This window comes from Frankia sp. R43 (assembly GCF_001306465.1).
GTDB classification, from domain to species: Bacteria; Actinomycetota; Actinomycetes; order Frankiales; family Frankiaceae; genus Parafrankia; species Parafrankia irregularis.
The window spans coordinates 173,014-288,356 of the sequence record NZ_LFCW01000008.1 but is presented as its reverse complement, the minus strand read 5'-3'; the positions used below and the strand labels follow the sequence as shown (position 1 = coordinate 288,356).

Below are 115,343 nucleotides of genomic sequence, written 5' to 3'. Positions count from 1 at the left end.
ACCGCCGCCTCGAACTCCAGGCCCTGGTCGTAGGGCGTGATCGAGATCAGCCCGGCGAACCCGGCCACACTGATGGTGAGGTGCGCGAGGGTGGTGTGGACCGTCCAGCCGTCGCAGGCGGACGGGGCCGCGAGCTCATCGGCGGTGAGAGCGCCGAACACGTCGAGGGTCTCGGCGAGGGTCCGCTCGATCGCCACCGTGCTGGCGCCGGCGGAGAGCGCGGAGGCGGCGGACGTCACGGTGTCAGAAGACGCGTCAGAAGACATAGTCCTCTCCGGTGGCTCGCAGGGTGATGTCGGTGACGGCGACGCCGAGCGGCTGGTCGATGAGGCGGACGATCTCGTCCGCGACCTGGGCGGCGGACAGCGACCAGTAGCGGACGTCCTCGGGGTCGGTCAGCCCGGCGGCTGGCGGGCCGCCGCCGAAGTAGGCCTGGGCATGCTCCTGGAAAACGCCGGCGCGGTGCGCCGTGAGCGCGGCGGGCGCGGTGAAGTCGATGATCTCGCTGGCGAGGTTCGTGTCGACGACGCCGCTGGGGCGGACCACCGTCACCTTGATGCGGCCCTGGCTTTCGACGCGCAGCGCGTTCGACACGGTGGCGACGGCGGCCTTGGTCGCGCCGTAGACCGCGGCCCCGGCGATGCCGGCGTTGCCGTACACCGAGGAGATGTTGACGATGTGACCGCCACCCTGGCGGATCATGTGGTCGTGGACGGCGTAGATGCCGTGCAGCACGCCCTTGAGGTTGATGTCGATGCACCGGTCCCAGGCGTCGGCGGCCCGCTCGTGGTCGGCGAAGTGGGCCAGCGGCATGATGCCGGCGTTGTTGACGAGCACGTCGACCCGCCCGAGGTCCGCCACCGCGCGGTCGACGACCTCGGCGAACGCCCGGCGGTCGCGGACGTCCAGGCCGAACCCGCGGGCCTGGTGGCCCTCGGCGGCGAGGGAGGCCGCCAGCTTCTCGGCGCCTTCGGCGTTGACGTCGAGCGCGACCGGGATCGCGCCGCCTTGCGCGAGCCGGGTGGTGATCTCCCGGCCGAAGCCGCTCGCGCCACCGGTGACCAGCACGACCTTGCCGTTCAGATAGCTCATGTGAACCTGGCCTCCGCCATGGGGATGTGCGTTGGTGGGCGCTAGATCTTGCGGTGGTCCCAGGAGGCGACCTTCTCGGGGGTCAGACGGAGCCAGGCGTGCCGGCCGTCGTGGTACATCGAGCCATCCGGGTTGGCGATGTACTTCGCGGCGAACAGCCGTTCCGGCGTGGCCAGCTCGGGGTGGTCCTCCTCGCCGGTGCGGGGGGCGCTGCCGACCGGCTCGAACCGGCCGCGCAGCTCCACGCCGTGCAGCTCGCCGAAGTCGTCACCGGCGTCGACGACGACGGCTGCCCGCCCGTCGCGCAGCAGGTCGGCCCACCGCTGGCTGCGGACGATCGAGTACAGCCAGAGCGAGGTACCGTCCCAGACGTACCAGAGCGGGCTGACGTGCGGCGCGCCGCTGGACGTCAACGTCGCGACCCGGCACACGCGGTGCTCGGTGAGCAGTGCGTCGACCTCGTCGGAGGTCAGGGCGATCCGACGCCCCCGGCGCTGGGTGCTGATCAGGTCAGGCTGCACGAGGCCTCGCTCTCATGTCGGCGTTCTCTTCTGCCGCGCCCGGCCGGGGCGCTCGACCTCCGAGGAAGAGATCGAAAACGAAGAATTCGAATATTCGATGAGATCTCATCGTTATTTCGATACCGTAGAGTGGCCGCGAGAGAAAGGTCAAGCCGTGCCGAACGCCGCATCGCCGCCGACGACGCGGGTGCTCGACGTCCTCGAACTCCTCGCTCAGCGCGGGCAGAGCGGGCCCGCTCCGCGGCTGGGCGACCTCGTGCGCGACCTCGGCCTGACCCAGGCGACCGCCCACGCGATCATGGCGACCCTCTGCGAACGCGGCTGGGCCGTCAGGGACCCGGACCACCGGACGTTCACCCTGGGCCCGGCGCTCGCGGCGGTCGCGGCCCGAGCCGCCGCCGAGCGCTCGCGTCATCAGCCGGCCCGGGCCGCGGTCCACCGACTCGCGAAGGACCTCGGCTACCCCGCCGTGATGACCGAGCGCGTCGGCGACGAGCTCGTCATCACGACGATCGACCTGGGCCCGTGCCAGGTCGCCGACGCCGCGGCCGGAGACCGCTTCCCGTTCGCGGCGCCGCTCGGCGTCGTCTTCGCCGCCTGGGAGGACAGCGACGGGCGCCGGGCCTGGATGGACCGCGGCGCGATCACCGACCCGGTGCTGGCCGAGCGCCTCGACGGCCTGCTCACCGCCACCCGCGAGCGTGGCCACACCCTCGAGCGCCTGGACCCCGCCATGGCGCAGGCCGCCAGGGCCATGGCCAGCCTGCGCGCCGACCCGCAGGCGCAGCCGGTGCGGCGAGCGATGGACGGCGTCCTGGCCGAGATCGCCAGCCTCGGCCTGCGCTCCACCGGCGCGACGGACCAGGACCGGCGGCCTGTCACGGCGATCGCCGCGCCCGTGTTCGACCCGCACACCCGCCAGGTCACCGCGAGCATCGGCGTCCACCCGCTGCGGGCGCTGTCCGCCAGGCGAGCCGACGAGATCGCGAACCACGTGACCCGAGCCACCGCCGCCGTCAACGCGGCGTTCGACGACGACGGCAGGCCGGCCAGCCTGGACCGATAGCCGCGAGACCGGGCCATCTGCGCCTTCATCGGGGCATCTCCGGGTGGGGCGGCATCTCCAGGGGCGGGGCGTTGTCCGCGAGGTGCCGGTCGGCGGCCCACTGCCGCAGCGTCCCCTTCGCCACCTTCTCGAGGGTCGCCGTCGGCAGCTCGGGCACGACATACACGGCGCGGGGGACCTTGAAGTCGGCGAGCTGCTGCTGGCACGCGCTGACGACGGCTTCCTGGAGGGCCGTCTCGTCGGGGTCGGGATGCGCGGCCGCCGCGATGACGAACGCGACGGCTACCTCACCTCGAACCGGGTCCGGCCGGGCGACGACGGCGGCCTGGCCCACTCCCGCCACGGTCGTGATGACGCGTTCGATCTCCGCGGCGGCCACGTTCTCGCCGCTGACCTTGAGCATGTCCTTGGCGCGGCTGGCGAACCTCAGGGTGCCGCTGGGCAGCACCGTCACCCGGTCCCCGGTCAGCAGCCATCCGTCCTCGAAGGCGGCGGCGGTGGCGGCCGGGTCGGCGAGATACCCGGCGAACACCGACAGGCCGCGGATGCCTCCGACGAGCAGATCACCGGTCTCGCCAGGGCCGGCGTCGGCGCCGTCGTCCCGGCGGACCCGGACCTGATAGCCCGGTGCCGGCCGGCCGATCGCGCCCTCGTCGACCGGGTTGTCGAGCTCACCGACGACAGGTGTGCTGACGACCTCGGTCTGGCCCCAGGCGCTGAAGATCCTGACGCCGAGCAGAGTGTCCAGCCGGGGCATCTCGAGACCGAAGATCCAGCTGCGGTAGCTGTGCTCCGGAACCGGCTGGCTGGTGACGACCTTCAGCAGCAGCGGGAGCAGCCCGGTGTGGGTGCACCTGTTGCGGATGGACACCTCCCAGAACCGGGAGGCGGAGAACTTCGGCTGGACCACCACGGTGCCGCCCACCCAGAAGGTGGGCAACAGCTGCCAGCACAGCGCGTGGGTGTGGAACAGCGGGGCGTAGACCAGCTGGATGGTGTCCGGCGCCAGCCGCCAGAGCAGCGCCCCCACCCGGCCCGCCCACAGGGCGTTGGCGTGGGTGAAAAGGGCCGCCTTCGGACGTGCCGTGGTCCCGGAGGTCAGCTGGACGCACAGTGCCGCCGCCGGGTCGGCTTCCCGGTGCGGGGCCAGCTCCGGGTCACCGACCAGCTCCGGCACGGTCCCGGTGGCCGGGTCGAGCAGAGCCGTCCACCCGAGCGCGGTCACCGCCGGGCAGTCGGCGAGCCCGAGCCTCGGGTCGGTGACGATCCCGACCGCGCCGGTCAGTTCGACGGCGTGCGCCAGCTCATCCTCGGCGTACCGGGTGTTCAGGTCGACCGCGACCGCGCCGAGCCGCGCGCACGCGAACCAGACCAGCAGGAAGCCCGGGCTGTTGTCCAGATGGATCACGACGGCGTCGCCGGCGCGCACGCCCCGGCTCGCCAGCCCGGCCGCCACGGCGCGCACGTCGCGGGCGAACTCGCCGTAGGTCCAGGTGCGGCGCGCTCCGTCCGGCGGCTCCCAGACGAGGAACGGGCGCTCGCCGTACCGCCGCGCCCGCTCCTCCAGCGCCGAGGTCACGTCCATACCCACGAACGGGTGCAGGGCCGGAAGCTCGATTCCTAAGTTGCTGTCCATTGTCGAGTCACCCCTAGACCAGGCGTCAGCTGGGCGTCAGCTCGCGCGGGAGCCCGAGTATGCGCTCGGCGATGACGTTGAGCTGGATTTCGACCGTCCCCCCACCGATCAGCTGCGGCGGCACGGTGAGGTAACGCCCCGCCGCCTGGCCGCCGGGCCCGTCGGCGGTGGCCGCGGCCGGCCCGGTCCATCGCAGCGCACGCTCGGCGATCTGGGTCACCAGCGTGGCCGAGGCGATCTTGGAAACGCTCGACTCCGCGCCGGGCCGGAGGCCCGAGAGGCTGCGCAACGTGGTGCGCAGGGCCAGCGCGGCCAGCGCGTGGGCCATCGCGAACGTCGCGCCCACATCCCGCTGGACGTCGTCCGGGGCCGCGACGAGCTCCTGGCTGGCGACAAGATCGAGAAGGTGGGTCGGGATGTGCTGCATCCCGCTGATGCTCACCCGCTCGTTGCCCAGCGTGGTCCTCGCCAGCCCCCACCCGCGGTTGACCTCTCCGACGAGCCGGTCGTCCGGCACGAACACGTCGTTGAAGAAGACCTCGTTGAACAGGTAGCCGCCGTTCGCCTCGCGCAGCGGCCTGATCTCCAGACCGGGTGAGGTCATGTCGACGAGGAAGTAGGAGATTCCCCTGTGCTTCGGAGCCGTCGGATCGGTCCGGGCCAGGCAGATGCCGAAGTGCGCCTCGTGCGCGTTCGACGTCCAGACCTTCTGGCCGTCCAGGCGCCAGCCCCCTTCGACCTTCTCAGCGCGGGTCGACAGGGCGGCGAGGTCGGAGCCGGCGCCGGGCTCACTGAACAGCTGGCACCACGCGAGCTCGCCGCGCAGCGTCGGCGGGACGAAGAAGTCCTTCTGCTCCTCGGTGCCGTAGGCGAGGATGGTGGGCAGCGCCCAGTCTCCGATGATCAGCCTCGGTGGCGCGACCTCGGCGCGCTCGTACTCCTGCTGGATCACCAGCTGCTCGACCGGGGTCGCCGCGATGCCGTAGGGCTTCGGGTAGTGGGGTACCACCAGGCCCTCGGCGGCGAGCCGCTCGCGCCGGGCCGGGCCGTCGGCCGGCAGCGCGGCCACCTCGCCGAGCAGCCCGGCGACGCGGGCGCGGAAGGCGGGGTCCGCGGCGGAGAGATCGACGCTGAAGTCGCGGGACGTGCCGTGCACCAGCGCGCCCAGCCGGTGCTCCCAGCCGGCGACGGGACCGAGCAGGCTCTCCAGCGTCATCGCCCGGCGCCAGTACAGGTGCGCGTCGTGCTCCCAGGTGTAGCCGATCCCGCCCAGCAGCGTGATCGACTCCAGCCCGATCCCGGTCGCGCGGGGCAGGCACGCGACAGCCGCACCGGCCGCGGCCACCGCGAGCTGGTCGTCGCCCTGCTCCATCGCCCGAGCCGCGTCCCACGCCGCGGCGGACATCGTCTGCACGTCGACGAACAGCCGGGCGCACTTGTGCTTGATCGCCTGGAAGGATCCCACCGGGCGGCCGAACTGCTCGCGCACCTTCACGTAGTCGACGCCCGTTGTCACGCACCACCGCGCCAGCCCCACGGCCTCGGCGGCGAACAGCACGGCCGCCACCGCCCGGACCTGCTCGGTACTGACCTCGATGACCTGGTCGGCGTGGACGGCCAACTCGGTCAGCGTCACCGTGCCGACGGCCCGGGTCTGGTCGATGGGCGCGGCCGCGACCACCGCCAGGCCGGGCCCCGGCCGGGCGGTGAACCAGAGCTCGCCACCGCCCGGAGTGGTCGCCCCGAGGAGCAGCAGCGTCGCCTCCGGCGCGCCGAGGACGGGCCCGGCCGTCCCGCTCACCCGGTAGGAGCCGTCGGCCGTGGGGGTCGCGGTCAGTCCGGCGGTGGACAGCGCGCTCGCCGCCGGCGCACCGGCCGCGAGCGCAGGCAGGACCGCCTTGCGCAGCTCGTCGTCGCCGTACCGGGCCAGCACCGAGCTGGCCAGCAGGCTCGGCAGCAGCGGCCCTGGGAGCAGGCCGCTGGCCGTCTCCTCGAGCACCACGGCAAGGGTGACGAAACCGGCGTCGGCCCCGCCGAGATCCGCCGGCAGATGCAGCGAGGTGAGGCCCTGCTCCACGATGCCCGGCCAGCAGTCCGGCGCCGCACCGGCGGTCCAGCGCGCCAGGCCTTCCCGCACCTGCTCGGACGACGAATACCGGGACAGGAAACCGCGGACCGAATCGGCCAGCGCCTTGTGATCCTCGTCGAGACCGATGGACACGTCCGTCACTCCTTCACCGTGCCGTTGGGAGACGCCGGGGGCGGTCAGACGCCGATGAGCGAGGCCGCGTTGTCGTGCATCACGAGCCTGATCTCGGCGTCGTCGAAGCCGGCCGCGGCCAGGTCCTTGGTGAACGACAGCGGATCGGCCAGGCCCTCGACGTGTGGCCAGTCGGATCCCATCAGCATCCGCTCCACGCCGATCAGCTTCTTGAGCTCGGCGAGGTCGTTCTCGTGGAACGGCGAGACCCAGACCTGGCGCCGGAAGGTCTCCCGCGGGTCCTCCGCCCACGCCTCGCCGCCCTGCACGAACGACTTCTTCAGGGACTTGAACAGCGGGGTGACCCAGTCCGAGCCGGTCTCGATCGCGGCGAACCGCAGCTGCGGGTTGCGGTGCATCGTGCCCTGCGCGAGCAGCGCGGCGAACGTGTCCGCGACGGCCGTCGGCGAGAGCAGGGCCCGCAGCGGGGTGCGGCGGAACGCCTCGGTCTCGTCGCTCTCGCTCCACCAGCCGATCAGCTCCGAGTACACGTCGTCGCCGCCGTGGTAGGCGCACACCACCCGGGCCTCGTTCGCGAGCGCCCAGAACTCGTCGTACATCCGGTCGGCCGGTGACTTCAGGCCCATCTCGGTGCGCACCGGGCCGGCCCGCATCACCACGATGCGGGCTCCCCTGTCCAGCGCCCACCGCAGCTCGGCGACCGCCGCCGCCGGATCCGACAGCGAGATGTACGGCGCGGCGAAGATCTTCTCCTGGTAGGCGAAGCCCCAGTCGTCGTCCAGCCACCGGTTGAAGGCACGGAAGGCGGCCCGCGCCGCGGGCAGGTCGTTCTGCAGTGCCCGCTCCATGCCGACCCCGAGGGTCGGGAAGAAGTAGGCGCCGTCCAGGCCCAGCTCGTCCATGACCCGCAGCCGGGCGTCCCGGTTCTGGTACTCGGGGCGGGGCGGGGCCAGCTCGCCGAACAGGTTGATGACCGGGCCGCCGACCTCGCCCCGGAAGTACTGCTCCAGCGCGCCGGGCTTGGCCAGCGCGCTGAACGTCGGGTTGGGCAGGAACTTGTTGACCTTCCCGCCGACCAGCAGCCGGGTGCGGCCGCCGACCTCCGCCCACTGCATGCAGCGCTTGGCGAACTCGGGCTCGATGTGGCGGGTGAAGGCGTCCAGGGCCTCGTAGTAGTGATTGTCCGCGTCGAAAGCGCGCAGTCCATCCGTAGTCACGCCGCAACCTCCCCAGGTGGGCCTCGAACACAGCGGCTCGCCTTCCAAGGTAGAACATCGTTTCATGTTCATGCCACTTGGGGGAGCGCCTGGTCGGTCTGCCCGTCTGTCAGGCAACCGTCGAGCCTGCTGAATATTTTATCCAACACGCACAGCCTAGTGTGTGCTGGCAACTTCTGTCGACTGGTCGAGGTCGGCGCGGGGCCGCCTTGGCGCGGCCCCGAGCGAGACCCTTCTAGATTCTGGTTCTAGTAGCTCGTACGGTGGAGAAGGCGCACCTGCCGACCAGGCAGCGGCCCAGGAAGTCGCCGGGCGCGGGAGGCGAGATCAACGCGCCGCTTCCTCGCGGTACCTGGCCGGCGCCTCGTCCAGCAGGATTGTCTTCGTCTCCAGGTATGGCAGCAGGCCCTCGATGCCGCCCTCCCGCCCGATGCCCGACTGCTTGAACCCGCCGAACGCGATGCCGGTGTCGGCCCGCATCGCGTTGTGGCCGACCGTCCCGGACCGCAGCCTGCCGGCGACGGCACGTGCCCGGTCGACGTCCTCGGTGAAGACCGCGGCGTTCAGGCCGTAGATGGTGTCGTTGGCGATCCTGATCGCGTCGGCCTCGTCGGCCGCGGGGATCACGCTGAGCACCGGGCCGAAGATCTCCTCCTGGGCGATCGTCGAGCTGTTGTCGACGTCGCCGAAGACCGTCGGCTCGATGTAGTAGCCGCGCTCCAGGTGGCCCGGCCGCCCGCCGCCGGTGACCAGCTTCGCGCCGCTGTCGACGCCGGCCCGGATGTAGCCCTCGACGCGATCACGCTGCCGGGCCATCGCCAGCGGGCCCATCTGCGTCGCCGGGTCATAGGGATCGCCCACGACCACCTGGGAGAACACCTGCGCGAGAGTCTCGACGAACTCGTCGTGCACGCCGCGTGGGACGACGATGCGGGTGAGCGAGGCGCAGACCTGGCCGGCCAGGAAGCACTCGGCGCCGGCGAGGGCCGTCGCGGCCTTCGTCAGGTCGGCGTCGTCCAGCACGACCGCGGCGGACTTCCCGCCGAGCTCGAGGGTGTACCGGGCGATGCGCTGCCCGCACAGCGACGCGATCCGCCGGCCGGCGGCGGTGGAGCCGGTGAAGGCGATCTTGTCGACCCGGGCGTCGGTCACCAGCCGCTCGGACACCGCGCGGTCGGCCGTCACGACGTTGAACACGCCCGGTGGCAGTCCGGCGGCCTCGGCGCATTCGGCCAGCACGTACGCCGCCCCGGGTGCCTCGGGGGCCGCCTTGAGCACGACCGTGCAGCCTGCCAGCAGCGCCGGCGCGACCTTCTGGACGGCCAGCTGCAGTGGCACGTTCCAGGGGATGATCGCGCCCACGACGCCGACCGGTTCCCGGACGAGCAGGCCGAACCCGCTGCCGATCGTCGGCGTGAACGGCTCCTCGAACGGATAGGTGTCGGCGAGTCCGGCGTAGTACTCGAAGACGCCCGCGGCCATCGGCGCCATATACGGGGCCACCGACGCGAGCGCGCCGGACTCCCGCGGCCACAGCTCCTTGACGGCCTCGCCGCGGGTCGCCAGCTCGGCGGCGAACCGGCGCAGGTACGCCGCGCGCTCGGTGTGCGTGAGCGAGGGCCACGGCCCGTCGTCGAAGGCCGAGCGGGCGGCGGCGACGGCCCGGTCCAGATCCCCCTCGCCCGCCTCGGCGACCCGGAGGAAGACCTCCTCGGTCGCCGAGTCGACGACGTCGATCAACGCGGTGGACGAGGGGGCCACCCACTGGCCGTCGATGAACAGCCGGTCGGGGTGCCGTACATGTCGATCGATGCCTGTCGCCACGCTCATCGCGTTCCTCCTTGTTCTGCGGCGCGCCGGGGCCGGGTGTCCCGGACGCGACCGGAGCTGGTCGTGGGGCTAGTCGAAGGTGATGACGCCACGGATGTTCCGACCGGCGTGCATGTCCGCGAAGCCATCGTTGATCTGCTCCAGCGAGTAGCGGGTCGTGATCAGCTCGTCGAGGCGCAGCTGGCCGGCGCGGTACAGCTCCAGCAACGCCGGGATGTCCCGCATCGGGTTGCACGCGCCGAACAACGAGCCCTGCAGCCGCTTCTGGAACAGCACGAGCTCATGCAGCGACAGCGGCAGGCTGCCGTCCGCGAGGATGTTGCCCAGCCCGACGACGACGCAGGTCCCGGCCTTGCGGATGCTCGAGAACGCCGCACCGATGTGCGCGCCGTTCGTCACCCCGACACAGACGATCGCCGCGTCGGCACCCTGGCCGTTGGTGTGCGCTCGGGCGATCTCGGTTGCCTCCTCGACGGAGGCCACGGCGTGCGTGGCACCGAAGCCCAGTGCCTGCTCGCGCTTCCACTCCACCGGGTCGACCGCGATGAGGACCCGCGCACCGGCATGGGCGGCGCCCTGCACCGCGTTCATGCCGATGCCCCCGGCTCCGAGCACGATGATGACATCGCCGGGCCGGACCTCGGCCGAGTTCACCGCCGCGCCCCAGCCGGTCGACACGCAGCAGCTGGTCAGGCAGGCCGACACCAGGTCGAGATCGGCGGAGACCTTGACGGCCGAGTTCACGGACAGGGCCGTGTACTCACTGAAGGTCGAGATTCCGGCCATCTGGCCCAGCGGCCTGCCGCCCAGCGACAGCCGGCTGGAGCCGTCCTCGCGCGCGCCGGAAAGCGTGCGGACTCCGTTGTCGCAGAGGTTCTGCATCCCCGACGAGCACCAGCGGCACCGCCCGCACGCCGGCAGGAAAGGCAGGACGACGTGGTCCCCGACCTGCCATCCGTCGGTGTGCGGGCCGACCTGCTCGACGATTCCCGCTCCCTCGTGGCCGCCGACGAGGGGCAGCGCGCCGGTGAAGGGCATGTCGCCGGTCGCGACGTGGTCATCGGAATGGCATAAGCCGGCAGCGACCATCCGGACGATGAGCTCTCCCTGTCGAGGTGGCTCGATCTCGATTTCGGTGATCTGCCATTTCCCGGGCTGTTCGTGCAGCACGGCGGCCCTGCTCTTCATATCTCCTCCATTTCGGACGGATGACGTCTATATCTGTAGGCCGTGGTCCGCGTCCGCGCAAGAGGGGTCGTCACATCCCGCGCCGCCAGCTGTGGGCACGCTGGCCGCGAGCCGTGGGAAGGCGAGGGAAAGGATCGCCAGGGTCCGCGCCGGGGGCCTGGGCGGGCGAATCGGCCGACGGATGGGCGTGTGGCGGTGGAGCTGGCGGAGACGCACGGTTCGGTTCGTCGGTCGCCGAGGCGGACCTCGACGACCCCCAGGCTGCAAGACTATTGAGCTCAAATCTGGAGTGTGGTGAAGTGGGTTGTCCACACTAGCCGGTGTCTTCGTGGCAGCTCCACGATGCTCAGTCCAGCATGATCTGCCGAGTCGGCAGGTCGAAGGGGCGGTGAGGGTGCCATGAGCGACCCGTTCTCTCGCGGTTCCGTCGTCATCGACCCGGACTAATAGTCCGAGTGATGATGCATGGTTGCGACCCAATGTGGCCGGGCTGGCCACGCTCCAAGCACCGCGGGTGGGGCCGGCGCGCTCTTCCTGACCCTCGCCCTCCTGGGAAGGCCTTCATGAGCAGCACCACAGAGAGCGGCACCGCCGCAGTGAGTGGTACCGCCGCAGAGAGCGGCACCGTCGTGCCTACCGACCTCGACCCCGCGCTGTTCTTACCCGAGCCCGGTCCGCGGGCTGTCCGGTACACCGTCATCTCCGTCGACGATCACGTTGTCGAGCCTCCGCACCTGTTCGAGGGGCGGGTTCCGGCACGGTTCGCCGACGCCGCCCCCCGCATCGTCGAGACCGACCAGGGCCACCAGGTGTGGCACTTCGAGGGCCAGACCTTCACCCAGGTCGGGATGAACGCCGTCGCCGGGCGGCGGCCGGAGACGGTGAAGCTGGAGCCGTTCCGGTTCGAGCACATGCGTCCCGGCTGCTACGACATCGACGCCAGGGTCCGGGACATGGACATCAACGGGGTCTGGGCGTCGGTGAACTTCCCCTCGCAGATCACCGGCTTCTGCGGCCGGGTGTTCTTCGGTGCCCGGGACCGGGATCTAGGCCTCGCCTGCGTGCGTGCGTGGAACGACTGGCTCCACGAGGAATGGTTCCAGGCCTACCCCGAGCGGGTCGTGCCGATGGGCATCACCTACCTGGCGGACCCGGCACTCGCCGCCGCGGAGATCCGCCGCAACGCCGCCCGCGGCTTCACCGCCGTCACCTTCCCCGAGCGCCCGCACACGATCGGCCTGCCGTCGCTGTGGGACCGGGCCCACTGGGATCCGATCATCGGTGCCTGCGTCGAGACGGACACCGTCATCACCCTGCACGTCGGCAGCTCGGGGCTGTCCGACGCGCCGTCCGGCGCGCCCCGCCTGCAGCTGGGTGCGACGCTGTTCGGCCAGGCCTCGCTCACAGCCTGCGCGGAGTGGCTGTGGTCGGGCCACCCGGCCCGCCTCCCGACGTTGAAGATCGCGATGAGCGAGGGCGGGATCGGCTGGGTCGCGATGCTGCTCGACCGGCTCGACAACATCGTCGACCGGTCCGGCTACGGCACCGGCTGGGACCTGCGCCCCGCCGAGGTGCTGCGCCGCAACTTCTGGTTCTGCACCCTTGACGACCCGTCGACGATCGACACCCGCCACCGGATCGGCGTCGAGAACATCATGGTCGAGACGGACTACCCGCATGGCGACGGCACCTGGCCGGACACCCAGAGCGTGCTCGCCGACGTCTGGGGCCACGTTCCGCCCGCCGAGATCCGGGCGATGTGCTGCGAGAACGCCGCGGCCCTGTTCCGCCACCCCCTCCCGCCGACGGTCCTGCCGGCCGACTGAAGGACGCGACCATGACGTTCATCCCGACCGCCGAGAAACTCATGCCGGAGCTCACCCCCCGGGAGGAGATCGCGCTGCTGGCCCGGGCCCTGTGGCGGCAGGGCTACAACGACCACCTGGCCGGCCACATCACGGCCCTGCAGCCGGATGGCACCCTGCTGTGCAACCCGTGGCTGGTCCGCTGGGACGAGCTGCGCCCGGAGCAGGTCATCCGCATCGACCTCGCTGGCAGGGTGGTCGAGGGGGACTGGCCCGTCCCGCTTGGCATTCCGCTGCATCTCGCGCTGCATTCCGCGCGTACCGACGTCACCTGGGCCGTGCACAACCATCCGCTCTACGGCACCGTCTGGGCGGATCTCGGCGAGATCCCACCGATCTACGACCAGAGCTCGGCGCTGGGCGGTGGCGGCGACCTCGTCCTCGTCAACGAGTACCAGGGCCCCGTCAACGATCCCACCACCGCCCGGGGGGCGATCGACGCCATGCACGGCGGCGACCTCGCCCTCCTCGCGGGCCATGGCGTCTTCGTGCTCGGCGGCTCCGCCCGCGCCATCTTCCAGCGCGCCGTGGCGCTGGAACAGCGCTGTCAGCGCGCCTGGCACGTCCGTGCCGCGGGCGGCTCCCCGGCCCCGGTCCTCCCGGCGGGCTTCCTGAACCACCTGAAGAACTCCGACGGCGACGGCTTCGTCGGTTTCTGGGAGTCCGCTGTCCGCGCCGAACTGCGCTCCGATCCCAGCCTGCTCCCGTGACGCCGCCGAGCTGCCGCCCGGCGACGTCACGCCGCCCCCGAAGCCGATCCGCGGGTCGGCCGGTGAACGGACCGGCGGGCGGTCAGGGCACGGGATTCTGTTTCGGTGTCGTCCCTGCCTGGTCGGCGGAGGTACGGGTGCCTCGGCGGGTCTTCGGCAGGCCGAGGCGCTGTTCGGCGACGAGGTTGCGGGCGATCTCGGTGGTGCCGCCCTGGATGGTGACCGCGCTGGAGTGACGGGCGGCGCGTTCGATCTCGCCGCCGGCGGCCGACGCGATGGAGCTCCCACTGGCGGGGGCACGCAGGATGCCGCCGAGGCCGGAGACGTCCTGGAGTTCGCGGCTGTCGCGCTGGTAGGCGGTCGAGGCGAACAGCTTCGCGATCGTGCCCGCGACGGCGGGAGACTGGCCGGCGATGTTGAGCCAGGCGGTCCGCTGGGTGAGCAGGAAGGAGACCTCCGCGTCGGCCCTGGCCCGCGCGATCGCGGTCAGCACGGCGGGGTCGTCGCCCGGTCGTTCCCCTTCCTGCCAGCTGCCCGCCGGCGCGGGGACGCGGGCCCAGGCCGTCACCGCGGTGAGCAGCGGCTCGAGGGTCGCGGTGCTGCCCATGACACCGCGTTCCAGGCTCAGCCCGACCGCCATGACCTGCCAGCCCTCGTCGACCCCGCCGACTCGGCAGGAGTCCGGAACGATCACGTCGTCATAGAAGACGATGTTGGTCCGCTCGTCGGCGATCGTGTGGATCGGCTGGATCGTGATCCCCGGGGTGTCCAGCGGGACGAGGAACATCGTCAGGCCGCGGTGCTTGGGCACATCGGGATTCGTGCGGGTCAGCAACAGGCAGTGCGCGGCGGTGTGGGCCAGGGTGGTCCACATCTTCTGCCCGTTGATCCGCCAGGAGGTGTGCGCGTCGTCCACGGGGGTGGCCCGGGTCCGCGCGGACGCGACGTCGGAGCCCGCGCCGGGCTCGGAGTAACCCAGTACGGCGGTCGCCTCGCCAGCCAGCAGCCGAGGCAGGACGTCGGCCCGCAGCGCCGGGCTCCCGATCTGGTCGAGCACACCTGCGACGATCATGGTGGTGCCGATGCCGTGGTAGGGAGCGTCCGCGAGCTCCAGCTCCCGGAAGAGAGCGGCCAGCTCGTAGGGATCCCGCGCGGCGCGGCCGCCGGGTGCCGACGCGGCAAGCCAGCCTCGCTCGGCGAGGGCCTGGTGCAGCGCCGGCACGTGCACGGTGCCGGTCCGGCGTGCCTCGTGGCGGACCTCGTCGGTCAACCAGGAACGGACGAAGTCGCGGACCTCGGCGGCGAACGCGGCGACGGACGGGTTGTGGGTGAAGTCCGTCCCGCCCAGGCCCGACGCGGCTGACCCGGTCGGCGCACCGGTCTGCGCGACGGTGCCGGTGAGCACCGGGGCGTTCGCGGTGGTCGACCGGCCGTCCACGAGGTCGCGGCCCAGCTCGCGGGCCAGTGCACGGGGCGCGCCGGCGAGCGCGGGGTAGGCGCGGGCGCGGCGGAAGAACAGCTGCGCGTCGTGCTCCAGGGAGACCCCGAGGCCGCCGTGGTACTGGACCGCCCGGTCCGAGGCCTGCCGTGCCGCCTCGGTGGCGAACAACGCCGCCATCGCCGCGAGCTGATCCCCGTCGGCTCCGGTCACCGACCGCTGCCCGCTGTCCAGGCTCCAGGCCGCCTCCCGAGACAGCAGCGTGGCCCCGTCCATCAGCCCCGGCAGGTCCGCGAGGCCGTGCTGCACCCCCTGGAACGATCCGATCGGCACACCGAACTGAACGCGTTCCTTCACCCATCGGGTCGCCAGCTCCAGCGCGCCGTCGGCGAGTCCGGCGAGCCAACCAGCCATCAGGATCAGCCATTCCGACCGGGCCCGCGCGAACGCCGCCACCGCCGCCGGGCCGCCGAGGACCACCGCCTCACGCAGATCACGGTCGGCCACCGGCAGGTCGCCCTGGTTGGCCATGGCGATGCCGGGCGGGACGGAGCGTGCCGCGACCAGCTGACCGTCGCGCACCGCGAGCACCAGCCCGGCGACCGCCCCCGCCGGCACCGCGACGGCGGTGCCGGCGTGCACCCGCGGTGCCAGCGTCGCGATCAGCTCCCCGGCGACGACGGCGGGCAGGTCGGGATGGTCCGGCGCGACGGCGGCGAGCAGCCGAGCCGCCGCGACGTGCTCGGCGAACGGCACTGGCGCGAGGGCCCGCCCCAGTTCGATCGCCGCGATGACCTGCGCGTGCAGGCCGGCGCCGCCGCCGTCGTGCTTCTCGGCGATGGCGAGCCCAGGCAGTCCCGTCGCGCACAGCTGCGCCCACAGCGTCGGGTCGTGCCCCAGCGGCTCGGCGGCCCGGGCCGCCGCGAGCCCCGGACTGCGGGCGAGCACGGCCGTGGCCAGCTCCTGCGCCGCTCGCGACGCCTCGTCCAACGACAGGTCCATGCACGCCTCCGAATGCCGGTCACCGCACAGCTGGCGGCATGATGACCGCGAGCCACTTAATATGTATAGATATTATTAGTGAGGGTGGTCGAGGGCGGTCGATCGGTCCGCGCCTGTGTCGGGGTCCCGAGGCTCCTCGGGAGGGGCCTGCTGCCGGTGAGGCCGCCGCCCCGGCCGCCGTCCGCACCCTTGCCGGCGCACCCGGCCCGGTGCAAGATAAATCTAGAGCTTTCGACGAGGGGACGTCGCATGAAGGTTCCGTTCACCTGGAAGCCCACCGGATGGTTCATGGTCGGCTGGTCGGCCGAGTTCCGCACGGGTCAGGTCCGGCCGCTTCATTACTTCGGCGAGGAGCTCGTCGCCTACCGCGATGAGTCCGGTGAGGTGCATGTGCTGGCGGCCCACTGCCGGCACATGGGTGCCCACCTCGGGTACGGCGGCAAGGTCAACGGTGACTGCGTCGAGTGCCCGTTCCACGGCTGGGGCTGGGGGCCGGACGGCAGGAACCACTACATCCCGTACCAGGACAAGCCCAACCGCGCCGCCCACCTGCGGGTCTACCCGGTGTATGAGCAGTACGGCTGCGTGTTCGTCTGGCATCAGCCGCAGGGCGAGGCACCGCGCTGGCCGATGACCGACATCTTCCGGATCTTCTCGCAGTTCGAGACCGATCCCGACGCCTACTATCCGCCCTACCCGGCGCTGTCCCGCAAGATGGAGCGCGAGCCGGTGCACCCGCAGATCCCGGGTGAGAACGCCGCCGACAGCATGCACTTCCAGTACGTCCACCACTCCACCGTGACGCCGGTCCTGCGGGACTGGAAGGCCGACGACCACGGGTGGCTGTTCGAGACCGGCTGGCCCGACCGCCGCAGCGGCGATCCCGACGCGATGGTCCTGCGGATCCACAGCTACCTGTTCGGCCTCGGCGGTGCGATCAGCGCGTTCGCCGGTGTGGACAACTACCGTCTCATCTTCGCGACCACGCCCGTCGAGGACGGCGCCTCGGACATGTTCTACTCGATCTGGTGGCCCCGGATCCCGGGCGACAGCTCCGACGTTCCGCCACCGGACGTGCTCGAACGGGTGGAGAAGGAGTTCCTCTCCACTCTCGACGACGACCTCGGGATCTGGCGTTACCAGGAGTACATCGAGCGTCCCATCCTGGCCAGGCAGGACGCCAAGCCGTACATGGCCTACCGCCGCTGGGCGACCCAGTTCTACGAGGTACAGCCGGGGGAGTGACCGCCATCGGCGGCGGCTTTTCCATATTTCAGCAACAGTGCACGAATGTGCTTGCCAGGTGACATACGAGGTGAGGGTGCTGTGAACGCAGATGACATGATCCTGGTGAGTGTTGACGATCACCTCGTCGAGCCGCCTGACGTTTTCGAGGGGCGCCTGCCGGCGCGGTTCGTCGAAGCAGGGCCGAAGGTCGTCCGGACGGATGAGGGCAGTGATGTCTGGACGTTCAACGGCTCGGTGATCCCCAATATCGGGCTGAACGCGGTGGCGGGACGGCCGCGGGAGGAGTACGGGGTCGAGCCGACCGCGTTCGAGGAGATGCGCCCGGGCTGCTATGACGTGCACGAGCGGGTCAGGGACATGAACGCCGGCGGGGTTCTGGGGTCGATGTGCTTCCCGTCGTTCCCGGGCTTCAGCGGCCGGCTGTTCACCGCGGCGCAGGACAAGGACCTCGCGCTTGCGGTGACCCGGGCCTACAACGACTGGCATATCGAGGAATGGTGCGGTGCCCATCCCGGCCGCTTCATCCCGATGGGCCTGCCGATTCTGTGGGATGCCGAGCTGTGTGCCGCGGAGGTGCGCCGGAACGCGGCCAGGGGCTGTCACTCGCTGACGTTCACCGAGAACCCGGCGACACTGGGTTACCCGAGCTTCCACGACACCTACTGGGACCCGGTGTGGAAGGCGCTGTCGGACACCGGAACGGTGCTGTCGATCCATCTCGGGTCATCCGGGAAACTGTCGGTGACCGCGGCGGACGCACCGATCGACGTGATGATCACGCTGCAGCCGATGAACATCTGCCAGGCCGCCGCGGACCTGTTGTGGTCGCGGGTGATCAAGGAGTTCCCGGACCTGCGGATCGCGCTCTCCGAGGGCGGTACCGGGTGGATCCCGTACTTCCTGGACCGTATCGACCGGACCTACGAGATGCATCACCTGTGGACCGGTCAGAACTTCGGCGGAAAAATGCCGAGCGAGATCTTCCGCGAGCGGTTCCTCACCTGTTTCATCGCCGACCCGGTCGGGGTGAAGCTGCGCCACGACATCGGCATCGACAACATCTCATGGGAATGCGACTACCCGCATTCGGACTCGTCCTGGCCCTCGGCCGCGGAGGAGCTGGCGGCGGTCACCGCCGGCGTGCCGGACGACGAGATCAACAAGATCACCTTCGAGAACGCGTGCCGCTGGTACTCGTTCGACCCGTTCGCCCACCTGCCCAGGGAGAAGTCCACCGTCGGCGCGCTGCGGGCCGCGGCCGCCGGGCACGACGTCTCCGTCCGGAGCTTCGACCAGGGCCGCTTCGAGAAGCAGCTCGGCGTACATGCCCTGGACCTCGCCCAGAACGCGACCGCCTGAACCGGCCCAGACCGGACAGTCGAACCCGGGCCGACCGTCCTGAGTCGCCTCTACCGCAGGGAGCCTGCATGGAAATCGAGCATCCGAAGCGGTTCGCGGTGTCCGCGCCGGAGCGGCCGGCGGTGATCATCGGCGACCGGGTGGTGTCGTACCGGGAGCTCGACGCGCGTTCGAACCAGCTTGCGCACGCCCTCAGATCGTTAGGCCTCGGTGTCGGCAGTCACCTCGCCGTGCTGATGGACAACCGGGCCGAGTACTTCGAGGTGATCTGGGCCGGGCTGCGTGCCGGCCTGTTCGTCACCCCGATCAACTGGCACCTGTCCACCGCCGAGGCGGGGTACGTCGTCGAGAACTGCGGTGCCGCCGCGCTGGTGACCTCCGTGGCGTGCACCGACGTGGTCGCCGGGATCGACGCGCCGGCGGTGAAGGTGCGGCTGGCTGTCGGCGGGCCGATCGACGGGTTCGACCGGTACGAGGACGTCATCGGTGCTCAGCCCACCTCGCCGATCGACGACGAGTGCGAGGGCACCTGGATGTTCTACTCGTCGGGGACCACCGGCCGGCCGAAGGGGATCAGGCCGGCGACGGTCGGTGCCCCGCTCGGCGAGCCCAGCCGGTTCACCGCGATGATCCGTTTCCTGTACGGCGGCGACGAGTCGACCGTCTACCTGAGCCCGGCGCCGCTTTACCACGCCGCCCCGCTGGGCTGGGCGACCGCGATCCACCGGATCGGCGGGACGGTCGTCTGCGCCGATCGGTTCGACGCGCTGGACTTCCTCGGCCTGGTGGAGCGGCACCGGGCGACGTTGACCCAGGTGGTGCCGACACACCTGGTCCGGCTGCTGAAGCTGCCGCAGGCCGATCGGGCCCGGTTCGACCTGTCGAGCCTGAAGACCGTGGTGCACGCGGCGGCGCCCTGCCCGCCCGAGGTCAAGCGGGCCGTCCTGGAGTGGCTCGGGCCGATCGTGCATGAGTACTACTCCGGCAGCGAGGGCGCCGGGTTCTGCACGATCGGGCCGCAGGAGTGGCTCGCCCACCCGGGGTCGGTCGGAAAGTCGATGCTCGGAGCGGTGCACATCGTCGACGAGACGGGCACCGAGGTGCCGCCGCGCACCGAGGGCCGGGTGTACTTCGAGTCGCCCCAGCGGTTCGAGTACCAGGGTGACCCGGAGAAGACGGCCGACGCGTTCGACGAGCGTGGGTGGGCCACCTTCGGCGAGGTCGGCTGGGTCGACGAGGAGGGCTACCTCTACCTCACCGACCGGGTCTCGAACATGATCATCTCGGGTGGGGTGAACATCTACCCGCGTGAGATCGAGGACGTGCTGATCCTGCATCCAGCCGTCGCCGACGTGGTCGTGATCGGCGTGCCCGACGCCGAGATGGGGGAGTCGGTGCGTGCCATCGTCGAGCCGGAGACGCCGCCCGCTGATCCGGCCGCTCTGGAAGCCGAGCTCATCGCCTTCGCCCGGGGTCGCGCCGCCCACTACAAATGCCCCCGCTCGGTCGTGTTCCTGACCGAGCTGCCGCGGCTGCTGACCGGCAAGGTCGCGCGGCGCCTGCTCCCCCCGGAGGTGCTCGTGTGAGGGGGGCCCACGCCGCGCATCAGTGAACTCGTCCCGACGGCCGCGGGTGGCCGCCGGTCCCGGGTCAGGAGGTGGGGAGCCCGATGAGCTCGGCGCAGTTGGTGCGCATGATCAGCTGCACCTCGTCGGGGCTGAACGCGGTGAGCTCGTCGGTGAACGCCGCCGGGTCGGCCAGGCCCTCGCCGTGCGGCCAGTCCGAGCCGAACAGGACCCGGCCGACGCCGATCGTGTCCGCGAGCTTGCGCAGGTCCTCCTCGTAGTACGGGGTGACCCAGATGTGCTTGCGGATCGTGTCCAGCGGGTCCTCGGCGAACCTCGACGGGACCCGGTTCGCCAGCTTCCGCAGGCCCTTGACCAGGGGGTAGACCCAGTCGGAGCCGTTCTCGATACTGGCCACCCTCAGGGTCGGGTGGCGGGTGAAGACGCCGTCGACGATCAGGCTCGCGACGGTGTCGTGGATGGCCCGGTCGCCGACGAGCACGCTGCCGAGCAGGTCGGGGGCGCGGAACGGGGCGAACTCCTCGGCGCCGCCCCAGGGCGCGCCCACCATCGCGTTGTATCCGCTGTCGCCGAGGTGGAACGCGACCGGCACACCGGCCTCGGCGAGTCGGGCCCAGACGGGGTCGTGCGCACGGTTGCCCAGCGAGCGGCCCTTGCCGGTCCCGGTCGGGACGGGGGCCGGGCGGACGTGGACGACCCGCGCGCCGAGGCCCAGCACCCGGTCGACCTCGGCGAGCGCCGCCTCCGGGTCGGCCAGCGAGATCATCGGCGCGGAGATGATCCGCTCCTGGTAGAAGTAGCCCCAGTCGTCCTCGAGCCAGCGGTTGAAGGCGCCCAGGCTCGCCATCGTGGCCGGGACGTCGAACCGCAGCGCCTGCTCGACGCCGCAGCCCAGGGTCGGGAAGAGCAGCACCGCGTCGAGGCCCTGGGCGTCCATCGTCGCCAGCCGTGCCTCCCGGTCCCGGTACTCGGGCCGGATGGGCTCGACCCTGGTGAGGCTGCGCGGGTCGACCCCCTCCGGGATCTGGCCGCGGAACTGCAGGTCGAGGCAGCCTGGGACGATCACCGGGTCGAACGTCGGGTTGGGGATGAAGCCGTTGACCTTCCCGCCGATGACCATCTCGGTGTGCCGGCCGTCCTGGAAGACGCGCACCCCACGGTCGCGGAACTTCCGGTCGAGGTGGCGCGTGAAGGCGTCGAGGGTCTCGTAGTAGTGGTTGTCGGCGTCGACCGGCCGCGGCGCCACCGGCTCCGGTCCCTGCTCAGCTGCCATGACTGCCTCCCGGCCAGGTGAAAGATGTATAGATGTTTCTACTCGGGTTGGTGCGGCGGCGCAAAGGCCCGTCGCTCACGGACTCCCGCTGGCCTGTGGTCCGCGGGGAACGTCCCGGAAGGCGCCGGTGTCGGCGCGCTGCTCGCGCGGCAGGCCGAGGAGCCGCTCGGCGATGACGTTGCGGGCCATCTCCGTGGTGCCCCCGCCGATGCAGGCGGCCTGTCGGGCCAGGTAGCTGAGCCCGACCTGGGCGGCGGTCTCCTCACCCGGGGCCCAGACCACTCCCGCGCCGCCGTACAGCTCCGTCGCGATCGCCGCGCGGCGGGCGTTGGTCGTGCCACCGAACAGCCGCGTCATCGCCGCCGCGTGGTGGGGGAGCACACCGCCGGCCATCTTGCGCGTGACGGACTCGACCAGGGCCCGCAGGACGAGGGAACTCGTCTGGGCCTCGCCGAGGAGGGCCCGCGTGCGGCTGTCGTCGATCGTCCCGAGCCGGCGGGCGGCCTCGATCATCGCCGCGGTCTCGTACGGGCCGTCGTTCGGCCGGTTCCCGCCGCCGGTCACGTAGGGGGAGCCGCCCGAGATCGTGCGCTCGTGGTACAGCCAGCGGCCCATGACGTTCCACCCGGCGTCGACGTCGCCGATCCGGTCGGCGTCGGGCACGACGACGTCGGTGAGGAACTCCTGGCAGAAGTCCTTCGAACCGTTCACCAGCTCGATCTGGCTGATCTCCAGCCCCGGGGCTGACATCGGCAGGCTGAACACGGTCAGGCCTTGGTGCTTCGCGACGTCCCAGTTCGTGCGGGCCAGGCAGAGCGCCCAGTCGCCCCACCAGCCGGACGTCGTCCAGACCTTCGAGCCGTTGAGGATCCAGCGGTCGCCGTCGCGGGTGGCGGTGGTGACCGCGCCGGCGGCGTCCGAGCCGCCGCCCGGCTCGGACAGGAGCTGGACCCAGATCTCCTCGCCGCGCAGCATCCGCGGGATGTGGCGCAGCTTCTGCTCCTCCGTCCCGAACTCCAGCAGCACAGCCATGCAGGGAATGAAGGTGGACGCCTGGATCTCGGCGGGATAGTCGTAGCCCTTGATCTCCCGGTTGAACGCGGCCTGGTGCGCCGGGGTCAGCCCCTGCCCGCCGTACCGCGTCGGCACGCAGATGCCGGCGAACCCGCCGTCGAAGAGCCGGCGCTGCAGCTCGCGGCAGGTCGCGGCCCGCGCGAGCACCTCCTCGTCGGTGGGATGGGTGGCGGCGTAGAGGAAGAAGGTGTCGCGCTCGGGATTCGCGGGCGGCAGGTTCTCGGCCAGCCAGGCACGGGCGCGCGCCGCGAACTCGGCGACGTCGATCATGGTCTCGCTCACTTGCCACCATCCCGGGCGGTCTCGGTCAGCGCGGTCTCGGTCAGGCCCACGAGCCGGTCGGCGAAGGCGGCCGGCGTGCCGAACAGCTGCGCGTCGAGGGTGGCGCGCCGAAGGTGGAGGTGCAGGTCGTGCTCGAAGGTGATCCCGATACCGCCGTGCAGCTGGACGCAGTCCTGGATGACCTCCGGACCGACCCGTCCGACGTGCGCCTTCGCCGCGCTGGCCCACGAGCGCGCGTCCGGCGCGCCCTCACCGACGCGCCGCGCGGCCTTCTCGGTGACCGCCGCACTCGCCTCGAGCTGGGTGCGCAGGTCGGCCATCCGATGCTTGATCTCCTGATACGACCCGAGCGGTCGCCCGAAGGAGTACCGGTCCTGCACCCACCGAAGGGTCATCGCGAAGGCGCGCTCCATCGCACCGACGATCTCGCCGGCCTGCAGCACGGCGGTGAGATCGAGGAGCAGCTCGTCATGGTCGTCGGCGGACCCGGGTTCACCGACCTGGGCGGTCGCCGGCACGGCGACCCCCTGCAGCGTCACCGAAACGTGGCGCCGGGTGAGGTCTATGCCGCCCAGGGGGGAGGTCCGCACACCGGGGGCGTCGAGCGGAACCAGGTAGTGCGACCGTGCGTCATCCCCGCCAGCGGCGGTGTTGCCGTCGGAGGCGGCGACCAGGAGGTAGCCGTTCGGTGCGCCGCTCTCGACGCAGGGCACCACCCCGTCCAGGAGGAGACCGTCACTGGACCGGGTTGCGCGCACCGCGGCACCGGCGCGCGGCCCGGTGCCCGGCGAGTACCCCCAGGCGGCGGTGGCGGCTCCGTCGAGCAGCTCCGCCAGCGGCCCGCCGTGCCGCTCCTTGCTGCCCCACCGGCCCAGCGCCGCGGCGACCACATTCGTCCCGATCAGCGGCCCGGGCGCGGCGTGCCGCCCGAACTGGAAGGCGACCGCGAGGAGATCGGCGAGGCCGTTCCCGCTGACCGACCCGCCCCCGGAGCCCTCCGGGACCAGCAGCGACGTCCAGCCGAGTTCGGCGCCCCGCTTCCACAGCACCGGATCGAAGGTCGAGTCCTGCCGGGACAGCTCACGGATGCGTGTGGGTGGGTAGGTGGCCGCGAGGTACTGCTCCGTGGTGGCCTCGAGCAGGTCCTGGTCCGCGGTCTGCGTGAACATCGGCCCTCCTGGGATGTCCTGCTCGCGTGGCAGGCGCACGCTGGTGGCCTCACCGTACCGCTCGGAGCTGTAAAGATCTATATCTTTCGCTGGTGGCTGTGGCCTGCTCGGCTCACCGGCTTCGATCCGTGCCGCGGCCCGGCGCTCCAGCGGAATACTCACGCGACGCCGACTGTCCGATCCGCCAGAATCCTCGCCATGTTCCTGACGGTGTCGACGACCTACCAGCCAGCGACCGATCTTGGCTTCCTGCTGCACAAGCACCCCGACCGGGTTCATCGCTTCGACACGGCGGCCGGTCAGGCGCACGTCTTCTACCCCGAGGCGACCGACGCGCGCTGCACCGCGGCACTGCTGCTGGAGGTCGACCCGGTGGGACTGGTGCGGGGAGGCTCGCGATCCGCCGGCCGTCGGGGGCAGGCCGGCGGCGGCCGGGACACCGCCGGCGCGCACTACGTGGACGATCGGCCGTACGCGGCGTCCAGCCTGCTCGCGGTCGCGATGGCGGCCGTCTTCTCGACGGCGATGGCGGGCCGCTGCCGGGCCCGGCCGGAGCTGGTCGCGACGCCGCTGCCGCTGGGCATCCGGCTTCCGTCGCTGCCGTGCCGCGGTGGCGGCGCCGACCTCGTCCGGCGGCTGTTCGAACCGCTGGGCTGGCAGGTCGAGGCGAACCCGCTGCCGCTCGACCCGAACTTCCCGGACTGGGGTGACGCGCCGCATCACGACGTCACGCTGACCGGCACCGCCCTGCTGGCGGACGCCCTCACCCAGGTCTACGTCCTCCTGCCCGTGCTCGATGACGCCAAGCACTACCACGTAGGTCGGGACGAGATCGACAAGCTCGTCCGTGAAGGTGCCCGCTGGCTGCCCGGCCACCCGGAGCAGCGGCTGATCGCACGCCGCTACCTCGCCCACCGCACCGGCCTGGCGACGGCGGCGCTGACGCAGCTGTCCGTGGCCGAGGACCTCACCGCCGAGGGCATCCCCGACGGCTTCGAACCGGGACGGCTCACCTCCGACGCGACGGAACCAGATCCGGCCGTGGACGCGGAACCCGACGGCACCGGGAACCCGGAACCGGCGGCGGAAGCGGAAGCTGGCCCGGTCGAGACGGCGGAACCGGGCCTGAGCCCGGGGGTGAGACAGGGGCTGAGCGCGGCGGCCGGGTCCGGCACCGACGCGGTGAACAGCGGCGACGCGCCGGCGCTGACGCTGACGCTGGCGGAGCAGCGGCGCCGCGCGATCCTGGCCGAGCTGCGGGCGGCCGGCGCGCGCCGCGTCGCCGACGTCGGCTGCGGTGCCGGCCGGCTGGTGGCCCGTCTGGTCGCCGACCGGGCCTTCACCGAGATCGTCGCGGTCGACGTCTCCCACCGCGCGCTCGAGCTCACCGCCCGCAGACTGCACGTCGAGCAGATGTCCGACCGCGACCGCGAACGGGTCCGCCTGGTCGTCTCCTCGCTGCTGTACCGGGATGACCGTCTCACCGGGCTGGACGCGATCGTGCTCTCCGAGGTGGTCGAGCACGTCGACCCGCCCCGGCTGCCGGTGCTCGCCGACGTCCTGCTCGGGCATGCGCGGCCCGGGACCCTTCTCATCACCACTCCGAACCGGGAGTACAACGTGCGCTACGAGGGACTGCCCCCCGGCGATCTGCGGCATCGGGACCATCGCTTCGAATGGACCCGCGCCGAGTTCACCGCCTGGATCGACGACCTCGTGGCCGGCTACCCGTACCGCGCCAGGATCGGCGGCATCGGTGCCGACGACCCCGAGGTCGGCCAGCCGACCCAGCTCGCGGTCCTGGAGCTGGCGGCGCCGGCGCGAGGGGCGAACCGATGAGCGAGACGAGCCAGCTCCCGTCCGAGCCGCTGAACGAGCCGCTGAACGAGCCGCCGATCGAGACGCCGAGCGAGCCGCTGGCGATTCCCAACCCGAGCCTCGTCGTCCTGGTGGGGGTGACCGGCTCCGGCAAGTCGACGTTCGCGCGCCGGCACTTCCTGCCGACCCAGGTGCTGTCGTCGGACTTCTGCCGCGGGCTCGTCGCCGACGACGAGAACGACCAGTCCGCGACGGCGGACGCGTTCGACGTCCTGAACTTCATCGCCGCCCGCCGGCTCACCGCCGGGCGCCTGACCGTCGTGGACGCGACCAACGTGCAGCGGACGTCGCGCGCCCGCCTGGTGGAGCTGGCCAGAGCGCACGACGTGCTGCCCGTCGCCATCGTGCTCGACGTGCCGGAGTCGGTCTGCGTCGCGCGCAACGCGGAGCGACCGGACCGGGCCTTCGGCGCGCACGTCGTCCGCCGCCAGCACGGCGAGCTGCGCCGGTCACTGCGCGGGCTGGCCCGTGAGGGCTTCCGCCGCGTGCACGTCCTGCGCTCCGAGGCGGAGATCGCCGCCGCGACGATCGAGTACACCCCGCTGCTCAACGACCGCCGCGAGCTCACCGGCCCGTTCGACGTGATCGGTGACGTGCACGGCTGCCGTGACGAACTGGAGGCGTTGCTGATCCGGCTGGGCTACCGGCTGCGCCGCGACGACGAGGGCCGTGCGGTCGGCGGCACCCACCCGGAAGGCCGGCGCGTCATCTTCCTCGGCGACCTGGTGGACCGCGGGCCCGACACGCCAGGGGTCCTGCGGCTGGCGATGGGCATGGTCGCCGCCGGCGAGGCGTTCGCGGTGCCCGGCAACCACGAGAACAAGCTCGTCCGTGCCCTGCGCGGCCGGCAGGTGCGGATCGGGCATGGTCTCGCCGAGTCGCTGGCGCAGCTCGGCCGGGAGACACCCGAGTTCCGTACCGAGGTCGAACGGTTCTGCGACGGGCTGGTCTCGCATCTCGTCCTCGACGGCGGACGTCTCGTCGTCGCGCACGCCGGGCTGAAGGAGGCCTACCAGGGCCGGGCCTCCGGCCGGGTCCGGTCCTTCGCGCTCTACGGGGACACCACCGGTGAGAGCGACGAGTACGGGCTGCCGGTGCGCTACCCGTGGGCCCGCGACTACCGGGGCAAGGCGATGGTGCTCTACGGCCACACCCCCGTCCCGGAGCCGCGGTGGGAGAACAACACCCTGTGCCTCGACACCGGGTGTGTGTTCGGTGGACGTCTCACCGCGCTGCGCTACCCGGAGCGGGAACTGGTGTCCGTGCCGGCGGCCCGCGAGTACTTCGAGCCGCGACGCCCGCTGGCGGAGGACCCCGCGGAGCACCCCGCGGAACAGCCCGCCGAGCGACCGGCGGAGGGACCTGCGACGCGGCCCGAGGAAGCACCGGCGTCCGTCGGCGACGGCGCCGTCGACCCGCCCGCCGCCGGGGCCTCCGGCGCCCGTGACACCGGCCCGGCCACCCTGGTCATCGACACCGGCGCTTCGGGCGACAGCACCACCGGCCCGACGGCGCGCCCTGACACGCTTCACGTCAACGACGTCCTCGGCCGCCGGTTCGTCGAGACGCGCCACGGCGGACGCGTGCGGATCGAGGAGTCGAACGCGCTCGCGGCGCTGGAGGTGATGAGCCGCTTCGCCGTCGACCCGCGCTGGCTCGTCTACCTTCCGCCGACGATGAGCCCGCCGCCGACCACGACCCTGCCGGGCCTGCTCGAACATCCGGTGGAGGCCTTCGAGGCCTACCGTGCGGACGGTGTCGAGGATCTTCTGTGCGAGCAGAAGCACATGGGTTCGCGGGCCGTGGTCGTCGTCTGCCGGGATGCCGCCACCGCCCGCGGGCGATTCGGCGCGCCCGACGGGGTCACCGGCGCGGTCTACACCCGGACCGGCCGGCCGTTCCTCGCCCCGGACCTGACCGAGGCGCTGCTGGCCCGGCTCCGGGCGGCGATGACCACCAGTGGCCTGTGGGACGAGCTGGCGGCCGGCTGGGCGGTGTTCGACGGGGAGATCATGCCGTGGAGCGCCAAGGCCCACGCCCTGATCCGCCGCCAGTACGCGGCCACCGGCGCGGCGGCCCGCGCCGCGCTCCCGGTCGCCGTCGACGCCCTGGCCCGGGCCGTGGGCCGCGGTGTCGACGTCGCGGACCTGCTGGAACGCACCCGCGGCCGGGCGGCCAACGCGGACGCGTTCACGGCGGCGTACCAGCCGTACTGCTGGCCCGTCGACGGCCTGGCCGGCCTGCGGTTCGCGCCGTTCATGCTGCTGGCAGCCGGGGGAGCCCCGCCGACCAGCCACGCGGGTCCGGCCGCGGGCGTGGGAACCCGCGCCGGGGACGGGCAGACCGCGACGACCTACCTGGACCGGGACAACCTGTGGCATCTGGCGGTGGCGGACCGCCTCGCCGCCGCCGATCCGGACCTGCTGGCCACCACCGCTCGGATCCGGGTCGACCCGGCCGACCCGAAATCGGTGGCCGCCGGAACACGGTGGTGGGAGGAACTGACCGCCGCCGGCGGCGAGGGCATGGTGGTCAAGCCGTTCGCGGGCCTGGCCCGGGGAAGACGAGGGCTGGCCCTGGCCGGCGTGAAGGTGCGGGGCCGGGAGTACCTGCGCATCATCTACGGCGCCGACTACACCGAGGCGGTGCACCTGGACCGGCTGCGCGAGCGGGGGCTGGGCCGCAAACGCTCCCTGGCGTTCCGCGAGTACGCGCTGGGCTTGGAGGCACTCGAACGGACCGCGGCGGGGGAGCCGCTGTGGCGGGTCCACGAATGTGTGTTCGCGGTGCTGGCCCTGGAGTCCGAGCCGGTCGACCCGCGGCTGTAGGCGTGAGGAAGGCGTTGTTGCGTTTTCCTGACCCCGGGCGAACTGCTCGCCCGGGGTCAGGGCAGTCAGGCGTTACGGCAGGACGTCATAGGAGTACCAGGCGCTGGCATCGAGTACCTGCCCTGGCCTGAACGACGTGCCGAGCAGGGCAATCATGTCGTCGTCGATCCGATGGCCCACCGGCGCTCCCCGCACGTCCTGCCCGGGCTCGTAGGTCCGGCCGTGGCGGGTCATCCAGGACTCCCAGATCCGGTCCACGTTGCAGTGGTTCAGGAAGAAGACCGGATCGTTCGGGGAGGTGCCGGGCAGCATGTCGCCGCCCACCCAGACGTGCACGCGATTGTGCATCCGGGGCCCGTTCACCCAGCCCTCGACGAGGTTGCGATGAGAGACGACCGAGATATCCCACGGATCACGGTCGTAACGATCGCTGTTGAGCGCGGCCCGCACGTCGGAGGACCGGGGGAGGGTGCCGACCTGGGTGCCGGCCGCGCGCGCGATCGGCCGGGGTGGAACGGACCAGAGGCCGTCGTCACGCTCTTCGATCCGGACGATGTGGGCGGCGAGCGGGCCCGTCGTGACGGAGCCCCGCGGCGGGCCCAGGAACTTGTCGGTCCAGAGGACATGGTTGAGCTGCTGGTCGGGGGTCAGATCACCGCCGGCCACGGCCCAGTCCCAGTAGGGCAGGCCGGCGTCGGCCACGCCGCTGTGCCGTTGGAGCTGCTGTTCCAGCCGCAGGAGGTACATCCGGTGCCACGGCAGGAACACCGGGCCGCCATGGGCCCGATTGCGCATGGCGGTTTCGGGTGACGTCGTCAGCTGCATGGAGGCCCAGTGCCAGATGACGAACAGATCCCACACCGACAGTCGCTGCTCGATGCCGCGCATGCGGAACCCGGGGATCACCCGCGCGAGTACCTGACTCGCGGAGCGGGCGGTGACCGAGGTGAGCTCCGTACTCAGGCCGACGGCCGCGTCAAGGTAGCGCTGTGCCGCGGTGAGGTCGTCGAGGATGTGGGTCCGGACGGCGGTCACCGGTGGCCTTCGTCCGCACGCTGATCTCCATGGGCACTTTCGGTGTGCCCGTGAGGTCCGTGTTCGGTGTGCCCGTGATGTTCGTGTTCTGGCTGCTCGGGCCCGTGTTCGGCCGCCAGTTCGTCAGGGACGGCCGGCTTCTCCCAGAGACTGGTGTCGATGATGGTTTTCACCACGTCGACGGCGGAGTTCGGTGCGTACTGCGGGAACCGGTGGTAGTGAACCTCCCCCGAGGGGAGCGCCTCGACATGGCCGACCAGGGGTTTTCCGTCGATCGTGATGCGGTAGGTGGTCTCGATCCTCGCCTGATGACCCTTGTATTCGAAGTCGCGCACGCTCGTCGACGTTCCGGTTCCGTGGCTGTGCGGTGTTACCTCGACACCGCGCAGACCCTCCGCGGAAAGAAAGTATGTCGCGAGGTCCTCCGCCGAACCGCCGTTTTGCTCGTTCACAGGCGCCTCCTACCTCGATGTCGTCCACATCTCAACAGATGCGAGGAGGCGAACGCAATGCTCGCGCTATACCGGGCCGGTTCGAGGCCACTGGTCACTTCGGGTGGAGCCCGGACCCGCTGACCGCCCCTGCATCCCCGCGAGGACACCGTGGGCGGGCCGGCGGCAACACCGTCGCGGGTGACGCGTCCATCCGTGCCCGGTTCGAGCCTGAATTCACCAGTTCGGCTGCGATGTCACCCCCGGTTTCTGCCGCCGGTTGGCGATCAAGGAAATGCCGTACCTACGATGGCCGCGATTTGGCAACCTCTCCACCCAGCTCAAGGAGAAATCCGGGGAAATGCATGCCGCGATGCTGAGGTGCGAGCGCTCCAGGGTGCTTCCGGTACTTTTCGTCATCGCGGCGGTCGTGATCGCCGTTTCCTGTGGCGGTGGGGCGGATCCGTCACGGTCCGAGAGCCTGGCAGCGGCCCTGCCCACAGAGCCGACCAGCCTCCCGCTTCAGCCGAATGCCCCGGCCGTCGGCGGCGACGTCCAGGCTCCGCTGCAGGACATGGCGCGGCTGCAGATCACCGAGGCGCAGGCGAAGGAGATGGCCGAGGCGTGTCGTGACGCCAGTGAGATCGTGGCCAGCAGCGAATGCACGTCCACGATACGTGACAGTACCGAGAACGCTCCGCCGTGCGCGGCGAAGCAGCTCTGCATCACCGCCGCGAAGGTCGGCGCGCCCGCCGGAACCGCGGGTGGATCCCCGGCGAGCTCCGGCTCGGTGCAGCAGGCCGCCCCGGTAGGCAGCGCACCGCACGGCGAAGCGATGCCGGCGGGCACGGCAGGGGACCAGCAGGTGAGCTACATCATCGCGATCACCGATGAGCGGCCGGGAAGTCCGCTGTGCTCCGATGCCCCCGCCGGTCTCTGTTTTGTTCTTCCGGCCGACGACGAGGCCGCCGCGGACGTGGTCAACAACGCCCGGTTCGCGCAGTCGACGGTGCCTGAGCCGGAGGTGCGGGAATCACGCGATGCTGGGCCGCCGACCTCCCCCGCGGAGTCACCGGAAACCCAGACCGGGAACGAGCGGGAGGTTCCGAACGAGCAGGTGGTTCCCCCGACGCAGGAGCCACCCCCGACCACCGAGCCTGCTTCGGAGCCGCCGCCGGGGCCGGAATCGCCGCCCGTCGATCAGTCGCCGGCCGGCTCGGACGGCGACGAGGGGCAGAGCGATGAGGGGCAGAGCGGTGACCCGTTGCCCGTGCCGACAGGCACCTGAGCGCCATCACCTGAGGCCGATTCGCTGACATGTCTGCTTCTGACGAAGGTTCCCCGCCTGCCGAAGGCCCGCCTCATCCCGACGCGGAATCCGGCCCCGCCGACAATTCCGGAGCCAACAATTCCGGAGCCGGCAGCTCCGGGGCCCGGCCGGGTACCGGTGGTGCCGTTGAGCCCGCGGGCGTGCAGCTGAGCACCGTCCTCGAGCTGATCGGCCGGGTGGTCGCGCCGGCCAGCCTGCTGACCGCGATGTTCTATTTCTTTGGATACACCCGCGAGCGGGAGTTCTACCGCCATTTCGGTGTCGATCTCGGAACCGTGGGTTTGTCCACGACCGACTACCTGATCCGCAGCGCGGGGGTGGCGTTCGTCCCACTGGCGGTCCTGGCCGTTGTCGCCGCCGTCGCGATCATCGCCCAGCCGGTGGTGACCGCGGAACTGGCACGCTGCACCGGACGAACCGGCGCCGTCGCCGTAGGCCTGCTGGCAACCGCGGCGGTGGCGCTGATGGGCGTGGCCGTGACCGGCCTGGTGACGCCGGCCAGGGAGATCGGGTCACAACCGTTGGCCGCTCCTATTGCCCTGGGCTGCGCCACGCTGGTCACCGGCTACGGCCTCGCGCTTGTCGAGCGCCATGCGGCCACCCCGGCCGGTATGCGACGGACGCTGGCGGCAGGCCGGGCCACCCGTATCAGCGCACTGGCGATCCTGATCATCATCTCGGTCTTCTGGCTGACCGCGAACATCGGGGCGGATCGCGGCCGGGCGGCCGCCGGTGCGCTCGAGCGGACCCTTGTCACGCAGCCACAGGCCATCGTCTTCAGCCGGCAGAAGCTATACATCAGCGGACGGGGGGTCATGCATGTTCAACTGGATTCCAGCAACTCCCGCTACGCCTTCCGGTACAACGGTCTCCGCGTGCTGCTGCATAATGCGGGGCGGTGGTTTCTGCTGCCCGCCGGCTGGCATCGCGGTGACGGAACAGTTGTGATACTGCCGGACAACGATCCCGATATCCGCGTCGATCTGGCCGCCTGACATCAGCTGGCCCCGGGACAGCCGGCGATCCGGCCGATGGGCCGGCGGCCGACCGTCCGCGCGCCGCCAGCCACGCCCGACCCGCCGTGGTGCTGGCGCGAGCGACGGCCTCAGACGCGTTGGCGCGGCAGCCTCCCCGGAGCCCCGGCGGGTTCGGGCGGGGCGGTTTCGCTGCCACGGTCCGGGAGCGGGTCCTCGTCGAGTGGCGCCCAGCGGCCCAGCGGGATGGACGCCGGCAGCGGGAGTGCGCCCCGCGCCGTGCGCACCACCCGTGACGCCACGGACAGGGTGAGTGCGATCTCGGCCGGACCTGGACGTAGCCGGACCAGTCGGCCGGCCTGCGCGGTCACGCTCGCGTGTGACGCATCGACGCTCAGCTCCAGGCTGATGGGGATGCTTGCGACCTGGAGATCGCCGACCAGGATCTCGATCGACCGCTCAACCACGGAGGTCAGCGTGTGCGGGCCGAGGACCAACGTCTGAGTGCTCGGCGGCGGGCCAGCGGATGCGCGGGCCGCTGTCCGCGCGCTCTGGGATCCCGCCCAGGCGCGCAGCGCGGCGCCGACGACGTCGATCTGGACGAGGCCGACGATCTCGGCGGCCAGCTCACCGGTCACCTGAGCCACCAGGTCGAGCCCGATCCCGGTCCGGGTCAGGCGGGTCCAGACCTCGGGGAGCTGCTCGGTCAGCAGGTCGTGGAGTTCGGGGACGGCGTCGTCGGCCTGGAACAGAAGAGAGCCGGCGCTGGTGAGCAGGGGACTCGCCGCGTCCGCTGCCGACCCGGTTTCCCCCGCTGGTGAGGCGTCCCCTGCCGACGACGTGTCCCCGGCTGGGCCGGCGGGGTCACCGGCGATCTCGTCGGGGGAGTCCGGACGCGTCGTCGGGGATCCCGGAGGATGACCCGGCCTTCGGGCCGTGGGGTGATCCGGGGAGGACGTCAGGTCCGGATCGGTGGCAGGCATGCAGGTTCTCCTTCGCGGGGTGGGGGTGCAACGGTGAGGATCTGCAGACGGACGCTCGGTAGCCGGCGTTCCTCCGGCGACGTCGCGTCCACGGCGCCAGTGACGGCGTCGCTGATGGTCGTCACCGTCTGCCGCAGGCAGATGGCGACGGGTTCGCCGCGGGTTCCCGAGGGCGTTGCGCCGGTCCTCACAGGGACCGCGCCGGTCCTCACAAGGACTGGGCGCGATGCCAGCGGGATGAGGTCATCCCGGGCCAGGCGTGGCCTGCTGGCAACGACCCGAGCCGGTGGGTGGGCTGTCCGCGGCGCGGAGGTCGTCATCGTGCGGTCGGGCCGAAGCAGCAGCCTGGGAGGTTCGAACGCGGGTGCTCGTTCTCGCACCGAGGATCGCGGGACGCGGGTACGGATTTCCAGACGTACCTGCCGGCGCTCTCGATCGCCGTCGAATGGTGATGTCGCGAACAGGCCGGCCCCGGATCGACTCAGGCCTGGCGCGGAAGGCGACTGGTTCGGGAACGGTGTCGGCTTGTCAGGCTCATCAGGATCGGCTGGACACGGCGCGGAGGATGGCGGCCGCGGCGAAACCGGCGCGATGGGCGGGAAGGCGGGAGAGACGGCGCCGGCCCGCTGCTCGTCGGGAACCGCCGTCGATCCTGACCGCCGCCTCCACAGCAGGACTCCGCTGCCTGCCATCAACAGCCCGACGGTCAGCACCGTCGCCGCCACCAGCGCTGCGCGTGCGGCGGGCCACTCCTCGCTGATGACGACTGGCGATGGCTCGGCCTCGCTGCCTGCGCTGGTACTGGGGCCGGCCGCAGGGCTTCGCGAGTGTGCGTTCTCCACGCCGCGCGGCGGCCTGGGATCCGGCAGGCGGCACAGGCCCCCGGCGGTCCGTGTTGTGCCGGGAGGGCATGCTGGCACGAGCTGTGCGCACACCCCGGACGAGGTCGCGGTGTAGCCCTCGGGACAGCCGGGTGGGGCGCTGTGGCACAGCCCGGCCCCGTCCCGCGTCGTGCCCGACGGGCATCGCGCCACCGGCGGGACGCACTCACGGTTCCCCGCAAGCAGGGTGCCGGCCGGGCAGGCCGGGCCCACACACATGTCGCCATCGAGGGAGGTACCGGCCGGGCAGCGCAGGATACGGGTGGACGAGCAGATGTGGGCCGCGTCGGGCGATGCCCCGTCCGCGCAGGTCCAGCTCACCGGTCGGGTGCAGCGCCTGGGGCCGTCGCCACCGGTCGGCTGGCCCGAGGCGCAGGTCGCGATCGCCGGCGCGACACACCGCCCGGTGTCCTCCTCGGGCTCGAGGTTCCCAGCGCAGGTGGGCTTCGCTCTGGCGGTGCACTGGCCCGTCTCGTCCGGACCGACGTCGGTCATGCCTCGGCAGACCTGTTGCGTGCTCGTCACGCAGCGACCAGCCCCGTCCGGGACGATGCCGCCGGGGCAGGTCGGCGTGGCGTCGGACAGGCAGCCGGGCGGTTGCGAGGAGGGCGGCCAGTCCTCGCGGCATTCCGGCCGCGCTTCGGCGACACACGTGCCCACCCCGTCGAACCGCGACGACGGCGCGGAGCAGACGGGGAACGAACAGCCGTCCACCTCCGACACCCCGGTACAGCGCTCCGCCTCGTTGACGCACTGGTTCCCGACGAGCCGCCAGTTGACGCCGCACGTGGCCGCGGGCCGGTTACAGGACTGCCCCTGCGCCGGAACGCCGTCATCGCAGACATACCGCACGGGTGCGACGCAGGTCCGCCCGCTGAGGGTTCCGCCGCCGGGGCAGGTCCACTCGGTGTCGGCGACGCAGGTCCCACCGTCCATGGTCCAGTCCGCCGGGCAGGTCGGCGTCGCACGGGCCCGGCAGGTGGCATCGTCGAGGGTCCAGCCGGGCGCGCAGGTCCACGTCGTGGCGGTGACGCACTGGCCGTCGGCCGGCGGCTCACCGCCACCGCACACGAGGTCGGCGGGGCGGGTGCAGATCTCACCCTCGCGGGCCCAGCCGCCGGGGCAGCTCGCCGTGGCCGGCTCGGTGCAGGCCCGGTCCCGCGCACCGGCCGCGGCGACGCAGGAGACCTCGGGCGGAGCGACGCACGGCCCGGAGGCACTGGCGAGACTGGTGTGGGGCGGGCAGCGCCCGGCGCTCGCCGTCCGGGGGACACTCGCGGACTGGGGGGTGCTCGCGGACTGGGGGGTGCTCCCGCTCAGCGGGAGGACGATCGCCGCCGGCCGCACGCCCATCGCTGGGCCCGCCGGAACTGGTGGTCCTGCCACGGATCCCGGGTTCGAGGTGCCGGCCGGGCGAGCAGCGCCGTGGTCGGCCGTGGTGGTGTTCGCGATACCGGCGACGAACGTGAGCGCGACCAGCGCCACCGAGACCAGCGCGAGAGACCTGACGCGGACCCGTTCCCGCCGCCATTGCCAAGTGCCTGGACGCATATCCGGTGGCTACCCCCATGCACGTCACGCCGTGGCCCGGGTCGGGTAGCGGCACGGGTGCAAGTATCAGAGACGAACCAGCCGTGCGCAGACTGATCCTCGCCGGTAAATGGCGTGGTCTTCACCGTGTCTCTATGGTGGGAATCGAACAACGGGGGATCTTCGAATACTGCATGTATTTCGTTAAATGGCTCTGCTGCGCGTGCAGGGACCGTCGATCCCTCTTTTGGGTCGGTGCGCAGCCGGCAGAATCCCCTTGGTGGATCTTACTGCAACTCGGTGGGAAGTGCTCCATTCCGCGATAATCCGTCGAGTCGGCTTTGTGTCCTGCTGTCGCCGCCCTGCCGTCCCGATCCGTGGGTGATTCGTACGGTCCGCATACCCGCATCCAGGTTTCGTGCGGAGGGAGGGGCCGGCGGCGACGATGTCTGTGCCGAACCCCGGCGCCGGACCGCGGCCCGCGCCGACGCCGCCGCCTGGGACCGGCGTTCTGCGCCCGGGAGGAAGATCCTTTCCTGATGGGTCAGATATCGATCCGCAGCGGCATCGTGGGCGCATCGGTCACGGTGGGGAGCGCGGGGCCGCCGGATCCTGCGGTCACTCTGTGCGGTGGGGGCGTGGGCGTTCCGACGATGTATGAGGGAGCGGGGGCGACGGTCGCGGCGGAGGGCTGGTGGCCGTCGGCTGCCCGCTGAGACGAGTGCGTTCTGATCGGAAACTTCCCGTTGAAGACTCCGCGTAGGACCCGCGAGCGCAGGATGACGAAATGGTGAATCGCGAACGTCACGCCGAACGTCAGGAAGGCCACCAGTAGCATCTGCGGCCACCTGGCCCCGGAGTCGAACCCCAGCAGAGTCGCGATCGCATAGATCCAGAAGTAGTGGAACAGATAGACCGTGTAGGACGCGTCCGCCAGGTACCTGACGACGGGCCGCGGCCTGGTGATGAAACGGCCGGCCAGAGCGAAGAGCGTGGCGGTGAGCGCGATGGTGAACACCGTCTCGCAGAGCAGCCTGCCGTTGTTGGTGGCCAGCACGCCGACCCATCCCCGCGAACCTGCCAGCAGCCCTGACGCGGACACGGCGAGCAGCACCGGCGCGGGGCGCTGGAAGGACGGCAGAAGCCGATCCCGCTCCAGGTACAGGAGCATGCCGAGGAGGAAGAACGGGAGGTACTCCATCGTCTGCTCGACCGGGTAGTCGAGTAGCGTCCCGGCGAAGACCGGGTCCAGCAGGGCCTTGTGCGTACCACGAACGACGACGACTCCCGACAGGGTCAGGAGGGTGATCGAGGTCATGGTCCGCAAACGCCCGGTTGTCGCCCGTCGGAAGAGGGAGTGCGGGGCCAGGCGGGTCAGTATGGACACCGCGGCGGGCGTGATCAGTGCGTAGGGGAGAAGCACGACCAGGAACCACAGGTGCAGGTGCCAGCGCAGCTCGCCCACCGGGTCGGCGATGGTCCGCCCGTGGAGATAGTCCAGGAACGAGACGTCCGGATCGTTGTGGAAGTTGTAGCTCAGCCAGATGGCGGCCGGGTTGAGCAGCAGCCCCGCGCACAGCAGTGGGATTCCCACGCTGGCAAGGCGGCGGCGCACGGTGCGGCCCGGCCCGTACTTTCCCACCAGCATCGCGGAGAGGAACCCGGAGATGAGGAAGAAGTCCTCCATCCGGAAGAGGGCGGAGGCGTGCGCAATCCCGTTGAAAATCGGGTCGTGCCCGAGCGACGACGCATGGACGAAGACGCCGAGCAGCATAAAGCTGGCGCGCAGCGCGTCCATGTGGTGGTAGTGCTCGGCTGGTGCCGGCACCTTTCGATCTCGCACAGCTCCCCCGCCGCCAAAATCGGGTATTTTCTGCTTCGCGTCAACGGCCCTCGTCGGGCGACGCTGTCATCCCGAAGGCACGAAGGTACGATACTACCCGGTAAGGGATGTTTGCGGTATTGATTCGTACTGCCCTGCGGCGGATCAAATCTGCAGGTCAGAGGCCTGTTGTCGGATTTCGACGGTATTGCGCCCCCGGGTGTGCCGGGGTGCCTCCGGCCGCTACGGCAACAATCAACGTTCCGACCCCTGACCGTTTCGGTCACCGCCGTCGACGCCAGGGTCACCGAACCGAGCTGAGGGCCGGATGCTCGAGCGGTCAGGCTCCAGCGTCGCCGGAGCCGGAGCCGGAGCCTGGCGGCGTGCCCGTGACGCGATCGAGCGCGGGCATCGTCGGTGGCTGAACACGCAGGTCAACGGCAGCGGTCGAATGCCGGCACCCCATATGCGCAAGGTGGTTCGGGCGGGTTGACGGTGCGGAGACCGGGCCCTACCGTACGGAACAAAGGTTAGGTATGACCTTGATGGATGGAGGGAGGGAGGTCGGTGGTGTCAGTCGACGTCAGCGCGGCCCTCGAGGCTCCCGAACAGTCGGGGCGCCAGCGTGGACGACGCACGGCCGGTGGCCTGGCCGCGCGTGCCCGCGTCCGTCCCGAAAGGGGCATATCCGATGGGCTGGCGAGCTCCGCCGCCCCGCGCGCTGTCAGGCGTTGACGGCGTGGACGACGAGGGTCCGGGCGGTCTGAGCCTGTTGGCGTCAGCCATGGCCGGCCGCGCCGTGCGGGTCGCGGCGACCGACGGTGATGAGCCTGCCTGGACCGACGGTGTCACGGTCTTCGTGGACCCCGCCGCGGGTAGGCGCCACCAGCTGGAGACGCTCGCCGTGCAGGCCTCGCTGCTGGCCAGCGGAAGTCTGGAGCCCGGCCTCCTGCGTGAGCTGTCGCGGCGTCGGGCCCTCGGGCGGCGTTACCTTCTCATCGAGGGCCATCGTGCGCTCGCGGCGAACGAGGATCTCCTTCCGCCCGGTCTGCGGTCGCTCGTCGACCGGGACGTCGCCGCGCTTGCCGGTTCGGCCGCCGGCTCCCTGGCCGCCGCGCGCAGCGGGTTGGCGACAGGCGACCCGCCGAAGAGCTTCGGCGCGATCGACGCCCGGCGCCTGCTCGCGGCGCGGGCACGCGCCGGGTCCGCCGTGCCGGCCGCGTCCGTCCAGGACATCGCCGCGCGGCGAACGGGAAGTCGTCGCGATCTCGCCGAGCTGCCCGGGGAGGACGAGGGCGACGATCCCGCCGTGGTCCTGGATCTCCTCGCGAGTCCGGTCGGCGGTGGGGGAGCTGTCGGTCGTCTGCTCGCGCGGATGTTCACGGCGGCACGGTCATCCGGCGGCGATGGGCCGACGGGCGCGGACCCGGCGACGCACCGGTCGCGAGCCGGCATCCGTGGCGGGCGCACGGTGACGATCGGGAGCGCGAGCCCGGATCCGGTGGTCGGCATGCCTGAGGCCCGTGGCCGGGGGTGGAGGTATCCCGAGTGGGACGTCCACGCGGGTCGCTACCGTCCGGACTGGTGCACGGTGCGGGAGGTCACGGCGCCGCTCGGCCGCGCAGGGCCGGTCGCCGTGCCTGCCGGGCACGCGCTGCGCCGACCACTCGCGCGCCTCGGCGTCGGGCTGGACCGCAGCCCCCGTCAGCGGCAGGGCGACGACCTCGACGTCGACGCGCTGGTCGAGGCGCGGGTCGCGACGCTCGCCGGTCTGGCGTGCGACGAGGCCGTCTACGTCGACCGGCTGCGCCGTCGCCGCGATCTCTCGGTGCTCGTCCTGCTCGACTGCTCCGGCTCGGCCGCCGAGCCGGCCGTCTCCGGCGGGACGGTGCACGAGCACCAGCGCACCGCGGCCGCGGCTCTCGTGACCGCGCTGCACGATCTGGGCGACCGCGTGGCGCTCTACGCGTTCCGTTCCCAGGGCAGGTCGGCCGTCCACCTTGAACCGGTCAAGCGGTTCGACGACAGGCTCGACACCGTGGCGCTGCGCCGTCTCGGTGGCCTGGTGCCCGGCGGCTACACGCGGCTCGGCGCGGCGATCCGCCACGGCGTGTCGGTGCTGTCCGATCACGGCGGCACGTCGCGGCGGCTGCTTGTCGTGCTTTCCGACGGTCTCGCCTACGACCACGGCTACGAGCGTTCGTACGGCGAGGCCGACGCCAGGCGGGCGCTCGCGCAGGCCCGGCGGCGTGGCGTCGGCGCCGTCTGCCTGAGCGTCGGCACGAGCACGGACGCCGCCGCGCTGCGGCAGGTCTTCGGAGCGGCGGCGCACGGGGCCATCCCGCGGCCGGACCAGCTGAGCCAGGTCGTCGGGCCGCTGTTCCGGACGGCGCTGCGCGGCGCCGAGGCACGGCGCCGCGCCCCGTAGCGCGCCCCCACCGGCACGTCCCCACCGGCATGTCCCCACAGGCACGTCCATCGACGGCAGCGGGCGAGAGGAGAAACGGCATGGGACGCACGGAGCGGCCCTACTATCTGCCCGTCGGCAACGAGGAACAGGTCTTCGGGGCCGCGTTCCGCCAGCGCCTTCCGGTCCTGCTCAAGGGACCGACGGGATGCGGGAAGACCAGCTTCGTCCAGGCGATGGCGCATGACCTCGGCCGGCCGCTGATCACCGTGGCCTGCCACGACGACCTGACGACCGCCGACCTGGTGGGGCGGTTCCTGCTGCGCGGCGGCGAGACCGAGTGGGTCGACGGCCCGCTGACGCGGGCCGTGCGCGACGGCGCCATCTGCTACCTCGACGAGGTCGTGGAGGCCCGCCAGGACACGACCGTGGTGCTTCATCCGCTGGCGGACCACCGTCGGCAGCTGCCGATCGACCGGCTGGGCGTGACCTTGGACGCCGCGCCCGGGTTCTGTCTGGTGGTCTCCTACAACCCCGGGTATCAGAGCGTGCTCAAGGACCTGAAGGACTCGACCCGACAGCGCATGGTCGCCGTCGAGCTCGGCTTCCCGCCGCCCGACGTGGAGGAGAAGGTCGTCGCGCACGAGGCGGGGGTCGACCCGGCGGTGGCGGCTCGGCTGGTGGGGCTGGGGCAGGCGGTCCGCCGGCTGGAGACGCCGGGGCTGCGTGAGGTGGCCTCGACCCGGGTGCTCATCGCCGCCGGGCGGCTGGCCGCGGAGGGGCTCCCGCTGCGGGCGGCGGCCCGCGCCGCCGTCGCAGGCCCGCTCACCGACGACCCGGCGGTGGGCGCCGGTCTCGCCCAGATGATCGACGTCTATCTCGGCGGGGACGACGCCTCGCACGGGGCCCAGAACCACCGTGCCCCGATCTGGAGCACGCCAGGCTCCGAGATCGGAACAAATCCTGGCTTCGCGCACCACCGTGGCGAGGCCGGTCGCTGGAGGAAGGGGCGAGATGTCGTATGAGAGTTCGGCGCAGCCGATCAGGCTCGGGTACCTGTTCGATTTCCGGTTACCGGAGCAGTTCCCGGAACAGATGCGCAAGGACCTGACGCGGCCCTTCGAGCTGGTGTTCGCCGAGGGCCTGGCGCACGGGGTCATCGACCGGCCGGTCGAGATCGTCTTCCGGGAGGTCGAGGGCCTGCCCAAGGGCACCATCAAGGCGGTGATCGACGCGTATGGCGAGCTCGTCGACGAAGGCTGCCTCGCCGTGTTCGGCCCCGCCATCAGCGACAACTGCGTCCCGACCCGGACGGCGATCGAGCGGCGTTTCCAGGTGCCCGCGATCAGCTGCACCGGGTCGGACGACTGGCTGGGGGAGTGGACCTTCTCGCTGCCCCAGGGCTCGTTGACCGAGGAGCCGATCTTCCTGTCGCGTCTGCTGGCCAAGGGCGGGCACACCGAGGTCGGCGTGCTGGTCGAGCAGTCGCTGGTCGGCCGGACCTATCTCGAGAACTTCCAGCGGGCCTGCGCCGACCAGGGCATCCGCGTCGTGGCCGTGGAGACGATCGCGCAGACGGCTCAGGACATCGGCGCGGCGGTGCGCCGGCTGTACGAGTCGAAGGCGGCGGCGCTTGTGCACTTCGGTTTCGGTTTCGGGATCGCCCGGGTGAACCCGGCCCTCGCGGCGGTCGGCTGGGACCCGCCACGCTTCATGGGAACGGCCTTCCAGAACGCGTGGATCAACCCGGTGATGTGGAACGCGATCCTGGGCTGGACCGGCGTCGACCAGTACGACGAGGGCAACCTGGTCGGCCAGCGGTTCCTGGACCGGCTGGAGGCCGCCGACGGGCGGCGGCCGCGGTACTGCGTGCCGGTGATGAACCGGGACTTCGCCACGGTGCTGCTGCGCGCCTTCGCGGACGCCCATCCGCTGACGCCGCTCGGTGTGCGCGACGCCCTGGAGCGGGTCAGGATGCTGCCCGCCGCCGCCGGGGCGCCCGGGACGCACATCACGTTCGGGAACTGGAGCCACCGGGGCTGGATGGGCGCGGGCTACCTGGTGGCGCGGCGGCTGGACCCGGACGGCGTCAGCTCCCACCTCGTCGACCGCTTCGGGCAGGACTGAACTGATGGCGAAGGCCGTCAGCTCACCCGCCACCCCGCCCACGCCGGCCGCGCTACCCACCCCGCCCGCGCTACCCACCCCGCCCGCGCTGCCCACTCCACCCGTGCCACCCGGCCCGGCCCGCACGCGGCCGCACGCGCGGGCGCGGCTGCCGAGATGGTGGGTGCTGCTGGGCGTGCTCGTGTCGAACGTCGCGATCATCGCCGTTCTGTACAACATGCGGCGCGGAGCGGTCGAGGAGCGGATCGCCAACCCCGACGTCGAGGGCGCCCCACGCCCGGTGAGATTCCTGTTCGGGAAATCGGACTGGATCGTCATGCACGAGGCCGGGTGGGTTCTCACCGTGGTCGCCGTCGTGGTCGCGTTCGTGCTCTTCTGGCGGAAGTACCCGAAGCACCCCGTCCTGCTGATGCTGCTCGCGTCCACGGGGATCGTCTGGCTGGACCCGGTCATGAACTGGGCGCCGTACGCGGTCTACAACCCCCAGGTCACGCACTGGCCGGAGAACTGGCCGCTGGTCTCGCTCTCGCCCACGGTCGAGCCGTTCATCGTGCTGTCCTACCTGACGTTCTACGCCGGGCCGTACTTTCCGGCGATCTGGATCGTGCGGCGCCTGCAGGCCCGGCGGGGCCCGGACGCGTTCGTCTCCCGGCACCCGCTCATCACCATGGGCCTGCTGATCTTCGTGATCGGTTTCGTCTACGACGCGATCCTGGAGATCTTCTGCATCCGCACCGGGCTCTACATCTACTCGCAGGTGATCCCGTTCGGCTCCCTGTGGGCGGGGAAGCCCTATCAGTTCCCGCTGCTGTGGGAGTCCGGGCTCGTCACCCTGGTGATGATTCCGGCGGGCCTGCTGGTGTACCGGGACGACACCGGGCGCACCCAGGCCGAGAAGCTGGCCCACCGGCTGAGGCTGCTCGGCCACCGGCCGGCGCTGGGCACCTTCGCGGTGATGTTCGTGGTCCTCAACATCGCCTATTTCGCCTACGGTGCCGGTTTCGCCGTCATCCGGGCGACGAAGTCCGCGACGTCGGTCGCCTGCCCGTGGCCCTATCCCGAGGCCAGGGTCTACGACCCCAACGGCTTCTACGAGAAGGCCGGCCAGCCCGGCCCCTACTTCGCGGGCATCTGGTCCGGCTGGCCCAGTGCCCAGTCGGGACGTCCGAACGTGACCCCACCGGCCGACGGCGGACTCTGCTCCGGAGACCACGATGGCTGAGCACGCTGAGCACGCTGAGCACGCCGAGCAGGCCGAGTACCCGACGGGACGCGCTCGCAGCGTGGTCATCACGGGGGCGTCCCGCGGCCTGGGGCTCGCCTCCGCCGCCCACCTGCACCGGAAGGGCTGGCACGTCCTCGCCGCGATGCGCTCGCCCGACGTCGGCCTGGCGCGGCTGCGGGACGCCACCGGCGCGGCACCGGACGACCCGCGGCTGAGCGCCGTCCGCCTCGACCTCGACGATCCGGCCTCGATCACCGGCTGTGCCCGGGCGGTCGAGAAGGCCGTCGGGTCACCGGACGCCGTCGTGCACAACGCCGCCTACATGTCCGTCGGCTGCGTCGAGGAGATGCCGGCCAGCACCTGGCAGCAGCTCTTCTCCACCAACCTGCTCGGCCCCGTCCGCCTCACCCAGGAGCTCCTGCCCGTCATGCGGGCCGCCGGCCGCGGCCGGATAGTCGTGATCTCCAGTGCCGCGGGCGTGCGCGGGATGCCCACGATCAGCGCCTACTCCGCGTCCAAGGGCGCGCTCGAACGTTGGGCGGAGGCGCTCGCCGAGGAGATCGCCCCCTTCGGCCTCGGCGTCACCGTCCTCGTCGCAGGCGCGTTCGACACCTCCCTGGACTCGACCTTCACCCACGCCGACCTGACGGGGCCGTACGGCGAGCATCACGCCCGGCTCGAACGCGCCGGCCAGCGCCTCCTGAAGTCGGTGAAGCCTCCCGAGGAGTTCCCGCCGGGGCTCGAGAAGGCGCTGAACGACCGGGCCCCGTTCGCCCGCCACCCGGTCGGCCGGGACGCCCGGCTGATGCTGACCGGCCGCCGCCTCATGCCCGACCGCGTCTTCCGCCTCGTGGCGAGCAGGGCGATGGGCCTGCCACGACCAGGCAGCCTGCGCGAGCACCCCCGACGGCTCGCCCCCCTCACCCCACGGCCCGACGAGAGCGAACACCATGGCTGACACCCCGACAGTCCAGCTCGAGACCAGAATGCTCATCGACGGCGAGCTCGTCGATGGTGAATCCGGCACCTTCACCTCCATCAATCCGGCCACGGAAGAGCCCGTCGGCCAGGTCGCCGACGCGTCGACGGCGGATATGCACCGGGCCATCGGCGCCGCTCGCCGCGCGTTCGACGACACCGACTGGTCCACCGACCGGGCGTTGCGAAAGCGCTGCCTGGAGCAGTTACAGGCGGCGCTGGAGGCGGAGCGCGAACAGCTGCGCGAGGAACTGATCCTCGACGCCGGCTGCCCCCGGCTGGTGACCCACGGGCCCCAGCTGGACGCCCCGCTCGCCGACGCGCTGACCTACCCCGCCGGGCTCATCGACTCCTACCCCTGGGAGACCGAACTCGGCGAGGCGTACTCCGACCTGACCAACCAGGTCTGTGCGCGGAAGGTCTGGCGGGAGCCGGTGGGCGTGGTGGGCGCGATCGTGCCCTGGAAATCCGGCGCGGCGTCGACGAGGGCGCGAAGCTGCTCGTCGGAGGCGTTGACGCACCCGCGGGCCGTGACCTGGGCTTCTACGTCAGCCCGACCTTGTTCGTCGACGTCGACAACGCGATGACGATCGCCCAGGAGGAGATCTTCGGGCCCGTCCTGGCCGTCATTCCCTACGAGGACGAGCGGGACGCCGTCCGGATCGCCAACGACAGCGCCTACGGCCTCGCCGGGAATGTCATGTCCGGCTCGATCGAGCATTCCGCCGCGGTCGCCCGGCAGCTGCGCGCGGGGTTCGTCGGCCTGAACGGGGCCGCTCCCTATGGCGCCGACATCCCCTTCGGGGGCTACAAGGCCAGTGGCGTCGGCCGCCAGAACGGCCACGCCGGCTTCGACCAGTACCTGGAGATCAAGTCCGTCGCCTACCCGGCCTAGAGGGGATCACCGAATGCAGCTCTACGACGACCTCGAGGACTTCGGGAGCTTCGACGACACCGTCGCCGGTGACGTCCGGGACCCCTACCCCGAGCTCGCGCGGATGCGCCGCGACGAGCCGGTCCAGCGGCTCGACCTTTCCGACATGCCGCACGACGAGAACAAGCCCGTCTTCTTCGTCTACCGATACGACGACGTGGCCCGCGTGCTGCGGGACAACGAGACGTTCTCCTCGTCCATCATCCTCGACTTCTTCGGGGACGCCCTGGGAAAGGACGTCATGCTCGGGATGGACGAGCCGGCGCACCGCCGCCACCGTGCGCTGGTCGCCGGCGCGTTCACGCAGAAGGCGATGGCCCGCCGGGAGCACGACCTCGTCGGGCGGATCGCGAGTGAGCTCGTCGACCAGTTCGCCGCCGACGGCCGGGCCGACCTCGTCCGGCAGTTCACCTTCCCGTTCCCGACCAAGATCATAGCGAGCCTGTTGGGTCTGCCCGCCGAGGACTACCCGCGGTTCCAACGCTGGTCGATCGCGCTGCTGAGCATCCTGACCAACCGGGAACGGGGCCTGGCCGCCGCGGCGGCCCTCAGGCAGTACTTCGCCGAGATCCTCGCCGCCCGGCGGGCCGAGCCCCGCGACGACCTCATCAGCGACCTCGCCGCCGCCGAGCTCGACGGCGGGCGGCTCACCGACGACGAGATCTTCTCGTTCCTGCGCCTGCTGCTGCCCGCCGGAGTCGAGACCACCTACCGGTCCACCGGCAGCATGCTGTTCGGTCTTCTGTCGCACCCCGACCAGCTCGACGCCGTGCGCGCCGACCGTTCGCTGATCCCGCAGGCGATCGAGGAGGCGGTCCGCTGGGAGCCGCCACTGCTGTCGATCACCAGGGTCGCGGCCCGCGACACCGAGCTGTCCGGCGTTCCCATCCCCGCCGGCTCCGCGGTCATGCCGATGCTCGGCGCGGCCAACCGGGAGGCCGAGCGCAACCCCGACCCCGACCGCTTCGACATCCACCGGCAGGGAAGGCAGCACATCTCGTTCGGCCACGGCGTCCACATCTGCCTGGGCATGCACCTTGCCAGGCTCGAGATGCGGGTCGCGCTCGAGACGCTGCTCGACCGGCTCCCAGGGCTGCGCCTCGACCCCGACGGCGACGACCCGCACATCCACGGGCAGGTCTTCCGCTCGCCCACGAGCCTGCCCGTCCTGTTCGACGTGCCCGCGTAGCCGCCGCACCAGGCGGCGCGCCCCGAACCGACTGGAGAAACCGATGCGGCTCTTACGGATCCCGACCCGTCGGTCCGCACGCCCACGAGGGCGGCGGCCGGCCAGACCACAGCTGGCCACCGCGGCCGCGATGACCGCGGCTCTGCTTGCCGCTGCGGGCTGTGGCGGCGGTGGCGGTGGTGGCGACGAGCGCCCGGCCGGCGTGCCCACCGACGGCAGCACGTCCCAGGCACTCGGCCCTCGGGCGGCCGCGACCGGCGCCCCCATCCGGATCGGCGTGGTCACCGAGGGCAAGGGCGCCTTCAGTGACCTCTCCATCCAGGGCCGGGTGGCCGAAGCGACCGTCAGGTACCTCAACGAACATCGCTCCGGCCTCTCCGGACGTCCGATCGAGCTGGTGCAGTGCACCACCCAGACCGACCCCGCGAAAGGCACCGACTGCGGCAACCGAATGATCGAAGAGGGCGTGACCGCCGTCCTCATCGGCACGACCGGCGTCGTCGAGAGCATCTGGCAGCCGATCGTCGCGGCGAAGATCCCGGTCATGCTCTACGGCTCGAGCGACGTGGCCCTCCTCCACGACAGCGCGTCGACCTTCATCCTGAGCAGCCCGAACTTCCCCCTCGTCGAGCTGCCCCTGCAGATCGCCAGGCAGGAACACGCCAACCGGATCACGTCGATCGTCATCGATGTCCCGGCGGCTGTCTCCGCCCTTACCGACGTCGCGGTGCCGACCCTGCGAAAGGCCGGAGTCGAGAACACACTTGTCGCCGTGCCACCCGGAACCGCCGACATGACACCGCAGGCGCAGAGCGTCGCGTCCCGTCACCCCGGCGTCGTCTTCATCGCGGGCAACGACTCGTTCTGCATCAGCGCCCTCAACGGCCTGAAAGCCGTCGGCTACACCGGGAAGATCACCGCCGTCTCGGAATGCGTCACCGACGCAACCCTGAAGGCCGTGCCCGGCGCCACCCTGAAAGGCGTCGCGATCAGCAGCTACTCACCGATCGGCACGGACAACCCGTCGACCCGCCGCTACGACGCCGTGGTGGACACCTACGGCAAGGACATCGACCCCAGCGTCGCGGACGGTCTGGTCATGTTCACCGTGCTCGCCGGCTTCCAGGCGGCCGTCGGGCACATCGCGGGTGACATCACCCCGCAGTCCGTGCTCGCCGCCATCAGGAACATGCCCGAGCAGGAACTCCCCGGCGCCGGCGGGCTGAAGTTCCGCTGCAACGGCAAGGCCGTCCCGGACACGCCAGCCGTCTGCACCCGCGGCGGCCTCGTCACCACCCTCGACGGAGCCGGCAGGCCAACCACCTACGAGGTCGTCGGCAACACACCCGTCGCCGACTGAGCTGGTTCGAGGGCCGGTCGTTCGAGGACGGCCGGCCTGGCAACGCCGCGCAGGACAGTGTCGCGGGCAAGCTCGAGCGCACCGCGCGGCCCGACGGCGCTGACGATGTCGTCCGGTGTGAACAGCAGCTCGAACAGCGACCGGGCCCGCACGTCTGCCGACGAGCCGGTGAGCCGCAGGTCGCCGTCCCTCCCACCGTCGGCCAGCAGTTTCTTGACCTGCCGCAGCTGGGACGGGAACGACCAGGTCAGGTCCGGGCTGCTCGGCGGTGACTGGCGCAGTGCGCCGAACTGGATCCGGAACTCCTCACCGTACCGTTCCATGATCTTCGCGTTGAGCCACAGCAGCGCGTCGAGCCGCTCCACCGCACCTGCGGGCGCGGCGAGCACGGCCCGCCAGCCGGTGTTGAGCGCTTCGACGTAGGAGATCATGATCGACGCGAGCAGCTGATCCTTGGAGTCGGCGACGCGGTAGACGCCGGCGACGCTGACGCCGGCGGCGGCCGCGATGTCGCGAATGGTCGTCGCCTCGTATCCGCGCCGGCCGAACTCCGCCCTCGCGGCCGCCCGGATCAGCGCGGGACGGCCGGCCTCGGCCAACTCGTCCGCCTCGGGCCAGCTCGCGATCTGCTCCTGTGCGGCGGCGAACGCGGCCGACCGGTCCAACGCCGCGCCGTCGACCGGCCCGGCGGCGACGCCCTCGAGCAGGATCCGGCAGCGCAGGGCGGGCAGCCGGTCCGCGCCCGGCAGCCGGTGCGACACACCGATACCTACATGGATCATGCTCTCGCACATCCGGTCGGCGAGCAGCGCCAGATCGATGCCCGGTCGCAGCCAGCCGCTGTCCCGACCGGCCTCCAGCAGCTCCAGCAGCACGGCGCGCACGACGGACGGCGTCCGTGCCGAGACCTGGACGAGCTCGTCGCTGGCTCCCACCGGCGGTTCGTAGTACGAGAGCAGCACGGCCGCCCGGTGCTGCACCGCACAACCGGCGATCGCCTCACCGAAGGCCACCACCAGCTCGGCCGGCGGCCGGCCGTCCGGCCGTCGCAGTTCCTCGACGGCGGCCTGTGCGACCCCGTCCAGCGCGGCGTGGTAGCGCCGGATCAGCTCGGCGACGATGGCGTCCTTGGAGTCGAAATGGTGGTACAGGCTGCCGGCGAGGATTCCCGCCGCGTCGGCGATGTCCTTCAGCGTCGCGCGAATCCCCGCGGTGGCGAACAGCCGCGCGGCAGCATCGAGGATCTCACCCCGGCGCGCACCATCCCTCGACACGGCCTCCCCCTTCGACACCTCCCGGTACCGGCGACGCTACCGAAAGACGCTCGGGCCGCTGTCATGCACGGCGCTCGGGCCCGCCCACGCAGGTCCACCGGGAACCCGCCGCACGTGGCGCGATCACTTTACAGCCCAGTTGGAAGCCGGTACTTTCCATCGTGAACAAATATTAGGTTGCACATACCAGGTTGAAGGTGGCGGCGGTGTTGGTCGTCTGCCGGCTGCGCCCGGATACCGAGGATCAGTTCCGCTTCTCGGTCACGCCGAGCCTCCTTGCCCGACGTCGCCGGATCTCGTCGCGAGCAGGCCGGTCGCCTTCGCGCGTGTACGCCGCTGGCCGATCCGGGCTCCGACCTCACCGCCCGTGCTCTTCGATTCCGTGTCCGCATCGGAGGCAGCCACATGACCAGTACCGCCCCGGTCCAGTGGGACCCGTACGACTCCAGCCTCGCCGCCGACCCGTACCCGACGTACCGACGTCTGCGGGATGAGGCGCCCCTTTATCACAACGAGGAGCATGACTTCTATGCGCTGAGCCGATACGCCGACTGCGAGCGCGGGCTGCCCGACTGGGAGACCTACCGGTCCGGGCGCGGCATGGTCCTGGAGATCATCAGGGCGGGCATCGACATCCCGCCGGGCACGCTGATCATGGAGGACCCGCCGGTCCACACCATTCACCGCCGCCTGCTGGTCAGGGTGTTCACCCCGCGGCGGATCAGCATGTTGGAGCCCAGGGTGCGGGAGTTCTGCGCGGGCGCCCTCGACCCCTACCGAGGCCGCGACCGGTTCGACCTGATGGAGGCGCTGGGCGGCGAGCTGCCCATGCGGGTGATCGGGATGCTGCTCGGGATCCCGGAGGCCGAGCAGGCGTCCGTCCGCGACCACGTCGACAGCTCGATGCGGATCCAGGACGGCAGCGGCATCAACGTGGCCGATGCCGCGGTCCTCAGCGGGGAGATCTACGGCGACTACATCGACTGGCGGCGGGACAACCCGTCCAACGACCTCATGACGGACCTGCTGTACACCGAGTTCGACGACGAGAACGGTGTGCGGCGCACGCTGAGCAGGGACGAGGTGCTCGGCTACGTCAACATCCTCTCCGGGGCCGGCAACGAGACCACCGGCCGGCTGGTCGGCTGGATCGGATCCACTCTGGCGGCACACCCCGATCAGCGGCAGGAAATCGTCGATGACCCCTCCCTGATCCCGAACGCGGTCGAGGAGGTGCTCCGGTACGAACCGCCGAGCATGGCCATCTCCCGGTACGTGACCAGGGACGCCGTATGGCATGGCGCCACGGTGCCGGCCGGCTCCGCGCTTGTCTTCCTGGTCGGGAGCGCGAACCGGGACGACCGCCGCTTCCCGCGCGGTGACGTCTTCGACATCCATCGCGAGGTCGGGCAGCACCTGACCCTCGGGCTCGGCGCGCACTACTGCCTCGGCGCCGCGCTGGCCCGGCTGCAGGGCCGGGTCGCCCTGGCGGAGCTTCTCGCCCGATTCCCGCGCTGGGACGTCGACTGGGAGAACGCGACGATGGCGCAGACCTCGACCGTCCGCGGCTGGGAGAAGCTCCCGGTCGTGATCCCGTGATCAGCCCGCCACCGCCGTCGTCAGGCCTTCGATCGGCAGGGAGCTGACCATGGACATCAACGACCTGATTCTCGTCTCCGTCGACGACCACGTCGTGGAGCCCCCCGACATGTTCGCCGGCCGCCTTCCCGCCCGGTACGCAGACCAGGCACCCAAGGTCATCACCAGGGACGACGGAACCGACGCCTGGGTCTTCGAAGGCCAGGAGGCGACGAACGTCGGCCTGAACGCCGTCGCCGGCCGTCCCCCGGACGAATACGGCGCGGAGCCGACCCGTTTCAGCGAGATCCGGCCGGGGTGCTTCGACATCCATGAACGCGTCCGCGACATGAACGCGGGCGGCCTCGCGGCGTCGATGAACTTCCCGTCCTATCCACAGTTCTGCGGCCAGTACTTCGCGCGGGCGAGCGACAAGGACCTCGCGCTGGCCGTCCTGCGGGCCTACAACGACTGGCACATCGACGAGTGGTGTGGAACGTACCCGGGGCGGATGATCCCGCTGGCGCTGCCGCCGATCTGGGATCCCGTGCTGATGGCGCAGGAGGTCCGGCGCGTCGCCGCGAAGGGCTGCCACGCCGTGACCTTCTCGGAGAACCCGGAGAAGCTCGGGTACCCGTCGCTGCACAGCGACCACTGGGATCCCTTCTGGCAGGCCTGCTCAGAGCAGAACACCGTCGTCTGCCTGCATATCGGCTCGTCCTCCCAGGTCGTCATCACCTCCCTCGACGCACCCGTCGACACGATGATCACGCTGCAGCCGATGAGTATCGTGCAGGCCGCCGCCGACCTGATCTGGTCACCGTTCCTCCGGCGGTTCCCCGACCTCACCCTGGCCCTCAGCGAAGGGGGCATCGGATGGATTCCGTACTTCCTCGAACGAGTCGACCGCGTCTACAAACAGCACCGTGCCTGGACCCACCAGGACTTCGGTGACATGCTTCCCAGCGAGCTGTTCCTCCAGCGCATCGTCACCTGCTTCATCGAGGACGAGTTCGGCGTCGCCAGCCGCGAAAAGCTGAACATCGACATGGTCACCTGGGAGTGCGACTATCCGCACTCGGACTCGTCCTGGCCGCTCGCGCCCGAATCCCTCGGCCGTTACCTCGGCGGGGTGCCCGACCGCGACATCGCGAAGATCACGCACGAGAACGCACTGCGGCTATTCTCCTTCGATCTCTTCTCGCATCTTCCCGAGGAGCAGGCCACCGTCGGCGTGCTGCGCGCGCGGGCCGTCGACGTCGACCTCGGCTACCGGTCGTCGGAGCGCCTCAGGAAGGTCGGCACGGCCCCGGTCAGCGTGCTCGACCTGGCCCGGCAGTTACCCACCTCCGGGGGGAGCTGAGGATCCATGGGCGCGCTCATCATGCTCGGAACGCTGTTCGCTCTCATCGCGCTCATCTTCTTTCTGGTGCTGCGTCTCGACCCCGAGATGCGGGGCTCGCCGGAATCCGAGGGCGAAAGGTGAGCGACGAACTGACGCCCGCGCTGGTTCTCGGCCAGGTGTTCGCCTATGCCGGCGGACTGTCGTTTCTCGTGATCGGCGTCGTTCTCACCGTTCGCCGACGGCGCCTCCATCCACTGCTGCTGTTGTGCATCTCGGCGATCTCCTTCTCGTGGATCGAGGCACCGTACGACTGGGCGATGTACGCGCAGTTCGCGCCCGGCCTGCCACGGATGCCCTCCTGGTGGCCGCTGAACCTGACGTGGGGCGGGCTGCCGGTGTCGGTGCCCCTGGGGTATGTCGAATACTTCGTGCTGCCTGCGCTCACGGGTGTCGCGCTCGAGCGGCGGCTCCGCGCGAGGTTCGGGTGGCGCCGGCCGATCGGTCTGCTGACCGTCGGGCTCGTCGTCGGCTACGTCTGGGCGCTTGCCTTCAACGGTGTCTTCGGCGTCCGCGCGGGAGTGTTTTACTACGGCCGTGTCATCCCGGGCCTCGCGATGTTCGAGGGCACCAGGCACCAGTACCCGCTGTACGACGCTCTCGCGATGGGCGTGCAGATGATGGTCTTCACCTACCTCCTCGGGCGGACCGACGTGGCAGGCCGCACGGTCATCGACACGTGGGCCGAGGGCAGGACGAAGACGCGTGCCCGCGCGATCGCGTTGTCCGTGGTCTCCGTGGTCGTCCTCGGCAACCTGCTGTACGGCGCCGTGTTCGCGCCACACCTCGTCACCAAGCTGAACGGCGATGTGACCGTGGGACCGACAGGCGAACTGTTCCCCGGCGTACCCAACCAACCCCTGCACGGCGGAGCGGGCGGCGGGCGATGACATCGGACACCACCTCGACGTCCGGTCCGCCGAGCCGGGCCGAGGGCCGGTCCGCGGGGCCGGCAGGTCAGGCGGTCGGGTTCCAGCGGGTGATGACGTCGAGGGTCGGTGCGGTCGCGGTGCCGCGTGGCTCGGCTACGAGGCCGGCGGACTCGGCCACCTCGGCCACGTCGTCGATGGTCTTCACCACGCGGCCGGCGGCTTCGGCGAGCAGCAGAGCGCGGGTCAGCAGGCCCTTGGTCTGCTTCGCCTGGTAGCTGAGCGGGCGGCGGGCCCAGCGCCCGTCGACGAGTTTCTCGGTCAGGGCACGCACCGGCAGGGCGCTGGCACGGATCGGTCCGGAAAGGGATGGCACGGTCGCGTAGTCCGACGAACGGAGGTCCACGACGAGGTGCTCGCCGACAGCGCTGACAGCGCCCACGGCGCTAGCGCCGACAGCGCCGACGGCGCGGACGGGCTCCGGGGCGCAGGTGAGCAGGTCGGGCAGGGCTGACGCGAGCCGGGCGCGCCAGAAGGTCGCGAGCACGGTCGGCGCGGCACGGCCATCGAGGCCGGGAACCGCCGCCGCCATGCCGACCCGGTGGTCGGGTACCGGCTCGGTCGCGCCGAGGAGGCCGAACGCCCCGTTGGACACGAACAGCGCCTGGCTGGCCACAGCTCGTGCGGCGGGGGGCAGCGTCGCCGGAGCCAGCGCCTCGTAGAGGACGCCCACGAATCGGTCGAGCGCCGGCATCGTCGGTGCGTCCGGCATCGAGATGTTGGCGGCCAGGTCGGCCTGCGCGCGCGAGGCCGGCAGCCGCAGCGCGGCGATCGCCGCGCTCGGGTCGGACCTGCAGAACACGGCGACCGCCCGCGCTACCTCGGCGCGGGCCACCGCGAGCGGGCCGTCGCCGAATCCGGCCGCCCGCAGCGACGGCCCGTCGCCGCCCTCGGCCTTCGCCTCGCTCGGCGGCAGCAGGATCCGCACCTGTCCGACCTCATCTCACCATCTCGACATCCCGGCGTTCTGTGCTGCCAGGCTACGGTGACCGTGGGGCCGATCAGCCCGGCGGGAGCGGCGGGAGCGGTGGGCGCGCGGCCGGCTGCCGGCTGATCGCGGTGATCGCGGTGGCTGTTTCGTCGGCCCACCGGTGGTCGAGCTGTCCGATGCCGAAGATCAGTCGGTACCACAGCGAACCGTAGACGAAGTCGACCAGCGACGTCGTGTGCTCGTCGGGGATCTCGCCGCGGGCGACGGCCCGGTCGAGCAGCGTCCCGAGCGCGGCGCGCCTGGTGTGGAGGAAACGGTCTCGGACGCCGTCGGCGACCGCCTGGTCGGTGGCTGCCGCCGCGGCGACCGCGCGCAGGAGGAGGGCGGTGGTGCCGTCGAGCGCGTCGATCGTGGACCTCAGGAAGGCGCGCAGGTCGCCCGCCACGCTGCCGCTGTCGGGGAGCGGGATGCTCACCTGCCCGTGTTCGACCATCGCGGCCAGGATCACCTCGATCTTGGACGGCCACCAGCGGTAGAGCGTCTCCTTGCTGACGCCGGCCCGCCTCGCGATGGCCTCCATGGACAGACCGGCCGGCCCCGCCTCGGCTGCCAGCGCCAACGTCGCTTCGAGCACCGCGGCGCGGGCGCGCTCGCTGCGTGGTCGTCCGGGCCGGCGGGCGGGCTGCTCGTTCATCTCCGCAGCATAACCGAACGGTCCGTTCGGTATTGGTGCTAGGGTTTGCGAACGGGTCGTTCGGAAATGGAGGTTCGCGATGTCCGCGAGCAGCAGCAGGACGCAGGATCGTCACATCGCCGTCCTCGGCGGCAGCGCCGGGATCGGGTTCGCCACGGCCCGGCTTCTGGCCGACCGGGGCGCGGCCGTCACCATCGGCGGCCGCAACCGCGGCCGGCTGGAGGCGGCCGTCAAGGAGCTGGGCGGATCGGCCCGGGGAATTGAGGTGGACGCCGAGGATGTCGACGCGCTGCGGCGCTTCTTCAGCGAGGCGGGACCGATCAGCGATCTGGTCGTCACCGTCACCCGGCGAGGCGGGGCCGGTCCCGCGGCCGAGCTCGCCGACACCGACCTGGCCGGAGCATTTCTCGGCAAGTCCGTCGCTCATCTGCGGGCGGTGGCCCTGGCGATGCCGACCCTTGCCGCGGACGGGTCGATCACGCTGGTCACCGCGGGGTCGGCTCAGGCGGCGCTGCCGGGGACCGCGGGGCTGGCCGCGGTCAACGGCGCACTGGAAGCCGCAGTGCCGCCACTCGCCGTCGAGCTCGCTCCCCGGCGGGTGAACGCGGTGTCCCCGGGCGTCATCGAGACCGGCTGGTGGGACGAACTGCCAGCGGATGCCCGCCGCGCCGCGCTGGACGAGTTCGCCGGTCGGGCACCGGTCCGGCGTAACGGCCGGCCCGAGGAGGTCGCGGCGGCGATCGTCGCGGTCCTGGAGAACGGATTCATCACCGGCGTGGTCCTGCCCTGCGACGGCGGGCTGCGGCTCGCCTGATCCGAGTAGCTCCTCAGGAGAGCGGGCGGGCCAAGGGTCCCGACGTCAGGGTGTCTCGCCGCGTTCGAGCATCCCGACGAGCTTCGTGATCCGCTGCTGCCGGCTCGACGGGCTCGGCGCCGTCAGTACACGATGCAGGACCGAGTAACGGTCGCGGCCGCTCAGGCCCGCGAACGCCGTCGAGGCGGTCACCGAGGCGGCCAGCGCGGTCGCCAGATCGTCCGGGACCTGCGCGTTCGCCGACCCCGCGTAGGCCCGTTCCCAGCGTCCGTCCGCCTTCGCACGCTCGATCTCGGCCTGCCCTCGGGGACGTATCCGGCCCTCCTCGACCAGGCGGGCGACGAGGCCGATGTTCCGCTCGGACCACAGCGAGGCCCGGCGGCGGGGCGTGAACCGCTGCTGGAAGGTGGTGGCGTCCCGGCTCCTGCGCTGCCCGTCGATCCAGCCACTGCACAGCGCTTCCAGCAGCGCATGGTCGTAGCCCAACGACGTCGGAGAGGTGGTTCCCTTCTTCGCCAGCACCAGCCATACCCCGGAGGAGACCGTCTCGTTCACGTCCAGCCAGGCTCGCCACGCCCGGGCATCGGCCACGACCAGCATCTCCAGCTCCACATCCCTCACCGTATTCCGGAGACCACTGGCCCGGCGCCGTCCGTGTCCACGCCACCGTCAACAGCGGCCCATCCACCGTGGTGCGGATGCGGATGGTGACGGCCGCGGTCAACTTCTGGCGCATCGCGTGAACGAGCGCTGAGCATGCGGACGGGTCTGGTTGTCAGGCCAGTCCGTAGAGCTCGAAGGCTGCCACCGTATTCAGAAAGACGGGGGTGGCGGCCGGGCCGGCGGTGTCGTTCTGGGAGCCGTTCTGGAAGGCGTCCAGAAAATGGTGTCTCGCGATGTTCACCGCCCGGGCTCGCAGACTTCCGCGCTCACGATCCTCCGCCTGCACGCTGAGGGCCAGATAGGTGGCCACGACCTCGTGGGTGAATGCGATGGCCTGGTCGGCCAGTACGGGCCAGCGGCAGGCGAGTACTGATCGGGCCCGGTTCAGCGCGAGCAGCGCGCACATTCCGGTCACGTCCGCGTCGCCGGCCTGTCGGAGCCGCCCCATCGAGCAGCTCGGCAACAGCAGGAAGTTGACGGAGCGCAGGTCACAGCCGACGCCGCGCCACGGCCCGTCGTGCAGCTCGATACCCCAGCGGGCGCCGCCGGACCCGGGCGGGTGGTCCTCGTCCAGAAAGCCGTGGCCGCACACGGTCACGGTCTGGAAGCCCGGACCCGACTCCAGCGCCGCCCGGAGGTTGCCCAGACCGCCCGGAGGTATCTCGGCGGCATTCAGGCTGGTGAGCTGATGGTCCGGTGACTGCCGGGCCAGCCACCGATGACCGTAGTGCAGCAACCGGGCAATCTGGCCCGACTGGTCATGGTCGCCGAAATGGGACAGTGCCAACACCCGGCGTGCGTCCGTGGCGAACCGTCGTTCAGCCCGGGACTGCATGATGGTGACGAGCACGGAGAGCGATATCCGGGTCGAGCGGACCAGCGAGTACAGCGGGGTTCCCCCCTCGAACGGGTAATGCGCGACCGGTACCTGCTGGAGTGCGTCCTCCAGCTGGAACACCAGGTCGGTGTCGCGATCGAGGTGGTTCGACAGCGCACCGAGCGGCCAGATCTCCGCCATCTCGGCCAGGTAGCCGCGGGTCATCTCGTCGACCTCGTCCAGCAGATCGCCGTGGCCGGCCGCTCGACGCTGATGGCGTTGCGCCGCGGCCAGGAGCCGGCCGAGTTCGAGCCGGGCGAGGCGCACCGACGATTCCCGCTTTTCCTGGTCCGCCACGCCGGAGTTCGGCGGGAGGGCCAGCATTTCGCCGAGCCGGTCGCCGAGGTGACCATGCGACGCGATTGACGAGCGCCCGGATCCGAGCGCGGCGAGCTGCCTGGCGATGCTCTCGAGCCACTCCCCGGATCCCCACCCGATGTCGATGACCTCGTCGAGCGCGGCGGTGACGGCGGTCAGGGTCTCGATGAGGACGGCGGCCAGCCTGTCGCCCTGAGACTCGGCGCGGACGCTGGGATACGTGCGGGCGTCGGCCGCAGGCTCCTCAGCTCCCGTGACGGTGGCCATCTGAAGGCCGAGGTCGTGCCGGAGCGACGCCCAGCGGGCACGTAGCTGGTCAGCGGGTTCACCGACGCCGGCCGCGACCACCAGCACCCGCCCGTCATCGCCGACCCGCAGCGCCGCCCAGATCAGCGCGCCGTCGTTCGGCCGGAAACCGGCCCGGACCAGCATCGTGCCTGGACCGAGGGCCTCGGCGAGAAGCTCTTCGGTCACGCCCTGGCGCACGAGCTCCTCGGCCTCGCCCAGCCAGGCCTCCTTGGCCTGGTCGGCGGCCCAGTCGGTGGCTGGGTCGGCCGCCCGGTGCGCTCGGTCGGCGGCGCCCGACGCCGCGTTGTCGACTCCGGTGATCGGGGCGGTGGGCGGGGCCGAGTGGAACTCGTCCTCCTCGCCGAGCAGCCGTAGGAGACCTTCGGGGCTGGCCTGGAGAAACTGAGGCGGCCCCAGGTTGATCGGCTCGTCGTCGGGATACGGCCAGCCGTCCTGCGGTGCGGTGCCGGGCGTGACCGCTTCGACCCTCGTGAGGAGGAACTCCTCGAACAGCGCGCGTTGGCCGAGTTCGGCGTCCCACAGCTGCGCGGACAGGACACGGGCCGGGTCGGGGCGGGCGGCGGCGCTCGGCGTCGTCCAGGAGTAGCCGACCGACCTGATCTGGCCCCGCAGCCCTTCCAGATACCCGATGAACTCCCGCCGGTCGGCCAGCTTGAGATCGCCGAACAGCAGGCTCCGGCGCAGGTAGGCCACCGCCTGCCCGGACAGCTGCCAGGCGAAGTCCGGCTCGCTCGCTGATCGCAGCTCGAGCCAGAGCCTGACGAGCCCGATCACATGGGTGACGCCGGGATCACCGTCGTCCGGCACCTGCCACAGGTTCTGATATCCCCGCAGGTACCAGTCGGTGATCAGGCCCGCCTGCTCGGCGTAGCCGAGACTGTTCAGCTGGAAGGTGAGCGAGACGAGGTAGGCCGCCGCTGTGTCCCCCTGGGCCCGGCGCAACCGCTGTGTCAACCGCGGGCCGAACTGCTCGCTGGTGCTCAGGTCGGCCAGTCTCAGGCCGGTGTCCGCCTCGATGACCGCCAGCACGTCGTCCGGCCGCTCGGTCTCGACCAGCAGGTCGGTCCAGACCCGCCAGAGCGTCGGGCCCAGATCCGGGTAGTTCGCGTCGCAGAAGGCCCGCCACTTGCGGCCAAGCTCGTCCGGGTCGCGGTAGTCGGCGGCGTCGGCGCCGACATACCACTCGACCAGCGCGAGAGCCTTCGCCGCCTGATCGGCTTCGCTGAGCAGCATCGTCAGCGACAGCAGCAGGAAGGTCGGCGCCTCGCGGGTGGTCAGGGAGTGCAGCAGCGGGTCGAGCCGGGCTCCCAGGCGCCGCGGAGACTGGTAGTCGTCCGGCTTCAGGCCGAGCCGGGCTTCGAGGATCGCGGCACCGTCGGCCCCTGCTCCCAGGCTGTCCAGATACGGAACCAGCATGGTGAGGTAGGCCGCGACCGCGTCGGGCGAAAGCCCGGCCAGCCGCTGCTCGAGCCTGATGTCGAGGTGGTGCGGGAGGGCCGGTCCGCTCCGGTCCGGTCCGAGGGGGTCGACGGCGAGGGGGTCGAGGGCGAGGGGGTCGAAAGCGAGGTCGGCTCGGATCAGCGCGACGGCCTCCGAATCCCGGCCCAGAACGCCCAGGCTGCCGGCCAGACCGAGGACGATGAGCATCTCGACCTCAGCCGGGAGCTCACTGCAGCGCCGGCGGAGCTTCTGCCGTAACGCATCGGTATCCGCGTAGTCGCCCGGAACGACGTCCAGGAATATCTCGAACACGTGCAGGCCGTCGAGATTCCTGCGGACCATCCCGAGTGCACCGGCCAGCATCAGGACGTAGCTCGCAGCCAGCAGGTTCGGCAGGCCATCGAGGTAGGACCGGAGCTTCGTGCCGAGCCGGTCCGGCGTCACAAAATCGTCCCTGGTCAGGCCGACAGCGGACGCGGCCAGGTCCAGCACTCTGTCGGGGTTGCCGGCTCGCACCAGGCGCCGGGCCCGCAACAGTGCCACGACCGCGGAAACCTGGCGAACGACGCTCATGGGATTCGCCTCCCGGACGACGGGTCAGGTGGTGGCGTCGAGGCGGCGCTCGGCACGTTCAGGGCCGGCTCTGACAGGGCGCGGCGGTGAGATCGACGGTGAACGGGGCCGCCGAGTTGGCCGGCTTCGCGGGCCGTCTGATGGAGGTGTTCAGCACCCGGCGGATGATGAGCGCCTCGGCATCGAACAGCCCGGACAGGCTGGGCGTGCCGCGCGGCACCTCGATCATCGCGTGGGTGAGGACCGTCCGGGAGAACAGGGGCGCGCCCTCACGCGCCTCGAAGGTCCAGCCGAAGCCCCTGGGGCCCAGATCAAGGGCGGTCGTGACCGGAAGGTGCTCGGTTCGCCGAGCTGTGTTGCCGTGCGACCTGGTGAGGTGAACCTGAACCAGACGTGCCACCTCGAGGGCCGCTTCGGAGTTCGACGTCTTTTCCAGGTCGGTGTCGGCCGTGTCCAGATGCGGCTGCAGCATCAGCACGGTCACCGGCGACTGGACGGTGATGCGGACGCTGACCGACACGTAACTGCGACCGGGTGGCAGCAGGTCGATCGTGAACCGGAACTTGAGCAGTTCCAGCTGTCGTTCGGCGAGCCCACGACGCAGGCTCGCCATCGGCGGGAGGTTCTCCGGAGTCAATGCGTAGACCTGCACGCTGTTGAACTGCACGCCGCCTTCGGCGACGAATCGCGATGTGTTCTTGCCGAGAACCTGCTCCTCGACAAAGAAGGCCCGGTGGGCAAGGCCCGATTCCCGGTCGTCGACACTCGAATCGTCATCGAGAAACGACCGCAGATCGTCGGGGAGCCGGTGAGCTTCGTCGTCGGCCATGGGTGTCTCCTCCCGCCAGGCAGGTCTGGTTTCTCCGGACGCGATCCGCCCGATTCCGTGCGCCATGGGGTGACGTGGTCCTCCCGGCTCCAGAGGGGCCGCTCACCAGACGGGCAGGTGTTCTGCGTGGAGTGTCACCAGAGATCGGGTCGACCGGCGGCGTCGAGCGCCGAACTCAGCGAAACGGGAGTGGCGTTTCCGGGCGCAGGCGCAGGCGCAGGCGCGGGCGCGGGGGCGGGGGCGGGCGTGGTCGCATCTCGCCGCGCGCCGGCGCCGGCGCCGGTACGACGTTCGCCCAGTTCCGGCACGAGCTCAACCAGCCGCTCGACGAGCATCGGCACGGTGACGTCGAGACCTGCGCCTGGCGCGAGCCGGTGGGCCTGCCGGTCGATCAGATCTCTGAGGTCTTCCGGTATCTGGTCCTCCGTCGGGATTCGCACCTCATCGTGGTTGCCGATCAGCAACGGCACCACGTGGTTCCCGGCGTGGAGCGAGAGAGTGATCTCCAGGCGCACCCAGTCGTCCGGCGAGTCCAGGCGCCGGCCGGCGTCAGGCGTGCCGGCATCGAGCCAACCAGGCCCGATGCAGACGAGCATCACCGGACAGGCCACCGCCTGGCGCCGCAGGACGGGTGGATAACTCTCGCCTGCGCGAAGTGCGTTCCCGGCCTTGAACACCGTGTCGGCGCCGAACGCCTCGGTCATCCGCGCGTAGACGAACTCGGTTGCCCAGTTCTGATCGGAACCGCGATAGCTGATGAAGATCAAATATCTCTGCTCGGCCATGACCAGCTACTTCTCCTTCAGCGTCGGTGCACCGGAGGGCCTGTGGCTGCTCGGGACCACGCCGCCGGCGGTGCGTGCCACGGACGTCAGGTCCGGCAGGAGAGCGACCACGGCAGAACAACGGCGGTGCCGGTTCAGCGCGCGGATCAACAGCCTGAGATCGCCGCGCAGGGATGCCGATCCCTGACGGGCCAGCGTCGGCAGGGCACCGCGCATGACGTCGCTGGCATGGTCGGGTTCGCCGAGATGCGCGTAGGCGATGGCCTGCCGGACTGCCAGGCGGGCGTAACCCGAGCGCAGCGGGCCGAGCGTGGCCATGCCTCGGTCGAACAGCGCCGCCGCCGTGCGGAAGTCGGCGAGGTCCACCAGGCACGTCGCCTCGAACAGCTGGGAGCGCTCGAACAACGGATCCGGCGCGGGTCCCCACCGCGTCGCCGGATCCAGAGCGGCCGCGTCGAGTGAAGGCAGGTCGACCAGCGCGTAGTAGCGGTCGAGAGCCTGGCGGAACGCGGCGTCGTCCCGAGCGAGCGCGCAGGCCTGCGCCTCGCGCTGCGTGGCGAACAGCATGACGCGCGGCGAGATCCCGGGCAGCGCGCCCGCCCGGCGGGCGAGGCCGACGGCCGCTTCCGCGTCGCCGCGTCGCCGCGCGACCTGCGACTGCCGGATCAGGGCGTACCCGAGCGCGTCGGTGTCGCCCAGAGCACGCGCCCAGTCCGCGACCGTTCGCGTCCAGCGCAGAGCTGTCGCGTCGTGCCCGGTCTCCTGAGCCGTCCAGCCGAGCAGTTCGGCGTAGCGAAGCAGCACCGCCCACACCGGGCTGGCCGCGCCCCGGCCGTCTCCGGCAGCGGCGTGCAGGTTGATGACGCCGGCGCCGAGGTCGGGCAGGACGGAGTACGGACCCACCTGGTGGCTGCGTATCCGCAAGGTCTCCAGTCGCTCCGCCGCCGCTGCCGCGCGCTCGGCAGGGTCCGGATCTCCGGCCTCGACGCGGTCCCGTCCGCTGCGGGCGAGAATGTCCGTGTCCGGGGCGACCGGGACGGCCCGCGCGCATTCCTCGAGGTAGAGCCGCGTCAGCCGGCCCTGGGCGGCAAGTGCCGTGTCCAGGGAGCGCGCGAGCGGATAGCTCGCACGGCGGTCGCCCTGCTCGATCTTGCTGAGATGGGAACGCGACAGGTAGACCTCGGATCCGAGCGTCGTCAGGGACTTGCCCGTCGCCATGCGCAGGCGACGCACCTCGGAGCCGAACCAGGTGACATCGAGTTCCGGACCGGCCGCACGCCCCGGGGGCGACTGTGGGCTGTGCCGCGGCGTCGGGGTCGGACCGGTCGGGACCAGCTCGGTGTAGGTCCGGGTGACAGCGGGCGTCGCCGCCCGCCTGCTGGTCTCGACGCGGCTCAGGTACGACCGGCTGTAACCACTGCGCACGGCGAGGCCCTGCAGGCTCAGGCCGGCGGCCTCACGCCGCGCGCGCAGCTCGCCGCCCAGTGGGGTGGACCATTCAAGATCCGGTTGGCTCACAGAAATGAGCATACGGTCGCACTTGGGTAGATCAGTGCATTTTTGCTGGCCGTTGAGACGATTCAAGGCTGGCGTGACCCTACTCCATTGGACAAAGAGCAAGTGAAAGGCCGGGCGCCGTGACCGCCTACTCGCGCCGATCCGAGGCGACGCCGCGTGATTGACTGTCGCCCTCCGTAATTACCTCAACTGGAGACGGGCAACGCTATACCACCTCGCCACCGTCTCTCTAGGGTGGCTGCAACAAGAAGAGTCGACGAGGCGCGAAACCCGGACTCGCACGGACCTGGTGTGGCCCCACCCCAGGCGGATTGCAGGATCAAACCCCGCAGCAGCCGACAGGACCACCGCGGCGGTGCCCCTTCGCTTCACCGGCGGACGGTTCGGCCACCGGTGATCTGATGAACGTCGCGCGCCCTCAGGCGAACATCGGGGGCGGCCATTGTGCCCGGTTCCGCATTCCGTTGTGAAAGCTCGAAGGATGCTAGACGCAATGAACAGAGGTCGATACGGTCGACACGAAACCTCTGATGGGCCTCGGAATACGGGGGGTAGACCATGGCCCGGTTCAGGTGGCGATTTCCGCGCGCCATCCGGTGGACCGCGAGGCGGCACCGGTGACTGAATCACCGCTCGGCGGTGCGATGCCGCCAGGCGGCGACGATGACCTGCCACCGCCGAAATGGCCGACGCGGGCACTGCTCTGGTGCGCGGGCGCAGATCCGGCAGCGCTCGTCACGCCGGAGTTGCGCACGCGCTACGCGGGTTACGGCCTGATGCTGCTCATGGTCGGAGCCGTCGCCGCGGCCGTCTGCCTCGCCTTCCTGTCAACGGTGCTCGCGTTCCACCTGTGGCTGTTACCCGTGAGCCTCGGCTGGGGCGCGTTCGTCTTCCTGCTCGACCGGATGATCGTCTCCGAGGTGAAGCGGACCGGTGGCGGATTTTCGGCCCTGTGGAGGCGGATTGTCCGCTATGGCCTTCGGCTGGCCATCGCCCTCGGCATGGCCTACCTGGTCGCGGAGGCGATGCTCATGCTGGTCTTCGCCCCGGAGATCAGACGTGAGCTGGTGTCGGTCGTCGAGCTGCACCTGGACGAAGCGCGCGTGCACAAGCGCGACCTCGAGGTCGAGAAGATCGACAGAGAGATCACGGCGCTGAATCGGCCGGTCGCGGACGCCAAGAAGCGCATGGAAGATGCCTTCCAGACCTGGAAGGACCAGAACGACAAGCTCACCACCGCCGACCACAACACCCCTCCCGGTGACAAGGCAGCCGCGGACTGGGAGGTCTACGAGACGGCGAAAGACGTCTACGAGCCGCTCAACGACAGCCTGGTGGCAGCACAGACCCGCAAGGCCGACGCTCTGAAGCCGGAGAACCTGCCGACGCTCACCCAGGCCGAAGCGGACGCGATCCGCGACGACCGTGGCTTCACTGCGCGGGAGGTCGCGCTCAGGCGGGTGCTGGCCGCGCATCCCGAGGTCCGGCAGTGGCCGTGGGTGCTGCGCGGCGTGCTGCTCGGCGCGGACCTGCTGCCGCTGCTCACGAAGCTGGTCACCCGGCGATCCACCTACGACGAGATCGTCGAGCGTCGTGAGGCACGGGCCAGCTGGCGCGACGTCGAAGAGGACAAGGAACGCCGCTACCGCGACGGCCTGACTCGTGACCTGCGCCATGCGTGGGCCCGGGTCTCGGTGGCGATGGGCCGCGACCGGCTCGCGCTCTGGCTGCGCGGCGATTCCCCTGAGTTCTCGTCCCGGTGGATCCGCTCGAACGGCTCCAACGGAGCCAACCATCCAGGCGGAAACGGTTCGAACCCGTCCCCGGGCGCTTCGTCGTTCGGCTCCGGTCACTCGGCTTCGAACGGCCAGAAAGCGAACGCCGGCGGCGGCGCGCCACCGCCACCGCCGCCGCCGCAATGAACGCACAACCAACACTCTGCGCCCGGTCGCGGCGCCGACCTCTGGGGGGAGAACACGCATCGTGTACGAGGACGAAATCGCGCGGTTGCGCGGTGAGGCGGAGAAGGCGAAGGCCCGGCACGACGCCTGCGCCGATCGGTCATCGCCCGCGCTCGCGGAGATCCGGAGCCGGCTGCTCGGCCATTTGAACACGCTCACCGGGAAGATCGACGCGCCGATCGTGCTGGGCGCGGTCGGCGAGTACAACTCGTTGAAGTCGACGGTCCTCAGTGTGCTGCTCGGCGTCCCGCTGCTGCTGGAGAGCAGCGAGAATCCGACGACCGGCAACGTGACCGTCCTGCGCCTGCGCGCCGCGCCGGCCGGTTCGCCGGCCCGGGTCGTCCATGCCGAGGTCCAGTTCATGAGCCCCGACGAGCTCGTGCGCTGCGCCGACCACGTGCTCGGCAAGCTCGTCACGCGGGCGACCGAGGAGAACCCGGCGCTGGGCGCCCAGCAGGAACTCGCCGACTACTGCCCGGTCACCGACGGGTGGGGGCGGTTCAACGCCTGGTGCCGCAAGCGGCTCTGGGCCGACCAGGCCGGCGATGTGACGATCAAGCAGATCGCCATGGAACTGGTCATGCTGCGCGACGCGCAGGCGCGGGCGGGCACCCTGCTGGGCCGGCGGCGCACCATCACGCCCGGACTGGTCAGCGCCGGGGTCCGGCTGCCGCTGCCCGCGGCCCCACCGCTGGCCTTCCCCGAGCCGGCGCCGGCCCCGGCCACCCCGGCGAGCAACCTGGCCGACCCGGTAGCGGACCTCCAGGAGAACCATCTGCGGGAGGCGTTCTCGCTGGTCCGCGAGCTGCGGGCGACCATCGAGGCCGATCCGGAGAACTGGCCGCTGCCCGGCCTGCTCGGCGCGGTGGATCTGCAGATCCGGGACTTCCCCGGGTTCAACGCCCAGCACACCCAGCACCGCGACCTGTTCGTCAGCGGGCTGGGCGGTGAGGGGATCGAGACCTTCCTGAACTTCGTCGACACCCGCAAGCCGGCGGCGCCGGCGTCGCTGGAGTTCTACGCGCTTCTGCGCAAGCTGGGCATGCCCGCGGGCCAGGTCGCGCGTGCGCCCATCGTCGTGGCGACCTGGTTCGAGGACGTCAGGGCTCCGGCGGGTGACGGGCCGCTGACGCTGCAGACGCTCTTCGGTGGCGTCAGCCGGCTGCACGGGGTGTGCGTCGTCGCGGAGAGCCTGACCGGCGCCCGGATCGACAAGGGCCACCGGCTGGACCGGTTGGTGCTCGTCTCCACGCTGCCAGCCATGCAGTCTGTGGGCCGGCACCTCGAGAAGGTGCCACAGGCGGAACCAGGTGCCTGGGCGGTCGTGGCCGAACGGCTCGCGGATGGCGATCCCTACAGCGCCGCGGCCCGCGATGTGCGCGAAGCCCTGACCGAGTACGCCCGTGACTGCGGCATCTCGGCGCTGCGCAGCCTGGTGACCACCCACGTGCGCACGAACGGGCTGGCGAACCGGCTCGACCAGCTGAACACGGCGGCCGCCGCCGTACAGGCGGCGCTCACCGAGCACGACTGGGAGGTCGCTCGCCTCGACGCCCAGGGCAGCCCCGATGCCAACGCCGCGCAGGAGGCTGTGCTCACCCTGGTCGAGGAGTTGCGCGACGCCGCGAGGGAACTCCGCGGCGGTGCCGACAGCCTCCGATACGCCGGTCGGTCAGCGCCCTCGGCGCCGGGCACCCCCACGGCGCCGCTGGCGGCGCTGCTCGACCGGGCCGCCGAGGACGCCCTCGAGGAGGTGCGCCGCTGGCCCTTCTGGCCCGAGTTCGCCCAGGAACTGAGCTGGGAGGACACGGGCTTCGCGGTGCGCGCGCAGCAGGAGACCCCGCCCGACGAACGGCCGGCGATCGCGCTGTCCACCCAGGCGTTGACCAGACGGTTCGGCCTGTCGGCCAGCAGGCTTGTCGAGCAGTACCACAAGGAGGTCTTCGACGCCGTGGACGGGTGGGAACGGGCCGAACGAAGCCGGTTGTTCACCCCGCTCGCCGCGGCCCTCGCCGACCCGGGCGTCCTGGGCGTCCTCGCCACGGCGCTCAGCCCCGAGCGGCTCGGCCGGCTCGAGCGGCTCACCGGCACGCGACTCGTCGGTCACGACCCGGCCGCGGGGCCGCCGTCAGGCCTGACCGACGCGGCACGCGCCCGGCTCGCGGGCACCGGCCCGGTCACGCCGGCGGGTAGGGAGCCGGCCGACGCGGCTCCCTTCCCACCAGGCCCCCATGCCCTGCCCTGGAACCCGGGGTACGAAGGTGATCCGGCCGGCAGCGCGACACGCCGCCACCTCACAACCGTGCTCCGGCGCCGGACCGAGGCCGTCACGGCCGTCCGCGACATCGTCCAGGGCGAGGTGATCGAGCTCGCCGCGGAGATCTCCCAGCAGCTCACCCTGGAGATCGACAAGTTGATCCGGGCGCTCCCTGCCGAGCACGAGCTCGCCGCCGCCCCCGGGGACGACCCCGACGACGACTACCGCTGAACCCCCACGGACGGAACGGAACCGGACCATGGCTGACTTCGAGCTCATCACGCGGAGCACTGATCCGCGCGTCACGCTGCAGGGCGCGAACACCTACACGGCCTCTCCTGACCCGCTCCTCGGCGGCACCTACGGTCTGCCCGAGGTCACCATGCAGCTGCTGGTGCCCGGGCGGGCACTGCCGAAAATCCAGGCCGAGCTGTCCGTCGACGACCCGCAGACCGAGCCGCTCGCCGAGTGGTTGCGCGGCAACTGGTTGCGGCTCGTCGACGCCGGCCATCCCGCGGCCCCCGTCACCGTACTGACCAACCCGGGAATCCGGGTCCCCGGCGAGCTGATCACCGCGGCGGCGACAGTCGCCGTGACGTGGTCCTCCCCGGCGGTGAACGAGACGGTCCTGCTGGTCACGCTGGAGCCGAGCGCCGCGACCGCGGACCCGCCGGTCAGGGAGTACACCGGCTTCGCCGTTTTCGACTTCGGCACGACGACCACTGCGATCACGCTCCGTTACAAGCCAAGGGTCGATCTGGAGGACCCGCTGGACCCCGAGCAGGCCCGTGCGCTCGCCAGGGCGCTGGCCGGCCTGTTGCGCGTGCCGCTCACCGATACCCAGGACGAATGGGCCAAGCTGCTCGGCGGCGTGCCCGCCGAGGTGTTCCGGCGGACCGGAGACCAGCGCACCCTCGACGAGATCGCGGCCCAGCTGGACAGCGGCAATCTGGAGGTGCTCCACGCGGTTCTCGGCCCGTTGGAGGTCGCCTGCCACGGGCGCCGGGCTCCGCGTGAGCTGCACCGGCGGCTGGACCAGGCCCTGCGCGCCGCCTACGCCGTCCCGCCCCTGGAAGCGAACGGCCTCCAGTCGGTGCGGTTCAGCGCCCCGGAGGAGAGCTCGGTCACCGCGCTTTCCAGCATGGTCCACGTTGTCACGTTCGATCCGCTCGCAGTGCGGATGGAGCTCCGAGACCAGCCGCCCAAAGACGGAGGGAAGATCGAAGGCAGCGTCCGCAGCCTCAAGCGCGAGTTCCCGAGCATCACCGTGCCTCGGCCCCTGTCCACACTCCGGGAGTTCCGCGCGCGCGGCGACCTGCCGGACGCCGCGAGGACGGCGCAGACGGACGATCTGCTCGGCCAGGTCTTCAAACACCTCTACGGCGAGGCCCAGCAGCGCATCGAGGAGAATCCCGATACCGGCGAACCACTGGCCCTGCGCCGGGTGTTCCTGCTGTGCCCGACGGTGACTCCGCCGGCCGCCCGCGAACGGCTCCGCGAGCTTGCCCTGAAGGCGATGCCAGACGTCGAGATCCCACCGATCGACGTCGACGAGGGGATCGCGGCGGCGCTGTACTTCGTCATGCTCGGGATCGGCTCGGCCTCCGGGATCGGCGTCGAGGCGCTGCGTGGCCGTTCCCGGCGGCTGCCCGACGGCCCGAACGGCGAGAAGCGGTGGCAGCGGACCATCCTCGTCGTCGACATCGGCGGTGGCACGACCGACATCGCCCTCATCGGCGTCCGGCTCACCGAGATCCCCGTCGGTGCGGACGACGACCGGCTGATCGGGCGCCGCTACCGGCTCACGCCCGAGGTGCTCGGCACCACCGGTCACCCGCAGCTCGGCGGTGACAACCTCACGCTGCGGGTCTTCTACTGGTTGAAGGCCGCGATCGCCGACGCCTACCTGCTCGCCGCCGGCCAGCCGGCCGAGAACCTGGCCAGGCAGGTGGTCACCAGCGGCGCGCGCAAGCCCGTGCCCGCCACGGTCAGGGCCCGTCTCGACGAGCTGGTGCCCACCCGAGGGGAGGAAAAGGCCACCGAATTCCTCGAGCTATGGCACAAGGCGGACGACGCCAAGCGGAAGCTCGGCGCTCGCCGGGTCTGGGAGGACGGCGACCTGAGCAAGTTTCTCAGCGCATCGGTGAAGACGTCGGCCAATCCGGGCGGGAACGATCCGTCGGGCAGCGGGAACAGCAGCGCCGAGATGACGTTCAAGGTGACTCTCGGGTCGGAGGACTTCGAGCGCCTCGTCCGGCCGCTCATCCGGCGGGCGGCCGGCCTGGCCGCGGCGCAGGTGAGCGCCTCCTTCCGCGGTGACCCCGACGCCAGGCTCGACGAAGTGGCGCTGTCCGGCCGCACCGTCGAGATGCCGCTGGTCGCCGAGACCATCCGAGACCGCCTCGCGGACCTGTCTGTCCGTGGCCGGCCGCTCACCTGGAACCCGACCAACCTTGTCGTGGAGAAGAAGCGCGCCAAGGAGGTGGCGTCCATGGGCGCCGCCTGGGCGGCGACAGTCGCCGGTGTCGGAGTCGACGAGCGGGCGCAGAAGGGCGACAGCCGGATCGCCTTCCAGACCGGCGGCCTGATGCTCCGTCTGCCCTGCGACTTCCGGCTGCGGGGCAACGACGACGTCGCCGACGACGTGCTCCGTGCCGGTGACCCGTTCGTCATCGGTCACAAGGGTGAGCTGGGCACGGCCCGGGGCCCCTGGGGGGCGGTCTGGGGGAGCGCCGACCTCTACCGGATGATCGACGCCTCCGAGGACATCGTCTGGGGCCAGTTCGTGCCCGCGCGGGAGGCCGCCCTGGAACACGTCTCGACCGAATCGGACAACAGGTGGAAACCGCTCGCGCCCGGGCAGCCGAAGGTCCAGATGCAGGTCGAGGTCGACCAGCGCCTCAACCCGTTTGTCAATCTCTGCCTCGGCAGGGTGCCATACCTGGTCGCCGAGGACGAGGGCTACGAGCTGCGGCAGCAGGCGCTCATCGACGGGACGGCGACCGCGGCGGTGTTCGCCCTGCCTGATCAGAGTGGACCAGAGCGGGCTGTCGAGATGTTCCCCGCGCTGCCGAACGGGACGGTGGCCGAGTCGTATCCCGACACGTTCGTCCGCCCCGCTGCTACCGACGGACAGCCGCAGGAGTTCCGGGCCCGGGTTTCGACCTTCCCGCTGCCGGAAATCCCCGACGGCGGCACCTGGACGTTTCTCGCCCGCACGCTCGACGGCGACTCCCCACTGTTCGAACCAGTACCGAAGCCGGAGTGGCAGACCGAAGAAGGCGCTTCCTGGTTCGCGTCACTGAGCGAGGACGGCCGGCTGCGCCTCCACCTCGGCCGGCCGCGTTATTGGCCGGCGCGTTCCTTCACCGACCTGCTCCGGAACCCGGGAAGCGTGCTGCGCAAGGAAATGAGGCCCGGTGTGCCCGACCTCGACCCCGACTGGATCCCCTTCACAGGTGAGCACTGAGAGCAATGACGACGACCACTGGAACCAGCGAGCCAGCCGAGCCCGCGACGGACTCCGCCGTGTCACTGCCCGAGGCGGCCGACGGCCATCCGGCCACCCTCCAGGCACCGCTGCACGACCCCACGCGGTCCTCGTCGGCGACCGGCGCACCGCGGCCAGAAGAAGCGTTCGTGACAACGGTGCGACCGGGGAGCTCGCTGTCCGCCGACGACCTGACGGACTTCGGCGCCGTACTGAGCGCGCTGCGCGATCCTGGTTCGACCTCCCGCGCCCGCAGCGACCTTCTCCGCCTCGCGGCGGACTGGATCGACCCATCCTCGGCGGCGCCGGAGGCGCGCGGCCCGCTGCGGACCGGCGGCGACGCACTGGCGCGTCTCGTCAGCCGTAACGCCGGGCCGATGTCCTACGGCGAACTCAGCCCAGCGCTGGTCGATGTCGGCGACGGGTCACCTGGCACGGGGGCCGACGGCGCTGTAGCAGGCAGTTCGCATCCCGGGCAGGTGGAAACCACCCGGTCTGGGACAGCCCTTCGGCCTCTGCCGCCCGCCGCGAGCGCCACCAGCGCTGTTGGCGCTACCAGCGCTGGTGGCACTCGCGCGACCGCGGCGGACGAGCCGCCCAGCGATGACGCGGACGTTGTCGATGTCCAGATGTCCGCCGCGGTTGCCGCTGCCTCCCGCGGCGAGGTGCTGCGGGAGGCAGCGCGTCGGCTCGCCGGCCATCCCGCGCGCAGCCGTGGCCTGGTTCCGGCCGCGTCACCCGCGCTGCGAGCCCCGGACCTCGCCGACCCGGAGATCCTCGCCTCCTGGATCGGCCTGGTACTGCTGGCGTTCCCCGTCGACGTCGCCCAGCACGAGCACGACTGTCTGGCAGCCCGGATGGCCGGCCACGGCCATGCGCCGGTGCCGTCCGCGGACAGCCTCGGCCTGGGCGCACCACTTCAGGAGGCCGTCGACGCGCTGGGAACGAAAGCCGAGCGCTTCGGCGCACTCGCGGTGGCTGTGAGCGACCTGTTGCGTATCTCCGAGCTCGATGACCCGGCCGAACTGGTGCGGTGCGCCTGGGAGCGGGGGCCCGACCGGCCGCTGTGCGACCCGGACGTCCGGGCGCGCTATCGAGAGGAGGCGCTGCGGCGGCTTCGGCGACTCGCCAACGCCGAGCCCGAGCAGTCGGAGGCCGAGGCGGAGGAGGTCTGGCGCGTCCACGAGATGGTCGCCTCCGTCTACCCCTGGCCGCTGCCGGCCAAGGACAGCTGGTGGGATCGCGCGCTCACGGCGGCCCGGCGCGCACTTGACCAGGCCGGGACCGAGATCGCCGCCGGACCGCGGCCGGCCATCGGCGCGGTGCCTGTCAACACCACCGAACGCACACAGCCAGACCGTTACCGGGATGACGACATCGAGATCATCGACAGGCAGCACCCCGGCTGGCTGCTCCGCGAGCTCAGGGCGCCCTACCTCGGCTCCAGCGGCCGTTTCGAAAGCCAAGGCCGCGCATTGCGAACAACCAGTCGTTGAACCCCGGGTCCTGATCAATCGGCCTGCTCATAAACCACGGAATCTCGCCGGCGGCCGGGTTCGCCGCGCTGCGGGGCACGCCGGCCGACGCCGGCGACACCGCGGCGGAACCGGTACCGGACGGCGGGCTCTCCGGTCAGGATCTTGCTGACCGGCGAGCGAGTACGGGCACGAGCTGGGAGCACTACCGCGACTGCGCCTGGATCCCGGCCACGGAAGGCCAGAAGGGCTTCGAACTGCTCCGGAAACACTGGGTCATCGAACGAACATCACGGTCTCCACAACCGTTGCGGGGTGGTCGTGGTCGATCCAGCCGTCCGTCTCCAGCTCGACTAGCGCGGCCGCCCGCAGGGCCCGGCCGAGGTGCCGGTTGAGGCGTCGGTTGGCGTATATCTGGCCCTTCTCCAGGTTGTAGGTCGGCCCGCGAAACTGTGTCGCTCCAGGCTGGCGGGCGATATCCTGGATTCGCATTCAGGTCCGGCGATCGTGCGCCGTGGTTGTCTGTCAGCAGATAGAGAATCGCTTCGGGGGGAAGCGCGGTCTTGGGTAGGTGTCTGACAACCAGAATGATTCAAGGTGTTCTTCGCCGCGCTCCGCTCTGGAAAGCGGCGGCTGAACGATGCCGCCTGCCGCCAAATTGCGGGATGCGGCTAACACGCTCGGAGGTCACCCGCGGCCAACTGCCTGCGTGGATGGTCCTTCTCTCTCCGGAGACTCGTCCGCACTCACGCAGCGCCGAGTTCGGAACACGACCCTGGCGCCTGTCTCTGGGAGGCGGAATCCGGCTCGTCCTGGCTGTGGTCCTGCTGCTGCCAGTCGTGGCGTGCTTGTTGACGGCCCCGAGTTCTCCGGCGGCGAGCGCCACGACGGCGCTTGACAGTGCGCGCGGGATGCCAGTGGATTCCGAGGCTGGGAACCCGCTGATCGTAGACGGTGACGGCGGCCGGAACAGTGCCGACAGAGTATCGGGGCCGGCGGGTCCAGTGATCATGCGCCTCGTGACCGCGCCCGGCGTGCGGGTCGTCGCGGCCGGCGCGGACGCCACAGGCAGGTGTCCCGCCCGGACCCGCCTTGACGCGGGCATGGGGCTGTGCGTTGTCGAAGCTGTCATCACCTGCCAGGGAGGTGACTGCACGGAGCCCGCCCAACCGCGCTGCGACGGGGACTGGGCGTTCCAGGACCCGGACTGTGTACGGCAGGCCGACGTGGACTGCCCACAGGACACGACCCAGGAAGGTGACCGCTGCGTCACAACCGCGAATTCCGACTGCCCGGCCGGATGGGAGACCGCCGACTGGCGTTGCTCGACGACGCCGAAGCCGACCTGCGCCGACGGCTGGCAGGAGGCGGGCGACGGATGCTCGGCGTCCCCCGAACCGAGCTGCGCTCCGGTCGGCGGCGACCTGTACGGCCAGGTGTGCGTGACCGCGGTCAACCTGACCTGCCAGGACGGCACCCCTGCAGGCGGCTCGACCTGCTATCAGCAGCCGACGCTCTGCCCGGACGGCCGAACCTACGTGGACGGCGGGTGCGTCCCCGACAGCGGAGAGTTCTGTACCTGGAATGGTGTGGACTCCGACGACTGTCAGCCCCGATGCCCGTCCTACGCGACCCGCGACGAGCTCGGTCGCTGTGCGTCGCCGTCCCTGGACGACTGCGCGGGGGCGGTCACCGAACGGGGCTGTGAGAACCCGGCGGTGCCGCTCTGCCCGGACGGCCGGTCGCCGGGCGAGTCCGCCGTCTGCCACGAGCCGGCGGTGCCGCGTTGCCCGCCCGGGTACGAGGACTTGCTCTCGGCCGACGGGTCTCGGTGCGTCGTCGACGCGGTTCCCGTGTGCCCGGACGCCGCTGCCCGCCGCGACGGCGCACGCCGGTGTGTCTCGGACGCGGCCGTCAGCTGCGTGTCGGGAAACCGTCGCGACACGCTGTGCCTCGTGCCGGCCCGGTGGGTCTGCCGGGACGACGTGGACGCCGGACCGTCCCGGCGGTGCGCGGTCGACCGGGCCGCGAGCTGCCCCGAGGGCACCACCTTCGACGGCCATCAGACCTGCACGGGACAAGCCTGCCGGACAACCCCTGCCCGTGCGTCTCCGCGCCCGGGTCGGCGAGACACGCATCCAGTCGAGCGCCACCTTCGACCCGGAAGGAATCCAGCCATGACCCGCAGTGGGCAGCCCGCGGACGGCGGCGGCGACCGTCAGCACGACAGCGAGGACCCGGACGGCCGCCCGGACGAACGCGCGCCCGTCCCTGCCGAAGCAGCGCTTGGAGCTGGGGGAGGCGCGGGAGGCCAGGGACCTGATCCTGAGCGGCCGGGCGACCAGCCACCGTCCGGCGGGCCGCCACCGTCCGGCGGATCGCCGGCTGGCGGGCCTGCGGAAGGTGGGCCTGGAGATGGCGGGTCTGAAAACGGTGGGCCTGAGGATGGTGGGCTCGACCAGCCCGAGCCGCTTCTGAGCACGGCGGCCAGCCTGCTGTTCGACGTCGAGAACGTCGTCCCCCGGGCACACGACCTGCTTACGGGAGGCCTCGGGGAGGTACGGGACAAGCTCACGGAACACGGCGTCAGCAGCGAGATGGTCACCGACCTCTGGAGCGAACTGGCGTCCGAGGTCGTGGGATTCGTCCAGGTCAACGTGCTCGAGGTGGCGTTGGGCGCCTGGTGCTCGTGGCAGACCGTTCGGGACGCGGCCAGGCGCTCGGCCGCAGAGCCCGGAGTGAGCGAGACCCTTGTTCTGGGCCCGCACACCCTCACCTCGGAACATGAGCGTGACATCGAGATCCTGGTCGGCGAGGCGCCGGTGGAGACGCTGCCGTTGCGCTTGGTGCTGGGCTTCCACCTCGAGCGGGCGAGAATCACGGTACGGGATGGTCACCTCGTCCGCCTGCACCCCGGGCCAGGCCAGCTCACTGCTGTGCTCACCATCGCCGAGCGGGTGCTGAAGGAGGCGACGGGGCCCTTGCCCCTCCCAGCCTCGATACCCCTCGGTCGCGGCCTGCGGGTTGACGAGGCGTCACCCGGTCCAGACCCCGACGGTGCCTCCGACGAGCCTGACGGCGCCGGGAGTGGCAGGGGAGCGGAGCCCGGTGGCGCGGACGGTCGCGGCGACACAGGACCCGGTGGCACAGGGCCCGGCGGTGGGCCCGACGCGGCGTAAGGCCGGAGACAGGCCGGCGATCTTTTCGGGGGACTGGCCTACCCGTACTGCGCTCAAGCTGGTTCAGAAACCGATCGCCTTGTGAAGTTTGCGGGCGAGCAGGCTGATGTCCGAATTCCTAATCTTCTGCTTTTTCGCCGTTGCTCCGGCCCGGAATCACGCATAATGCCGGCGGTGGGTGTCTGAGCACGATAGGAGCGGGCCATGACCTTCTTCTCGACGCAGGCCGAAGAACACCTGGCCGCGGCAGACGGTGGCGGCGAGCATGCGGCGGCGTACGGGGAAGGCTCCTACGGGACGGCGTCCTACGAAGCCGCCTATGGCGAGGGCCGCAATGAGGAAGCGGCCTTCGCGGAAGGCGCATACGAGTCGCCGTTCCTGGAGACCGCCGCGCTCGGCTTCACACCTGACGCGACCGGCGAGTCGTTCGCCGAGGCGCCGGCCGCGGTGCTGTCGCCTTTTCTGCGCGAGAGCTGGACCAGCGGGGAAGCTGAGGGCGACCGTGCTGTCGCCGAGGCCGAGGCACTGCTCGAGGCGATCCGCGACGAGCAGTTCGACGAAGCCCTTGCCGATCTCGTCGACGAGGCCGCCGCCGTCCACCTCACCGGGGAGTCGGCCTGGGCGGGGCACGAGGCGCAGGAGGGGGTCGCGAGTGAGCTGGAGGCCTGGCTTGCCCCCTTGGGCACCGAGACCGAACAGTTGCTGGATCAGATGGGCGAGCGGCTTGCCCAGGAAGATCTGCCTGCCCTGCGGGAGGGCGAGTTGGAGGCATTGCTCGAGTCGTTCGCCCCTGCTCCGGGCGCGATGGCGCCCGCTTTTGAGGGATTTATCCGCGGGATGCTGCGTAAGGCCGGCAAGGTCGTCAGGAGCGCGGTCTCCCTCGCCGGAAAAGGGCTTTCGGCGCTCAGCAAGCTCCCGCCGGTTCGCTTTCTGCTCGACAAGCTCAAGGGTCTGTCCCGGCAGCTGCTTTCCAACGTGCTCAAGCTCGGCATGGGGCGGCTGCCCTCCGCGGTGCGTCCCATCGCGCGGCGCCTGGCCAGCCGGCTTACCGGCGAGGCCACCTTGTTCGAGTCGGCCCAGGAATCCGCCGCCGCGGCCGAGGAGGAGGCTCCCGCGACCGCCCCGGAAGCCGAGCTGCTGGCGGAACAGTTCGACCAGCAGCTCGTGGACGAGGTCATCGCCGCCACGGGGACCGAGGCGGGAACCTATGGCGAGGCCTATGGCGAAAACTACGGCGCGGAAACCTATGGCGAGGGCTACCGGACGGAGTCCTGGGCCGCTGAGCAGGAGGCACGCGACCCGCTCGGCGAGCTCGACGCCGCGCGTGCCCGCCTCACCGAGCAGCTCGCGGCCCTGCCTGCCGGCGGCGACCCGGAACCCGCGATCCAGCAGTTCGTCCCCGCGGTGCTTGCCCTGCGACCGGTCCTGCGCCTGGGCTTCTCCCTCATGGGGCGGGACAAGGTCATCCGGTTCCTCGCGAAGCATCTGGCTCGCCTGGTCCAGAGGATGATCGGTCCGCAGGCCGCGAACGTGGTCGCCGGCCCGATCGTCAACGCCGGCATGGGCCTGCTCGGGCTGGAGGCGGAGGAGCCGCGCCAACTCGCCGCCGAAGCCCTCACGAGCGCCGTCGAGGAGACGGTCAGTCACGTGGCGTCCCTGGCACCCGACGTGTTCGAGGACCCACTGCGCCTTGAGGCAGAAAGTGGCCAGGCGTTCGCCGAGGCGGTCGCCAGGTCGATGCCGGACGAGGTGCTGCGCCCCGACCTGCCCGAGCGGGAGACGGCGGGGCAGGGCGGGAGCTGGGTGCACATGCCACGCACGGCCCGCCGGCGGTACCGCAGGTACACCCTCGCCTACGACGTCGAGATCACCCTGCACGTCGCCCGCCAGATTCCGGTGTTCCATGGCCGCACCCTGGCCGATGCCCTGCGCGAGCGCGGTGTTCGCCAGTGGCCCGCCAGGGTGCGGGTGCATCTCTACGAGACGGTGCCGGGCACCAGGCTCGGGCATATCGCGGCGACGGACCGGGCGATGACGGCGGCCGCGATGCCCGGGGTGCGGGGCGCCGGCGCGTGGTCGCGGCTGCACCCACTGACGCCCGCCGCCGCGGGGATGATGCTGGGTGAGCCGGGCCTCGGCCGGCCGGTACCCCGGTCGGCGATCGGCAGCCCGCGCCGCCTCGCCGTGGGGCAGCGTCTCTTCTATGCCGAGAGCGCCGACGGTCAGCAGGAGCTGGTCAGCACGTCGGGTGCGCCGGTCGGGGTCGCTTGTGCTGCGGGCCGGCCGGCCGGAGGTACGTGTGGCGCTGCGGCTGACCGAGCGTGAGGCACAGGAGCTGTCCGAGGCGCTCGGCCGCCCCGAGCTTCGGGCCTCCTCGGTGATCGGGCTGATCCGAAGCCGGCGCGCGGGGACGGTGGCCGTGTTGACCCGCTCGCTTGCCCGTCGCGCCGGCCTCCCCGCGACGTCGACCACGGCTGGGGCGCTCGCCGGAGCCCTCGTCCAGCAGCTCGACGCCGCGGTGAGCCGCTACCTGGGCCAGGGCGGGGCGGCCGAGGTGCGCACCGCCGCGCAGCACCGTGCGCAGGGCGTCACCCTCGTCGTCCGGCTCCTTCCCGAAGGTGACCTACCCGACCTGCTGCGCCGGCTGCCGACATCGCGCCCAGCGGGGACCGAGCTCGCGGCGGCAGTCGCGGGGGCGGCCGCCAACGCCCAGGTTTCCGTGCGGCCTGGCTGGCGGCATGTCTGACGTCCTCAATGTGGACGGCCTGTCGTCCAGGTTGGCGCCACTCGAGGCGCAGGCGGCGCTGCGTCACCAGCTCGCCCGCCAGGTCGCGCACTGGCGCGCCGCCACGGTTGCGCTCGGTGACCTGGAGGCCTTCGCCGCACCGGCGGCCTGGGCCGGCGTCGAACACTACCTCAGCCGCGAGCTGCGTCGGCACCTCACCGGGGTGGTGGCCGCGCTGCGAGCGCGCGGCGATCATCTCGCGGCCCAGGTCGCCTCCGGGTCGGGCGAGGACCTTGCCACGGTCCAGCGCGAGCTGGTCGCCTACCGCCGGCGCTACCTGCAGGTCGAGACCGTGCTCGAGTTCTTCGGCGACGCGGTGAACCATCGCGCGACGCCCCGGCTCGGGGCCCTGCTGCGAGGGCTCGACATGCTCGCGGCCGACAGCCTGCTGCCGGTGCTGGGCCCGCTCGGCCATGCGGCGCCGCCGGTCCTCACCTACGTGGACAAGGGCCTTGGCGCGTCCATCCTGCGTGCCCGGGTGCGGTTGTGGGACGGCGGCTCGCTCTCGCCGGCGGCGGCCATCAAGGTCACCCGCCACAACCTGCTGCGCCCGACCGCGCTCATCCACGAGACGGGGCACCAGGTCGCCCACCTGACCGGCTGGAACGCCGAGCTGGCCGGCGTTCTGCGGGCGGTGGCCGGCCCCGCGGGCAGCCCCGCCTCCCTGGCCTGGTCCAGCTGGGCGTCGGAGGTCGCCGCCGACGTACATGCCTTCGCCCTCGTCGGGTACGGCGCCGTCGCGGCGCTGCACGACGTCGTCGCCGGCGAGCGCGAGAGCGTCTATCGCATCCTGCCCGGGGACCCGCATCCCGCCGCGTGGCTGCGGGTGCTGTTCAACGTGGAGCTGTGCCGGCTGTGGTTCGGTGCCGGGCCGTGGGACGAGCTGGGCGCCGCCTGGGTCGCCACGCACCCGCTTGAGCGCGGCACGCCCGAGCTGCGTGTGGTGGCGCGAGACACGCTGCCGCGCCTGAGCGCGCTCGCGGCGGCCTGCACGCGGCGTCCGATGCGCTCGTTCGACGGACGCGCCCTCGCGGCGCTCGCCGACCCGACCCGGGTGTCACCCACGGAGCTGGAGCGGCTGGCGGCCAGGGCCGGAGATTCCCTGTGGACCTCGACGCACCTGCAGCGCCACGAGTCGCTGCGCATTCTGGCCTGGACCTCGTTGCGGGCCGCCCTCGACCTCGCGGACGCGCCACGGGTGGCCGCCCGCTTCGAGGACTGGCTCCTGCGCGCCGGTGACGGACCGGCGACCCTGCCATCCATCTAGGAGGAGCCGTGCAACCACCCCAGTCCCGCGGCAAGGGCGGCGGCGACGAGCCCGCCAGCCTCGAAGCACTCGTACGGGCGCAGATCGAGCAGACGGCCAGGCTCACCGCGCTTGTCGAGCGGCTCGTGACCAGCCAGGCGTCCACTGACGGCCAGCATCTGGTGAAGGAGTTCGCCGAGGTCGTGCGGACGGCCAACGCGCGGCGCGGCGAGGAGTCGACGGCCCTTGCCGCCGCGGTGTCGCAGCTGGCACCCGCGCGTCTGACCGAGGAGCAGCTCGGTCTGCTGGCCGACTACGAGGTCCTGCGCACCGAGCTTGGCCGCACACAGGCGAACGGCCTGGTCGGGCTGGCCTGGCAACCGCCGGGCACGCTGCGCGTCACGGGCACGGGGCTGCCGTCGTCGATCACTGTCGTGGTCAATGGCAAGGTCCACGACGCCGAAGTCGTCTCCGTCGATGTTCACGGCGAAGTCAAGGTGACCGTGCTGGCCGTCTCCGACCTCCGGCTGCCGGCCCATCGACGGTTCGAGGTCGAGATTCGCAGCGGAGACCGGCCGGTCCGCCGAGGCGTGCTCGTCGTCCCCGCGTCCAACGCGCGCTCCCGACCCTCCGCCTGATCCAGGAGCCCACCATGTTTCGCACGCTCGGCCGACTCATCGCCACCGGCGGCGCGCTGACGCCGGGTGTTCCGCCCTCCGACGCCGTCTTCCTCATTCACCCCTGGCAGCTGAGCCGGTGGCTCGAGGAGGTCTGGGCCAACGGCGGGTCGATCGCGGCGGGCCTGGACGCCTTCGTCGGCGACCCGGCGATCATCAGCGCGCTGGCGCTGCCGCCGCAGCTGCGCGGCGACAGCCTGCGTTCCGGCATTCCCGCCAATGGCGCGCCCGGCACCTTCGCCGCCCCGCCGGCACCTGGCGTCACGCAGCGCCTGCTCTGGCCCCACCTCAGCTACGCCTACCTGGTGGAGAGCACGCGGATCTTCGAGATCTTCGCGCTGGTGATGGAGCGCTATCTGCATGGCGAGAGCCTTGAGGTCCCGAGCATCGAGGGCCAGCAGTGGCTGCGCACGACGGAGGAGCTGTTCTTCCGAGATCCGCCACAGTTCCACATCGGAGGGATCACCAGCTCACTGCGACCGGACCTGCGGCGGTCCAGGCAGGAGGCGTACTGGCGCCTGCTGGGGCTCCCGCTGCACGCCGGCACCCCGCACCAGGCGCGCTTTCCGGCCGACCTGGCCGCGAATGTGGAGTTCACGACGTGGTTCGAACGGCTGCTCACCGAGGTGTGGCGGGGCATCGAGAACTCGCGCAACACCAGCGGTGCGAACGCCACGGACCCCGAGGCGATAGCAAGCCTCGCGAAGGCCCTGGCCGACATGCTCACGCTGCGCCGGCGCAACGGCAACCTCGCCCGCGAGGAGTTCTGGCATGTCGCCACGATGAGCTGGTTCCACCTCACGGTGGAGAGCAACACCCCCATCGTCCGGGATCTCAAGGCCACCGCGAGCAGCATCACCGGACGCGTGGACAAGATCGCGGAACGGGTGGGCCTGCCGGCGAGCAGCGCTTCACGCAGCTTCTTCGAGCTGGCCGAGCCGGTGTCGACCTTGTTGCGCTTCGTCGAAGCGCGCCGCTTCGACGACCCGGCCGGCGCGGCGACCCTCTATGCCGACGTACCTGGCAACACCCTGCGTGAGGACCTCATGACGATCATCACGCACTGGTCGCTGGCCACCGGGCGCAACCTGAAAGCGTTGCCGACCGATGTACGCCCGTGGGTGAGGCCGGCCGGCGGCGGCGCGGCAGCCCGACCCGCCACGGCCTCGCGAGCGCGAGGTACGGGGTCACCCGGCGTCAACGCACGTCCGTTCGCGGCGCCTCGTCCCCAGGCCGAGTCCGTCAACGGCCTGCACGGCTGAGCAGCCGTGGCGTCTCCGGTGCTCGTCGCGGTCGATGACGGGACCGTCTACCGCTTCACGGACGACCGCTGCTGGCGTTACGACGTGACCTCCTCCGCCGTACTGCCCGGCTACCCGCGCCGGACGGCCGAGGAGTTCCCGGGCAGCGGCCACGGCCGGGTCGACGCCGGCTTCTGCGGCGGCGACGGAATCCTGGTGCTCCTGCGTGGAGCCAGGATCGTGCGGGTCGACTGGCGCCGGCGCCGCACGCTGCTGGGGTACCCGCAGGCCGCCGCGGGGGTCTGGCCCGGTCTGCCGTGGCCCCGCCACACCGCCGCGGCCTGGTGGCGGGAGGACACGGCGTACCTGTTCGGCGGCGACCGCTACGTCAGCGTGCGGCCGACCGGCTCCGCGCCGCGTCCCGGCTTCCCACGCCCGGTCGCCGGCAACTGGCGCGGCGTCCCGTTCGATGCCGTCGACGGCGTGGTCGCACTGCCCGACGGGCGGTCGTCGGTCGTATGCCACGACGGTCTGGGCATCATCTTCGACCGCGAGGCGGACCGCGCGTCGGGACTGGTGCGGCCACTCGGCGAGCTCTTCCCAGGCCTGTCGGAGACTCCCGGCCTGTCGGAGACTGTCGGCCTGCTCGAGACGCCCGGCCCGCCGGCCGCGCCGCCGTCGCCCGGGCCGTTCGCGTCACTCGTTCACGAGTTGGCGGCGGGGACGGCATGTCCGCCACCCCCGGTCGACAGCGACCTGGCCCTCGTCCGTGCGGGATCGCTGCGGCTCGCGGCACCTGGCACCGATGAGCGGGCGGGTCGGGTCCGTTCCGACGGCGCCGCCGTTCGCTGGGTGCAGCAGGCGCTCGTCGCGCAGGGCTACCTGCTGCCGCGGCACGGCGCCGATGGCCGATTCGGCGCGGAGACCGGTGCCGCTGTCGCGCGGTACAAGCGCGCCCGGCGCATCAACCCCGCCGACCCGGTGGTCGGACCCGTCACGCTGAGGGCCCTTGAGCAGGCCTGCCGGCCACTCCCGCCCGGGCCTGTTCCACCGCCGCCGCGCCCTGTTCCGCCGCGGCCCGCTCCACCGGTGCCTGTGCCTCCGAGCCCCGTGCCACCATCGCCTCCGCCCGGGCCGGTGCCGCCGGTGCCGCCGGGTCCGCCTGGGCCACCCGGCGTGCAGCCGGACTGGCTGTCGTTGCTTCCGAGGGCCGTGGGCCGGGACGGTCGCAGCGGATCGCTCACCGACGTCGCTCCGCTACCTGGCCAGGTGCCGCTGGGCACGCGGGCGGAGATCTCGCTGATCTACGTCGACCCCGTGGCCGCGGCTGCCAGCCCAGTCACCGATCCCGCCGTGCGGGCCCGATGCGTCGCCATCGAAGCGGCCCGTGACGGCGTGGGCGGCGTCGTGTTCACCACCGTGCCGACCGCGCCGCAGCCCGGAGGGTCGTACCTCATGCGCGGCTACCGCTATGTCGGACCGACCAGGCGGCTCGTCACCACGCTGACGGCAGCGGAGGCCGTGCGGGTCACCGGTGCTCGGCTCGACCCGGACCAGACGCCACAGCAACTGCTGGAGGCCCAGCTCGACCTCTGGCATGACCTCAGCACGAACGAGGGTGACGCGACGGCGATCAATGCCTACGACAGCGCCAACCTCACCTGGGGTGGTGGCTTCGCCGCGGCCGGCCAGCTCCAGACGTTGCTGCTCACGCTGATGAGCCGCTCGCACGATGCCCGTTCGCTGCTGCACGGCGCGGGCGTCTCGGTGGAGCGGATCTCGCGGCGCGTTGCCGGGAAGGACGGCGCGCTCACGACGGTGACGAGCGCGGAGTTCGTCGCCGTGGACAGCCAGCGGGGCTGGGTGCTTGTCGCCGACGATGCCGAGCGCCTGATCCGCTGCGACCGGCGGCTGCTCTCGCTGCTCGTGCGCATCGCCGAGGGGTCCGTGCCCGCGGCCCTGTTCCTGGGCGCGGGTGACGTGCGCGCGCGTAACGCCGCCTTGGTGGCGGCGACCCTGGACGCGCAGTTCCTCCAGCTGATCAACGGTTCCGGGCGGATCGGAGCCTTCGCCCTGAGGCCGCCGTGGACGCGTGGGCTGCGCGCCGCCGTCGCCCACAACCTGCACTACGGAGGCCTCACTGCTGGCTGGCCGGATTTCGCCGCCACCGGCGGAGACCCGGTGGAGGTCGTGCGTCTCATCGCCTGGCGCGTCCCGTCATGCAGTGCGCTGCTCGCGTCGTCCGAGCTCCGGTTCGGCCATCCGTTCGGGCACCGGGCACTCGCCGACGCGGCGGCGAGCTTTCCCGTCGGGGTCGCGGTGTGCGACCACACCGCCCGGGCTATCCGCATCGGTGGAAAGACCCGTGTGGTCGACCGGGCGGGCGCGCCGACCCAGCGCGAGGGCGAACAGCCGGAGCGTGAGTCCGGCTCGTCGGGGAGCGGCGGCACACCACCGACGGACGCGCTGCGCAGCGGGCTGCTGCGCGGTGACCCGACGCTCGGCGACGTCGCCAACGGGAGGCTGCGCCTGGCGGCACCCGGCACCCGGCCCTTCCCCGCGCCGGTGCTCAGCACGGGGCCCGCCGTCGCGAAGGTCCAGCAGGCGCTGGTCCTGTTGGGGTTCCTGACGCCCGCCGGTGCCGCCGACGGCAGGTATGGCCCGCGCACCGGGGCCGCGGTCGCCCACTACAAGAGCACGCGCGTCATCACGCCCAGCGACCCGGTGGTCGGGCCCCTCACCATCGCGGCGCTCGACCGGGACCTCGTCGCCCAGGCGCCGCCGTCTCCGCCGTCTCCGCCGTCGCCCCCCACCCCGCCGCAACCGGGGCGTGAAAAGGACCTCACCGTTCTGGAACGGCGTTACTTCCCCGTCGGTGGCACCGATGCCGCGCCGTTCTCCCGGGCCAGTTCTGTAACACCGCTCGTCGACGGGTCGGAGTTCTTTCCCGCGCTGCTCGGCCAGGCACGTGACCTCCTGAGCAACGGCGGCAAGGGCGACGCGTGGTACCTCGCGGGCTGGCGCGTCGAGGACGAGCTGCGCCTGGACCCGCGAAGCGGCGACACTCTGGCCAGCCTGCTCGACCGGGTCGCGCGCAGAGGCGTCGACGTACGCGTCATCGCGTGGGCGAGCGACGCGCTGCTAAACGTCGACAGGCTGCCCAGGCCACTGCGGGAAGGGGTGAAGCGCGTTGCGGGCGGCTTCATCCGCATCGTGCACGACAACGTGGCCGCGATGGACCGTCTGCGTGCGCGTCCGTCGCTCGCGGGCCGCTGCCTTCTGGACTGGTCCGGCAACCTCGCCAGCAGCCATCACCAGAAAATCAACCTCTTTGTCCGGCGGGGCGACCTGACAGCGTTCGTGAGCGGTATGGACCTGGAACACCAGCGGATCGACGACCGCCGGCATGCCGGTCAGCTGGGCTGGCATGACGCCGCGGTCCGGCTGACCGGGGAGGCGGCCGGCCGGGTGCACGAGACGTTCCGGACTCGATGGTTTGAGGCGCGCACGCTGAACCCGCGCACGTTCCGGATCGGCTCCGGCCCCGCTCGGCCCTACAACCCGCCGGGGATCGTCATGCCGGATCCCCCGGCCCGCACCGGCCTCGCTCCGGTGAGCGTCGACACCAGCGTCTCCGTCGTTCGTTCCGTGCCGGACTCCAAGGAGTTCGAGCTGTTCGTCAACCGCCGCTGGGATCGGTGGCCGCGCGGCGGCGTGCACGAGGTGCGTCGCACGCTCTCACAGGCGCTGCGTGCCGCCCGCCGGTTCGTCTACGTCGAGGATCAGGGCTTCGACGCAGTCGATCACCTTTTTCCGCTGGTGCGGCAGGCCTGCGACCGGGGAGTCAAGGTCATCGCGCTGGTTCCCGGGAGAAAGGACGAGCACGGGAACCCTGTGGGCAACATCGCGCTCACGGACAAGGTGCAGAAGCTGGTGGCCGACATCAGGCCAGCCAATCGGACGAACCTTGCAGTGTGGCGGCTCGAGGACACCATCGTGCACAGCAAGCTGGTGATTGTCGACGATGAGTTCTACCTGCTGGGCTCCGCCAACTTCATGGACCGCTCCATGGGCCAGTCGGGCTTGAACAACCTCGAAGGTGACGACAGCGAGTGCTCGGCCGCGGTGGTCAGCCTCGTCCAGGCGCGCGCCCTGCGGACGGACCTCTGGGCGGAGCACCTGCGGGTGCGGGAGAACCCGGCGGCGGTCCGCGAGATCGAGGACCTGGACCGTGTGATCGGCTTCTGGCGGCCCGGTTGGGGTGGCACCCCCGGCTTTCCCCACGGGAAGACGCCGCTGCGCTTCGTCGGGCCGCTGCCCGGCACTCGGGGGACGCCCTTGCCGCGGCCTGCCGCCGTCGGCGCCACCACCACCGCCGAGGCCTTGGTGTAACCGCGCTGACCCGGCGAACCAGGCGGACAGGCAGGCCGTTGACTGGACACTGTATCTACCCTATGGTCGCCCCACCGGCTCAGAGGTCGAGGGGAGAAGGTGCAGGTGGTGGGCGTGTCCGGCCCGGTCGTCCGGCCGGCGTTGCTCGGAGGCCGGCCCTGTCAGTGCCGGCCGTCCAACCGAATCCCGGCACGGGGAATGTTGATGAATCTTTCGAAAAGGGTCCTCGATCTCGGCCCACTGCTACGGTCCTCCGAGCGGAAGGCCGCTTCAACATGGCTCAGCGATACGTGAAGCGGTGCAGGTCGTCGCCGCCTGCGACCCACGGGCGTCAGCGCGCGACCCGAGGGGCGAGCGTTGATTCCACGGTGATCTGCCCCAGCTGGGACGCGGCGGTTCGACGCCCTCCTCGGTTCTCCGCCGACGGTCGGGTCCAACTCGGCCTGAACGGCACGGTCTGGCACCGCCGGTCATCCTGAACGAGTGGCGCGCTCGCCGCGGCAGCTCGCCGACTCGATGTCGCCGAAGCCGATCCGGTCGGATCTACTAAAATATCCAATATCCAATTTCAGCTAGCCCACTTGAGTGGGTGGGGCCGCCCGGGAGTCACACAGCCACGTGGCGCCCCGGCGGAGCGTTCGCACATTCCGCCACGCGTCACCACGGGGGCCGTGGCACCTGCGAGGGAGTATCCGATGGGTGTCTCACGATTAGTCGTCATGCTCGCGGCGGCGAAGGAGCTTCGGGCTGGAAGCCGTCGACGCTCATCTCCCTGGCGGCGCAAGGCGGTGACGTCCGCCGTGGCGGTCGGGCTGCTCGCCGGTTGTTCCGCCGGCAAGGGGGACGCTGGTCGGGTCGCGAGCTGCGACGCTCCCGGAGTGACTCCGGAATCGATCAAGGTCGGCCTGATCTATCCGGACACCGGAGGACTCGCGGATGCGTTCAGGCCGGCACGCAGCGCTGTCGAGGCCCGAATCGGTCTCGCCAACGCGACCGGCGGTGTGAACGGCCGTGAGATCGAGCTCGTCGCGGGTGATGACTCGGACACGCCAAGCGTCAATGCCGGGGTCGCGAAAGATCTCGTCGAGCAGAAGAGGGTCTTCGGGCTCGTCCAGCTGAGCGCGGCGGTCTCCGGGTCCGCGGACTACCTCGACCAGGCAGGTGTTCCGGTGACAGGGCTGACGGCCGAGTCGCTGTGGAACGACCACGACAACATGTTCTCGTTCTCCTACGTCTCGGCCAAGGGTGCGGCAGTAACCACCTTCGGCCGGTATGCGAGAGCACAGGGCGGTACCAGGGCTGTCGTACTTCAGCAAGAAGATCCTGGAAGCTCGACGGAGATCGCCGACCAGCTGATAGTCAGCCTCGGCAGCCAGTACATCGAAACCGTCGGACGTGTTGGTTTCACGACTGGAATCAGTAGCGCCACGCGTACCGCTGACCAGATTATCGCGAGCAAGGCCGATATCATCGTCTCCACCGTGTCGATGGATAGTCTCGCCGAAGTCCTGGAAGCGGTCCGCGTGCGTGGCGGCAAGCCGAGAGTCATCATCAGCCCCACCGGCTACAATGCTCGGCTGCTGCAGGAGAAGGGGGCGGCACTCGCCGGCCTGTCCATCTGGCTCAACTACACCCCCTTCGAGTCACGGTCACCTGCCATCGGCCAGTACGAGAATGCGATGGCCCTGTACGGGCCCGGCCTGGAAACTCCTGACCAGGAGGTCGCCGTCGCCTCCTACATCAGCGCCGATCTTTTTCTCCGCGGCCTGCAGGCCGCGGGTCCCTGCCCGACCCGGGAGTCCTTCATCACCAATCTGCGCGCAGTCAAGGACTACGACGCAGGCGGCCTCGTCCCCGGAACGATCGACCTGTCTACCAATCGGGGCAGTGTCAGCACCTGCTATGCGTTCGTTCGCGTCAACGCCAATGCCACCGGCTTCGACGTCATGCACGACGGTGATGGATCGAGTCAGTGGTGCGGCACCCGTCTGCAGCCGACGGGGCGGTAGGCGGAGGGAGACAGACCGGAGTTCGCCTCGCTTGAGCGTGCGTGCGTGCGTGCGAGACAGGCGACGTCCACCGTCATACGGACCCGGGCGGGTCGGGAGAGGCCATGTTGCTTCTACAGCCCCGCGATGGTGTCCAGGTCCGGCAGGCGGTCCTGTGGACAGGCCAGGTAACGGCCCTGCATGAGATCGCAGTGAAGGCGGCCGAGTTCGCTGGCCTGGTCGGAGGCCTCGACACCTTCGGCGATGACGATGAGATCGAGCGCGTGGGCGAGGCGGATGACAGCATCAATGACGGCTCGGTCGGCCCGGTCCGTGGTGAGCCCGGCGACGAGCCGATGGTCGATCTTGACTCCGTCGATCGGGAGGCCGCGCAGGTGGCCTAGGAAGGAGTTCCCGAAGCCAAAGTCGTCCAGGTACACCCGGACCCCGAGATCTCGGAGGGAGTGCAGAGTCGCCACCGTGGATGGGAGGTATCGGATAAGTGATTCCTCGGTGATCTCCAGGCACAGCTGGAAGCGGCGTTCTGCATTGGTGGCGGCGAGGACCGAGGAGACGTCATCCAATAGCCGCCTGTCGGCGAGTTGAGCCGGTGAGACCTTGACCGCGATCCGTGGCCTGGGTGCGCCCGGCGGCACAGGCCGCCACCCGCGGGCCGTGCGGCAGGCGGTCTCCAACGCCCATCGACCGAGTGCCACGATCAGTCCGGTCTCCTCGGCGACCGGAACGAACATGTCCGCGCTGAGCAGACCGCGCCCGGCGTGGCACCAACGGATCAGCACCTCGGCACCGGCGACACGGCCCGTGGTGCTCACCATCGGCTGGTAGAGCAGTTGCAGTTCGCTGCTCCGGGTGTCGAGGGCACGCCGAAGGTCCCTCTCGGTCTCGGCGCGGTGGACAGCCTCGACACGCATGTTCTCGTCGAAAGCCAGGCAGCGGCCGCGGCCCTGCCGCTTGGCGGCATACATCGCAAGGTCCGCCGCGCGCAGCAGCCCGTCGGCGTCCCTCGGCTCCGTGTGGTTGTTCGGCCCTTTGTCGAGCAGAGCGATCCCGACGCTCGCGGTCACAGCGACCGGCTGGCCTGCGAGAGTTCTCGGAACGGCGAGGCCGTTGGTGACACGGTCCGCGATCTCCCGGAGAGAGGCGAGGGTCGGGTCGTCGTCGCACAGGACCGCGAACTCGTCTCCGCACAGCCGAGCGACGAGGTCGCCCTTACCCGCCGTGCCGCGGAGACGCTCGGCGACGTCCCGGAGCAGCTGGTCGCCGGCCTGGTGGCCGAGTGAATCGTTGACGGTCTTGAAGCCATCGAGGTCGATGAACAGCAGGCCGACCCGGCGTCGGCAGCTTCGGGCTCGGTCCACCGCACGGTGCATGGTCTCCAACAGGGCGGTCCTGTTCGGCAGCCCGGTCAACCCGTCGTGCAGTGCCCGGTGGCGTACCTGCTGTTCGATCCGGAACCGCGCGTCCGCGGCGGCGAGGACGGTCGCGACGCCATCCAGAAACGCCATCTCGTGATCAGCGAACGTACCCGGAGAACCACGGACAACCGTGAGGACCGCGTCAGGATCCTCAGAACGGCCTATCGGTGTGCACAACGGTGAACGACGACGGTTCAGGCCGGGCGCGCCTTCATCTTCGGGCTCGTGGGCGGGGCTCGGTGGCGGTGCGGACGAGGCGGACCCGTGGGACGCGGATGCGCCCGCCTCGACTGCAACCACAAGCTCGGGTTCCTCGCTGAGCCGACCCGTTCGCTGCAGCGTCACACGATCCGCGCGGAGGTGCTCGGCGATCACCGTCGCGGCCTGCTGCCAGATCGACGGAGGATTCGGGCTGTCCAGCGCGCGTCGGCCGAGGTCGGCGACAATCGCCTGTTCGGCCGACCGTGCCCGTAGCTGAGCGAGGGCCTCCTCACGATCGGTGACGTCAGTTGTGATTACCGCGACGGACTCCACTGCGCCGTCCATCCCGTGAATCGGGACCGCGCTCTGATCGAACCATCGCCCATCTGCCTCGTAGACCCCCGACGCGCGCTCGCCGGTCAGCGCCAGGCGAATCTGTGCCAGCGCCTCGGGATGGTCCGCGAAGGCCTCGAAGACCGAGCTGCGCCGGGCAAATTCCAGGGTTTGACGATAGTGCCCGGGAATACCTTCACTGAGCAGGCTGCGGCCGGTTCTGTCGATCAACGACAAGATCACCGGCGTGCTCTCCGCCACGAGACGAAGATTTCGGTACGATGCCATCTCCCTGCTTATGTCCTGAAACTGAACGAGAAGGCACCGTTCGGCATCGTCACCCGAAATGACTACACATGTAGCCAGAACGTGGACCAGCGTCCTGTCCGGGCGTACGAACCGTACGTCATCCTGCCAGCTGCCCTCCCCGGAAGTCAGGCATTGCATCGCCTTTGCTACCTGCGCGTCCCGATCGTCCGGATGGATCAGCGTCTCCCACGCGACATCGACGAGCTCGGACTCATCGCGACCAAGGATCCGGCAGGTGGACGGATTCACCCTGCGCACCCGGCCGCTGTCAAGATCGAAGATCGCGAGCCCTATCTCCATCCGGTCGAAAAGGTCCATCCTCAAAGCCCCCTGAATCCCAGGATTCCCGCACATCACCACCGCTCGTCACGCAGTGCCATCGGTTCACTCCGAGGATTTCTCTGATAACGGTACCCCGCTCATCACCGTCCCTGTCGGGTGTCAGGAGTCGGCTTGGGTCGGTGAGCTGGGCTGATGCGACGGTGCGGAAGCCGAGCGCCCTCGCCGCCGCCGGCGCCGCGGTCGCCTGCCTGCCGTGAGCCACCGAGATCGGCCTGGAGCCGATCACACTGCTGGGTGGGATCGGTTAAACCTGGGAGCACGACGCCCACTTCTACTGGCGCCGAGCGATGGTCCTGGAGAACCTGCTGGGCCCGATCGCCGGCTGGGAACACCTGACCGGCGAACCGGTGACACGTACCGCCCGCGATCTCAGCGTCGACCCGTCACACGCGGACGAGGCGTTCCGCGGCTGACCAGGGCTGTCGTCTGTGGCACCCCGCCGCACGCCGGGACACGCGCGGCGCGATCCGTACGGACGTCGACCTGTCCGACATGCTGGACGGGACGCCACGGTCGCGACCGACCTGTTCGAGTGGCGCTGGTCGCGGTTGGAGGGCCACCCTGCCGTCGAGGGCGGGACGGCGGTGTACCCCGCCACGACCCACCTGGCTCGAGGGCGCGGCCGGCAACACGGTCGGCCAGGTCGATGTCTCAGAGGCATGGATCAATGCGATATTGATATTTCCGTTGTCGGTGGTGGTGGGTGGAGACTCGGGCCGCATGAGGTTGGGCCATGAGGACTGCGCGGGGCAGGTGTGGCGCGGGCTTCCCTGCCGACTGCGGTGAGTTCACGATCGTTGGTCACCGCAGCTTCATCGGGTCGCGGGCGCCGGTGCGGTGCGGCCTCAGTCTCCAGCCGCCAGGCCAGTTTGATGACAAACCCGGAAATCTGCCGACACGGTCCGACTGCGCTCCGTCTGTGTCTCTGGAATTGCCGCTCCCGGGCCGTAGCTGATCCGTCGGGCTGAGGGCGATGGGTGTGCGGTCAGCGGTCGGTTTTTCGCTTGGGTGCGGTACACGTGGCCGGCCTGCGTCGTTCCCGTTCCCGGAAATCTGGTCACGAATGAGGAGTGGATATGGCGATAACGAGGCAGTCATCTGACGTTCCGCCTCGGTCACGGGTTCGACGCCGGGCGGCGGGGACCCGTTTAGCGGGCCTGTCGCTCCTGGCCGCGATCCTGTTTTCCGGGGCCGCGTGCGGTAGTTCTGGGAACGACCGGGCGACCGGTGAGAACGACGGTGGCGGCGCGGGCGCGACCGCGCTGCTCGGGCCGTCGGCTGTGGCCCAGGGCGCGCCGGTCCGGATCGGGTTCGTGACCGATGGCAGGAGCGCGGTGGCGGATACGACGGTGGAGGCCGCGGCGGCGAATGCGACTGTGGCGTACGTGAACGAGCACCGTTCCGGGATCGGTGGTCGGCCCATCGAGCTGGTGACGTGCCAGACACTGTCCGACCCGTCCAAGGGCACCGACTGCGGCAACGAGATGATCGAAAAGAACGTTGCCGCCGTCCTCATCGGCAGCTCGACGGTCAACGAAAGCGCCTGGAAGCCGCTGCATGACGCCGGGGTGCCGGTGATGCTGTTCGCCTCGGGCGGTGCTGACCAGTTGGCCGATGCCGAGTCGACCTTTATCCTGAGCGATCCGACTTTCGGGACGATCACGCTTCCCCTGCGGCTGGCCAAGGATCGTCACGCTTCGAAGGTCACGGCCGTCGTGATCGATGTTCCTGCGGCGCTGAACCTGGTCAACAACGTCGCGCCCAAGCTGTTCGAGAAAGCGGGTGTCGGCCTTGAGGTGGTCGCTGTCCCACCGGGCACGGCCGACATGACGCCGCAGATGCAGCGTGTCGCCGACGGCGGCGGCATCGTCTTCATCGTAGGTAACGACTCGTTCTGCATCAGCGCGATGAACGGCCTGCGAGCGGTCGGTTTCGACGGCCAGGTCAGTGCTGTCTCGCAGTGCGTCACCGACGCGACCCGCAAGGCCGTGCCGGGGGATGCGCTCGAAGGGACGGTTATCGCCGCCACGGCGTCCGCTGGTTCCGACAGCCCTTCCAAGAAGCTTTACGACGCCGTCATGGCGACCTACGCGAAGGGCGATTTCGACGACAGCGGAAACAGTGGAATGAACATGTTCACGACGGTCATGGCGTTCCGGACCGGCACCGAAGGTATCACCCGCGACGTCAGCTCGGAATCCCTGATCGCCGCTCTCAGGTCGATGTCGGCGGCCGATCTCACCGGTGTGGACGGCGTGCGGTTCCGCTGTAACGGCAAGGCCTACCCGCAGTCGCCGTCGGTCTGCGTCCGCGGCGGGCTTACCACCACTCTCGACGGCGACGGCCAGCCCGCCGGATACAAGGCACTCGGGGTCACCCCCATCGAGGACTGAACCAGTCTCACCGCCTCGCGTCGGGTCAGGAGCCGGTGCGCAGGTGATCGAGGAAGCCTGCGGTGACAGGGGCCGGCCGCTGTCTCCGGGCATGGACGGCCAGCTTGCGGATCATCGGGGGTGAGATGAGTGGTCGGACGGTGATGTCGGCGAAGGACATGAGGGGAAGGACGAGCTCGGGCATCGCGCTGACGCCCAGCCTGGCGGCGATCATGCCTGCGGCGGTGGCGACGGTGCGGGTTTCCACGAGGGTCGTCGGGCTGATGCCGGCCTGGGAGAAGGCGAGGTCGGTGAGGTGGCGGACGCTGCTGTCGGGGTGCAGGGCGATGAAGGTCTCGTCGGCGAGGTCGGCCCAGGCGAGACGAGACCGGGCGGCGAGGCGGTGCCCGGTCGGGAGGACGGCCAGCACGGGATCCTCTCGTAACGCATGGGTGTCGAGGCTCGGGTGGACGATGGCGGTGTCGGTGAGCGCGAGATCGGCGGTTCCGGACTGGACGTGGTCGAGGACTTCCCGGGTCGTGCCGTCGAGGATGACGAAACGGACGTCAGGGCGGTCGGCCAGGAACCCGGAGATGATCGGCGGTAGCAGGCTCGCCGCGATGGAGGGCAACGCGGCGAGGGTGATCGTGCCGCGTTCACCGGCGCGGTAGGCGGCGAAGCTGTTCATCCCTGTCCTGTAGCCGGCCAGGATGTTCTCGGCGATGTCGAGGAGTTCCCTGCCGTCCGCGGTGAGGGTCACCGATCGGGAGGTTCGGTCGAGCAGGCGTGTGTCCAGGGTTTGTTCGATGTCGCGGACCGTCCGGCTGAGGACCGGCTGGCTCAGGTGCAGGTCGCGGGCGGCCTGGGTGAACGATCCCGACCGGGCCACCCTGGTGAAGATCTCCAGCTGGTGCAGGGTGAGGTCCATGCTTCAAGGGTATGGATCAATGTCAAATTGATATTTCTACTGTCTGGATGGCGCGTGGAGACTCGGGCTGTATGAGGGCGATGCCATGACGATCGTGCGTGTCGGGTCCGGCGCGGGCTTCGCCGATGACCGCATCGAGCCCGCGGTCGAGCTGGCCGAGCGGGGTCGGCTGGACTATCTGGTGTTCGAGTGTCTGGGCGAGCGGACGGTGGCGCTCGCCCAGCTGGACAGGCTGCGTTATCCGGACGGTGGGTACAACGAGTGGCTGGGCGAGCGGATGGCCGCGGTCCTCGAGCCGTGTGTCCGCCGGGGCGTCCGGGTCGTCACGAACATGGGCGCGGCCAACCCGCTGGCGGCGGCCCGGGTGATCGTCGAGACCGCCCGAGGCCGTGGCCTGCGCGGGCTGGTGGTCGCCGCGGTGACCGGGGACGACGTGCTGGACGCGGTCCGGGCTGCGGACCCTCCGCTGCTGGAGCGGGAGAGCACGGTCGCGTCGCTGGGAGACGCCGTCGTGTCGGCCAACGCCTACCTCGGCTGCGAGCCGGTCGTGCGGGCGTTGGAACGGGGAGCGGACGTGGTGGTGACGGGGCGCGTCGCGGACCCGTCGCTGTACCTGGCGCCGCTGGTGCATGAGTTCGGCTGGTCCGCGAAGGACTGGGATCTGCTCGCCCGGGGCACCGCGGCTGGTCACCTGTTGGAATGCGCCGGCCAGGTCACCGGTGGCTACTTCGCCGACCCCGGGGTGAAGGACGTGCCCGATCTCGCCCGGTTGGGTTTCCCGATCGCGCAGGTGACCAGCGACGGCTCGTTCACGGTGACCAAGGTGGCAGGGTCCGGAGGCCGGGTCACGGTGCGGACCATGACCGAGCAGCTCCTCTATGAGGTGCATGACCCGGCCGCCTACCGCACCCCCGACGTGGTCGCGGACCTCTCCCAGGCGAGGCTGGAACAGGTGGGTGATGACGAGGTGGCGGTGTTCGGGATCGCGGGCCGGGAACGCCCTGACTCGTTGAAGGTGTCCGTCGCCTATCGGGACGGCTACGTCGGGACGGGGGAGATCTCCTACGCCGGGCCAGGCGCGGTGGCCCGCGGCCGGCTGGCCCTGGAGGTGGTGAAGGAGCGGCTTGCGCTGATCGGGATACCGGCCACCGAGATCTGTTTCCAGCTCATCGGTGTGGACGCCGTCCACCGAGGGGCGGGCCACCTGCCGCCGGCTGAGCCGGTCGAGGTGCGGGCGCGGGTGGCGGGTCGCACCGCGAGCCTGGTCGATGCCCGCCGTATCGGCCGGGAGGTGACGGCGCTGTGGCTCAACGGCCCGGCGGGGGGCGGGGGTGCCACCCGCGACGCACGCGAGCTCATCGGGCTGGCCTCGGTGTTCCTGCCGCGTGACCAGGTCAGCCCGGACGTCACCCTCCTGGAGTCCTGACGGTGCGACTTCACGACATCGCCCACTCCCGCGGCGGCGACAAAGGCGACCTCGCAGATATCTCGGTCATCGCCTACCACCCCGACGACTTCCCCTTCCTGCGCGAACATGTCACCGCCGAGCGGGTACGCGAGCACTTCGCGGACATCGTGGCCGGCCACGTCGACCGCTACGAGCTCCCCCAGTTGCACGCGCTTAAGTTCGTCCTCCACCAGGCGCTCGACGGCGGCGTCACCCAGAGCCTCAACCTGGACGCACACGGCAAGACCCTCGGCTCGTCACTCCTGGAGATGAACCTTCCCGACCGCACGGAGGCGTGACCGGCAATGACCGATCCCCATCTCGTCGACACGCCCGCGGGCACGCTGCGCGGCGCCCCGCTACCCGGCGGCGGGACCCTGTTCGCCGGTATCCCGTTCGCCGCCCCACCGGTCGGGCCCCGGCGGCTGCGCCCCCCGCAGCCACCGCACGCCTGGTCGGGCGTCCGGGACGCCACCCGGTTCCGCGCCGCGCCCCCGCAGCGCGTCTCCGCGTTGAAGGGCGCGTCTCCGGCAGCCACGTCGTCCCCACGCAGCGGCGCGGGCGCTGCGATGACGTTCGAAAGCGACGAGGACTGCCTCTACCTCAACATCTGGACTCCGGATCTCACCGGCAACCTTCCGGTGATCGTCTGGTTCTACGGGGGCGGATTCGACACGGGCTCCGCCGCCCCGCCCGCGACGGATGGTGCGGCCCTGTCTCGCCTCACCGGCACGGTGGTCGTCGCGGCCAACTACCGGGTCGGCGCGCTCGGCTTCCTGCACCTCGCCGACCTCGGCGGATCCGCCTGGGAGGGCAGCAGCAACCTCGGCCTGCAGGACCAGGCCGCGGCGCTGCGCTGGGTCCGCGACACCATCGCGCTTTTCGGCGGCGACCCCGGCAACGTCACCGCCGCCGGCGAGTCCGCCGGAGCGTTCTGCGTCGGCGCACTGCTCACGATGCCCGCAGCCGCCGGCACCTTCCACAAGGCGATCCTGAGCAGCGGGAGCGCGTCACGGATCTTCGACGCCGACACCGGTACGGCGATCGCCACCGACCTGCTCGCCGCGCTCGGCCTCCAGAAGGTCGACGACCTCCTCGACATCCCGGTCGAGCGGATCCTGGACACACAGCACACGGTCATCGACGGTGACATCGGCCGCCGCAACCTGCCCGGCGGACGCTCCTGGGGTGTCGTCCACGACGGCACCATCCTGCCCCGGCATCCCGAACAGGCGGTCGCCGCCGGCGACGCCGCCGGTATCGGCCTCCTGGTCGCGGCCAACCGTGACGAGGTCCGGCTCTTCCAGACCATGCAGGGGGCCGCGTTCATCCCCGCCGACGAGGCCGCCCTGCTCGCCGAGATGAGCCAGGCAGGCGCTCCCGTTCCCGAGCGGCTCCTCGCCGGCTACCGGCGCAGAGCCCCCGACGCCGACGCCGGCGACCTTCGCGCCCGGTTCCTCACCGACGCCATCTACCGGCTGCCCGCCAGCAGACTGGCCGCCGCCCAGGTCGCCGCCGGAGGCCGAGCCCACACCTACCTGTTCGCCGCGGAACCCTTCGGGCCTGGACTCGGCGCCTTCCACGCCGCCGACCTCCTCGTCCTGTTCGACTCCCTCGAACGCCGGGGAGTCGCCACACCACAACTCCGCCAGATCCAGCACGACCTCACCGGCGCGTGGGCACGCTTCGCCGCCACCGGCGACCCGGGCTGGCCCCTGTACGCGCCAACCGCCGACCCCAACACCCGCCAGTTCGGCGGTGACACCGACATGGTCACCGAACCCCCCGACGACGACGCCACCACCGCCTGGACACAGGCGGCGTGAGCCAGCCGACCGGATCCAGCGGGACGGCCCTCCTCGACGAAAGTCGGCTGTGGCGAATGCCACATAGCATTTGCTATATGAATATCTGGCTTCGCGGACCGGACTGGCCGTAGCTTCCAGGCCATGCTTGCTGCCGCCGCCGTCTCCACGCATCCTGACGATCCGCTCGCCGGCCTGGTGGTGGGCGAGCAGCCGGAACGGCCCGCACCCGATGGTTGGACGACGGTTCTGGTCCGCGCGGCGGCGCTCAACCACCACGATCTCTTCAGCCTGCGTGGGGTGGGACTGACCGCGGAGCGGCTGCCGATGATCCTCGGCTGCGACGCCGCCGGCGTCACCGAGGACGGTCGCGACGTGGTTGTGCACGCGGTGATCGGTGATCCGGCCGCGGCGGACGGCGACGAGACGCTCGATCCGAAGCGGACCCTCCTCTCCGAGCTGCACCCCGGCACGCTGGCCGAGCGGGTCACCGTGCCCACCCGCAACCTGGTACCCAAGCCGGCGTCGCTGAGCTGGGAGGAGGCGGCCTGTCTGCCTACTGCCTGGCTGACCGCCTACCGGATGGTGATCAACCGTGCGGGTCTGCCCGCCGACGGCGGTGGCACCCTGCTCGTTCAGGGTGCTGGCGGTGGCCTGGCGACGGCGGCGATCCTGATCGCGAAGGCCGCCGGGCACACGGTGTTCGCCACCTCACGAGCGGAGAGCAAGCGTAAGCGCGCCCTCCACCTCGGGGCGGATGCCGCGCTTGAGAGCGGGGCCCGGCTGCCGCGGCGGGTGGACGCGGTGATCGAGACCGTCGGCGCGGCGACCTGGCATCACTCGGTGGCATCGCTGCGGCCCGGCGGGCGGATCGTCTGCTCCGGTGCCACCAGCGGTGACAACCCACCGGCGGAGCTGACTCGGATCTTCTTCCTTCAGCTCTCGGTTGTCGGCTCCACGATGGGGACCCGCGACGAGCTGATCGATCTGGTGGCGTTCCTCGACCGGACCGGCGTCCGGCCCGTCATCGATGACGTCCGCCCGCTCGCGGACGCCCGGGCCTCGTTCGAACGGCTGGTCCGGGGTGACGTCCACGGCAAGCTCGTGCTGACGGTCTGACCGGAGCTGCCGCGCCATCAGTGGCCGGATCTTCCCGTAGTGCCGGAGCGCGGTAATCGGATGGTGCCGTGCGAGATATCGCCGTGCCGCCAGTCAGAAGGAGAACCAGTGAAGATCGATACAAGCCTGCCCGACGATATCGACGAGACGCAGTCGGGCGCTGTGGTGGCCGAGAACAGCGGCTATGCGGGTATCTGGACTTCCGAGACCAAACACGACCCCTTCCTCCAGTGCCTGCAGGCGGCGACGGCGACCGAGACGATCACTGTCGGGACCGCCATCGCTGTCGCGTTCGGCCGGTCGCCGATGACGCTCGCGAACGCCGGCTACGACCTCGCCCGCTACTCTCGTGGCCGTTTCGTGCTCGGCCTCGGCTCGCAGATCAAGCCGCATATCGAGCGTCGGTTCTCGATGCCGTGGTCAGCTCCCGCCGAGCGCATGCGGGAGCTGATCCTGGCGACCCGCGCGATCTGGGCAGCCTGGCACGAGGGTGCGGCCCTCGACTTCCGCGGCGACTTCTACACGCACACACTCATGACGCCGTTCTTCACGCCGAAGCCGCACGAGTTCGGCCCGCCCCCCGTCTATCTGGCCGGGGTCGGCGAGAAGATGACCGAGGTGGCGGGCGAGGTTGCGGACGGGTTCTTCGTCCACCCGTTCACGACGATGCGGTACCTGGAGGAGGTCACGATTCCGGCCCTGCTCCGCGGACGAGCTCGGGCGGGCAGAGACGATCTCGACGGTTTCGTCATCAACGGCCCGGTCTTCGCGACCATCGGCCGCACGGAGGAGGAGCTGGCGAACGCCGTCCGTGCCACGAAGGCCCGGATCGCGTTCTACGGCTCGACACCCGCCTATCGCCGGGTACTCGAGATGCATGGCTGGGGCGAGGCGCAGGACGAGCTGAACGTGCTGTCCAAGCAGGGGCGCTGGGACGACATGGCCGACGTGATCACGGACGAGATGCTGCACGAGTTCTCTGTCGTCGGAACCCCTGCCGAGGTCGGGCCCAGGCTCAGCGCCAAGGTCGGCAACGTCTACGGGCGCATCACGTTCTATGGCGGTTATGACGCCGAGGCGTCGCTGTGGGCCGAACTCCTCGCGGCCATGGACTAGCACCAGCATCACCGAGCCGAGAGCCAGAGGCTGTCACCGGCGGTGTCGGGCGTGCAGGGCACGCCCGACACCGCCTCCGCGGTGGTGCCGATGGCCTGTCGCCCGGCGGGTTGAATCGCGGCAACGCGGCGGAATGACCGCGCGCTGGATGCTGTCGCAGCCGCACGGCGCTTGCACGACGTGACCAGGCGCTTTTCCTGATCTTGCGCGCTGCCCCCGACCTGCGCGACAGCAGCGCGGTTACTCGGCACCCATCTGGCGACGACGGGCGCAGCAGCTCCTGCGCGACGGCGTTCGTCCTTTCGCCGGCGTGCGCTCCGGCGTGCCTCGTCCGCACCTCGGAGCTGGTTGCGCGATGGGTCTAGTGATTCTATATTCACTAACACGGAGGTCGCTCGAGAGATCTGACCGGCTTCCGCTCCCCGTGGGCGACGTCCGTGCCTCGTGCTGCAACGGTACGGTTTCGGACGGGTCGGCTCGGTGGCGTCAGTGATTCCGACGATCTTCGTTGGCATGTCTTAGTAAATCTTGAATCACTAAGGAGCGGGATGGACTTCGGTGAGGGCGACGAACTGAGTTCGCTGCGAGCCACCGTCGCGGCGATCTCCAAGCCCTTCGGTGGCGCTTACTACACCGAGCGAGCCCGGGCCGGTGTGCCGACCAGCGAGGCATGGGCAGCGCTGGCCGAGGCCGGCTTCGTCGGTGTGAACCTGCCTGTGGAGTACGGCGGCGGTGGCGCCGGGATCACCGAGCTCGCTGCCGTCGTCGAGGAAAGCGCCGCGCAGGGATGCCCGCTGCTGATGCTCCTGGTCTCGTCCGCGATCTGCGGCGAGTTGATCGCCCGGTTCGGCGACACGGAGCAGAAGTCCCGCTGGCTCCCAGGTCTGGCGGACGGCTCGCACAAGATCGCCTTCGCGATCACCGAGCCGGACGCAGGGTCCAACACACACCGGTTGTCCACAACCGCGGTGCGCGCGGGTGATGACTGGCTGCTCTCCGGCCAGAAGTACTACATCTCCGGTTTCGACGAGGCCGCCGCCGTGCTCGTCGTGGCCCGGACGGGGACGGAGAGCGACGGGGGTTCCGCGGGCCGGCCGGCGCTGTCGCTGTTTCTCGTGCCGCCCGACGCGCCCGGGTTGACCGCGCGCCCGCTGCCGGTCGCCGCCCAGCTGCCCGAAAAACAGTTCACGTTGTTTCTCGACGACGTACGGGTTCCCGCAGGTGCTCTGATCGGCACTGCAGGTGAGGGATTCCGGCAGGTCTTCCACGGGCTCAACCCGGAACGGATCGCGGTCGCCGCCCTGTGCCTCGGCATTGCCCGCTACGCGCTGGACAGCGCGGTCAGCTATGCGACACAGCGACAGGTGTGGGACGTCCCGATCGGTGCGCACCAAGGTGTCTCCCACCCGCTCGCGAAAGCCCGGATCGAGACCTCGCTGGCCGCGCTGATGACCCAGAAGGCGGCTTGGGCGCATGACCACGGCGAGCGTGCCGCCGAGGCGTCGAACATCGCCAAGTACGCCGCCGCGGAGGCCGCACTCGCGGCGGTCGACCAGGCGATCCAGACCCACGGGGGCAACGGGATGTCCGTCGAGTTCGGTCTGGTGCCGCTGTGGGGCATGGCCCGGCTGCTGCGCATCGCCCCCGTGAACCGGGAAATGGTGCTGAACTTCGTCGCCCAGCACAGCCTCGGGCTGCCCAGGTCCTACTGACAGGAAGAATCCCTGTGCCACTTGTCCGCTATGAGTGTGACGCCCGGGGCGTTGCGACGATCACCCTCGACGACCCCGCGACGCGTAACGCACTGACCGATCAGCTCGTAGACGAGCTGATCGGCCGGCTTGAACAGGCGCGGTTGGACAGCTCCGTGCGTGTTGTCGTACTCACCTCGAGCGGTGATCGGGTGTTCTCCAGCGGGGGTGATCTCAAGTCCTTCGCCGAGGACAGTTCGTTGATTGCCAGGTACGCGGGCCTGGATCGATTTCCTCGTCTCTTCAGGCTCCTCGGACGGCTCGGAAAGCCGAGCATCTGCGCGGCCGGCGGCGACGTTCTCGCGGGCGCCTTCGGTCTTGCCCTGGCCTGCGATCTGATCATCGCCCGCGCGGGCGTCCGTTTTGGCTGTCCTGAGATCAACGTCGGGGTTTTCCCGTTCATGATCTCCGCCTTGATCTACCGAAGCGTGCCGCGGGCGAAGGCGAACGAACTCATGATGACCGGTCAGCTGATCTCGGCCGAGGAGGCCGAACGGCTGCACGTCGTCAACGCTGTCGTGCACCCGGACCAGTTCGCCACCGACGTCGACCGGTGGGCGGGGCTGATCGCGGCCCGTTCCCCACTGCTGATGCGGATGGGTAAGGACGCGCTGGACGCGACTCGTGACCAGCCCCTCGACGACGCCCTCGGCTACCTGCAGGCACAGCTTGCGCTCGCCTTCGCCACCGAGGACTTCCAGGAGGGTGTCGCCGCGTTCCGCGCCCGTCGGCAGCCCCGTTGGACGGGGCACTAGCCATCGAAAGGGAGATCCATGAGTGGTTTCGGCGGGCCGGCGGGTGTCTCGGGCCATGTTCGGGTGGCCGAGGGGAGCGTGCTGCGGTCGCGGCTGGACGTGAGTGCCGAGCTGTACCGGACGAACCGCGCTGGCCAACTGGCGGCTCTCGCCGGGCTGGAGAACGAGCTGGACAAGGCTCGCGATGGCGGCGGTGCTCGTTACCGGGATCGTCATCACCAGCGTGGCCGGCTGCTTGTCCGCGAGCGTGTCGAGCTGCTGGTTGACCGGGACTCGCCGTTCCTCGAGCTCTCGCCGCTGGCGGGGTGGGGCAGCGAGTTCACGGTCGGCGCGAGCGTCGTCACGGGTATCGGCGTCGTGAGCGATGTCGAGGTGGTGATCGTCGCCCACGACCCGACGGTCCGCAGCGGTGCGATGAACCCGTTCTCGCTGCGCAAGACACTGCGGGCACTCGACATCGCGAAACGTAACCGGCTGCCGGTGGTGAACCTGGTCGAGTCCGGCGGTGCCGACCTGCCGAGCCAGTCGGACCTGTTCGTGCAGGCCGGAAAGATCTTCCATGATCTGAGCGAGCTGTCATCCAGGGGAGTCCCGACGATCGCCCTGGTGTTCGGCAACTCGACGGCGGGCGGCGCCTATGTGCCCGGCATGTGTGACTACTCGGTGCTGGTCGATCAGCAGGCCAAGGTTTTTCTCGGTGGCCCACCGCTGGTGAAGATGGCGACCGGTGAGGAATCCGACGACGAGGAACTCGGCGGCGCCGCGATGCACGCCCGGGTCTCCGGGCTCGCCGACTACTTCGCCGTTGACGAGCGTGATGCGATCCGCCTCGGCAGGCGAATCGTCTCGGAGCTGAACTGGCGCAAGCGGGGCCCTGGGCCGAGCCTGCCGGCCGACCCGCCGCTGTATGACCCGGATGAGCTGCTCGGCATCGCTCCGGCGGATTTCCGGACGCCGTTCGACCCGCGTGAGGTGCTCGCCCGCATCGTTGACGGATCCCGGTTCGGTGAGTACAAGCCGGACTACGGCCGGAGCCTGGTGACGGGCTGGGCGTCGGTTCATGGCTTCCCGGTCGGCGTGCTCGCGAACGCGAACGGCATTCTTTTCTCCGAGGAATCGAAGAAGGGCGCCGAGTTCATCCAGCTGGCCAACCAGATCGACACGCCGCTGGTCTTCCTGCAGAACACCACGGGCTTCATGGTGGGCGCCGCCTACGAACAGGGCGGCATCATCAAGGACGGCGCAAAAATGATCAATGCGGTCACGAACAGCACGGTCCCGCATCTGACCATCAACATGGCGGCGTCGTTCGGTGCCGGGAACTACGGCATGTCCGGACGCGCCTACGACCCCCGGTTCATGTTCGCCTGGGTGAACGCGAAGCTCGCGGTCATGGGCGCCGCGCAGCTCGCGGGGGTGCTCTCCATCGTCGGCAAGGCCGCCGCGGCCGCGGCGGGCCGGCCGTTCGACCAGGCCGAGGACGACGCGAGGCGGGTGGCGATCGAACGTCAGATCGCCGCCGAGTCGCACTCCTTCTTCGTGAGCGGAAAACTCTACGACGACGGCGTCCTCGACCCCCGCGACACCCGCACCGTGCTCGGTATCGCATTGTCCGCCGCGCATTCAGCGCCGATCGAGGGCCGCCGTGGCTACGGCGTCTTCAGGATGTAGGGGTCGCCGTGAGGACGATTACCAAGCTGCTGGTCGCCAACCGCGGTGAGATCGCAACCCGGGTGATGCGTACCGCCCGCGCGCTGGACATGGCGACCGTCGCGGTCTACTCCGATCCGGACAGCGGCGCGCCCTTCGTCGCCGCCGCGGACGAGGCGGTACGGCTGCCGGGCGCCACTCCGGGCGAGACCTATCTGCGGGCCGACCTCGTCCTCGCCGCCGCGAAGCGGGTCGGGGCGGACGCCATCCACCCCGGTTACGGCTTCCTCTCGGAGAACGCCGCGTTCGCCCGGGACTGCGCCGCGGCCGGAGTCATGTTCATCGGGCCGCCGCCCGACGCGATCAAGGCGATGGGTTCGAAGACGAGGGCGAAGGAGCTGATGGCAGCGGCCGGCGTCCCGGTGCTGCCCGGCCTCGTCGTGGACGAACGGCTCGCCGCCGACGCGGACGCGCTCGTCCGTGCGGCGGCGGACCTCCGTTTCCCGCTGCTGGTCAAGGCCACCTACGGCGGTGGTGGCCGCGGGATGCGGATCGTGCGGGCCGTGCCCGAGCTGGCACAGGCGGTCGCCGCCGCCAGCAGAGAGGCCGCCAGCGCGTTCGGCGACGGCTCGGTCTTCCTCGAGCACTACGTCGAGCGGCCCCGGCACATCGAGGTGCAGATCTTCGCCGACAGGCACGGCGACGTGGTGCATCTGGGCGAGCGCGAATGCTCGATCCAGCGGCGCTACCAGAAAATCATCGAGGAGGCGCCGTCGGTCGCGGTCGATGGGGAGCTGCGCGAGCGGCTCGGCGCCGCGGCGGTCGCGGCCGCCGCGGCGATCGGCTATGTCGGCGCCGGCACCGTCGAGTTCGTCCTCGACCAGTCCGGCCGCTTCTTCTTTCTCGAGGTGAACACCCGCCTGCAGGTGGAGCACCCGGTCACCGAGGAGGTCACCGGCCTCGACCTGGTTGCCCTGCAGATCCTGGTCGCCGAGGGCGCCCCGCTGCCGCCGGCGGCCCGCGAGGTGAAGATCACTGGCCACGCGATCGAGGCCCGCCTTTATGCGGAGGACGTTCCGGCGGGTTTCCTGCCCTCCACTGGCACCGTGCACCGGTTCGAGGTCCCTGCGGCGCCCGGGATCCGGGTCGACTCGGGTGTCGAGGACGGTTCGGTCGTCGGCGTGCACTACGACCCGATGCTGGCGAAGGTGATCGCGCATGGCGCCACGCGCGATCAGGCGATCCGCAGGCTCGCCCGGGCCCTCGACGGCACCCGGGCCCACGGCGTGACGACGAACCGGGCGCTGCTGGTCGCGATTCTGCGCGAGGCCGAGTTCCGCGCGGGTGCGATCGACACCGGGTACCTCGACCGGCATGACCCGGTGGCGATGGGCTCGGTCTCCTGCGACAAGGAGACGCGGACCACCCATCTGATCGCCGGCGCGCTCACCGCAGCCGCCGATCGGCGCCGCGCCGCGATCCTCCCGGGCGTGCCGTCCGGCTGGCGCAACGTCTCGTCGTCGCCGCAACGCGTCGAGTACGAGACGGCCGGGGAGACGATCGAGGTCGCCTACCGGCATCGGGGCTGCCGGGTCGAGGCGACTGTCGGGGGACGGCCGGTCGAGGTCGAGATCCACCATGTGGACGGGGGCCTGGCGGACCTGACCGTCGACGGGGTCCGCTCCCGGATACGAGTCACCAGGGTCGTCGCCGGGGCCACCGGCCCGAACGTGTACCTGGACGGCAGGGGTGGCTCGACGGCCGCCCGCGAGCTGCCGCGGTTCGTCGAGCCGGGCTCCGGTGTCTCCCCGGGATCTCTGACCGCGCCGATGCCTGGCACGGTCGTCCGGATCGGGGTCACCTCCGGCGATCGGGTCGCGAAAGGTGACCTGGTCGTCGTCCTGGAGGCGATGAAGATGGAACACACGATCACCGCACCGTATGACGGCGTCGTCGTCGAGCTGGGCTTCGGCGTGGGTGACACGGTCGACAGCGGGGCAGTGCTCGCCGTGATCAGCCCGACCGACGACGCGGGCGACGCGGGCGATTCCGGCCGCGCCGCGGCGCCGAGCCGGGCGACGGTGGCCTGATGGCGGCCGACGTCACGGCGATCGCCGTCGACCTGCGGGCGGAGACGGCGGACCTCGTCGCACTGCTGGGTGGCCTTGACGAGGCGGCCTGGCGCACGCCCACACCCGCCGCGGGCTGGGACATCCTCGACCAGGTTGCCCACCTCGCGTTCTGGGACGGGATCGCGACGCTCGCCGCCATCGATGCGGACAAGTTCGCGGCTGAAAGGCAGGCTTTCCTCGCTCTCGGGGACGACTTCGCGGACGTGATCGCCGAGCGGTTCCGCGACCAGGCCGGCGCACAGGTGCTCGACTGGTTCATCCGCGCCCGTGAGGTCCTGTCGGCGACGCTGGTCGCTGTTCCATCCGGGACGAAGCTGCCGTGGTTCGGCCCGCCGATGAGCGCCGCGAGTTCGCTGACCGCCCGGCTGATGGAGACCTGGGCACACGGGCAGGACGTCGCCGACGCGCTCGGCGTCACCCGGGTGCCCAGCACGCGGCTGCGCCAGGTCGCGCACCTGGGGGTCGCAACGATCGCGTGGAGCTTCACCGTCCACGGGCGGCCGGCGCCCGCGGACCCGTTCCGCGTCGAGCTGTCCGCGCCGGACTGTTCTCCCTGGACGTGGGGCCCGCCGGACGCCCCGAACGTCCTGCGCGGCCCGGCGCTCGACTTCTGCCTGCTCGTCGCGCAGCGCCGGCACCCCGGCGAGCTGGCCCTGACGGCCACCGGCGCGGACGCGGCGGCGTTCCTGGAGGTGGCCCAGGTCTTCGCCGGGCCGCCGGCGTCCGGTCGCGCGGCGAGCGCCGTCCCGGCACGGGACGGGACCACATGACGACCGGGGTCCAGGGGCAGGCCGGCGGCGGGCCGAGGCGGCCGGTACGGATCGCGAACTGCTCCGGCTTCTTCGGCGACCGGCTCGACGCGGCCCGTCTCATGGTCGACGGCGGTCCCATCGACGTGCTGACCGGCGACTACCTGGCCGAGCTGACGATGCTCATCCTCCACAAGACCCAGGGCCGGCCCGGTGGAGTCGGCTACGTCCGCACGTTTCTCCGCCAGGTCGAGGATGTCCTCGGAACCTGCCTGGAACGCGGCATCAGGATCGTCGCCAACGCGGGTGGCCTCGACCCGGCCGGCCTTGCCGAGAAGATCCGCGCGGTTGCCGCGGCCCTTGGCCTGCGGCCGAACGTCGCCTACGTCAGCGGCGACGACATCGTGGGCCGGGTCGGCGCGCTGCAGGCCGCCGGCGAGCCGTTCACCCACCTCGACACCGGCCGCAGCCTCGCCGATGTCGGAGTCGAGCCGATCACCGCGAACGCCTACCTCGGCGGCTGGGGCATCGCGACCGCGCTGTCCCGCGGCGCGGACATCGTCATCACCGGGCGGATCACCGACGCGTCGCTCGTCGTCGGACCAGCGGCGTGGTGGCACAACTGGGAGCGCACCGACTGGGACAGACTCGCCGGTGCGGTGGCCGCCGGGCACGTCATCGAATGCGGCCCGCAGGCCTGCGGCGGCAACTACGCCTTCCTGGACGAGATCACCGATCGGCGGTATCCGGGATTCCCACTCGCCGAGATCGCCGCTGACGGCAGCAGCGTGATCACCAAACACCGGGACACCGGGGGCACTGTCACCACGGGCACCGTGACCGCTCAGCTGCTCTACGAGATCGCCGGGCCCAGCTACCCGAACCCCGACGTCACAGCGCACTTCGACACCATCCAGCTGACCGGTCAGGGGCCCGACCGGGTGCTGCTCTCCGGTTGCCGCGGCACCCCGCCCTCGGACCGGCTCAAGGTCGCGATGAACTATCTCGGCGGTTATCGCAACACCGTCACCATGGTCCTCACCGGCCTCGACATCGAGGAGAAGGCCGCCTGGGCCCGCCGGGAACTGTTCGACCAGCTCGGCGGTGAGGACCGCTTCGACGCCGTCGACGTCCAGCTGCTGCGCTTTGACCAGGCCGACGCCGCCTCCAATCCGCTGGCGAGCGCTCACCTGCGGATCACGGTCAAGGACCGCGACGCGAGGAAAGTCGGCCGGTCGTTCTCGGATACCGCCAACAGTCTGTTCCTCGGCGGCTACGCCGGCTTCCACACCACCGGCCCGCCAGGCAGCGCGACCGCCTACGGGGTCTACTGGCCGGCGCTCGTCGCCCGCGACGCCGTCACGCACACCGTCGTCCTCGACGACGCCACCACCGTCGAGATCCCGCACAGCCCGTCGACGCATGACGTCGATCTGGCCGGTGACGTCGACCTGGCCGGTGGTGTCGACCTGGCCGGTGGCGTTGCCTTCGTGCGTAACGCCGCCCGGACGGCTCCGGCCACTTCGGGTGGTGCGACAGCGCGCGTGCCGCTCGGTCTGGTGGCAGGCGCGCGTTCGGGTGACAAAGGGGGCAATGCGAACGTCGGGTTGTGGGCACGCAGCGATGCCGCCTATCGCTGGCTCGCAGCGGCACTCACGGTGGAGACCTTCCGCGAACTGATCCCGGAGGCGCGCGGTCTGCCCGTCCACCGCTATGACCTGGCGAACCTGCGGGCGGTGAACTTCGTCGTCGTAGGCCTGCTGGGCGAAGGCGTCGCGTCCAGCGTGCGCCTCGACCCACAGGCAAAAGGGCTCGGCGAGTACGTACGCTCGCGGCTCATGGACATCCCCGTGGCGCTCCTGCCCCCCCATCCGGTCGAAGACCCGTGACCCGGCAGGTCAGCAGCCGGGTGCGTGACCCGGAGCGCCGCGACAAGATCCTCATCGCGGCGGCCGAACTGATCGCGGCCCGTGGCTACCATGCGGTGACCATGGCCGAGATCGGGCAGGAGGCCGGCATCGTCGGCTCTGGCGTCTACCGACATTTCGCCAGCAAGGCCCAAGTGCTCTCCGCCCTGCTCGACCGGACCATGACGGCGCTGTTGGCGGACGTGGAGCGGATCGTCGAGGCAGGTCACGAGCCTGCCGCGACGATGCGGATGCTGGTGCGCTCCCAGGTCGACTTCTCCATCGAGAACAAGGACATGGTCCGTCTGTACCGGCGGGAGGGCCCGACGCTCCCGGTCGAGGAAGGACGTGGGCTGCGCCGCGCGCAGCGGCGTTACAACGAGGAGTGGATCACCACACTGTGTGAACTTCGCCCCGGCCTCAACGATGCCGAAGCCGCGGCACTCGTCCAGGCCGCGATTGCCGCGATCCAGTCGGTCGTCACCTACGACAGCGGCCTGCAGCGAACGGAGCTCGTCTCCATTCTCACCGACGCCGCGCTGTCGTGTCTCGGCGTGACGGGACCGAGTTGGTCGCGCGGGGCGGTCGGACCGGCGAGCGACTCAGGTTGAGATCGCGGCGGGCACGTCCACCCGCGCGATCTCGATCCGGCCCGGGGTGCGCGCGTCGGGGGAGTTCTGGGCGGTCGCGAGGAACAGGGTGTGGCCGTCGGAGCCGCCCAGAGCGCACGAATAGGCGGGGGCGCCTGTCACCACCCGATCGATCACCGCCGCGGATCGTCCGGCCCGTGGAGCCGAGACACGCAGGCACTCTGCCGCGCCGGCGTTCGCGACCCAGATCGCTCCCTCCGCGTCCAGGCAGATGCCGTCGGGTCGGGCATCGAGCGTCACCCATGGTCGTCGGGCGGAGAGGGCACCGGTTTCAGAACGGTCGAAGGCGGTCAGCTGGCGGCCGAAGGTCTCCGCGACGATCAGTGTCCGACCATCCGCGGTGATCGCGCAGCCGTTGGGGAAGCGCAGCCCATCCGCAGCCAGGTGCACCGAACCGTCGGGGTCGACCCGCGCGAGAAACGCCGCGGGTACCTGGTCTCCGTCGAGTGCCGAGCTCCCGAATCGCGCGACGAGGGCGCGCGGATCGAAGCCGAAGTCCCCGACATACGCCTGGCCGTCGGTGGCGACCACCATGTCGTTGAGCCGGTAACCCGGAAGATTCCCGAGATCCGCGTGCACCGCGACCTCGCCGGTGCCGGCGTGCACACGGAGCAGGCGGCGATCCGCCATCGACACGACCAGCAGGTCAGCGTCTGCCAGCCAGCCAAGGCCGGATGCGCCTCCAGGCACGTTCACGAGGGGCTCAGCCGCGCCGTCCTCGGTCATCGTCCAGACCGTGCCCGTCGTCTGATCCGAGATCCAGAGCTGCTCGTCGTGCCAGCGGAGTCCCTCTGGGAAGGCGAATCCTTCGCATAACAGTGTCGAGCTCTGGCTGGTCATCGCATCTCCGTCCATTACCTCCGGCGGGCCGCCCGCTGGAGGTGTTCGGCCTGTCCCGCCGTCCCTCCGGCAGCGCCGCGGCGGTCGGTTTCGACCGGCGACCGGCCACGATCCTGCTCGCCAGCGGCTCTACGGGCCGGCCGAAGGCCGCACTCCGCCGCACCGCACGTTGGTCAACTCCCGTCGCGACGTCTCCGTTGTCGGCCCGCTTCTCGGCCATGCTCGCGGCCTCGTGCCGTGGTGGCCGAGGCGGTGGGCTGTGCCCTGCGCCGGGATGACTGCGTGCGTGTGGACCTGGATCGGCATACTATGCCGTCCTAGTATCGGAAGGCATAATATCGGCGATGCTGGTTGCCTGGCATCGCGAGCGGCGAGCGCGCCGTCGGGTAGGCGCGGGCGAGGCGGGAAGATCTGCCCGCCGTGGGGCCGGCAGCAGCCAAGGCGGCGCCGTTCTGGAGGAGAATTCGTGCTTGAGCGGTTCAGCCTGGCTGGCAAGGTCGTGTTGATTACGGGTGCTTCGTCCGGGCTCGGCGTCGCCTTCGCGGCTGGGTTCGCCGCCGCCGGGGCGGATGTGGTGATCTGCGCGCGCAGGGCCGACCGGCTCGCCGAGACGGCCCGGCTCGTCGAGGCCGCGGGCCGGCAGTGTCTGGCGCTGCAGGCGGACGTCACCGCGGTCGAGGACTGCCGGCGTGTCGTCGCGGCTGCGCTGGAGACGTTCGGCGCGGTCGACGTGCTTGTCAACAACGCAGGTGTCGCCAGTGCGCACCCGGCGACCCGTGAGGAGCCCGACGAGTTCCGACGCGTCATCGACGTCAACGTGATGGGCGCCTACTGGATGGCGCAGGCCTGTGGGCGGGTGATGCGTCCGGGCAGCAGCATCGTCAACATCGGATCTGTGCTGGGGTCGACGACCGCGGGGCTGCCGCAGGCTGCCTACAGCTCAAGCAAGGCGGCGATCATCGGGTTGACCCGGGATCTCGCCGCGCAGTGGACCGGCAGGAAAGGGATCCGTGTCAACGCCCTGGCTCCCGGTTTCTTCCCGAGCGAGATGGTCGACCAGTACGAGCCCGGCTACCTCGACCGGCAGGTGGCGGCGCGAGTCCCGGCAGGGCGGCCGGGGGATCCCGCGGAGCTGGCCGCCGCGGCGGTTTTCCTGTCAGGTGATGCCGCGTCCTACATCACTGGAGTGTTGCTGCCTGTCGATGGCGGCATGCTGACGACCTGAGTGGCGGGCCACCCGATTCGTGGCCTGCGGGCTCGCTGAGCCGGGTCTGATCGGCGACGACTGCAGTTCGCGTCTGGCATGCGGATGTCGATGCGTATGACATCGGATCCGTGTTGCCGGAACATAGTAACTACTACAGCGAGTTTAAAATATCGCGCATGGCCCGATTCAGGAGGATGCTTGTGACGCAAACAGCTCTCAGCTACGACCCCGCTTCTTTCGAGGATCAGGACAACCCTTTCCCGATATACCGGCGCATGCAGGAAGAACAGCCGCTGTATCACAACGCCGAGGTGGGTTTCTGGGCCCTGACGCGGTTCGAGGACGTGGCGGCAGGCCTGGTCGACCATGCCGCCCTGAGTTCGGCCCGTGGCACGCTGATCGAGTCCATTCGATCCGACGAACCGCCGCCGGATATGATCATCTTCCAGGATCCGCCGCGGCACGACACGCTGCGCAAGATTGTCAGTAGGGCGTTCACACCGCGGCGTGTCTCGGAGTTGGACGCCAAGGTGCGGGGGATGGCGGCAGGCTGGCTCGATCCGCTGGTGGCGGGCGGCGGCGGTGAGGTTGTCGCGGATTTCGCCGGGCTCCTGCCGATGGCGGTGATCGCGGCGTTGCTGGGGGCGCCGGACGACGACCGGGCTCACATCCGGAGCCTGTCCGATCGCCTGATGGTTCGAGAGGAAGGCAGCCTCGACCGCCCAGGGGATGCGCAGTCCGCCGGCGCCGAGCTGTGGGTGTACTTCAGCGAACTGGTCGCGTCGCGGCGTAGAGCCCCCCGGGACGACCTGGCGACGGCGCTTGTCGAGGCGACCATCGTGGACGATGACGGCGCGCAGCAGCGTCTCAGCGACGAGGAGATCGTCTGGTTCTGCCTGCTGCTCGGTGTCGCAGGCAACGAGACGACGACCAAGCTGATCACCACCGGCGTGGTGGCGCTCGCCGACTTCCCGGGTGAGCGGGCGCGGCTGGTCGCCGATCCGGGGCTGTGGCCGAACGCGGTCGAGGAGGTGCTGCGGTTCGACCCGCCGTCCCACTACCAGGGGCGGGTGACCACGCGGCCGATGCTCTGGCATGGTCAGGAGGTGCCGGCGGGGGAGACCGTGCTGCTGGTCAACGGGGCGGCGAACCGTGACCCCCGGGTGTTCACCGACCCGGATGTGTTCCGTGTCGACCGCGTGATCGATCGGCATCTTGCCTTCGGCAAGGGCGTGCATTTCTGCCTGGGGGCGGCGCTTGCCCGGCTGGAGACCCGCATCGCGTTGGAGGAGTTTCTCCGGCGCTTCCCGGACTACGAGGTGGATCGCGCCGGATTCGAACGCGCGTACTCCTCGAACGTGCGCGGACTTTCGAAGGTGCCGTTCACCGCAACCACCTGAGGGCTGCCTTCGATGATGGAATCATGCAGTCGCGCATCCGAGCGCGGCGCGGACGAGCGCCTCGCGGGCATGAGCCGGCAACATCGGCGCATGGCTCAGCCCCGGGTCATCGCCGCGCTCGGAAGCTCCTACGCAGCTGGTCCCGGCATCGAACCGATGGCGGACACCGCCGCGATGCGATCCGCTCGCAACTATCCGCACCTGTTCGCGGCACAGCTCGGCGTGCGGCTTGTGGATCTCACCGTCTCGGGCGCGACCACCGAGACCATCCTGGAGAATGCGCAGACGACGATGAGAGGTGCCCGGTTCGCGCCGCAGATCCATGGCCTCCCCGCCGACGCCGACATAGTCACGGTCACGGCCGGCGGCAACGACCTGCGGTTCGTGGGCTCGATGCTCGCCGCCGCGTGGCGAAGTCACGACCCGGATGGCGCGATGGTGCGGATGCTGGACGAGATGCTGGGCGGCGGCGGCATCCCGGACCCCACGGACGCAGACGTGGAGCAGGTCGCGGATGGTCTGGCCCGCATCGTGCGCGAGGCGCACCGGCGCGCCCCACGCAGCCGAGTGATTCTTGTGGACTATCTGACCGCTCTCGGGGACGGCACCCGCCCGCGTGTCGACGTGCCCTTCCCGGCCGAGGACCTGGCGGCGTTGTTGCGCATCCAGGCGGCGCTGCGGGACGCCCATGTGCGGGCCGCCGAGCGCTCTGGCGCCGAGCTGTTGGCGGCCTCTGTGCTGAGCGATGGGCACGAGCTGGGCGGCGCTGCTCGGGAGCCGTGGATTTTCGGCTTCGTGCCGGAACTGGAACGTACCGGGGCGTCGTTTCATCCGAACCTGGCCGGAATGGCTGCGATCGCGGGCGCTCTGGCGGAACTGCTCGACTGAGCCGAGCGCAGAGGGGCCTGGCGCTACAGGTCGATGTCCGCCCACCCCGGGTAGCGTTCGTGCAGCTCGCGGGCGCGGGTTCGACACCGGCCGAGCGCGGGCGACTGCGCCGTGACGGGGTTCTGGTCACCCCGGAGGACCTCGGCGTGCGGCGTGCCGAGGCTGACCGTTCTCTGCTCGCGGCCCACAGCATCGAAGACCTCGTGGCCTGCTCGGGCGGTCTCTACGACCCGCCGGCCCGGTTCCGGAGCTGGTGATGACGCGTCCCGCGGTGATCGACGTGCGCCGGGCGGGGGAACGGGACCGCTCGCTGACCGCGACAGCGATCTCGTCCTGAACGCACCCGCCGTGCTGCGACGCAGGGAGGCAGCCGAACTCGCGTGCCGCCTGGCCGCGGCGGAGACCTACGTCGACATCCAGGTCATGACTCCTCGCGGCGGCATTCCCAGCCGCGGCCCAGGGGGCGAACCACCAGACTGATGGTTGCATCACTACATAGTGAGAACTATTGTTCACCTGGTCGCAGGTAACAGACAGCCGCGTGACGGACGGATGAGGTGAACTTCCTGATGATCGTGCAGGCAACGTTGAATGAGCTCGGTCAGCTGATCAACGGCCACCTGGTGACGGGTGATCAGAGCATGCCGGTTGTCAGCCCCGCGACCGGCGAAGAGGTCGCCCGGTTCCCGGTGGCGACCGTCGAGATGGTGGGCGCCGCGATGGCGGCGGCGACGGCCGCTCTGCCGGCCTGGGCCGCCCGGCCGGAGGCGGAACGCCAGGCGGTGATCAAGGCGATGGGTGAGGCGATCGGGGCCAACTACGCGATGATCGAGGAGATCACCGCGCTGGAGAAGGGTGCCCCGTCCATCGCCCTCGAGGCGTTGGCCGCGCCCTGGTTCGCCAATCATGCCGCCGAGCAGGAGTTGCCGATCGACCTCATCGAGGACTCCGCCGAACGTACCGTCAAGGTGGTGCGCGCCCCGGTCGGGGTCGTCGCCGCGATCATCCCGTGGAATGCGCCGATCCTCATTCTCGCCGAGAAGGTCTTCAGCGCCCTGCTGGTCGGGAACACGATCGTCGCGAAGCCCTCCCCGTTCACGCCGCTGGCGACCTTGTTCGTGGCGAAGCTCTGGAAGGACATTGTTCCGCCCGGGGTCGTCAACATCCTTGCCGGCGACGACGAGATCGGGAAGGCGATGGTCGCGCACCCGGCCACGAGGTTGATCAGCTTCACGGGCAGCATCGCGGCGGGCCGCGCGATCGCGGCCGCCGCCGCGCCAGGGCTGAAGAACCTGCTGCTCGAGCTGGGCGGCAACGACGCGGCGATCGTGCTCGACGACGTGAACCCGAAGAAGGTCGCACAGCGAATCTTCGATTCCGCGTTCACCGGTCACGGGCAGGTCTGTGCGGCGATCAAGCGCGTGTACGCCCACGAGTCCGTCTACCAGGAGCTTGTCGACGAGCTCGCGGTGATCGCCCGCGAACGGGTCGTCGGGATGATCCCGGTCACCACCAGGGCCCAGTTCGACCGCGTCAGCGCCCTCGTCACCGATGCCCTCGACCATGGCGGCAAGGCCGTCGTCGGCGGCACGCCGGCGCAGGGCCCGGGCTACTTCTACCCACCGACGATCATGACGGGTGTCGGCCCCGGTGTGCAGGTCGTTGACGAGGAGCAGTTCGGCCCGGTGCTGCCCGTCATCCCCTTCGACGACGTGGAATGGGCGCTCGAGCAGGCCAACGCCACCGAGTACGGTCTGTGCGGATCGGTCTGGACCTCGGACCTCGCGCGGGGCGAGCGGATCGCCGCGCGGCTGGAGTGCGGCACCGCGTGGGTGAACCAGCACACCGAGATAGACCCGAGAATCCCGTTCGGCGGAGTGAAGTCCAGCGGCATCGGCAGAAACTGCGGCCAGGTGGGCCTGGACGCCTATGCCGAACTCAAGACCGTCATCGTCTACAAGGACCCGGAGCGGGTCTGACCGATCTGCCATTCCGCCCCAGCCGGGCGGAGGTCTTTCTCGACGGGCCGGGTCAGCGGCCGGATCAGATAACGCCCCGGCGATGAATGGCGGATACCGAGGAGCCCCCATGGGCTGGGCCGTCGCAGAATGGAAAGGGAGATGGGCGTGCAGGATCTCGAGGGCAAGGTCGTGGTCATCACCGGGGCCGGTGGAACACACGGAATCGGCCGGGCCACGGCCACGCTCTTCGCGGGGCAGGGATGCAGGGTCGTGCTGTCCGACATCGACTCCGCGGCGCTTCAGGACGCCGTCGACGAGCTGCGCGGTCGCGGTCACGACGTGTTCGGGGTGCCGACCGACGTAGCCGACTTCGACTCGGTCCGACAGCTCGCCGATGCCGCGTTCGATCACTACGGACAGGTCGACGTGCTGTTCCTCAATGCCGGCGTCGCCGGGGGCGGAGGCCTGTTCGACGACGAGATGTCCGACTGGCGTCGGGTGTACGACATCAACTTCTTCGGGATACTGCACGGCATCAAGGCGTTCGCGCCGCGGATGGTCGCCCAGGGAACTCCCGGCCACATCCTCGGCGCATCGTCCGGGTCCGGAGCAGTCGGTGTCATGTACCAGACGCCGGCCTACTCCAGCTCCAAGGCGGCCGTCTGCACGCTGATGGAAGCCCTGTACGGCCAGCTGCGCGACCAGGGCGCGCTGATCCAGGCGCATGTCGT

Annotated in this window: 81 protein-coding genes and 3 pseudogenes (2 of these 84 only partly in view); 55 read left to right on the top strand and 29 right to left on the bottom strand. The window is 70.7% G+C overall.

Annotated features, from left to right (window positions below; all coding sequences use genetic code 11):
• The 3 genes in view from ACG83_RS31255 to ACG83_RS31245 are tightly spaced (at most 41 nt apart) and all read right to left on the bottom strand, a layout consistent with a single transcriptional unit that may run on beyond the window.
• Window positions 1-266, bottom strand: the start of a protein-coding gene (locus tag ACG83_RS31255; protein WP_054569847.1) for a maleylpyruvate isomerase N-terminal domain-containing protein. 589 nt of this gene lie to the left of the window's left edge; the window shows 266 of its 855 coding nt (coding positions 1-266); the start codon lies at window positions 264-266; its stop codon lies off the left edge, out of view.
• The gene (locus ACG83_RS31250; RefSeq protein WP_054569846.1) at window positions 256-1,092 is read right to left on the bottom strand and encodes an SDR family oxidoreductase; all 837 of its coding nucleotides are present in this window, start codon (window positions 1,090-1,092) and stop codon (window positions 256-258) included. Before ACG83_RS31250 ends, ACG83_RS31255 begins: the two co-directional genes overlap by 11 nt.
• A 41-nt stretch (window positions 1,093-1,133) precedes the next feature.
• Window positions 1,134-1,598, bottom strand: coding sequence for a pyridoxamine 5'-phosphate oxidase family protein (locus ACG83_RS31245; protein ID WP_116437453.1), 465 nt, complete (start codon window positions 1,596-1,598; stop codon window positions 1,134-1,136).
• A gap of 169 nt (window positions 1,599-1,767) precedes the next feature.
• Between ACG83_RS31245 and ACG83_RS31240 the strand changes: the two genes are divergently transcribed.
• Window positions 1,768-2,679 (top strand): helix-turn-helix domain-containing protein, encoded by a 912-nt coding sequence (locus ACG83_RS31240; RefSeq protein WP_054569845.1) that lies wholly within the window; start codon window positions 1,768-1,770, stop codon window positions 2,677-2,679.
• Window positions 2,680-2,704: 25 nt separating this feature from the next.
• Here ACG83_RS31240 and ACG83_RS31235 read toward each other — a convergent pair whose 3' ends face one another.
• From ACG83_RS31235 to ACG83_RS31215, 5 genes are all read right to left on the bottom strand, one after another.
• On the bottom strand, window positions 2,705-4,315 hold the full coding sequence (locus ACG83_RS31235) for a class I adenylate-forming enzyme family protein (protein WP_054569844.1): 1,611 nt from the start codon (window positions 4,313-4,315) through the stop codon (window positions 2,705-2,707).
• A gap of 25 nt (window positions 4,316-4,340) precedes the next feature.
• Window positions 4,341-6,536, bottom strand: a complete 2,196-nt coding sequence (locus ACG83_RS31230; protein ID WP_054569997.1) for an acyl-CoA dehydrogenase — start codon at window positions 6,534-6,536, stop codon at window positions 4,341-4,343.
• 44 nt (window positions 6,537-6,580) lie between these two features.
• The gene (locus ACG83_RS31225) at window positions 6,581-7,753 is read right to left on the bottom strand and encodes an amidohydrolase family protein (protein ID WP_054569843.1); all 1,173 of its coding nucleotides are present in this window, start codon (window positions 7,751-7,753) and stop codon (window positions 6,581-6,583) included.
• A gap of 327 nt (window positions 7,754-8,080) precedes the next feature.
• On the bottom strand, window positions 8,081-9,583 hold the full coding sequence (locus tag ACG83_RS31220; protein ID WP_054569842.1) for an aldehyde dehydrogenase: 1,503 nt from the start codon (window positions 9,581-9,583) through the stop codon (window positions 8,081-8,083).
• A 69-nt stretch (window positions 9,584-9,652) separates the two neighbouring features.
• On the bottom strand, window positions 9,653-10,771 hold the full coding sequence (locus ACG83_RS31215; protein ID WP_054569841.1) for an NDMA-dependent alcohol dehydrogenase: 1,119 nt from the start codon (window positions 10,769-10,771) through the stop codon (window positions 9,653-9,655).
• A gap of 563 nt (window positions 10,772-11,334) precedes the next feature.
• Between ACG83_RS31215 and ACG83_RS31210 the strand changes: the two genes are divergently transcribed.
• Entirely contained in the window at window positions 11,335-12,597 is a 1,263-nt protein-coding gene (locus ACG83_RS31210) for an amidohydrolase family protein (RefSeq protein ID WP_054569840.1), read from the top strand.
• An 11-nt stretch (window positions 12,598-12,608) separates the two neighbouring features.
• A complete protein-coding gene (locus ACG83_RS31205; RefSeq protein WP_054569839.1) occupies window positions 12,609-13,346 on the top strand; it encodes a class II aldolase/adducin family protein in 738 nt (245 codons plus the stop codon).
• A gap of 82 nt (window positions 13,347-13,428) precedes the next feature.
• Here ACG83_RS31205 and ACG83_RS31200 read toward each other — a convergent pair whose 3' ends face one another.
• Window positions 13,429-15,786 (bottom strand): acyl-CoA dehydrogenase, encoded by a 2,358-nt coding sequence (locus tag ACG83_RS31200; protein ID WP_054569838.1) that lies wholly within the window; start codon window positions 15,784-15,786, stop codon window positions 13,429-13,431.
• 249 nt (window positions 15,787-16,035) lie between these two features.
• Between ACG83_RS31200 and ACG83_RS31195 the strand changes: the two genes are divergently transcribed.
• From ACG83_RS31195 to ACG83_RS31185, 3 genes are all read left to right on the top strand, one after another.
• Entirely contained in the window at window positions 16,036-17,031 is a 996-nt protein-coding gene (locus ACG83_RS31195; protein ID WP_054569837.1) for a Rieske 2Fe-2S domain-containing protein, read from the top strand.
• An 81-nt stretch (window positions 17,032-17,112) separates the two neighbouring features.
• Window positions 17,113-18,393, top strand: a complete 1,281-nt coding sequence (locus ACG83_RS31190) for an amidohydrolase family protein (protein ID WP_083473735.1) — start codon at window positions 17,113-17,115, stop codon at window positions 18,391-18,393.
• A 68-nt stretch (window positions 18,394-18,461) separates the two neighbouring features.
• On the top strand, window positions 18,462-19,979 hold the full coding sequence (locus tag ACG83_RS31185; protein ID WP_054569835.1) for an acyl-CoA synthetase: 1,518 nt from the start codon (window positions 18,462-18,464) through the stop codon (window positions 19,977-19,979).
• Between the two features lie 64 nt (window positions 19,980-20,043).
• Here the strand turns inward: ACG83_RS31185 and ACG83_RS31180 are convergent, their stop codons facing one another.
• The 3 genes from ACG83_RS31180 to ACG83_RS31170 form a co-directional block, all read right to left on the bottom strand.
• On the bottom strand, window positions 20,044-21,252 hold the full coding sequence (locus ACG83_RS31180; RefSeq protein ID WP_054569834.1) for an amidohydrolase family protein: 1,209 nt from the start codon (window positions 21,250-21,252) through the stop codon (window positions 20,044-20,046).
• A gap of 75 nt (window positions 21,253-21,327) precedes the next feature.
• Window positions 21,328-22,608, bottom strand: coding sequence for an acyl-CoA dehydrogenase family protein (locus ACG83_RS31175; protein WP_083473734.1), 1,281 nt, complete (start codon window positions 22,606-22,608; stop codon window positions 21,328-21,330).
• Window positions 22,605-23,777: an acyl-CoA dehydrogenase family protein gene (locus ACG83_RS31170; protein ID WP_054569833.1), complete on the bottom strand. Its 1,173-nt coding sequence runs from the start codon at window positions 23,775-23,777 to the stop codon at window positions 22,605-22,607. The genes ACG83_RS31175 and ACG83_RS31170 overlap by 4 nt, the downstream gene beginning before the upstream one ends.
• A gap of 198 nt (window positions 23,778-23,975) precedes the next feature.
• Here ACG83_RS31170 and ACG83_RS31165 point away from each other — a divergent pair, with 198 nt between their 5' ends.
• Both ACG83_RS31165 and ACG83_RS31160 read left to right on the top strand, forming a co-directional pair.
• A complete protein-coding gene (locus ACG83_RS31165; RefSeq protein ID WP_054569832.1) occupies window positions 23,976-25,616 on the top strand; it encodes a 3' terminal RNA ribose 2'-O-methyltransferase Hen1 in 1,641 nt (546 codons plus the stop codon).
• Entirely contained in the window at window positions 25,613-28,483 is a 2,871-nt protein-coding gene (locus ACG83_RS31160) for a polynucleotide kinase-phosphatase (RefSeq protein WP_083473733.1), read from the top strand. The genes ACG83_RS31165 and ACG83_RS31160 overlap by 4 nt, the downstream gene beginning before the upstream one ends.
• Before the next feature lie 72 nt (window positions 28,484-28,555).
• On the opposite strand, the gene ACG83_RS31155 is transcribed toward ACG83_RS31160, so the two are convergent.
• Both ACG83_RS31155 and ACG83_RS31150 read right to left on the bottom strand, forming a co-directional pair.
• Entirely contained in the window at window positions 28,556-29,518 is a 963-nt protein-coding gene (locus ACG83_RS31155; protein WP_054569831.1) for a tyrosinase family protein, read from the bottom strand.
• A complete protein-coding gene (locus tag ACG83_RS31150; protein WP_054569830.1) occupies window positions 29,515-29,970 on the bottom strand; it encodes a hypothetical protein in 456 nt (151 codons plus the stop codon). The genes ACG83_RS31155 and ACG83_RS31150 overlap by 4 nt, the downstream gene beginning before the upstream one ends.
• 340 nt (window positions 29,971-30,310) lie before the next feature.
• On the opposite strand from ACG83_RS31150, the gene ACG83_RS31145 reads away from it, so the two are divergent.
• Complete coding sequence (locus tag ACG83_RS31145; protein ID WP_054569829.1) at window positions 30,311-31,237, top strand: hypothetical protein; 927 nt, start codon at window positions 30,311-30,313, stop codon at window positions 31,235-31,237.
• Between the two features lie 218 nt (window positions 31,238-31,455).
• The gene (locus ACG83_RS31140) at window positions 31,456-32,274 is read left to right on the top strand and encodes a hypothetical protein (RefSeq protein WP_152991578.1); all 819 of its coding nucleotides are present in this window, start codon (window positions 31,456-31,458) and stop codon (window positions 32,272-32,274) included.
• A 110-nt stretch (window positions 32,275-32,384) separates the two neighbouring features.
• On the opposite strand, the gene ACG83_RS31135 is transcribed toward ACG83_RS31140, so the two are convergent.
• Window positions 32,385-33,236, bottom strand: coding sequence for a hypothetical protein (locus ACG83_RS31135; protein ID WP_054569827.1), 852 nt, complete (start codon window positions 33,234-33,236; stop codon window positions 32,385-32,387).
• A 1,143-nt stretch (window positions 33,237-34,379) separates the two neighbouring features.
• Between ACG83_RS31135 and ACG83_RS44710 the strand changes: the two genes are divergently transcribed.
• Complete coding sequence (locus tag ACG83_RS44710) at window positions 34,380-35,717, top strand: hypothetical protein (protein WP_152991577.1); 1,338 nt, start codon at window positions 34,380-34,382, stop codon at window positions 35,715-35,717.
• 474 nt (window positions 35,718-36,191) lie between these two features.
• On the opposite strand, the gene mdoC is transcribed toward ACG83_RS44710, so the two are convergent.
• Complete coding sequence (gene mdoC / locus ACG83_RS31125) at window positions 36,192-37,475, bottom strand: glucans biosynthesis protein MdoC (protein WP_235498307.1); 1,284 nt, start codon at window positions 37,473-37,475, stop codon at window positions 36,192-36,194.
• A gap of 685 nt (window positions 37,476-38,160) precedes the next feature.
• On the opposite strand from mdoC, the gene ACG83_RS31120 reads away from it, so the two are divergent.
• The 8 genes and pseudogenes from ACG83_RS31120 (at window position 38,161) to ACG83_RS31080 (ending at window position 47,689) form a co-directional block, all read left to right on the top strand.
• The gene (locus tag ACG83_RS31120) at window positions 38,161-39,897 is read left to right on the top strand and encodes a nitric oxide reductase activation protein NorD (protein WP_054569824.1); all 1,737 of its coding nucleotides are present in this window, start codon (window positions 38,161-38,163) and stop codon (window positions 39,895-39,897) included.
• An 80-nt stretch (window positions 39,898-39,977) separates the two neighbouring features.
• Window positions 39,978-40,901, top strand: a complete 924-nt coding sequence (locus tag ACG83_RS31115; protein ID WP_304438448.1) for a CbbQ/NirQ/NorQ/GpvN family protein — start codon at window positions 39,978-39,980, stop codon at window positions 40,899-40,901.
• Window positions 40,891-42,003 carry an ABC transporter substrate-binding protein gene (locus ACG83_RS31110; protein ID WP_054569823.1) on the top strand — a complete coding sequence of 371 codons (1,113 nt, stop codon included), beginning with the start codon at window positions 40,891-40,893 and terminating at the stop codon, window positions 42,001-42,003. The genes ACG83_RS31115 and ACG83_RS31110 overlap by 11 nt, the downstream gene beginning before the upstream one ends.
• 4 nt (window positions 42,004-42,007) lie before the next feature.
• Window positions 42,008-43,225, top strand: coding sequence for a spirocyclase AveC family protein (locus tag ACG83_RS31105; protein ID WP_083473732.1), 1,218 nt, complete (start codon window positions 42,008-42,010; stop codon window positions 43,223-43,225).
• Window positions 43,218-44,186, top strand: coding sequence for an SDR family oxidoreductase (locus ACG83_RS31100; protein ID WP_083473731.1), 969 nt, complete (start codon window positions 43,218-43,220; stop codon window positions 44,184-44,186). The genes ACG83_RS31105 and ACG83_RS31100 overlap by 8 nt, the downstream gene beginning before the upstream one ends.
• Window positions 44,179-45,101, top strand: a pseudogene (locus ACG83_RS31095) (aldehyde dehydrogenase family protein). Before ACG83_RS31100 ends, ACG83_RS31095 begins: the two are co-directional and overlap by 8 nt.
• Before the next feature lie 13 nt (window positions 45,102-45,114).
• Window positions 45,115-46,329: a cytochrome P450 gene (locus ACG83_RS31085; protein ID WP_054569820.1), complete on the top strand. Its 1,215-nt coding sequence runs from the start codon at window positions 45,115-45,117 to the stop codon at window positions 46,327-46,329.
• Between the two features lie 43 nt (window positions 46,330-46,372).
• Window positions 46,373-47,689 carry an ABC transporter substrate-binding protein gene (locus tag ACG83_RS31080; RefSeq protein ID WP_054569819.1) on the top strand — a complete coding sequence of 439 codons (1,317 nt, stop codon included), beginning with the start codon at window positions 46,373-46,375 and terminating at the stop codon, window positions 47,687-47,689.
• On the opposite strand, the gene ACG83_RS31075 is transcribed toward ACG83_RS31080, so the two are convergent.
• Window positions 47,653-48,963, bottom strand: a complete 1,311-nt coding sequence (locus ACG83_RS31075; protein ID WP_054569992.1) for a TetR/AcrR family transcriptional regulator — start codon at window positions 48,961-48,963, stop codon at window positions 47,653-47,655. The genes ACG83_RS31080 and ACG83_RS31075 overlap by 37 nt on opposite strands.
• A 405-nt stretch (window positions 48,964-49,368) precedes the next feature.
• Between ACG83_RS31075 and ACG83_RS31070 the strand changes: the two genes are divergently transcribed.
• The 3 genes from ACG83_RS31070 (at window position 49,369) to ACG83_RS31060 (ending at window position 52,833) form a co-directional block, all read left to right on the top strand.
• Entirely contained in the window at window positions 49,369-50,562 is a 1,194-nt protein-coding gene (locus ACG83_RS31070; protein ID WP_054569818.1) for a cytochrome P450, read from the top strand.
• Window positions 50,563-50,611: 49 nt separating this feature from the next.
• Complete coding sequence (locus tag ACG83_RS31065; protein ID WP_054569817.1) at window positions 50,612-51,904, top strand: amidohydrolase family protein; 1,293 nt, start codon at window positions 50,612-50,614, stop codon at window positions 51,902-51,904.
• Between the two features lie 119 nt (window positions 51,905-52,023).
• Window positions 52,024-52,833, top strand: a complete 810-nt coding sequence (locus ACG83_RS31060; RefSeq protein ID WP_054569816.1) for a spirocyclase AveC family protein — start codon at window positions 52,024-52,026, stop codon at window positions 52,831-52,833.
• A 67-nt stretch (window positions 52,834-52,900) separates the two neighbouring features.
• On the opposite strand, the gene yaaA is transcribed toward ACG83_RS31060, so the two are convergent.
• Together yaaA and ACG83_RS31050 are read right to left on the bottom strand one after the other, a co-directional pair.
• On the bottom strand, window positions 52,901-53,800 hold the full coding sequence (gene yaaA / locus ACG83_RS31055) for a peroxide stress protein YaaA (RefSeq protein ID WP_054569815.1): 900 nt from the start codon (window positions 53,798-53,800) through the stop codon (window positions 52,901-52,903).
• 73 nt (window positions 53,801-53,873) lie between these two features.
• Window positions 53,874-54,497, bottom strand: coding sequence for a TetR/AcrR family transcriptional regulator (locus tag ACG83_RS31050; RefSeq protein ID WP_063793262.1), 624 nt, complete (start codon window positions 54,495-54,497; stop codon window positions 53,874-53,876).
• Between the two features lie 79 nt (window positions 54,498-54,576).
• Here ACG83_RS31050 and ACG83_RS31045 point away from each other — a divergent pair, with 79 nt between their 5' ends.
• Entirely contained in the window at window positions 54,577-55,311 is a 735-nt protein-coding gene (locus ACG83_RS31045; RefSeq protein WP_054569814.1) for an SDR family oxidoreductase, read from the top strand.
• 45 nt (window positions 55,312-55,356) lie between these two features.
• Here ACG83_RS31045 and ACG83_RS31040 read toward each other — a convergent pair whose 3' ends face one another.
• The 5 genes from ACG83_RS31040 to ACG83_RS31020 form a co-directional block, all read right to left on the bottom strand.
• Entirely contained in the window at window positions 55,357-55,911 is a 555-nt protein-coding gene (locus ACG83_RS31040; protein ID WP_198955578.1) for a YdeI/OmpD-associated family protein, read from the bottom strand.
• Between the two features lie 175 nt (window positions 55,912-56,086).
• Complete coding sequence (locus ACG83_RS31035; protein ID WP_054569812.1) at window positions 56,087-59,491, bottom strand: CHAT domain-containing protein; 3,405 nt, start codon at window positions 59,489-59,491, stop codon at window positions 56,087-56,089.
• Window positions 59,492-59,549: 58 nt separating this feature from the next.
• Window positions 59,550-60,320, bottom strand: coding sequence for a hypothetical protein (locus tag ACG83_RS31030; RefSeq protein WP_054569811.1), 771 nt, complete (start codon window positions 60,318-60,320; stop codon window positions 59,550-59,552).
• 134 nt (window positions 60,321-60,454) lie between these two features.
• Entirely contained in the window at window positions 60,455-61,105 is a 651-nt protein-coding gene (locus tag ACG83_RS31025; RefSeq protein ID WP_054569810.1) for a TIR domain-containing protein, read from the bottom strand.
• A gap of 6 nt (window positions 61,106-61,111) precedes the next feature.
• The gene (locus ACG83_RS31020; RefSeq protein WP_054569809.1) at window positions 61,112-62,635 is read right to left on the bottom strand and encodes a helix-turn-helix transcriptional regulator; all 1,524 of its coding nucleotides are present in this window, start codon (window positions 62,633-62,635) and stop codon (window positions 61,112-61,114) included.
• A 605-nt stretch (window positions 62,636-63,240) separates the two neighbouring features.
• On the opposite strand from ACG83_RS31020, the gene ACG83_RS31015 reads away from it, so the two are divergent.
• From ACG83_RS31015 to ACG83_RS31000, 4 genes are all read left to right on the top strand, one after another.
• Entirely contained in the window at window positions 63,241-64,545 is a 1,305-nt protein-coding gene (locus ACG83_RS31015; protein WP_161934817.1) for a DUF4407 domain-containing protein, read from the top strand.
• Between the two features lie 61 nt (window positions 64,546-64,606).
• Window positions 64,607-67,072 carry a hypothetical protein gene (locus ACG83_RS31010; protein WP_054569807.1) on the top strand — a complete coding sequence of 822 codons (2,466 nt, stop codon included), beginning with the start codon at window positions 64,607-64,609 and terminating at the stop codon, window positions 67,070-67,072.
• 28 nt (window positions 67,073-67,100) lie between these two features.
• Window positions 67,101-70,310, top strand: a complete 3,210-nt coding sequence (locus ACG83_RS31005; RefSeq protein ID WP_054569806.1) for an Hsp70 family protein — start codon at window positions 67,101-67,103, stop codon at window positions 70,308-70,310.
• 5 nt (window positions 70,311-70,315) lie between these two features.
• Complete coding sequence (locus ACG83_RS31000; protein ID WP_054569805.1) at window positions 70,316-71,827, top strand: hypothetical protein; 1,512 nt, start codon at window positions 70,316-70,318, stop codon at window positions 71,825-71,827.
• Between the two features lie 255 nt (window positions 71,828-72,082).
• Here the strand turns inward: ACG83_RS31000 and ACG83_RS45850 are convergent, their stop codons facing one another.
• On the bottom strand, window positions 72,083-72,298 hold the full coding sequence (locus ACG83_RS45850) for a hypothetical protein (RefSeq protein WP_054569803.1): 216 nt from the start codon (window positions 72,296-72,298) through the stop codon (window positions 72,083-72,085).
• 518 nt (window positions 72,299-72,816) lie between these two features.
• Between ACG83_RS45850 and ACG83_RS30985 the strand changes: the two genes are divergently transcribed.
• The 8 genes from ACG83_RS30985 to ACG83_RS30950 all read left to right on the top strand — a co-directional run bounded on the left by ACG83_RS30985 (window position 72,817) and on the right by ACG83_RS30950 (window position 87,335).
• Window positions 72,817-74,985, top strand: a complete 2,169-nt coding sequence (locus ACG83_RS30985; RefSeq protein ID WP_152991575.1) for a hypothetical protein — start codon at window positions 72,817-72,819, stop codon at window positions 74,983-74,985.
• Window positions 74,986-75,189: 204 nt separating this feature from the next.
• Window positions 75,190-77,310, top strand: coding sequence for a hypothetical protein (locus tag ACG83_RS30980; protein WP_054569801.1), 2,121 nt, complete (start codon window positions 75,190-75,192; stop codon window positions 77,308-77,310).
• On the top strand, window positions 77,285-77,731 hold the full coding sequence (locus ACG83_RS30975; RefSeq protein ID WP_152991574.1) for a hypothetical protein: 447 nt from the start codon (window positions 77,285-77,287) through the stop codon (window positions 77,729-77,731). Before ACG83_RS30980 ends, ACG83_RS30975 begins: the two co-directional genes overlap by 26 nt.
• Window positions 77,724-79,037, top strand: coding sequence for a hypothetical protein (locus ACG83_RS30970; protein WP_054569799.1), 1,314 nt, complete (start codon window positions 77,724-77,726; stop codon window positions 79,035-79,037). The genes ACG83_RS30975 and ACG83_RS30970 overlap by 8 nt, the downstream gene beginning before the upstream one ends.
• Before the next feature lie 8 nt (window positions 79,038-79,045).
• On the top strand, window positions 79,046-79,654 hold the full coding sequence (locus ACG83_RS30965; protein ID WP_054569798.1) for a hypothetical protein: 609 nt from the start codon (window positions 79,046-79,048) through the stop codon (window positions 79,652-79,654).
• A gap of 14 nt (window positions 79,655-79,668) precedes the next feature.
• Entirely contained in the window at window positions 79,669-80,955 is a 1,287-nt protein-coding gene (locus tag ACG83_RS30960; RefSeq protein WP_054569797.1) for a hypothetical protein, read from the top strand.
• A gap of 6 nt (window positions 80,956-80,961) precedes the next feature.
• A complete protein-coding gene (locus tag ACG83_RS30955) occupies window positions 80,962-85,326 on the top strand; it encodes a peptidoglycan-binding protein (RefSeq protein ID WP_054569796.1) in 4,365 nt (1,454 codons plus the stop codon).
• A gap of 695 nt (window positions 85,327-86,021) precedes the next feature.
• Entirely contained in the window at window positions 86,022-87,335 is a 1,314-nt protein-coding gene (locus ACG83_RS30950; RefSeq protein ID WP_235498306.1) for an ABC transporter substrate-binding protein, read from the top strand.
• A gap of 113 nt (window positions 87,336-87,448) precedes the next feature.
• Here the strand turns inward: ACG83_RS30950 and ACG83_RS47145 are convergent, their stop codons facing one another.
• On the bottom strand, window positions 87,449-88,840 hold the full coding sequence (locus tag ACG83_RS47145; protein WP_235498305.1) for a bifunctional diguanylate cyclase/phosphodiesterase: 1,392 nt from the start codon (window positions 88,838-88,840) through the stop codon (window positions 87,449-87,451).
• A 795-nt stretch (window positions 88,841-89,635) separates the two neighbouring features.
• Window positions 89,636-89,893, bottom strand: a pseudogene (locus ACG83_RS48145) (PAS domain-containing protein); the annotation flags it as partial.
• A gap of 329 nt (window positions 89,894-90,222) precedes the next feature.
• Between ACG83_RS48145 and ACG83_RS47670 the strand changes: the two are divergent.
• Both ACG83_RS47670 and ACG83_RS30940 read left to right on the top strand, forming a co-directional pair.
• Window positions 90,223-90,348 (top strand): hypothetical protein, encoded by a 126-nt coding sequence (locus ACG83_RS47670; protein WP_255354789.1) that lies wholly within the window; start codon window positions 90,223-90,225, stop codon window positions 90,346-90,348.
• A 663-nt stretch (window positions 90,349-91,011) separates the two neighbouring features.
• Window positions 91,012-92,328: an ABC transporter substrate-binding protein gene (locus tag ACG83_RS30940; protein ID WP_054569793.1), complete on the top strand. Its 1,317-nt coding sequence runs from the start codon at window positions 91,012-91,014 to the stop codon at window positions 92,326-92,328.
• 25 nt (window positions 92,329-92,353) lie between these two features.
• Here ACG83_RS30940 and ACG83_RS30935 read toward each other — a convergent pair whose 3' ends face one another.
• Complete coding sequence (locus ACG83_RS30935) at window positions 92,354-93,235, bottom strand: LysR family transcriptional regulator (RefSeq protein ID WP_054569792.1); 882 nt, start codon at window positions 93,233-93,235, stop codon at window positions 92,354-92,356.
• 85 nt (window positions 93,236-93,320) lie between these two features.
• Between ACG83_RS30935 and ACG83_RS30930 the strand changes: the two genes are divergently transcribed.
• The 12 genes from ACG83_RS30930 to ACG83_RS30875 all read left to right on the top strand — a co-directional run bounded on the left by ACG83_RS30930 (window position 93,321) and on the right by ACG83_RS30875 (window position 108,277).
• Window positions 93,321-94,661 carry an acyclic terpene utilization AtuA family protein gene (locus ACG83_RS30930; protein ID WP_054569791.1) on the top strand — a complete coding sequence of 447 codons (1,341 nt, stop codon included), beginning with the start codon at window positions 93,321-93,323 and terminating at the stop codon, window positions 94,659-94,661.
• Between the two features lie 2 nt (window positions 94,662-94,663).
• Entirely contained in the window at window positions 94,664-94,981 is a 318-nt protein-coding gene (locus ACG83_RS30925; protein WP_054569790.1) for a hypothetical protein, read from the top strand.
• 6 nt (window positions 94,982-94,987) lie between these two features.
• Window positions 94,988-96,508: a carboxylesterase/lipase family protein gene (locus tag ACG83_RS30920; protein WP_076828453.1), complete on the top strand. Its 1,521-nt coding sequence runs from the start codon at window positions 94,988-94,990 to the stop codon at window positions 96,506-96,508.
• A 123-nt stretch (window positions 96,509-96,631) separates the two neighbouring features.
• Window positions 96,632-97,606 carry a quinone oxidoreductase gene (locus ACG83_RS30915; RefSeq protein ID WP_054569789.1) on the top strand — a complete coding sequence of 325 codons (975 nt, stop codon included), beginning with the start codon at window positions 96,632-96,634 and terminating at the stop codon, window positions 97,604-97,606.
• Between the two features lie 108 nt (window positions 97,607-97,714).
• A complete protein-coding gene (locus tag ACG83_RS30910; protein WP_054569788.1) occupies window positions 97,715-98,722 on the top strand; it encodes a TIGR03617 family F420-dependent LLM class oxidoreductase in 1,008 nt (335 codons plus the stop codon).
• A gap of 548 nt (window positions 98,723-99,270) precedes the next feature.
• Window positions 99,271-100,434, top strand: coding sequence for an acyl-CoA dehydrogenase family protein (locus tag ACG83_RS30905; RefSeq protein ID WP_054569787.1), 1,164 nt, complete (start codon window positions 99,271-99,273; stop codon window positions 100,432-100,434).
• A gap of 14 nt (window positions 100,435-100,448) precedes the next feature.
• Entirely contained in the window at window positions 100,449-101,228 is a 780-nt protein-coding gene (locus tag ACG83_RS30900) for an enoyl-CoA hydratase/isomerase family protein (RefSeq protein ID WP_054569786.1), read from the top strand.
• Between the two features lie 18 nt (window positions 101,229-101,246).
• Window positions 101,247-102,899, top strand: coding sequence for an acyl-CoA carboxylase subunit beta (locus ACG83_RS30895; protein ID WP_054569785.1), 1,653 nt, complete (start codon window positions 101,247-101,249; stop codon window positions 102,897-102,899).
• A gap of 65 nt (window positions 102,900-102,964) precedes the next feature.
• The gene (locus tag ACG83_RS30890) at window positions 102,965-104,968 is read left to right on the top strand and encodes a biotin carboxylase N-terminal domain-containing protein (RefSeq protein ID WP_235498322.1); all 2,004 of its coding nucleotides are present in this window, start codon (window positions 102,965-102,967) and stop codon (window positions 104,966-104,968) included.
• Window positions 104,968-105,780 carry a TIGR03084 family metal-binding protein gene (locus tag ACG83_RS30885; RefSeq protein WP_054569783.1) on the top strand — a complete coding sequence of 271 codons (813 nt, stop codon included), beginning with the start codon at window positions 104,968-104,970 and terminating at the stop codon, window positions 105,778-105,780. Before ACG83_RS30890 ends, ACG83_RS30885 begins: the two co-directional genes overlap by 1 nt.
• Window positions 105,777-107,648 carry an acyclic terpene utilization AtuA family protein gene (locus ACG83_RS30880; protein WP_054569782.1) on the top strand — a complete coding sequence of 624 codons (1,872 nt, stop codon included), beginning with the start codon at window positions 105,777-105,779 and terminating at the stop codon, window positions 107,646-107,648. The genes ACG83_RS30885 and ACG83_RS30880 overlap by 4 nt, the downstream gene beginning before the upstream one ends.
• Window positions 107,645-108,277 (top strand): TetR/AcrR family transcriptional regulator, encoded by a 633-nt coding sequence (locus tag ACG83_RS30875; protein WP_054569781.1) that lies wholly within the window; start codon window positions 107,645-107,647, stop codon window positions 108,275-108,277. Before ACG83_RS30880 ends, ACG83_RS30875 begins: the two co-directional genes overlap by 4 nt.
• Here ACG83_RS30875 and ACG83_RS30870 read toward each other — a convergent pair.
• Window positions 108,269-109,156 (bottom strand): SMP-30/gluconolactonase/LRE family protein, encoded by an 888-nt coding sequence (locus ACG83_RS30870; RefSeq protein ID WP_063793273.1) that lies wholly within the window; start codon window positions 109,154-109,156, stop codon window positions 108,269-108,271. The genes ACG83_RS30875 and ACG83_RS30870 overlap by 9 nt on opposite strands.
• Before the next feature lie 466 nt (window positions 109,157-109,622).
• On the opposite strand from ACG83_RS30870, the gene ACG83_RS30865 reads away from it, so the two are divergent.
• The 6 genes and pseudogenes from ACG83_RS30865 to ACG83_RS30840 form a co-directional block, all read left to right on the top strand.
• Window positions 109,623-110,381: an SDR family NAD(P)-dependent oxidoreductase gene (locus ACG83_RS30865; RefSeq protein WP_054569779.1), complete on the top strand. Its 759-nt coding sequence runs from the start codon at window positions 109,623-109,625 to the stop codon at window positions 110,379-110,381.
• A gap of 110 nt (window positions 110,382-110,491) precedes the next feature.
• Complete coding sequence (locus tag ACG83_RS30860) at window positions 110,492-111,763, top strand: cytochrome P450 (protein WP_235498302.1); 1,272 nt, start codon at window positions 110,492-110,494, stop codon at window positions 111,761-111,763.
• A 69-nt stretch (window positions 111,764-111,832) separates the two neighbouring features.
• Window positions 111,833-112,651 carry an SGNH/GDSL hydrolase family protein gene (locus ACG83_RS30855; protein WP_235498301.1) on the top strand — a complete coding sequence of 273 codons (819 nt, stop codon included), beginning with the start codon at window positions 111,833-111,835 and terminating at the stop codon, window positions 112,649-112,651.
• A 50-nt stretch (window positions 112,652-112,701) separates the two neighbouring features.
• Window positions 112,702-112,908: pseudogene (locus ACG83_RS47135) on the top strand (malonate decarboxylase subunit alpha); the annotation flags it as partial.
• Window positions 112,909-113,220: 312 nt separating this feature from the next.
• Window positions 113,221-114,630, top strand: a complete 1,410-nt coding sequence (locus ACG83_RS30845; protein WP_063793272.1) for an aldehyde dehydrogenase family protein — start codon at window positions 113,221-113,223, stop codon at window positions 114,628-114,630.
• A 147-nt stretch (window positions 114,631-114,777) separates the two neighbouring features.
• Window positions 114,778-115,343, top strand: partial view of an SDR family NAD(P)-dependent oxidoreductase gene (locus ACG83_RS30840; RefSeq protein WP_158230788.1) — the 5' portion only. The gene runs 301 nt beyond the window's last position; only the first 566 of its 867 coding nucleotides appear in the window; its start codon is at window positions 114,778-114,780; its stop codon lies beyond the right edge, outside the window.

What these genes read in the sequence shown, in the direction of transcription:
- ACG83_RS31250 (WP_054569846.1), bottom strand. Translation starts at nt 1,092, where the DNA reads ATGAGCTATCTGAACGGCAAGGTCGTGCTGGTCACCGGTGGCGCGAGC.
- ACG83_RS31235 (WP_054569844.1), bottom strand. Translation starts at nt 4,315, where the DNA reads ATGGACAGCAACTTAGGAATCGAGCTTCCGGCCCTGCACCCGTTCGTG.
- ACG83_RS31220 (WP_054569842.1), bottom strand. Translation starts at nt 9,583, where the DNA reads ATGAGCGTGGCGACAGGCATCGATCGACATGTACGGCACCCCGACCGG.
- ACG83_RS31215 (WP_054569841.1), bottom strand. Translation starts at nt 10,771, where the DNA reads ATGAAGAGCAGGGCCGCCGTGCTGCACGAACAGCCCGGGAAATGGCAG.
- ACG83_RS31210 (WP_054569840.1), top strand. Translation starts at nt 11,335, where the DNA reads ATGAGCAGCACCACAGAGAGCGGCACCGCCGCAGTGAGTGGTACCGCC.
- ACG83_RS31205 (WP_054569839.1), top strand. Translation starts at nt 12,609, where the DNA reads ATGACGTTCATCCCGACCGCCGAGAAACTCATGCCGGAGCTCACCCCC.
- ACG83_RS31200 (WP_054569838.1), bottom strand. Translation starts at nt 15,786, where the DNA reads ATGGACCTGTCGTTGGACGAGGCGTCGCGAGCGGCGCAGGAGCTGGCC.
- ACG83_RS31195 (WP_054569837.1), top strand. Translation starts at nt 16,036, where the DNA reads ATGAAGGTTCCGTTCACCTGGAAGCCCACCGGATGGTTCATGGTCGGC.
- ACG83_RS31185 (WP_054569835.1), top strand. Translation starts at nt 18,462, where the DNA reads ATGGAAATCGAGCATCCGAAGCGGTTCGCGGTGTCCGCGCCGGAGCGG.
- ACG83_RS31180 (WP_054569834.1), bottom strand. Translation starts at nt 21,252, where the DNA reads ATGGCAGCTGAGCAGGGACCGGAGCCGGTGGCGCCGCGGCCGGTCGAC.
- ACG83_RS31170 (WP_054569833.1), bottom strand. Translation starts at nt 23,777, where the DNA reads ATGTTCACGCAGACCGCGGACCAGGACCTGCTCGAGGCCACCACGGAG.
- ACG83_RS31165 (WP_054569832.1), top strand. Translation starts at nt 23,976, where the DNA reads ATGTTCCTGACGGTGTCGACGACCTACCAGCCAGCGACCGATCTTGGC.
- ACG83_RS31160 (WP_083473733.1), top strand. Translation starts at nt 25,613, where the DNA reads ATGAGCGAGACGAGCCAGCTCCCGTCCGAGCCGCTGAACGAGCCGCTG.
- ACG83_RS31145 (WP_054569829.1), top strand. Translation starts at nt 30,311, where the DNA reads ATGCATGCCGCGATGCTGAGGTGCGAGCGCTCCAGGGTGCTTCCGGTA.
- ACG83_RS31135 (WP_054569827.1), bottom strand. Translation starts at nt 33,236, where the DNA reads ATGCCTGCCACCGATCCGGACCTGACGTCCTCCCCGGATCACCCCACG.
- ACG83_RS31120 (WP_054569824.1), top strand. Translation starts at nt 38,161, where the DNA reads ATGGGCTGGCGAGCTCCGCCGCCCCGCGCGCTGTCAGGCGTTGACGGC.
- ACG83_RS31115 (WP_304438448.1), top strand. Translation starts at nt 39,978, where the DNA reads ATGGGACGCACGGAGCGGCCCTACTATCTGCCCGTCGGCAACGAGGAA.
- ACG83_RS31110 (WP_054569823.1), top strand. Translation starts at nt 40,891, where the DNA reads ATGTCGTATGAGAGTTCGGCGCAGCCGATCAGGCTCGGGTACCTGTTC.
- ACG83_RS31105 (WP_083473732.1), top strand. Translation starts at nt 42,008, where the DNA reads ATGGCGAAGGCCGTCAGCTCACCCGCCACCCCGCCCACGCCGGCCGCG.
- ACG83_RS31100 (WP_083473731.1), top strand. Translation starts at nt 43,218, where the DNA reads ATGGCTGAGCACGCTGAGCACGCTGAGCACGCCGAGCAGGCCGAGTAC.
- ACG83_RS31085 (WP_054569820.1), top strand. Translation starts at nt 45,115, where the DNA reads ATGCAGCTCTACGACGACCTCGAGGACTTCGGGAGCTTCGACGACACC.
- ACG83_RS31080 (WP_054569819.1), top strand. Translation starts at nt 46,373, where the DNA reads ATGCGGCTCTTACGGATCCCGACCCGTCGGTCCGCACGCCCACGAGGG.
- ACG83_RS31070 (WP_054569818.1), top strand. Translation starts at nt 49,369, where the DNA reads ATGACCAGTACCGCCCCGGTCCAGTGGGACCCGTACGACTCCAGCCTC.
- ACG83_RS31065 (WP_054569817.1), top strand. Translation starts at nt 50,612, where the DNA reads ATGGACATCAACGACCTGATTCTCGTCTCCGTCGACGACCACGTCGTG.
- ACG83_RS31050 (WP_063793262.1), bottom strand. Translation starts at nt 54,497, where the DNA reads ATGAACGAGCAGCCCGCCCGCCGGCCCGGACGACCACGCAGCGAGCGC.
- ACG83_RS31045 (WP_054569814.1), top strand. Translation starts at nt 54,577, where the DNA reads ATGTCCGCGAGCAGCAGCAGGACGCAGGATCGTCACATCGCCGTCCTC.
- ACG83_RS31040 (WP_198955578.1), bottom strand. Translation starts at nt 55,911, where the DNA reads ATGCTGGTCGTGGCCGATGCCCGGGCGTGGCGAGCCTGGCTGGACGTG.
- ACG83_RS31035 (WP_054569812.1), bottom strand. Translation starts at nt 59,491, where the DNA reads ATGAGCGTCGTTCGCCAGGTTTCCGCGGTCGTGGCACTGTTGCGGGCC.
- ACG83_RS31030 (WP_054569811.1), bottom strand. Translation starts at nt 60,320, where the DNA reads ATGGCCGACGACGAAGCTCACCGGCTCCCCGACGATCTGCGGTCGTTT.
- ACG83_RS31025 (WP_054569810.1), bottom strand. Translation starts at nt 61,105, where the DNA reads ATGGCCGAGCAGAGATATTTGATCTTCATCAGCTATCGCGGTTCCGAT.
- ACG83_RS31020 (WP_054569809.1), bottom strand. Translation starts at nt 62,635, where the DNA reads ATGCTCATTTCTGTGAGCCAACCGGATCTTGAATGGTCCACCCCACTG.
- ACG83_RS31005 (WP_054569806.1), top strand. Translation starts at nt 67,101, where the DNA reads ATGGCTGACTTCGAGCTCATCACGCGGAGCACTGATCCGCGCGTCACG.
- ACG83_RS31000 (WP_054569805.1), top strand. Translation starts at nt 70,316, where the DNA reads ATGACGACGACCACTGGAACCAGCGAGCCAGCCGAGCCCGCGACGGAC.
- ACG83_RS45850 (WP_054569803.1), bottom strand. Translation starts at nt 72,298, where the DNA reads ATGCGAATCCAGGATATCGCCCGCCAGCCTGGAGCGACACAGTTTCGC.
- ACG83_RS30985 (WP_152991575.1), top strand. Translation starts at nt 72,817, where the DNA reads ATGCGCCTCGTGACCGCGCCCGGCGTGCGGGTCGTCGCGGCCGGCGCG.
- ACG83_RS30980 (WP_054569801.1), top strand. Translation starts at nt 75,190, where the DNA reads ATGACCTTCTTCTCGACGCAGGCCGAAGAACACCTGGCCGCGGCAGAC.
- ACG83_RS30970 (WP_054569799.1), top strand. Translation starts at nt 77,724, where the DNA reads ATGTCTGACGTCCTCAATGTGGACGGCCTGTCGTCCAGGTTGGCGCCA.
- ACG83_RS30960 (WP_054569797.1), top strand. Translation starts at nt 79,669, where the DNA reads ATGTTTCGCACGCTCGGCCGACTCATCGCCACCGGCGGCGCGCTGACG.
- ACG83_RS30950 (WP_235498306.1), top strand. Translation starts at nt 86,022, where the DNA reads ATGGGTGTCTCACGATTAGTCGTCATGCTCGCGGCGGCGAAGGAGCTT.
- ACG83_RS47145 (WP_235498305.1), bottom strand. Translation starts at nt 88,840, where the DNA reads ATGGCGTTTCTGGATGGCGTCGCGACCGTCCTCGCCGCCGCGGACGCG.
- ACG83_RS47670 (WP_255354789.1), top strand. Translation starts at nt 90,223, where the DNA reads ATGGTCCTGGAGAACCTGCTGGGCCCGATCGCCGGCTGGGAACACCTG.
- ACG83_RS30940 (WP_054569793.1), top strand. Translation starts at nt 91,012, where the DNA reads ATGGCGATAACGAGGCAGTCATCTGACGTTCCGCCTCGGTCACGGGTT.
- ACG83_RS30935 (WP_054569792.1), bottom strand. Translation starts at nt 93,235, where the DNA reads ATGGACCTCACCCTGCACCAGCTGGAGATCTTCACCAGGGTGGCCCGG.
- ACG83_RS30930 (WP_054569791.1), top strand. Translation starts at nt 93,321, where the DNA reads ATGACGATCGTGCGTGTCGGGTCCGGCGCGGGCTTCGCCGATGACCGC.
- ACG83_RS30920 (WP_076828453.1), top strand. Translation starts at nt 94,988, where the DNA reads ATGACCGATCCCCATCTCGTCGACACGCCCGCGGGCACGCTGCGCGGC.
- ACG83_RS30915 (WP_054569789.1), top strand. Translation starts at nt 96,632, where the DNA reads ATGCTTGCTGCCGCCGCCGTCTCCACGCATCCTGACGATCCGCTCGCC.
- ACG83_RS30905 (WP_054569787.1), top strand. Translation starts at nt 99,271, where the DNA reads ATGGACTTCGGTGAGGGCGACGAACTGAGTTCGCTGCGAGCCACCGTC.
- ACG83_RS30895 (WP_054569785.1), top strand. Translation starts at nt 101,247, where the DNA reads ATGAGTGGTTTCGGCGGGCCGGCGGGTGTCTCGGGCCATGTTCGGGTG.
- ACG83_RS30890 (WP_235498322.1), top strand. Translation starts at nt 102,965, where the DNA reads ATGCGTACCGCCCGCGCGCTGGACATGGCGACCGTCGCGGTCTACTCC.
- ACG83_RS30885 (WP_054569783.1), top strand. Translation starts at nt 104,968, where the DNA reads ATGGCGGCCGACGTCACGGCGATCGCCGTCGACCTGCGGGCGGAGACG.
- ACG83_RS30880 (WP_054569782.1), top strand. Translation starts at nt 105,777, where the DNA reads ATGACGACCGGGGTCCAGGGGCAGGCCGGCGGCGGGCCGAGGCGGCCG.
- ACG83_RS30870 (WP_063793273.1), bottom strand. Translation starts at nt 109,156, where the DNA reads ATGACCAGCCAGAGCTCGACACTGTTATGCGAAGGATTCGCCTTCCCA.
- ACG83_RS30855 (WP_235498301.1), top strand. Translation starts at nt 111,833, where the DNA reads ATGAGCCGGCAACATCGGCGCATGGCTCAGCCCCGGGTCATCGCCGCG.
- ACG83_RS30845 (WP_063793272.1), top strand. Translation starts at nt 113,221, where the DNA reads ATGATCGTGCAGGCAACGTTGAATGAGCTCGGTCAGCTGATCAACGGC.